The sequence below is a fragment of the Pseudoalteromonas sp. Hal040 genome (genome assembly GCF_037162425.1).
Lineage (GTDB): Bacteria > Pseudomonadota > Gammaproteobacteria > Enterobacterales > Alteromonadaceae > Pseudoalteromonas > Pseudoalteromonas gelatinilytica.
Genome location: NZ_JARLUU010000002.1, coordinates 692,057 through 807,399, shown reverse-complemented (window position 1 = coordinate 807,399; position 115,343 = coordinate 692,057). Strand labels below are relative to the sequence as shown.

The following is a 115,343-nucleotide window of genomic DNA, read 5'->3' as shown; positions in this document are numbered from 1 at the left end:
GATGCGAAAGCACAATTTGAAAAAGCGCTAAGCTTAGATCCAAAAGCGCTTGATGGCTCAGCATACACAAGCCTTGCAACCTTATACGGTAAAGTACCGGGTTGGCCAATTGGTTTTGGTGATGACGATGAAGCGAAAAAATTGTTTAAGCAAGCGCTTGAGCTAAACCCGCGTGGTATCGATAGCAACTATTTATATGCGTCATTTCTGTATGACGAGCGCAAGTATAAATCAGCTAGAGAGTTTTTATTGGTTGCACAGCAAGCGCCAGCGCGCCCTGATAGACCAAAAGCAGATCTTTACCGCCAACAAGAAATTACTAAACTATTGGCTAAGGTAGAGAAAAAATAAAGAGATAAACTATGCATTTATTGCTCGTTGAAGACGACCATTTAGTGGCAGAAGGCCTGTGTCGTTCTTTACGTCAACAAGGATACAGTGTTGAACATAGTTCGACGGTTAAGTCAGCGATGCAATGGCTGCAAAATGATGAAATTGAGCTGGTAGTTCTTGATTTAGGACTACCAGACGGTGATGGCATCGACATTTTAAAACACATCAAAAAGCATCGTAAAAACCTGCCCGTGGTGATTTTAACGGCTCGGGGCAGTATTGATGATAAAGTCATGGGGCTAGATTTAGGTGCTGATGATTACCTTGCAAAGCCTTTTGATCCCGCAGAATTATTTGCCCGTCTTCGGGTTGCCAGCAGGCGTGTGACCCAAGCTCAGACCAGCACTTTAAAAGTCGGTGATGTTGAAATGGACACCGCCGCTTTTACCGTGAGTTTTCAAGGTGAGCCAGTAAACTTGCCACGTAAAGAGTTTATGCTCCTTAAAGCCTTGCTAGAAAACCAAGGCCGCGTGCAATCAAAGCAGCAGTTAGAGAATAAACTCTATGAATGGGGCGAAGAGGTGGGGTCAAATACCATCGAAGTGCACATTCATCACTTGCGTAAAAAATTCCCAAAAGAGTTTATTAAAACCCTGCGCGGCATTGGTTATGTGGTGGGTAAACGCTAGTGTCAATTCGTAAGAGGCTGACTCTACTTATTTTGTCTATGGTGATCTTAACCTGCTTTTTGGCATTTACTAAAGGTTACCGTGAAAGTATGAATCAGGCTGAAGCACTGCTTGATAACGAGCTGGTAACGTTGGCGCATGTTTTAATCGAACAGCCACTCAGTAAAGAAGCTCCGGCCTATACGAGTGATCTACCGCAGTTATTATTTCAAGTTTGGGTTGATGACAGCTTGGCCTCAAGCTCAAAATCATTGCAGCATAACTCTAGCAATCAAAGTCAGTGGCAAAGCGGGTTTAGTGTTGAGAATTTGGCTGGGCAACGCGTCAAAGTGTATCGCTTAAGCGAAGGTAATAAGCGCGTGCTTATTGCAGAGCCTTTGAGTAAACGTGTGGCGCTAACCGAAACCGTGATTCTATCGGCCATGACGCCGCTGTTATGGAGTGTGCCTATCCTTGCTCTCCTTATTAGTGTGTTTGTAAAACAAGGGCTTGCGCCACTAACTCGGTTATCAAATCAACTTAAACACCGTCAAGCAAATGACTTTACTGCAATCCCTTGGCAAACCCCAGAGCAAGAAATAAAACCCGTAATTAGCCGCTTAAACGATCTATTCAAACGGGTTGAAAGTGCCTATTTACGAGAGCGCTTTTTTGCCTCTGATGCGGCCCACGAACTGCGTACCCCGCTCAGTAGTTTAAAAATCAATGTGCATAATTTAGTGGCTCAAGGTGTTGAGAGTGTTGAGCTTAATGCCATGGAAAAAGGCGTTGATAAACTAAGCAATATCGTTGAGCAAATGCTGATTTTGGGGCGTACTTATCCAGAGCAATGGCAAGCGCAATTTAGCCCCGTGTCGGTGTTAGAAATTAGCCAACAAGTTGTTGCACAACTTTATGATCGTATTGACGAAAAAGATCATACCATTAGCATTGATGGCGATGATTTTATCATTGCCGGTGACGAATTCACCTTAGTTACTTTGTTTGGCAATTTACTGAGTAACGCCATAAAATATACCCCAGCTGTGGGAGAAATTTGTATTACGCTGAAAACCGAAAATAATCGTTTTATTTGGCAAATAGATGATTCGGGTCCAGGTATTGATGAAGCTCAAAAACAGCGCATTTTTAACCGTTTTTACCGTGTGGGTGGTGATAAACATCCATCAGGTGAACAAGGAGCCGGGCTTGGTATGGCCATTGTTGAACACATAGTCTCGATTTATAACGCTGATATTGCTTTAGCAGATAGTCACCTTGGTGGCTTGCGAGTGAGTGTCTCTTTTATGCAAGGAGATGTCAGTGAATAAATGGATTTTAGCGCTTTCTATGCTGCTACTATGTATGTCGTCTTGGCTTGCCTATGCCAAAGAGTACAAGCTGATTTTAAAAGATCATTTGTTTTACCCCGCTGAAATAACAGTACCTGCCAATAAAAAGCTGCGATTAGTCATCGAAAACCAAGATGACACCCCAGAAGAGTTCGATAGCTTTGACTTAAACCGTGAAAAAGTGCTCTACCCAGGTCGTACGAGTGTCATTTATATCGGACCGCTCAGCCCTGGACGTTATGACTTTTTTGGAGAATTTTCGCCTAATACGGCGCGAGGTACTGTCGTGGCTACGGAGGTGAATAATGCTGATAACTAGTTTATTAATGAGCATTAATCAGCTTTTACCTGTGGTTATTTTAGCTGTGCTTTTGAGTTTGATTGTGCCTTTAAGTCAGCGCCAGCTGAGTATTTATGCCGTGATTGGTACCCTAATGAGCTTAGTATTTGTTCAAGGTGCTGCTTGGGTGAGTCAGTTATTTGATCACCGAGGCTTAGAATTTATACAAATGCTGCTGTGTATAATGATTTTTGTCGCTGCATTAATGAGTTGTCAGCAACGAAAAATGGCGGCTGCACTGGCCTTGATTGCAACCATGACACTGTATTTAAGCCATTACATGATTTATTTGGTCAGCTTTTGGCACAGTAAAGATACCGCTGAGCCATTGATACTCGGTACATGTTTAGGTGTGGGCATTTGTATTAGCTTTGGTGTGTTATTGTTCTTTTTACTGGAAAGTATTGTCAGACGTGCAGGTGTGCAGCCTTTAGTCGTGCTGCTTGCCTTTAATGCAACAGCAAAGTTATTGATATTTCTTGATTTAGCAAGTCAGGTCGACTTACTTGACGTGACCTCAAATTATTTAGATTGGCGTGGGTTTTTAGTTGAAAACTCAGAGCTTGGGCGCGTATTAAAAGCCTTAGTGGGCTACGAAGCCACGCCGAGTAAAACAGCGCTCTGGGTGTATGTTATTGCTGCTGTAGTATTTATTGCCTTAGCGCGCGTTTTAAAAATTAAAAAGACAGAGGAGCCAGTATGCGGTTCTTAATAATTAGCTTAAGTTGCTTGTTGTTAGCAAGTGTCAGCCAAGTCGCGCAGGCAGATGGCATGGTGGTTGATAAAGTATATCACCCTTATGTGATGCCGTTTGAGCGTGAGGTTGAGTGGCGCTTGGTGTCTAGGCAAACCGATAACGGTAATGTACTGGCGCGCTGAGGAGGCTTTGGTGGCGCAATTAACGACACCATGAGCCTTGAGGGCTACTTAGTTGGCGAACGAGATGATAACGGTGATTTTGGCTTATCTTCGTATGAGCTTGAGTTACGTTGGCAGCTGGTTGAGCAAGGCCGTTTATGGGCCGATTGGGGAGCGTTATTTGAGCTTGAAAAGCAGCACAATATCGATGCATACGAAGCAACAACTGGGTTTTTATGGGAAAAAGAGTTTGGCCGTACAAGCCTGACTATGAACGCATTTTTAGTGTATGAATGGGGCGCTGATATTAAAAACGAGTGGGAGAGCGAGTTTCGCTTACAGTATCGTTATCGCTATCGTTCAGCCTTTCAACCATCGATAGAAATCTATGCGGGAGAGGACTTTTTTGGGGTGGGTCCAGGCTTTATTGGGCTTCACAGATTTAGCCCTAAACGTCAGTTAAAATGGGAAGCCGGCTTTATTAGCGAGCTTAGTCAATCAGGCAAAGATCATAGCTTTCGCTTGGCTTTAGAATTTGAATTTTAATGTCGATAGTGTTTGACTTATCTAACTAACTCTATATAGTGGGCACCAGCTAGAAAGAAAGCGTGTAATTAATAAATCTTTATTTCGTTGTTGTATAAGTAATACTTGTAGTACCGTCCTGAAGTTTTTAAGTACCATCTCATTTTTTGCTACACCCGCCCATTAGGGCATGTTTAATTTTTTATATCAGGAATAATACTATGTCTAACATCGTATCAGGTACAGTTAAGTGGTTTAACGAATCTAAAGGTTTTGGTTTCATCGAGCAAGAAAATGGTCCAGACGTTTTCGCTCACTTCAGCGCTATCAAAAGCGAAGGTTTCAAAACTTTAGCTGAAGGCCAACGTGTAGAGTTCACTCTTTCACAAGGTCAAAAAGGTCCTCAAGCGGATAACATCACTCCGTTATAATTTTTACTTTTAGTAAAAATTAAGAAGAAGCAAGCTACGGCTTGCTTTTTTTATGCCTAAAAATTGACTGAGCTAGTGAATATTTCTATATTTAATGCAGCTGTGTCATTAGAGTGTATTAATTATCTTAAAATATTTGTTGTTAGCATGCCTAAGCTTTGCACCTGTAGTATTGGCAAAAGACAGTGTCATCATCTACACCGAGCAATTCCCGCCATATAATTTTTCGAACAAAGGGCATCTAGAGGGCATAAACCTCGAATTTGTTAAAGCAATGTGTGTTGATGCAGACATTAAATGTCAATTCGAACTCTTGCCTTGGTCTCGGGCATATCACTTAGCCCAGCAAAAGCCGCAATCAGGTCTTGTTTCTACGGCTCGTATACCCGATCGTGAAGCGCTGTTTAATTGGGTTGGTCCACTGGCTTCATCAAGTAACTTTTTTTATCGCTTACAATCAAATGACCGTATTAATCCTATCGACTTATCGCAAGTGAAAGATCATAGCCTGTGTGTTGTTAGAGACAGCATTTACGAAAAATTTGTAGAGAGCATTGGCTTTGAAGGGGATAAAAACCTCCTCAAAGTGAGTCACTATTACGAGTGTATTAATTTATTTTTCAAAAATAAAATAGAGCTCATTATTGGATCTGAGCTTTCGTTTAAGTACCAATTAATGCAGTACGGCCACCAAGGGCGAGAAGTGGTTAAGTTAGTTGAGTTGCCTCTAAATGGCACGGTAGGAAACTTTCTAGCCTTAAATAAGGCCTTACCCGAAGAGCTAGTCAGCCGATTACAGGCAAGTTATGACAAGCTTAGTAAGCAAGGGTTATTAGAGACTTATATTGAGCAATATAAAGCAAATTAAGGGCGTTGTGCTAGCATCATCACCGCATTGTATTTAGGTGTCATTATTACTTCATTAAACGCTGCTTTTAAGGCATCGATATAACGTTGGTCGGTATTAATATTTGCTGCGAGATAGGCTTTCATTGTTAAAAAGTCGATAGCATAAGTAAAGCTAAAGCGAGCTTCATCCAGTGCTAATTGCTCAGCCATAGCCGCAATATAGTTCTTATCATCAATGATTAAATCGACCTTGCCCGACATCAACAGCTGATACGACTTATTGATATCTGACGTATACACTACAGTGTAACCTCGCTCTGTTAAGCGTCGCGCCGATAGGTCATGACGCTGAACCGCTATCTTATACTGTTTGGCTTGTTCGTTTGAGGTGATGTTTATATCGTCGCGAGAGCTTAGTTTAACAAAACCCATCTGATAGGTTGCCACTTCACCAATCCAATGAAAGTGATTTTCACGCTCAGGGGTTTTCGCCATACTGTAAATAAATATATTCGGTTTCTTCAGTGCCATATTGTAGGCACGGGCCCATGGGTAGAGTTCTATATTGGCATTTAAGTTTGCTTTTGCAAAAATTGCTTTCACGAGCTCGGTGCTCTCACCGGCAACTTGGTTATTAAGTAAGGTTTGGTTGGGGGGTGACAATTCAGTCACAACAGTTAGGGTCGGCGTGCACAGTACTGGCCAACTAAAGAAAAGAATTAGTAAATAAAGTCGTAAATAGTTCATTTATGTACTTAAAAGGACTTAGTAATTAAATCTTAGCACATAAAACGATAAAAGGGCCTTGCGGCCCTTGGTGAAGTATCGTTCAAGTCAGATAGACCTTTAACCCCTTAAAGTCCTATCCTATTGTTTTGCAACTACGGCTCATCTCATTAAGTTTCTAAGCTAGCGAGAGGAAAAAACCTGCAATTGCTGCACTCATGAGGTTAGCCATAGATCCTGCTAACACTGCTCTGAGCCCTAAGCGTGCGATATCCTTTCGCCGACTAGGCGCCATACCGCCTAATCCACCTAGTAAAATTGCTATCGATGATAAGTTAGCAAACCCACATAACGCGAATGTGACAATCGCTTGTGTGTGCGCACTTAACGTATCGCGATAATTTATAAAGTCGAGGTAAGCAACGAATTCGTTAACTACCACCTTCTGACCTATAAAGCTGCCTGCGATTACTGCTTCGTTCCACGGTACACCCAATAACCATGCAACTGGAGCGAATACGTAACCTAAAATTTCTTGTAGCGTTAATGTTGGATGATCAAACCAACCTCCAATACCGCCTAATAACCCATTTAGAAGTGCAATAAGTGCTACGAAAGCAAGTAACATCGCACCTACATTTAGTGCTAAGTGCATACCGTTTGCGGCACCTGACGCTGCTGCATCAATTACGTTAACCGGTTTTTCTTCTTGTACGTCTAAATCAGCTAAATCTTCTTTTGGTGTTTCGGTCTCTGGCACAATCATTTTTGCCATTAAGAAACCACCAGGTGCCGCCATAAAGCTGGCTGCAATTAAATATTTAAGCTCTACACCAATTGTTACGTAACCTGCCATAACAGAACCGGCTACGGTAGCAAGGCCACCTACCATTACCGCAAATAGCTCTGACTTAGTCATGCTGGCGATAAATGGTTTAACAATCAATGGTGCTTCTGTTTGGCCAACGAAAATATTGGCGGTTGCAGAAAGCGATTCAGGGCGAGAGGTTTTCAATAGCTTTTGTAAGCCACCGCCTAGAATCTTGATTATCCAATCCATCACCCCGATGTGATACAACACAGCAACCAGTGCTGAGAAGAACACGATAACGGGCAATACTTGAATCGCAAAAATAAACCCTAAAGTATCTTGCGATGCCAGTGAGCCAAATAAGAAGCTAATTCCGTCATTGGCATAACCAATAACTGATGAGACTCCTCGTGACATACTTGCCAGTACGTTTTTGCCCACTTCGAAGAACAAGACAAAGCCACCAATTAACACTTGAAGTAAAAAGGCGATGCCCACAGTTCTTAAATTAATTGCTTTACGGTTCGTTGAAGCCGCAAAAGCAATGCCTAGTAGCACAACAATGCCTACTAAGCTCATAAATGTTGTCATACTGACTGTTTCCCGTTGTTATTGTTGCAGTAAATATTTTATTTTACTTTTAATTATATCAATGGCAACGCGATTCATACCGCCGCGTGTGACTACGAGATCAGCTTTGTGCTTTGATGGCTCAATAAACTGATAAAACATAGGTCGCACTGTCGCTTGATATTGATCAACAACGGACTGTAATGTTCTGCCACGCTGCTCCATATCTCGTTGCATACGGCGCATAAGGCAGATATCTAACGGTGTATCAATGAACACCTTAATATCAAATTCTTTTCGAAGTGCCGGATCACTCAATAGCAAAATACCTTCAACGATAAGTACTTTTGCAGGTGCCACTCGACGCGATTCATCGGCGCGGGTATGCATTGCATAGTCATAAGTTGGTACGTCTACTGATTTTCCAGCGCGTAACTGAAGTAAGTGCTCATGCAAAAGCTCATGCTCGAAAGCATCAGGATGGTCGTAATTGGTTTGCGTTCGATGGTCAAACGGCAAATGCGACTGGTCTTTGTAATAAGCATCTTCTTCGATCACTGCGATCGCGCCCGGTTCAAGCTCATTGACTAATTCGTTATAAATTGTCTTGCTAAAAAGAGACTTGCCCGACGCAGATGCGCCAGCAATAGCTATAATTGTTCGTGTCACTAAAGTTCTCGCCCACACAGAAGGAAACATTGTTAGGTAGATCACAATAGCAAAAAAGACACGATTAATCTCTTTTGCTTCGCTTAGAGATGCAAATTTATAATGTTTCTGTTTTATGAAACAGGACTTATGTCCTGTACCAAAAATTCGAAGAGCATATAAAGTATTCACATATTGATAACGAGGTACCCATGGCAAGAGCACTCATCTTAATGGCAGATAGCCTAGGAATTGGCGCAGCACCTGACGCAGAACAGTTTGGTGATGTAGGCGCAAATACCTTTGCTCATTTACTTAAAGCCTATGCAGAAGAAACAGGTGAGCAGTTATCGCTACCTAATCTTACCCGTTTAGGTTTAGCTGATGCATGCGAAGCCGCAGGTAAAGAACCTTGTTTAGTCAGTGACCGACAAGCACCTATTGGCGCATGGGGTTACGCTAAAGAGTTATCAAGTGGTAAAGACACGCCTTCAGGGCACTGGGAAATGGCCGGTGTACCTGTGTTATTTGATTGGGGCTACTTCCCAAATACACAGCCGTGTTTTCCACAAGAATTTGTTGACGAGCTAATTGCTCGCGCAGGTATTCCTGGCATTTTAGGTAACTGTTATGCCTCAGGAACAACCATTTTAGAACAACTAGGTGAAGAACATATGCAAACCGGTATGCCGATTTGCTACACCTCTGTTGATAGCGTGTTTCAAATAGCCGCGCACGAAGAATCATTTGGACTGGAGAAACTTTATCAGGTTTGCGAAATCGCACGGGCGCTACTTGATGAAATGAACATAGGAAGAGTGATTGCGCGGCCATTTTTGGGTTCGAGCCGTGACGATTTTGCCCGTACAGGTAATCGTCGAGACTATTCGGTGCTGCCACCGTCACCAACCTTGCTTGATAAATTATCGCAAGACGGCGGTGAAGTGATCAGTATTGGTAAAATTGCCGATATCTATGCGCACCAAGGCATCACCCAAAAACACAAAGCGCCAGGGCTAATGAACTTGCTTGAGAAAACCTCAGAAGTAATCGCAAGCGCACCTGACCATAGTTTGATTTTTACGAACTTAGTTGATTTTGATGAAAAGTACGGTCATCGCCGTAATGCAGTTGGCTATGCTAAAGCATTAAAAGAGTTTGATGATTATCTACCGACCATCTTAAATCAGCTAAATAGTGATGATGTGTTAATTATCACGGCCGATCACGGATGTGATCCAACAGCAGCAGGCACTGACCATACACGTGAATACGTGCCAGTACTTGCTTACCAACCGGGAATGACAAACACCCCGCTTGGCGAACGAGCTAGTTTTGCAGACATAGGTCAAACCCTTGCCCAGTGGTTTAATCTTCCTGCACTTGAATACGGTGATAGCTTCAAAGATAAGCTATTAGCGAACAAAAAAGGAAACCAATAATGAGTACTCCTCATATCAGCGCCAATGTAGGCGAATTTGCAGAAACGGTATTAATGCCGGGTGATCCGCTTCGCGCTCAATACATTGCTGAAAACTTTTTAGATGACGCAAAACAAGTAACAGGCGTTCGTAATATGTATGGTTTTACCGGTACCTACAAAGGTAAACCAGTGAGTATTATGGGCTCTGGAATGGGTATTCCATCAATGTCAATTTATGCCCGTGAATTGATCGTTAGTTACGGCGTTAAAAATCTAATCCGTATTGGTACCTGTGGCGGTATTGGTAGCGATATCAAAATCCGTGACGTTATCTTTGCACAAGGTGCAAGCACAGATTCAAACGTAAACCGTGCGCGCGTTCGTGGTTACGACTTTGCCGCAATTGCTGATTTTGGTTTATTACTAAACGGCGTAAATGCAGCAAAAGAATTAGGCATTGAAGCGAAGGTAGGTAATGTATTTACAACAGATACATTCTACCAAGCAGATAACACATTCTATCAAGAATTAGACAAGCTAGGCGTACTTGCTGTTGATATGGAAACAGCTGGCATGTACGGCGTAGCCGCTGAATATGGCGCTAAAGCGATGGCACTATTTACAGTTAGTGACCACGTAATCACTGGTGAAGCGACACCAAGTGAAGAGCGTCAAAGCACCTTTAACGAAATGGTTAAAATTGCTTTAGAATCAATTTAAATAAGTTCCTTGGTAACGTATTCACTGAAATTTGGAAACACGCCCAAAGTGAAGTGAGACTAACCTCAAAGCCGCATTTATGCGGCTTTTTTTATGGCTACTTATTTACCTCGCGTAAAATCCTGCCCGCATCTCGCATCCGCCTCTTAAAACTTGAAAATTCAAGCAATTGTTGCCACCTTTAATAGAGGAACAACAATTGAGGATGTGTATGTCTAATTGGGTTGAAGCTAAGGTAAAAGACGTTAAATGGTGGACCGACTCATTATTTAGCTTAATCGTTAATGCTGATGTCGAACCATTCACGGCGGGGCAGTTTACAAAGCTTGCAATGCAAGTGGGTGATAAACGTGTCGCACGTGCATATTCTTATGTGAATGCGCCGAATAATCCCGATCTCGAGTTTTATCTTATCAATGTGAAAGACGGGCAACTTTCTCAACAACTTGCGCAATTAAAGCCGGGTGACTCAGTGACTATAGAGCGCCGCGCGACTGGCTTTTTTACTCTTGATGAAGTACCAAGCAGTGAGCAGCTTTATATGCTGAGTACAGGTACTGCGCTTGGGCCTTTTATATCAATATTAGAGCAGGGCGAAGTGTGGCAAAAGTTTGAGCATGTTCATTTAGTGCATGGAGTTCGTCTTAATGAGGACTTAAGCTATCAAGAGCGTATTAAAGCGCTACAGCAGCAGTACCCAAATCTTTACTATTCGCCTGTAGTCAGCCGAGAGTCAGCCACAATCGGTTTTAATGGCCGGATCACAGACGTAATTAAAGACCATCGTTTATTTGATGTAATTGGGCGCCCGACTGTACCTGATACCGCACAATTTATGATTTGCGGTAACCCACAAATGGTAAAAGATACCACGGCTATTTTGTTAGAGCTTGGTTTTAGCCGCAACAGACGCCGCGAACCTGGGCAGATCACAGTAGAGCAATATTGGTAAAAAACTATGCCAAACAGCTAGAATTTGCTACCTTAGCGCCTCAAATCAGGAATGATGCATTTAGGAAAAGTATGAAACCGTTATTTTTTGCAATCAGTTTATTATTCTCTTGGCAATCAATTGCAAGTGACGAAAACACCGAACAAACCGAGCCTCAAACGAGCAATGAACAAAAAGCCGAAAAGAAGGACGTACCAAGCTTAGAGTTTATTGAAGAAAAGCCAGCAACAGAGCAAAAATCAGCGGCGGAAGCTGAAAAAACCACAGCAGAAGAAAAAGCGAAAGCTGAAGAAGCAGCTAAAACAACGACTGATACCACAATAAGCAGTGATGAGCAAAAAGCCACTGCCGAAGCGTTAAAAGCGGTTGCAGAAGTCGATGACAGTAAAGTACTCGGTACACAAACCCCAGCACCTGCTGAGCAACCAAAAACAGTTGCCGAAAAACAGCAAGCCGTTGCAGAAGCAGAAAAAGCCGTTAGCCAAGCCAAAGAAGCACTAACAGCAAAGCAGCAAGAAAAAGCGCGCCAGTCACGTGAATCAATGGCAGTGATTGAACAAGTTATCGGCGCGTACAACGCTCGCAACATTGATGCTTTTATTAAGATGTATGATGAAAACGTTGAGTTTTATACATTCCCGAATGAGCTTATGTTCACTGGCAAAGAAAAGCTTATTGCACGATACGGTATCATGTTCAAAAAGCTAAAGTGCATTAAGTCATCGCCAATTAAACGCATCGTACTTGGCAATATCGTGATTGATCATGAACTCTCTGAAACTTGTACACAAGACCCAAAAGTCGTCGACAAGCGCTCAGAGTTCGTCACCAGCTACAAAATAGAGAATGGCAAAATAACCAAAGTGTTATTCTTCCGATAGAAAAAAGAGCAGCCCAGCTGCTCTTTTTTTATGGGTGAAAGTTAGCGAGAGTAAAGTTAGCGAGAGTAAAGTTAGCGAGAGTAAAGTTAGCGAGAGTAAAGTTAGCGAGTTTCAAGGTACGAGATACGAGGTGGAAGCGATTTTACATCGCGTCCTAGAACCCAAAGCCTAGCGCCTAATGTTTCCCCCGTAGGACTGGCTTTAGCCGAGAATTGTCTTAAGTTAGCGAGTGACAAGGGGAAAGGTGCGAGTAACGAGATGCGAGATATGATGTAACAGCGATTTTACATCGCGTCCTAGCTCAACGTTGGCGTGAAACTTGTTTCGCGCGTCTGACCGCTGAAGGCTGAAAGCTGAACGCTCCTAAACGTTGGTTGTTGCTTCGCTCGTCCCAACGAACTAGTCGGCCTGAAAATAGTTTTGCACTATTACTCTTCTACACTTCATTTATTTCAGGAATTACACCTTTTAAACGAGTGATATCTTCATCACTAACGTCTGCAAAATGTTTAAAGTGAGTCGGCCAATCTTTGCAATATTTTTCAATCTCTTTGATGATGTTTTTTGCTGCAGAATTTGCTAATCCAAATCGCTTAGCCTGAGATAAAAAATTGCTTTTACTTGCATTACGACCATCATCGCCAAAGCCAAGACCATGTTGTTTTGAGTTGTTGATTGGAGTGATGTCATAGGCTGGACTTAATCGCCAATTTTTTTGTGAAAATGAATATAGGAATGCATGATTGCGAGTGTGATCATCTGTATTACCAATATACGCATTGAACACCATTCGCTTAAACAACTCTTCAGCATCACCTGCATTTTGCATTGTTTGATGCCTTATAAATTCAGCTAATTGACCATATGAGTAGTCACTTGAAAGATCACTCATAGCAACTTTGGGTTTTTGAAGTAAGCTATTCGCACTTAAAAAGTGGTGTGTTGGTAACCCATTACTAACATCAAACCGCTCAACAAGTAGCACATCACCGGTATGTGTTTTATGAATAAAGGTAGGAGCCGTTCGAATACCAAGCTGTTCCGCCATTTTCATTGCAGCATGTTCAGCTCTGACTAGATTGAATAAATCATCTTGGCGATTGAATTTTGCTAAGTAGAGTTTGTTGTCAATTTGTATAGAGGTCTTTGGTCTAGCTCCCCCCATGCTTTGGCCAAACTCAAATGCTTTCTTAGCTTCATCTGAAATTGTTTTATTCGCCAGCAAGTCATCTTTAGCTTGGTCTAGCAAGGCTAAATCAGACAAGGTGTTTTTGTTAGTTTTATGTTTTGAGGCACTTCGCGAGAGACTAAAAACAAGAGCTCCTACGCCATACCCAGACCCAGCTAATAAAAATTCTAACTCGTTTTTGGGTTTTGTAGTATGAAGCGAAAGAATTAACTTACGGCCCCACGAGTCAGCTCCTGCATCACTCAATACGCCAAACACACCTCTGTTCGCGCTGTAACTGAAAATCCCCGATTTTAATGGCAGATGTACTGGATCTAGAGCAAAGGCATCGCTTCGGGCTAAATAGCTCTTACCATAGTTGAACTCACCGCGACCTGATTGATTATCTAATTTAAAGTAACCACAAATAACGGGTTTTTCTTCTAAACCATCTATAAAGACATAGCACTCAGAAGTCATCATTAATTACCTGTGGTGAATTTCGTTTGCGTTGGCGCGCATTGTAGCCACCTACGTCTGCAGCTAATTCATTTATTTCGTCAAGCAGTGCTCCTTGTAAGTTAAGTACAACCAGCGCTTCAAAAAGAATGTCACTTTTCACAACATCACCTTGCTCCAACTTTTGTACAGTTGAACGTGATACCCCAATCATTTTCGCAAATGTACTTTGCGTATAATGAAGTGTTCGGTGCTGGCGTATCAAATCGCCCAGCTTTTGTGCCATTTTCGCTGCCTGTTCAGAACGCATATTGATCACTTTTAAAGTCATTAGGTGTTTAATGATTAGTTTAGCGGTATTTGATGTTTTTGCAATAGAGGGGGATTAAGTTAGCAAGAGTAAAGTTAGCAAGAGTAAAGTTAGCAAGAGTAAAGTTAGCGAGTTACAAGGGGAAAGGTGCGATTAACGAGATGCGAGGTAGCAGCGATTTTACATCGCGTCCTAGAGCCTAAATCCTAGCTCCAATGACGCGGGATAAACCCGCTGCTACATGGGGTTCGACTAAACCGTTTCATTTAACAACGAATTAAAGCTGTCGTTGTCGTGTAGGCTGGCAAACGCGCTCTCGTGTAATAGCTCGTTACGCAAGTTAGGAGAATACTCAAGGGCCATGCGAATATCAGCCATAGCATCGGCGTGTTTGTGCAGTAACGCATACGCACAAGCACGTTGCCAGTATGCATAGCCGTAATCGCTATCGATTTCTAATGCTTGATTACAAAGTGCAATAGCTTCTGTGGTTTGATTCTTCTCAAGTAATGCATCGGCTTTGTAGGCAATGGCTTCTACATCTTCTGGCTTACGTTTTAAGATCTCATCAAAAATTTCAATCTTATTGGCAACATCGCTTTCTAAATTGGCACGCATCCATAAAGAGTGAACCTCATTCGTAATCGAGATCTTTTTCTGATTCGTTAAGATCTCTTCAGATCGCTCACGTAGTTTTTCTTCTAGTACTTTTAAGCGCTCTTCGTATTCTTTGGTGATTGCACTCACGCGTGTATTAACAATGTCTTCTACTTTGTTTTTAACATCACGCAGTGAATTCCAGCCAACTAAAACTAAAATTGAAGCGGTAATGGTAATAATAAAAAACACATTATTAATGGTGTCGGTTGTATAAGTTAATGCGCGGTCGGCAGTATCAAGTTGTGTGTGAGCAACTTGTTTGGTCACATCTTCACGCAGTTTCTGTTGGTCTTGGCGCACTGCTTTTAATTCATCAAGAATATAACGCTCTAACAATGGCTTATACATAGGTTCTTGAAGTTTATCGAGTGCTTGCTGTTGCTCTGCTTCATTCAGTGCAGGGCGGTTTTCAGGTTCATTTTGAGCTGCTGCAAATGTGCTAAAGCTCATTAAAAAAGTGATTAAAATTAAGGTATAACGCATGATCTTTTCATTTTTAGTGAGTTCTAGAGTAACTGTAACATGCGTGAGCACTGTGGACTAGGCAAAAAAACCAGCTCGGGGGAGAGCTGGCTAAACTGCTTAAACAACATAAAGTCGTAAGGGGTATCAACAGGAGTTAGGTACAATATACCCCTGTTTATCTGAACAACTACTTAATACTAAATGAGTTTTTAAAAACTTATATTCGTTCTGTCAGAATCACAATGTTCGTCTAGACTTAAGGAGTCGTAAAACTAAAAGGTGAGAGTATGCGCCAACAACTAGTCCAACTGCTGTATGGAGTATCAATTTCTTCCGATCTTGATAGTGGCAATGTTGAATTAGCTGAACGCTTAATTCTAAATGCTGTTCTTGATGGCCTTGAAATTGGCCGAGCTGGGATCTGGCTTTTAAATGCCGAAAACACGGCGATTGAGTGTCGTTTGTTACTTGATAGAGAAAACGGCAAAGAAATTCAAATGTTAGTGCTCCCTCGTGATGCATACCCAGCCTATTTTAAAGCGCTCGACACCCAGCGTACGATTACCGCAGTAGACGCACATACCGACCCTGCTACCTTTGAATTTAGCGAAAGTTATTTAACCCCTCTTAATATCGGTGCAATGCTTGATGCACCAATTCGCTATAAAGGAAAAATGATCGGGATTTTTTGCTGTGAACATATAGGTGGCACACGGCATTGGACAGAAGATGAATGTTCATTTATTGGTGCATTGGCAGATCTTTATGGTAGAGCCCTGTCTGCACAAGAGAATGAACGTATCAATGCTGAACTTGAACGCGCCAATCAGCATCTAGAGCAACGTGTAGCTGAACGTACGCGTACACTTGAAAAAACCTTATCAGAACTCACCGCGATGCAAGAAAAACTCATAGAAGCCGAGAAAATGGCTTCACTGGGTAATCTTGTTGCGGGCATTGCACATGAAGTCAACACGCCTATTGGCATTGCAGTAACCGCGAATAGTTCGGCAAAAGATAAGCTAAACACGCTTAATAAACACATAGATTCAAATACCTTAACAAAAACGGCCTTACTCGAAGGTATGAATCACTTAAACGAGTGCATCAAAATATCATTTACAAACCTTGAGCGGGCTGCAAAACTGATTAGCGACTTTAAGCAAACCGCAGTTGATCAGTCATCTCTTAATTTACTAGATACCAATATTAAAGATTATCTTGAAAATATATTGCACAGTCTTATGCCGCTAACGCGAAGCCATAGTGTCGTAGTAAACATTGACTGCGTCGAGGACTTTTCGCTGATCACCGTACCAGGGGCGCTCAGCCAAATAATTCTAAACTTAGTTAATAACAGCTGCGTGCATGGCTTTATTGGCCGAGAGCAAAACCGCATAGATATTGCTGTGAGCATAGATAATAACAATGACAGCTACACTATCACCTACAAAGATAATGGCCATGGCATGACTGAAGATGTGATGTACAAGGTGTTTGAGCCATTTTTTACTACCAAACGAGGGAGTGGCGGCAGTGGGTTGGGTATGTCGATCGTTTATAACCTTGCAACGCAAGCGCTGCAAGGTGAAGTGAGCATCGATAGTAAACCTGATGACGGTGTTACTGTCACCTTCAAACTACCTATGAAACTCGCATAACTAATTAATTTTTAAACAAGTTGCAGGCTAAATAATCTGGTGACTGGGTAATAAAATTAAAAATTAATCAGTTTGCTTGGCAAGACAAGAAATATCTGAGCATTTGTTGTCTTTGCAAAACTGTTTTATGCGTTTTTTAGAATATAAATAATTAATGCTTAAAGGTGTGATTAACAACGCCAGCCAAAACAATACTGAGCTTCTAAAGGTTAGCCCCACAAGCGAAGCCACTACCAACCCCGTTAACATCAAAATAGGTAAATTGGCGATAAAAAAGTTAATGCTTAGTTGTCTAGCAACATCAGGATTAATAGTTTTCATAAGGGCTACTCGCTGTTAAAAAATACCCTTATAAAATGGACGGTTTTACAAAATGAATCAAATCAGATTTTTCTATCGGTGCAATCGATTTAAAACCATGATCCAGATCTAGCTTTATTTATATACAACTCCTATAGTTTTAAACAACAGGAACTTATTTGCTATTAGTTATTCATAACTATTAGAAAATCTCTCTTTATGACGAAAGGGATAAAAGCGACTTTTTAGCATTTCGTCATATTTTTAGCTTATGAGGAGCATATAATGAGTAATGGAAAAACGGGCCAGTGCCCGGTAATGCATGGTAGTAACACTGTCACCGCTCAATCAAATACCGACTGGTGGCCAAACGCACTCAATTTCGACATTCTTCATCAACACGACAGCAAAACGAATCCTTACGGCAATGACTTTAATTACGCAGAAGCATTCAAATCTCTTGACCTTGAAGCCGTTAAAACCGATTTAAAAAACCTAATGACCGAAAGCCAAGAATGGTGGCCTGCTGACTGGGGCCATTACGGTGGTTTAATGATCCGTATGGCGTGGCACTCAGCAGGTTCATACCGTTTAGAAGATGGCCGCGGTGGCGGTGGTACGGGTAACCAACGTTTTGCGCCACTAAACTCATGGCCAGATAACGCTAATTTAGATAAAGCACGCCGTTTACTTTGGCCAATTAAAAAGAAATACGGTAATAAACTTTCTTGGGCTGATTTAATGATCTTAGCCGGTAATATGGCTTACGAATCAATGGGTTTAAAAACCTTTGGCTTTGCCGGTGGCCGCGAAGATATTTGGCATCCAGAGAAAGACGTATACTGGGGCGCTGAAAAAGAGTGGTTAGCACCAAGTGATGAGCGCTATACAAATGTAGCCAAACCAGACACCATGGAAAACCCATTAGCAGCGGTACAAATGGGCTTAATTTATGTGAACCCAGAAGGGGTGAATGGTAATCCTGATCCGCTTAAAACGGCTGAACAAGTTCGCGAAACCTTTGCCCGTATGGCAATGGATGACGAAGAAACTGCAGCACTTACTGTGGGCGGCCACACTGTGGGTAAAACCCATGGTAATGGTAGCGAAGAAAACGTTGGCCCTGAGCCAGAAGCGGCTGATGTGTTTGAACAAGGCCTTGGCTGGAATAACCACAACTCACGTGGTATTGGTCGCGATACCATGACGTCTGGCATCGAAGGCGCATGGACAACCCACCCAACTAAGTGGGATAACGGCTATTGCTACTTGCTGCTTAATTACGAATGGGAGCTTAAGAAGAGCCCAGCAGGTGCGTGGCAGTGGGAACCAATCGATATTAAAGAAGAAGACAAGCCAGTTGATGTAGAAGATCCATCAATTCGTTTAAATCCTATTATGACCGACGCCGATATGGCGATGAAGATGGACCCAACCTATCGTAAGATTATCGAACGTTTTAACGATGATTTTGAATACTTTAGTGATGTGTTTGCACGTGCATGGTTCAAACTAACACACCGTGACCTAGGTCCTAAATCACGTTATTTAGGTGCCGATGTACCAAGCGAAGATCTGATCTGGCAAGATCCGATCCCAGCGGTGGATTACACCTTATCAGACAGCGAAATTAGCGAGCTTAAAACCAAGCTACTTAACTGTGGTGTAAGTCAAGCAGACTTAATCGCAACAGCATGGGATAGCGCCCGTACTTACCGTGGTTCAGACCATCGCGGTGGTGCAAATGGTGCACGTATTCGCCTAGCACCGCAAAAAGATTGGGAAGGTAACGAGCCTGAGCGTTTAGCTAAAGTATTAAGCGCACTTGAATCAGTACAAGCGGGTTTAAGCAAACCAGTAAGCCTCGCTGATTTAATTGTACTAGGTGGCTCTGCTGCTGTTGAACAAGCCGCAAAAGCAGCGGGTGTTGACGTCACCGTGCCATTTGCACCGGGTCGTGGTGATGCCACAGACGAGATGACAGATGCAGACTCGTTCGACGTACTTGAGCCAATTCACGATGGTTTCCGTAACTGGTTGAAGAAAGACTACGTGGTTTCAGCAGAAGAGCTAATGTTAGAGCGTACGCAATTAATGGGCTTAACAGCACCAGAAATGACCGCTCTTGTTGGTGGTATGCGTGTACTTGGCACTAACCACGGCGGCTCTAAGCATGGCGTGTTTACAGATAATGTAGGCACACTTAGCACAGACTTTTTCGTAAACCTAACTGACATGGCTTACACATGGAAGCCAACAAGCAATGGCCTTTACGATATTGTTGAGCGCAGCACAGGTGCAACTAAATGGACAGCAACACGCGTTGATTTAGTGTTTGGTTCAAACTCAATCTTACGCTCATACGCAGAGTTTTACGCACAAGACGACAACAACGAACGTTTTGTAAAAGACTTTGTCGACGCATGGGTGAAAGTAATGAACGCCGACCGTTTCGATATTTAACTTAAAATTCCGTTAAGTACAAAGGCCACACAGTTGAACTGTGTGGCCTTTTTTATTTAAGTTACGAGGGGAAAGTTAGCGAGTTTCAAGGGGAAAGTTACGAGATGCGAGATACGAAATAGCAGCGATTTTACATCGCGTCCTAGCGCCTAGAACCTAAATCCTAGCGCCAAGGACGCGGGATAAACCCGCTGCTACATGTAGGCGTGAAACTTGTTTCGCGCGGCTGCGCGCTGCAAGCTATTTTCGACATCCGATTCGGCACTAAAGTACCTCCTACAATGCCTCGTACAGGGCTTTCATAGCAGAGAAAAACTCTCGAACTAACCAACCCCACAGCTCGACTGACATCTAACATCTGACGACTACAAGCCAGCGATTTTACATCGCGTCCTAGCGCCAAGGACTCGCTGATGACGCGGGATAAACCCGCTGCTACATGTAGGCGTGAAACTTGTTTCGCGCGTCTGACCGCTGCAAGCTTCTTTACTTCTCAATCCCTAACCAATAACTGTTTTGGTATATGTTTTCTTTAACTTCTTTATCGCTGTAGTTATAGATACGCTGCCAAAACAGGCGGTCGAAAATAAATTTATCTGCTTCTTTATGAATAATTTTAAAATTAATTAAAGAGGCATATAAAATTCCATCATCGCCTAAAACTTCATCCTTACAGCTAGCGTAATCCACTGCACCTGGGCACTGAGACATCATTGCAAAACTAATACTATTATCAGCTTCAAATTGCCAATAGGTATTTGGCGTAAAGTTAGCTCTGTTTTCAAGGCCATATTGATCAGCATAATAGAAGCTACCTTTACCATCATCATTTATAAACCAGTATGTTTTCAGGTTGCCGCTGGTGTAGTCTTGACGTAAGTAGCTAAATAGATGCTTATAATCATCAAGAGTGATGGTTGAATCATCAATCACTTCCAAAAATTCATACCCTAAGCGAACCTGACGCTCTTCTTTATTTCGCTCGCGCACCATGAGTGTTTTACCATCAGGTTGAGTGAAAAATTGTAAGCTGGTATCTAGGCCATTGCCGGTTACCTTAACGGTTTCGCCATTATTGTCTAAGTTGTAATGCCACTTAAACGAGTCAGTATTTATTGGCGTATTGAATGTTACCGTTGCAGTGTCTGCTGCTGTGATAGTGAAATATGATGGTAAATAGCGAAACGTTAATCCTTCACCTGTATCTGAATTTTTATTATTTAAGCGACCAGTATACGTTTTACCCACTTTAAGCTCAGGAACTGCAATCGGTGTCAGTTTTTGTAATGCAACAACCGACGTTTGCACTTTCATAGCTTCAGTTAGCTCTTCTGATTCAACAATATTCGCGGCGTCAGCTTCATCATGATAGCTAAGAACATGTTGCAGTTTTAGCACCGAAAAATCATCGAACTGCGCAACTACTTCGGCATTAACGAGGTTAAGGTCAAACTCTACATTCACCTCGTAGCCTTCTTTATTTAGCTGATTTGCATAGCTGTTCGTAATAAATTTGTCGCCATTAATCGCTAACGTTTTACCTTCTAAGGTCGCCGAAAACTCTGCATAAGGGAATGATGTGGTACTGCCTGAAGCTGTTGGAATATAGCTTGCTATCGATACTTCAAAATAGCTTTCTTCACCTTCGGTGTTTAAATGATTCACCATGTGAAAAGTAGTGTCATCCATATCAACATAATACGCAGAGCTAAGCTCTGTATTTGATTTATATAGGGTAACTACTTCGCCTTTATCGGTTGATACATTAAAAAGCTCAACACGAATAGCGTCATCGCGCTTAGCTAACACTTCCATTTCAAGAAGAGCTTGTTGATTACACTCATGCAAACAATCAATCGCTTGGGTATTCAACGCAATAACATCAGGATTTGACCATCTAAAACGACTTAACTCACCGTTTTGAGCAATCACACCGGTGTCTTCAGAGGCAAACGAAAGCTGCACGCTGCCATCGCTTGACTGCCAATTCCCCATCACTTCGCTGTTGCTAAGCTCAATTGGTTGCCATGCGGCACGGTTTTCAGCGACATTAACGGTTAGGGTATATTGGTTACTTGCTTTACCATCAGAGACTTCCACAGTAAAAGCGTGGTTAGCAACGTCGAATAGGCTTGGCTCAGCACTAAAAGTTACTTGATTACTGCTGGTGGTTACAGTCAGCCATTCTGGCTTATCAATAATCGTTGTTGTCACACTGTCGTTTTGCTCATCTTTTAAATCAACAACTAAATTAGCTGATTCAAGCGCTTTAATAGAAAGGGCCAGTGAACCTGAGAGGGTAGGCGCAGTATTTTGCTCAACTTTGACATCTGGTTTTTTGTCTGTTGATGAACCGCCACCACACGCTGTTAAAGCCAGTGTTAATGCCGATACGCTAAGAAGCTTTTTCATTTACATCCTTTAAAGTTTATTTTTCTTTTTAAAAGAGATGTAAATTACCCAAATTGGGTAAATCAGTCAAAGGTATTATGTAACTGAACGTAAACAAAAAAGGTGAGCTAACTTGCTCACCTTTTATAAGAAGGGGTTACTGCGCTTGTTGCGCAACATGGTCCATATATTCGTCAAACGTGCCCTGAAAATCGATAAGCTGTTGATCTTTAATATCGATGATACGAGTCGCCAATGACGATACAAACTCACGGTCGTGGCTCACAAAAATAAGCGTGCCTTGGTAATCTTTTAATGCATTATTGAGTGCTTCAATGGCTTCCATATCCATGTGGTTGGTTGGCTCGTCCATAATGAGCACATTGATGTCTTGCATCATCAGCTTACCAAACAATAGGCGGTTCTTTTCACCACCCGAGCAGTTACGTGCTTTTTTGTTAGCGTCATCTGCGGTGAACAATAAACGGCCTAACATAGCACGAACCATTAAATCGTTGTGCTTAGCGGTGCGCCACTGCGACATCCAATCAAATAGAGTTAAGTCATTATCAAACTCTTTGCTGCTGTCTTGCGGGCAATAACCAATGCTGGCATTTTCTGACCACTTAACCACACCTTCGTTGCTTTGTAATTCATTCACTAGGCAGCGTAATAGGGTGGTTTTACCAACACCGTTTTCACCAATAACCGCAAGCTTAGCACCCGCTTCTAGTAATAAGTCACCACCGCTGAACAGGGTTTCACCCTCAAAGCCATGACCTAGCTTAGTAAGCTCTAATGCTTGGCGATACATCTTTTTGCCTTCGTCAAAACGAAGTGATGGGCTTATACGGCTCGATGCTTTTACTTCATCAAGCTTAATTTTATCCATGCGCTTAGCACGAGAGCTCGCTAGTTTTGCTTTTGATGCGTTAGCACCAAAGCGGTTTACGAACTCTTGTAGCTCGTCAATTTCGGCGCTCTTCTTTGCGTTTTCAGCAAGCAGCTGTTCGCGTTGCAAGCTTGAAGCTTCGATCCACTTTTCGTAGTTACCAGGGTAAATTCGTAGCTCACCGTAATCGATATCGGCCATGTGTGTACATACCGAGTTTAAGAAGTGACGGTCGTGCGAGATAATAATCATCGTACACTTACGCTGGTTAAGCTCGTTAGCTAGCCAAGTAATGGTGTGAATATCAAGGTTGTTGGTTGGCTCATCAAGCAGCAAAATATCAGGGTTTGCAAACAGCGCTTGTGCTAAAAGCACACGAAGCTTCCAGCCCGGCGCAACGTTTGCCATTAAGCCGTAATGAAACTCTTGCTCAATACCCGCTTGGATCAAAATTTCTTCCGCACGGCTTTCTGCCGTGTAGCCATCCATTTCGGCAAAAATGCTTTCAAGCTCAGCGACTTTCATGCCGTCTTCTTCACTCATTTCTGGCAGTGAGTAGATACGGTCGCGCTCTTGTTTAACTTTCCAAAGTTCTGCATCACCCATGATCACCGCATCAACCACAGTGTATTGCTCAAACGCAAACTGATCTTGGCTTAGCGTACCTAGCTTTAAACCCGGCGCAATCGACACATTGCCAGACGTTGGCACAAGCGCACCACTTAGAATTTTCATAAAGGTCGATTTGCCGCAGCCATTCGCGCCAATTAAACCATAGCGGTTACCGTTACCAAACTTAGCTGAAATGTTCTCAAACAGAGGCTCTGCACCAAACTGCATGGTGATATTAGCGGTTGAAATCAACGAATTATTCCTAGAAAAATACTGACAGGGTTATGGGCGCAGCAACTGCGAAAATAAACAAGCAATAGGGTAAATAATAGGCCGCGGATTATACAGATCACCCCCTAATAACGCTATTAAAAAAGAGAAAGATTCAAGGGGAAAGTTAGCGAGTTAGAAAGAGTAAAGGCGAAAGGTGCGAGTAATGAGATGCGAGGTAGCAGCGATTTTACATCGCATCCTAGCACCTAGCGGCCAGATCCTAGCGCCTATGTTTCATTCGTAGGCGTGAAACTTGTTTCGCGCGTCTAAGAGCTGAAGGCTTAAAGCTCTTATTTATTTTTGGTTCGGCACTAAAGTACCTCCTACAAAGTTGTCATTGCAGAGAAGAACAATCGACCTTAACAACCCCACATTTCGGCTGATATCTAATATCTGACCTCTAACCACTTTTTTCTTCTCGCTCTTCGCCACCCTCCCACAAACGGCACAAAATAAGAAAAAAACCTGAAAATATATAAATATAGTTAATACTTTAGGGAAATCGGGCGATAATACTAAGTAATATGACAGCAAAGGTGGATTCAATGTCTGCAAGTATTTCATTCAATAACTTGAGCATCACAAAAAAATACACGCCATAACATGCATTGCCATAACGGCATTCGTGATCATAGTAGTAACCAATTTTATAGCCATGAATGACAACAAGATCTCGCTCGACGAGCTAGAAAAGTCGTCTTATCAGGTAGTAAAACTTACTTCAGAAAATGTAGCATTACTCGAAAAACTAGATGAGTTATACACTCAAGCGGTAACATTTGGTGAGTCAGACTTAGTGGATAGTGCTGCGCAAACATATAAAACGATTAACGAAAATCTACAAAACATCATCATTATCAACGACAGCTATGTGCATGCCGATACCAAAAAACAATTAGAGCTTTATGCACAAACCTCGTCGAGTATTGCAACCTCAATGATCGACGGCACCGCCGACTTTAGTAAAATTCAGCAGCAAGCACAGCAAAAAACACAGCAATATGAGGCTGTTTTAGCGGGATTTAAACGTGCACAAACCCGCGCAGACGACCGTTTTTTGAACTAGTGCAAGCAACTAAAGCCCGTTCAGACAATGCACTAAACTTAATGCTTATTGTGTCTGTAGTGTCACTGATTCTGCTTATTGCTACCTCAATTTGGATTGCTCGAGGAATTGGCTCATCAGCAAGTGCTGCGGCAAATAACTTACGTCTATTAGCTGACGGTAAAGGCTCGTTAAGTACGCAACTTGAAGTACACGCTAAAGATGAAATTGGCCAAGTGTCAATTAACTTTAATGCGTTTATACAGCTGTTAAAAGCGGCGGTACTTGAGGTAATAGCGGTTTGTGAACCATTAATGGAGAACTCAACGCGACTTGTGCAAGGTATGGAACGTGCAGAGCGTGCAACAACCAAACAAACATCCGATGCTGAAATCGTGAAGCAGTCGATGGAAGAAATGCGTCAAAGTGTTGCTGATATTTCTCATTCAGCGGCAAACGCATCGCAAGCTGCGCAAACAGCCGAGCGCGAAGTTGAGCAAAGCAGAACGCAAATACAGCGCTCTGTTACTGAGTCAAAAACATTAAGTGAAGAAATAAACCAAGCGGCTTCAACAATTAACCAGCTGGCAAATGACACTAAAAATGTGACTCAGATCTTAAACGTCATTACTTCGATTGCAGAGCAAACCAATTTACTGGCACTAAACGCGGCTATTGAGGCTGCGCGTGCAGGTGAACAAGGCCGTGGCTTTGCGGTTGTAGCAGATGAAGTACGTGAGCTTGCATCAAGAACATCACACTCAACCAACGAAATCAGAGAGCTGCTTTCAACGTTGACAACCGCAGCAAGTCATGCGGTAAATGCAATGAACTCAGCCCGAGATATGGCCACAAACAATGCCGAAGCGGCAGAAAATACAGGGCAGTCGATTGATAAAATCTCTGAGCAAATTTTAGAAATTAACGGTATGAATTCGCAAATCGCCGCGGCCACTGAAGAACAAACATCAGTTGCCAGTATGGTGGTTGATAACGTGTCGAATATGCATATGTCGTTTGAAGAAACAATGGACTCATTGTCGGCGGTACGTGATGTCGCGAAGAACCTTCATTACCTGTCTGATTCGTTACTCGACGCCACAGCTAAATTTAAAGTCGAGTAATTTAAGCGCATAAAAAAACCAGGCACTGCCTGGTTTTTTATTAGCCGTAGTAATGACTTAAAAAGTACCTACTACTTTAACTTTATCAGTTACTTTTGCTGCATCGATATAACCAATGGCGTCGCCGTTGGCTGCAACAAAATCAATAACAGCTTGATCGTTTGCTAGTTTCTCAGGCGGAGTACCTTTACCAGTAAATACCAGTTTCGACCAATAAGCGTTAAGCTGGCTACTCGATTTACCAACAACCTTATCGTTAAACTCATCGCTTACGCTGTTGCCGTCTTGGTTTACCGGGTTTACTTTTGTGCCATCATTAAACGACTTGGCCTTACCAAGGTAAATCTTTTTGATTGTCCCTTCATCAATAGCATTGCCATTTGCAGGGTTCACAATAACAGCAACATCAGCAAATGCAGCGTGCGAGCAAAGAGTCATTGCTGTAGCGATTAATAATTTTTTCATTATGAACTCCAATTAAAAAACTAAATCAACAGCAACAGCAACAACGTCGGTTTCTGTATCTGAAATGTCATCTTTAAAGCGGCTGAAATCTACTTTCAATGCAGCTGATGGGTGGAAGTCATAACGCGTACCAATGGTATACACGTTGCTCTTTGCTCTAACGCCTTCAAGCACCTGATTAATACCTGCGTTTAAAGCTGGTACTGCAGGTAGTGCGTTGTAGCGATTGCTATCGTGTTTGTCGTCGTTATTTTCGTAAGTTAAGTGCACAATCCACTCATCCATACGGTAACCAACAGACGTGTAGTATTGAGTTTGTTTAGCAAGAGCACTGTTTTCTACTTCAAACTCAGTGTATTCAGCATCAAATAGAATGTTGTTGTAATCAATTGAAAAGCCCACAGCGAAGAAAGAACCATCATCTTCGTTTACAGCAATATCATCTGCTTGATCAACAAAGCCCGCGACGCGAAGAGTTTGCTCAAGGCCATTAAGTGCAACACCTGCATCGGTGTCGTTTTCAATTGCAATTGTTGTATCAGCTACAAAGTACGCAGCACGAGCGCTGAACCAGTCATAGCTCATCGTCCAGTTGATACCAGCAATATCATTAAGTTCTGTATCGCCATTAACCGATACCACAGCAATGTTGCCATCGAAGCTACCGTAAATAACTTGAACGGTTGAATCCCAATCACCTAATTGCGTGTTATGTAAAAGGCTTAGGCCTTCATACGTTGAAAACGGGAGGTTATAAACAGATTGCGGCGGACGAACCCAACGGTAAGTGTAACCAACGTCTAAGAAGTCTGAATAACGGTAAAACGGGACACGCATTTTACCTGCACTTACTTGTAGCTCATCGCTGAACTCATAAGTTAAATAAGCCCATTCAAACTCAGCATCAAAATCATCACTACCACGCGCCACAATTTGTGCCGTAGCGCTTAGCTTTTCTTGTAAATCTGCAGAAAGCTGTAATGCGAACATACTTTCGTTTTTAAACGAAATATCATCATCGTAACCGTAAAGGGTTGCGTCGTCGTCAAGGGCTTTACCGCCAACAATAGAAGCAAAGCCATTTATGCGAACCTCTGCCATTGTGTTTGCAGACACAAAAGCAGCACATAGAGCCAATGCAATAGGAAGTTTTTTCATTGTGTATCCCTAGTATTTAGTATGAAAATGTTGATTTCGCTTAATATTATAGTCGTGCGTAGCGAAATGGGCGACACAAGTTACAGATAAATTGTAACTACATCAACGAATAAGTTGTTATTTTTCACAAAAAAGGTACTAAAAGTGGGGGAAGTTGCGAGTTATGAGTTTCGAGGGGAAAGAGTAAAGGGGAAAGAGTAAAGGGGAAAGAGTAAAGGGGAAAGTTACGAGATACGAGGTAGCAGCGATTTTACATCGCGTCCTAGAGCCTAGCACCTAGCGCCTGATGTTCTCATTCGTAGGCGTGAAACTTGTTTCGCGCGTCTGACCGCTCTTGTTTTGGTTCGATTCGGCACTAAAGTACCTCCTACAACAACTCCTACAGGGTTGTCATTGCAGAGAAGAACACTCTATCTATACAACCCCGCAGCTCGCCTGACATCTAATATCTGACGTCTAACGACTTAATCGACTTACCCCAACTTACTAAAATCAACTTCTGGCAGGCTCTCAAACCCTGGGCGAGCGAAGAAATACCCTTGCATTAAACTTACGCCAGCTTGGCGCAACCATTGATACTCTTCAACTGTTTCAATGCCTTCGGCAAGGGCGGTGATGTTGAGCTCTTCAAACATAGCAATGCAATGGTTCACTATGATTTGGCGTGCTTTATTTAAATGAATATCGCGTATTAGCTCCATATCGAGCTTAATAATATTGCTCTGAAAATCAGCTAATAAATTTAAACCCGAATACCCAGAGCCAAAGTCGTCGGTTGCGGTAATAAAACCGAGTGATTGGTAATATTCGATCACACGTTTGATGTGCGTACTGTCTTCAACCTGTTCAACCTCGGTAAACTCAAACATAATTTGTTCTACCGGAAAGTCATATTGCTTAGCAGCTTCAAGGGTTGTTCTAATACAACGCTCAGGCTTGTAAATCGCGTTAGGCAAAAAGTTAATACTCAAAATAGAATCAAGCTTAAGCTTAGCTGCAAGCGAAATAGCTTTAATACGACAAAGCTGATCGAAGGTATAGCGGTTCTCATCGTTCACTTGTGAGATAACAGAATAAGCCGACTCGTTATTAGGTCCTCTAACCAAAGCCTCATAGCCAAAAATGTGTTTATCGGTGCAATCAATGATTGGCTGAAAAGCCATTGTAAAATCAAAGCCTAGTTCTAATTTGTCTTTACAGTTATTGCAACCTGTTGGCTGGCAATGAGTTTGCTTGTCGTGCATGCTTACCTCAGACTAAAGTCTTCTTAATACATAATAGTGCTAGCAAATTGCCAATTGTGCAATGTTGTTGAGTTAAAAGTATATAATCTCGCTTCTCGTCCCTCGCACCTCGTAACTACTACCTTCTTCCTTCCTCCAACTAACTTCTAACACCTACTCTAAAGCTGTTGATTTTTAGCATCTAAAATCACATTTCATCCTTTGCGTTACCTAGCTTTAATGATATTTTAGCGCCAAGCAATCTTGCCAATATAAAGGAAGTAAAATGGCATCCAAAACCGTCGAATACTATAACCAAAATGCGCAAGCATTTGTCGATGCCACACTCGATGTAGACCTCAATGAACTTTATGACGAATTCTTACCGCTGATCCCAAAAAAAGGCACTTTACTCGATGCCGGTTGTGGCTCTGGCCGCGACGCTTTCATCTTTAAAGAGCGTGGATATAGCGTAGATGCATTCGATATCAGCCCAGCTATGGCAAAGCTGGCGTCAGAATACTTAAACCAAGACGTAGCAGTAAACAGTTTTCTAGAGCTAAACGACGTTGCCAAATACGACGGCATTTGGTGCTGCGCAAGCCTTATTCACGTAGCAAAAAACGATTTAACCGACGCATTCAATAACCTTGCCCGCGCATTAAAGCCACAAGGCATTGTGTATGTATCGTTTAAATACGGCGAAGGCGAGCGCGAACACAACGGTCGCGAATTTACTGACCTAAACGAACAAGCCCTTGAGAGCATTATTAAAGGCACCGACCTATTTATCCTCAAGTCTTGGCAAAGCGCTGACCAACGCCCAGAGCGCGCCACAGAAACATGGCTAAACGCTATTTTGCATAGAAGAACGATATAGTAGTTTAAATGCGGTATAGCAGGCTATACCGCAACTCTCCCAATATTGTATGGGTTTTAGAGTATAGCTCTACCTAAAATCCTATATTTGCAATAGCTTTTCATGCTAGATTGTTCCTAAACTAAATCGCCAATATTCAAGCTACAACAATGCGTTATAGGCATTGGTGGCAAATATGCCGGCGTAAACAGGGAACAGTTCATGAACTTTAAAGCACTTTTAAAAAGTACACATAAGGCTTGATTGATGATAGCCATTCAGCAGCAACTCGATTTTATTGCTTACATTCAGCGTATGCTGGTGGAAGGTGATTTTAGTGCTACCTATAAGTTTGCACTATTGCATGCGTTGGCTGATATTTGTGTCGAGCAACCAATGATGTATGAAGCAAGCGAGTTAAACATTGATCTTGCTAAGCTTGCTGAAAAGTTAATAGAGCTTTATTGGCACCATGCAGTGCCATTTTCTTCTGCTCATAGTGGTGAAAGTGCTTTACTAAAACAAAACTCGGGTGCGCAATCAAAAGTAATTGCAGTGCTATATGAGTGCCAGCAGAACAATATTCGTAGCTTGCGCCAGCTCAAATTAAGCCCTTATTGGCACACCACTTATAAAGCAGCTTTAGACACTTTAAAAACAGGCCCGTTGTGGCGCTTACAAATTCTAGCCAAACAAGAAGAATGCTTTTTATATCCGCACACAAAAGGTAAAAGCTATATCACTCTAAATACAGGCATAGCCGCCTGCTTTAGACGCTTTTACGATTTAGTAGCCTATTTAGCTAAAAATGCATGGTTACAAAAGATTCAAAGCATTAAGCACAATCAAGCACTCATTGGCCCTCAAAGCCAGCTGCATGACTTTTTATTTGGTTTCGACCGTGCAGCACTTAACAAAGCAAAACCAGTTTTAGTCGAAATACAAAAAGGTCAGTGCTTTTATTGTCAAAAGCCACTCACAAGTGCGATAGAAGTTGATCACTTTATTCCTTTTGCCCGCTACGCTAACGATTTAGGGCATAATTTTGTTGCCGCCCATCGAAGTTGTAATAACAGTAAACGTGACTTTTTAGCTGCACAACTACACCGTGAACGTTGGCAAGATCAAAATCTAGATCGCCACAGCCAGATACTCAATGATGAACTAACTCGTTATTTTCATTGTGATGTAGATAAGTCCCTTGCTGTAAGCAACTGGGCATACCAAGTTGCTAGCAGCAATGGAGCAAAACTTTGGCTTGCAAAAGATAGATTTGAGTTGGCGGGAAGTAAAAATGTCCACGCGTTAGATCTAGTCGCACAGACAAAATACAAATATGATTCTTGAAAAGCTTAGGTTTTAACCAACCGCTAACTTCCCTGCCTCATGCCACATTTCACTTGGCATGGGGCTTGTTAGCTCCCAAGTAATATTCATTGGTTGGCTGCCATTGTGACTTTGGTATTTAACCTCGCCGTAGTTAACGAATCCCATTGTTCGGTCGTTTTCGTCTTTGTTTTTCACAATATCAGAACATAGGCGGTAATCTCATTAAATATAGTCTTTCAGTAATGTTTTTATGGCTAGACTAGTATTAAGACATATGCATTTAAACGTTGTTTCTAGTTAAGTTCCCGGCGTGAAATATTGATTTTAATCAGATTTTTAATGAAAAACGTTGGCTATTTATGGTGTTAATGATAAATATATACTTAGCCAAAGGAGTTGAGTAATGGAGTTATGTTGTTAAGTAGTGAAGATAGAATTAAAGCCACACCGGTCCCCGATTTTTTAATTAAATCTATTTCTGAACAAGGTTATAGTCTTGAAGCTGCAATTGCAGATTTAATCGATAACTCTGTAACAGCCAATTCAAGTGTTATCCAAGTATTAGTTGATACTGAAATAGAACCATTTCAGTTGTTCTTAGCTGATAATGGTGATGGTATGTCAGCAGATGAACTAGTTAATAATATGCAATTTCCAAGTTCTAATCCGGAAGGAGTTAGATCCTTGGAAGACTTAGGGCGATTTGGACTTGGTATGAAAGCCGCGTCTTTTTCTCAGACTCGAAAATTCACCGTCATATCAAGAAAAAAGGGTGATGACAAATATTTTGGTTTAACTTGGGATGTAGATCACTTAGTCCAAACCAAAAAATGGGAACTATTAGTTAATACTGAGCTGGAAATTGATGGACTTATCAAAGATTTCAATAAGCTAAACAAAGATTTTAACGGTTGCATATCAAACTTCTCCCCAAATACTATAGTTATTTGGTCTGGTCTTTATAAATTTGAAAAATACTTAAAAGAATATAATAGAAAAAAATCATTATATAGAGAGGTTGTTCAAAATACCACTGAGCATTTAGGTATTGTTTTTCATCGTTTTTTAGATAACACACATAATCCATTAACAATTAGAGTTAATAATTCTCATATCCGGCCCTTTAATCCGTTCCCTGAGAGTCAGCAAAGTCTACGAAAATTAGAATTCAGACGAAGGGGGTTTGGGAATGACAATATAAAACTTGAGGGCTTCATATTACCTTCATCAAGTATCAAGGAATCACAACAGCCAAATAGCGGTTGGACTACGCCAAATAAAAGTTTATTAGATATGGAAGGTGTGTATATATACCGTTCTAATCGTTTGATAATTTATGGTGGCTGGAATGGTTTAATCAGAAAAGCTCCTCGTTTACAGTTAGCTAGACTAAGAGTAGATATAGGTAATAAAGCGGATCATTTACTTCACCTAAATGTAGCTAAGTCTCAAGTAATAATCCCACATGATTTAGTCGAGGCATTTAAAGGCTATATTAAAGAACTAACCAGCGAGGCTGAGAAGGAATTCTTCAATAGAGGGATTAGAAAGTTTGATAATAAACCTAATTCTAAAGATGTTAAATTCTTAAAGAAGATTCACTCCAACAAGGGACCGTTACTTGAGCTAAACCATGAATTCCCATTACTAAAAGAAGTCGTTAATTCATGTGAAAACAAGCAAAAAAAACAATTGCTTTTATTGATCAGAATGATTAATACAACGATTAATAAAATTAGAGATACCCATGAAAACGTGCCATATTATCAATGTCAAGAAACAAAAGGAAAAGAGTTTTTAGATATTGTTTTAAGTATGAAAAGTGAAGGTTTTAGTGGTGAATTAATTAAGAAAAACCTTATTAGTGAACTAGGGGTGGATCTTAAAACTCTGCCAAAAGAACTTTTAGAAATACTGGAGTAAATTATATGGATAATTATCGCTTTAAGTACCAAGAAGCTATTAAAGATAAATTTAAACAATATATTAAAACTTCTAGCTTTGATTCACTAGATGCAATGCGAGCTGAATTGGCGGATAAAATATACTCTAGTCTTTTAATTGTGGCTGAACATTTAAATTGGCCACATATAGACAGAGGTACATTTGAAAATTACTTTGAAGTTATAAGAAAAGAAGTTCAATCAAATCATGTAACAACAATTGAACAGCCGAGAATTTTATCCAAAAGTAAGGAAACTTGGTTAACTGAATCAAGAAAAGAAAATATAACTTGGAGTTATACCGAGAGGTACTTGGAATATCTTAGAGACCAAGGGCGAGCTGATCCAGTTGTTGAAGAAATTAATAGTTCTAGCTTAAAAATTTTAAGGAAATTGGCAGATCCTAAAGCTCAATCCCCAACGTTTGTTAAAGGATTGGTAGATGGTGATGTTCAGTCTGGTAAAACAGGAAACTTCAATGCGGTGATCAACCGTGCCCTAGATGCAGGTTATAAGTTAATTATTGTCTTATCTGGCATCATGGACGATCTTCGCTCACAAACACAAGCAAGGATAGATAAAGATGTTATTGGGGACGGGAAAGGTGTTGGATTAAAACAACCATTTGGTCATCAAGGTGACGAAAGTGTGTTTCAAGTTATTTCAATTACTTCTGAAGAGGCTGATTTTAACAGGTCGTTAGCTGGAGGAATGCCTTCGTTAAATCAAGCGAACATTATGGTTTGTAAGAAAAATGTAAGCATTCTCAAAAATATATTACTTTGGTTAAAAGATAACTTACCTAAAGGTGAAGCTAAGCACAGCCTACCATTATTGATTATTGATGATGAAGCAGATAATGCTTCATTAAATAATGAAGGTCATAAAGGTGAAAAATACGCCTCTAAAATCAATGGACACATAAGGGCTATACTAGGTATTTTTCATAAAAAGTCTTATTTAGGCTATACAGCGACCCCATTTGCAAATGTAATACAAGATAGAAATGAAGCTTCTGATGATTTATGGAGTATTCCAGACAAATCTAAAGAGGACTCCCAAGAGTCACTATTTGAGCAGGTTGATAATTTATTCCCAGATGACTTTATTTTTTTGCTCGATTCACCAACAAACTATATTGGTGCTCACAGGATATTTGAGACTCTTCAGCCAAGTAAAAAACTACCAGTCGTATTTGATATCGATGATTATGTTTCGGATTTCCCTAGCAAAGTTATGGAGACTGATGACAATGTAATTGGAGTCGAGAGGTTTGATAGTAAAAAAGACTGGGATGATAAGGTCGGTAAATATAGCAACTATCTTAACTTCACATCATACAGTGAATATCGACGCGGGACCCGGGCTGCTAAATCTGTAGATAATTTTCCAACAGCCTTACCTGAAAGCATTAAAGAAGCGGTAATGTGCTTTATTTTAGGTATAGCTGTTCGAGAGACTAGACGTAAAGACATGTTCCATTCCAAAGTCTACCAACCCCATAATACGATGCTTGTTCATATATCTAGATTTACTGCTTGGCAAAATAAGGCTGCAGCTTTGCTCAAGGATTTCTATAAAGACATTGAGACGCGATTAAAAATGGATAATCCGAACTCTGCAAGCTCAATTTACCGTAAATTTGAAAAGGTCTGGTTAGATAAGTGTGCGGTTATTGTTGGCTCAATTCATAGTTATCTACCGGATCAGTATATAGATGAATATATGCAACCAGTCTCATTTGATGCAATATGTCCTTTACTTGTGGATGCTGTATCGAACATTGAAGTGACGGCTTTAAACAGTGCTACCGGTAAAGAATTGAAGTATCAAGATGAAAAGCCTCGTAAGATAATTGCGATTGGTGGTAATAGACTATCGAGGGGTTTCACTTTAGAAGGGTTGACAGTAAGTTATTTTGTTCGAACTACAAATTATTCTGATTCACTTTTACAAATGGGCAGGTGGTTCGGCTACCGCCCTGGCTATTTAGATTGTTGCAAACTGTTCACCTCACGAGATCTAATATCTAAGTATGACTCAACATCATTATGTATTGATGAATTGAAAGCTGAATTTAAGAAAATGGATGAAAAAGAAGCGACTCCTAGAGATTTTGAACTAAAAGTTAGGAAGCATCCAGGTGTCTTACAAATTACACGACCTACAATTTTAAAAAATACAACAAATGTGAAATGGTCCTTCCAAGATTCATTAGTGATGACAACAGAATTTGATGTTACTAAAGAGAAAATCAGCAATGTCTGGGGAGACTTTAAAAGAATAATTTCACCTTTATTCGTGAACGCTGAGACTAGGGGATCATTGCTCTCAACGACTGTATCTTCAGAAGACTTACTCAGAATACTCGATGGAAATAATAATTTTGATGAGACTAGGCTCAACCTAATCAAGCAATACCTAAAAAAATGTGCAGACAAAAACTTACTAACATCTTGGACTATTGCTATTAAATTAACTGGCACCGCTTCTAAAGAAAAGGGGCTTGGTGTCATGCTGGCAGAAGATACAGGCCTTTCCGAAGACATCCAATTAGCCGTGAGAAGCGGTCCAACTCCAGTTAAAGGCAACCACTTTTATGATGAGTTTGTAAAAGATCAAAAGTTCAAAGCAACTGGCTCATCTGCCAATATTATGAGTGGTGGTAGTGATATGAAAGTTGCTCTTGATGAGGGCATAGCTTATTTAGCAGAAAAAGAGTTTATTAAAGAAAAAGCCCAAGAAATATTGATCAATAACCCAAACCTGACCAAAGACGAAGCAATTAAGCAGGCAGAAACAAAGACTAAACCTGAGCGAATATATCGAGAAAAATTAACTCAAAATCAGGCGGTTTTGATTTTTTATTTATTTGATCCATTCTATGCGTTTAACCAAGTATCAGGAAATGTGGATTTAGAAGTTCGACGCTTATTGAAAGAGAGAGAACAAGAACTGACAGAACCGTTAGTTGGCATGGCTTTAGGCTTTCCTCCTATCAAACGAACGATCGACCCGTGTGGTGAATATGTCAAAGGTGACTACAACCTAGAGATTCCTGAAGAAGAAGATGATGCTTCAGGTGAACTCTTACCTTCGGATGCAGAATTGTGATTGAATTAACTGATAAGTGGCACTTGCTAGAGTCGCAAGATTCCCGCACTGGGTATAAAACTCTACGTTTTGAGGCTACAGGTCCTTTAGAGCTATTTTTATCTGTCGATGATGGGGGAAATCATTCAATCTTAATTTATCTCCCTCCTTCTTACACGCCTAAATTTGATGCTATAAACAACGATAATATAGAGCTTCTATTTATCAAGAATGGACACTTTCTTCTGATAAGACTTTTAGATAATGATTTTTCTTCATTATTCGATGACTTAGTTATTTCTTTGGTTGATTCAATAAAAGATATTTTAGACCCTATAAATGCATCTAAAGAGTTTATTAGTACATATGTAAAATGGAGCTCTTTTTTTCTAAGACGATTGAAAAAGGTTTGAGTAAAGAGCGAGTCATTGGCTTGTGGGGAGAGCTAAGCTATTTACTAGATTTAATAAGAAACGCTAGTTCTGGTCCAAGAGTAGATTCTATTTTGAAAGCTTGGGTCGGTCCGTATGATGCGCCTCATGATTTCGAATTGCCAAATTCTTCTTTAGAAATAAAAACAAAGCTAATAAGTTCATCAATGGTTAAAATTTCTAGCGAATTCCAGTTAGATAATATTGATGATAAAAACTTATTTTTGACTGTATTCTCGATTAGCGAAACAGAACTTGGATTGTCATTGAAAGATCTTTTTGTAAAAATCAAATTTAGAGTTCAGAAGCTTAGTGGGGACGTTACCTTATTATTAGCTGCTTTAGAAAAAGAAAATTTAGACGAGGAAAGGCTAGCAAAGTATTCAAATTTATTGTTTGCTAGAAAGAGAAAAGAAGTTTTTGATTGTGATATTGATTGCTTTCCAAAAATTGTGAGTTCCACCCTCCCACCTGCAGTTTATTCAGTAAAATATAACCTAGATTTGAGAGAGTTAGAGAAATATAAAGTTTCACAGGAGAGTTACTAAGTGGATATAAGCGCTGTTTTAAATACTCGAGAAGATTTATTAGATTCTAGTAAAGATGAAAATGATTTCATTCAACAAAGCTTATTAATAGATGAAGTAATGCCACTCTTACTGGAAACAAAGGTTGTAGACTCTGAAGACATCAATCACACATATTACTTGTCAAGTGACAACAAAACTAAGATTAATGGTTATTCCGTAAATAGTTCTGGCGAACGGCTTCAAATATTCATTGTAGATGAGACCTATTTAGCGGAAAACTGTAACAGCTTTTATGTATCGCAACGAAGCGTGTATGAAGATCAATTTAAAAAGGGCATTCGACTTGTATCATCTGCATTTCAGAGAAAACTTGAAAATATTCAGGAGTCTGAACCTATCAAACCATTGATTGCTAAGTTAGGCAGTGAGGATGGGCTGATACAATTTGATGTTATAGAAATATTTCTTGTTACTTTATCTGCTACTGTTTCATTTAGGGGGAAGAGCCTCAACTACGTAGCATTTATTTTAAAGATGAAAAGAAAAGTTTTACTTATAAAGTTTTAGGACAGAAAGCTGAATCTAAAGAACTTCTTTTTATTAGAAGGGTTGTAGATTTAAATTATTTAGCAAATATTTACGCTTCACAAGGTAGGGCTGAACCTCTTAAAGTTGTTTTTAAAGACGTAATTGGAAAGAATATTGAAGTAATGAAAGCTGCAGATGAGTCGGAGTTTGAGTCATACTTATGTGTTTTAGATGCTCCCATATTGGCAGATCTTTATAAAAGATATTCAACTCAGTTGTTAGAAAAAAATGTTCGTTCATTTTTACAATTCAAAGGTGTTAACAGAGGAATTAAACAAACAATTAAGGATGAACCTGAAAAGTTCATTGCATTTAATAATGGATTAACTATTACAGCTACAGAAGCGAAAACATCTTTTTATAGAAAGTCACTTTATTTGGAAAGCCTAGAAGACTTCCAAATTGTAAATGGTGGGCAGACTACAGCTTCTATTTATTTTTCCAATAAGGAAGGGTTAGATATTAGTAATGTAAAAGTAATGGCTAAGATAAATATTGCTAAAACAAGTAAATCTAAAGATTTAGATGATTTAATTTCTAAAATTAGCGAATACTCAAATAGTCAATCGAGGGTTTCTAAAGTTGATTCTAAGATCGAGAAGCCCTAAATTGGTTCAGTTAAAATCTTTGAGTGAAAGTGTTTTGACGCCCTCAGGCAAGAAATGGTTTTTTGAAAGAGCAAAAGGTGATTTCAACACTCAAGTTAGAAAGAGCACAAATAGTCAAAAATTAAAGAGCGAATTTCCACCCAAGAAACGCTTCACTAAAGAATTATTAGCTAAATATTATTGTGCGTGGGGAGATGCACCATACCTTGTTAAAAAAGGTGGTGAGAAAGTGTTTCGAACATTTATTGAAGATATTGAACCTGAAAAAGAAGCTGGAAAAGAGATTAACCGTGAATTCTATGAACATCTAATCGCTAAAATAATATTATTTAGAACTATGGAAGAGGTTTACGGACAAGGTAAAAATGCCATCGGACAACTTCGTTCTGCGACTGTTCCATATGCGATATCAGCTATTTATTTATGGGCTAAGGAGTTCGAAGGAAAGTTTTCTCTTGAGGTGATATGGAAGCAAGAGGCTCTTAATGTTGAGTTTAAAAAGTATTTGAAACAACTACTCGTTTTAATGAATGATCTAATCAAAATATATTCTTTGAGCGATGATTATGGTGAGTTCTCGAAAAAAGAAGAGCTATGGGAGGTTATAAAATCTTCCTCTGAGCTTAACGAGTTTATGAATTCAGATTTATCAATAAAAATGCTTTCGAATTCATAGTTTTTAGACTTATTATTTTTCATAGAAACAAAACTATAAGGTAAATCGTGGAAGAATTTAAATACAAATATGATGAACTTTTCAACCCAGTGCTTGAGGCTTTTCATAAATTAGGAGGGTCGGGAACCAATCAAGAAGTTGAAGAAACTGTAATAGAGCTTTTATCGTTAACTGACAAAGAGGTCGATGACATACATCGAGGTAATACTACAAAACTCTCTTATCGTTTGGCGTGGGCTAGAAATTACCTTAAAAGGCTAGGATTGATTGAAAACTCTGGGCGTGCATTATGGGCGTTGACAAGTGAAGGGCTGAGAACGAAGAACATTGATAAAAACCAGTCTAAAACAATCTTAAGGGAATTATCAGGTACATCAAAATCTAAGAATCACAATAAAAAACTTGAAGGTAATAATTTAATTGCGAAATCTGACGAGTTAAATGAGCTAACTTGGGAGGATGAACTTGTTGATATACTAAAAGGTATGCAACCTGACGCATTTGAAAGGCTTAGCCAACGATTTTTAAGGGAGCTAGGTTTTTCAAATGTGGAAGTTACTGGTAAGACTGCTGATGGAGGTATAGATGGAAAAGGTATTATTAAAATAGGTGGAGTTTTATCTTTTCATGTTGTATTTCAATGTAAAAGGTATACTGGTTCAGTATCATCTCCATCCATAAGAGACTTTCGTGGTGCAATGATGGGAAGGGCTGATAAGGGATTATTTATTACGACAGGCACATTTACTCGAGACGCAAAAAAAGAAGCCCAAAGAGATGGTGCTACACCAATAGATCTAATTGATGGAAATGATCTAGCTGAGCAATTAAAAAACTTACGACTGGGTGTTGACGTAAAGTTAAAAGAGCATGTAACAATAAAGCCAGAATGGTTTAATTCTATTTGATGCTAGTGTAGAGAAATCACATCTTTGAGGCTTGATTCAATTAAATTAATAGATCTAGAACTATCTCCCCAATTTTTTTAGCCAAATATGGTGGTACTGCGTTTCCTACCTGAACATATTGATCTGTTTTTGTTCCTTCAAAAAAATAATTATCAGGAAAAGTTTGAAGGCGGGCTGCTTCCCTTACAGTGAGGCTTCGGCATTGTTGCGGGTCATAGTGAATAAATGAATGCCCGTCCTTTGACATGTGGCTTGTCACTGTATTCGAGGGTTTATTTGCGGCTTGGGTTCTAAACCTATCAGCATGATCGCCAGATTCCCAGTTTTTATGCTTAGGTGCAAGTTCAAGTGGGAAGTCTCGCGATTTAGGTGAAATGCCATTATTCAGCTTGGTAAATGCCGCACTAAATCCATAACGGAGTAGATCTGCGTTCATGTGCTTTTTAGATTCGTGATTTAGTACTATAGTAGGTGAATCGCTCAAGTACCATTCTCTAATTTTGTTTGGCATTTTAGGTTTAACACTTGTTCTGTTTGAGCATGAACGAGAAAGCCCCCTTATTGGAGAAAGTGAAAGGTTTGAGATTTCTTCTTCACTAAACTTTTCCTTTAATAGCTCAGTAAGCACTTTAGCGTTTTCTGCTATCTGTTCTTCCCAGTCAACTTGGTTATCTGTTTGTTTAGAAAACCCGCTTCGCAATGGTGGCAGATCTGATAGAGCTTCCTCTACGGTTACTCGGTGTTTTACTTCATCAATTGTTTTTGGTATGCAATCTAAGTCTTCTCTCACACCTAATAAAATAACTCTATGTCTAGCTTGTGGAATACCATAATTTTCAGCTTTAATTAAAAAGTCAGATGATATCTTATATTGAGGGTTTTTCGGGTTTTCTGCTGGTGTCACCAATGAATATATTTTGTACCCTGAGACTCCTTTTATTTTTGTAACTCTTCCTGGCTTTCTCAGATCCTTAAGTATATGGGGGAACATTAATTTGTCATTAATTTTGGCTGAGAGGATACCTTTTACATTTTCCATTACGAAAATATCTGGTTGAGCAATAGATAGAACTTTTAAATACTCTAAATATAAAAAGTTACGGTGATCTTTTTCTGCTTTATAATTCTCAATGCCTGCATTACGGGATCTACCTGCAAGCGAATAGGCTTGGCATGGTGGACCGCCAATAACTAGTTTAGGTCCATTATGTCCTTTAATAAGTTCTCTGATGCGGTTATGAATAAGCTCATTATCATTCCCAAGAGCTTTCGGACCTTCTAGTGTTTCTTTAAAGGCAAGTACTGATTGCTCAGGAAACTTTGCGAAGAGCTCATCACGAGATATTTCACCTTGTAAGTATTTATTGTAATAATCTAATCCACCATTTAGCGATTTTATTTTTCTGAAGAATGCTCTAGTTGTTAAGGTCTTATGAGCTGATGGCTCTTTTTCTACAGATATACAAATATCAAATGGTTTATTACCTTTCTTATCTGTTGTTGCTGAAATACCTTCGCCTAGACCACCAGGGCCAGCAAATAAATCAATAACAAGAATTTCACCGTTTTCCATAACTCACTTAACTACTTCAGTATTACAAGATTATGGATAATACCAGGCCTTATTTATCGTATAAAGATATATATATGTATATTTGAACAACCGCCCAAAATATCAGCTAATAATGATCAAGTGAAGACTGATGTGAACTTGGTTTCCCCGTGTTCACACCCGAAATTGAATTAATTATGAGTAATTTACAGCATGGATGCTGTAAAAAGCGTAGCTTAGCCACGGATGGCCTATCTACGCTGTTTACGTTCATTTAATTAATTAAAATTGAGGGGACAGTGTGAACCTCGGGGCGCCGAGAGATTCCAAAGAGAAGTCGGCGTTTACTTCTCTTTGGTTGCCGTCGCCAACGCGACATTAATTAAATTAACGCGATATGAAATCGCTGCTACAAGTGTATTATAAACCTTATTATTGAGTTATTAGACGGGCTAAAGCCAGATCTACAATGCCTCGCAACTACAGCCTTAACACTTCTCCTTGCAAGCTCGGTGAGTCTGCAATACTGGTTTGGAGTTGTTCTATCAACAACTGGGCATTCGCTGATGGTGTGCGTGAATGTGGCCAGAGGGCGTAAATTGGCCTTGCGGGGATACTGTCGGGGGAGTCGATATAACTAAAGTTGCTGGTGTCGTCTATACAGCAAATTTCGCTCATAGGTAGTAAGCCAATGCCATAGCCTGCTTCAACCATTTTTCTGGCGATTGTAATATCAAAGCAAAAGCTTATATGTTCATACTCGGTTTTTAGTTTGTTAAGTAAACTGCTGGGTAGTTGTGACTCTGAATAGGGCAGTATCAGCCTTGATGTTGGGGCATCTTTCTTTTTAACCAGCTTAATTGCGATCATGCCTAGGCGCTTTTGGAAATAACTTGAATCTTGTTGTTCGCCAATGCGAATGGCTAAGTCAAAACGTTTTTGGCTTAGTTGGCTGTTGGCATTACTTGGGTAAATGTGGAGGTTTAGCGCAGGGTTTGCCATCGCAAACTGATTAACTGCCCCCATCAGTGGGCCCGCAATGATGTTTTGTGGGCACAAAAGGTAAAACTCTTTTGCGGCGGGCGAGTCATTTAATTGCTCAAGCTGGCTGTTAAGAGCAAGTACTTGTTCGCCTAGCTCGTTATATAGTGACTCGCCTTTGGCGGTTAACACAATGCCTCGGGCTGTGCGTTGCAGTAATGGCTCAGCGAGTTTCTCTTCTAATGCCTGAATGCGCCTTGATAGGGTCGATAGATTCAGTCCTAAATCTTTTGCTGTTTGGCTCATGCTTTTACGGCGCGCTATTTCAATGAATAAATGCAGATCATCCAGCATACGACTCCCTCAATCTTAGTTTGCATTTTCGTGACTGTTGCCACTTGGCCTGTGCAAATATAGTAACGCCAAGGAGGACATATGAAAATTCATTTTACTTTTACTGCGGCATTTTCGTTTTTAATGTCGTTTTTACTTTCGGCATGGGTCACTTATGTCAACTTAGGGCTGAGCGATACCTTTTTTCTAAGTTGGATGAAGGCGTTTGCTAATGCGTGGCCTGCTGCGTTTATGGTGGCTTTTACGGTTGCCCCACCAATTCGGGTATTGGTTTTAAAGTTATTTAGTAAGGAGTCAGTATGATTAATATCGTGGCAAAAATTACCCCAAAGGCGGCATTATTTGACGACTGTAAAGGGCGTTTACAGGGCATTTTAGCAGCCACTCGTTCAGAGCCAGGTTGTAATCGTTTTGAGCTATTTGCGAGTAAAGAGCAGCGTTGTTTGTTTTTAGTTGAGCAGTTTGAATCGCAAGCCGCCCTTGATGATCATTATGCTCAGCCTTATACCCAAGCTGTGTTCGCGTTTTATGAAAATGCCTTGGCAGAGCCAGTTGAGGTAGAGAAGGTGGAGGTGTGTTGAGAGAAAAGTTAGCGTGATGCGAGGTGCGAGGGGAAAGGAGTTAGGCTCTAGGCAATAGGTGTCAGTCGATTTGTGGGGTTGCTAGGTCGTGTGTTCTTCTATGCAATTAAACCCAGCTTTTGAGTCGTTAGAGGTCAGATATTAGATGTTAGTTGATCTGTGGGGTTGTTCAGGTCGAGCGTTCTTCTGTGCAATGACAACCTTGTAGGAGGTAATTTAGTGCCGAATAAAACATAAAAGAGCGATCAGCCGAAAGCTAAAAAAACTAGGCTACTGGGGAAGTACAGCTATTCGTAGCCTAGTTTCACAAGGTTGAAATGGTTACAGCATATGCAGGATTTGTTTGGCTTTTTCGCGTGTTAAACACGCGGCCATTGGGCGTTTTGCAAACAGCTTGGCTGAGACTGTTTGTTCTTTGCCCATGTATTGGTTGTGCAGTGTTTGCACATTGACTTTGCAGGTCACCGAATGGCTGTTTTCTACATAACGAATTTCTACTCGTTCTACTTTTTTGATTAAGTTTTTATAAGGGTAGCCTTCATCGGTATCAAGCTGAGTAATTACTGGTTGGTTGGCATAACTAAAGCTTGAGGCAGATAAAATTAATAAAATAAGTAAGTATTTCATGGTGGTTGTCCTTGTCTTGTCGCGGTTGGCAATATGAGTATTACTCGTGTCACCACTACTGACAAACGATTAAAAATTGCCTATGCTTAAGTTTTTTTAACTATAAAAGCGTATGCAGTTACCACCATTAAAAAGCCTTTGGTATTTTAAGCACGCGGCAGAGTTAGGTAGTTTTAAGCTTGCGGCAGAGCAATTGTTTGTTAGCCAAGCTGCGGTTAGCCAACAAATTCGCCTGCTAGAACAACAGCTTGATTGCAGCTTGTTTACTCGTCATACCCGTTATGTTGAGCTGACTCGCCAAGGCGAACAGCTATTACCCCATGTACTTAAGGGGTTTAGTCATTTACAGGCAGGTGTGCAGGCTGTTAGCCAAGATAACCACCCAAATACGTTAAATTTAACCGTGCTGCCTTCGTTTGCCAGTGGTTGGTTACTGGGCCGGATTAGCGATTTTCAAAATAAATACCCCAATATCAAAGTGCGTATTGAACCCAGCGATCAACTTGCCGACTTTTCAGCGGGGCAGGTTGATTTAGGCATTCGATTTGGTCAAGGAAATTACCCAGGTTTACACAGTGAGCTTATCAGCGACGACAGTCTATTTTTGGCTTATAAACCCGGTGCCATTGATGTTAATAAACCTCTTAAACCGCAGATTCTGGCGCAAAAATTAATTAAAGATGTGTGCCCAGATGCAGAGCGTGGTTGGTTAACTTTGGCTCAGCAATTAGCTGTAAGCCCAGATGCGCTCCCCGCACTTGAAATTGATAACGCTGCATTAGTTATTCAAGCCACGTTAGCAGGGCAAGGTATTGCAATGGTAAGGCGGCGGTTAATCGAAACTCAACTGCAACTTGGTCAGCTAGAGATTTATCCAAACTATGAGTATCACTGCCAATATAAGTACTACCTTGCTGCGCCGCCCGAACATTTTAAATGGCAAAAAGTGCAGCTGTTTAAAGATTGGTTGCTTGCTCAGTTTGCTTTAGATGATCAGCAGTTTTATCAACTTCATCAGTAACATTTGCGTTAAATCATTTTAAAGTTTTTAAGCACCAGCTATGCTTATTTAAGTCGCTTACTAAAGGAGCTAGTAATGCTTAACTTTAAAGTTATTTTTTGTGGCGTTTGTGTGGCTACAAGCCTAACGGCCAATGCTGATATTTCCCGTGTAAAAGCAAGTATTGAGCGTGTTGAGAGCGCGAATAAAAAGCACGAGTCTTTACTGCTTCCCTACTTATTTAGCACCGATACCATGGGGCTTAACCTTGGTGTGGGTGGCATGATAAAAGGTTACCACCAACCACAAATGACCGTTGGCGCTACTGCATTTAAAGGTGATGTGAGCGAAGGAGCGTGGGCAGGCCTGTTTAACTATAAGGTGTTAGATTCAGAGCGCTGGTATTTTAGTGCCAGTGGTATGGCTGCATATTTTCCTGATCAGCGAGCTTATACCGGAGGCCATAAAGTGCCCATTGCCGACAACGCCGTGTTCCCCGGTAGTAATGACTCTTCAAACGAGGTTTATTTAGAAGCCGATGGTAGCTCGAATTGGTTTGATGCCCGCATCGAATACGCTTTACCGTTTGGCGCAACATCGCAAACAGGCATGGTGCGTTACCAACTTAAAAATGGCTTGTTGGTTTCTGAGCCATCGGGCGGGGCACAGTGGAACCCGTTGGAATCGGGTGTAATGGTTGCAACTGCACGCTATTTTAGGCGCTCGCAAAGCTTTGAATTTAATGAGGGTACACAAGATGGCAGCATTTCAGCAATGGAATTTGGCCTGCTCTATGACAACACCGATTTTGCAACTAACCCAAGTTACGGTAGCAGGCAGTATCTCGCCTATAGCCAATCAATGTCAGGGAGTGACGATATTTATGATTGGGATTTGTGGCAGTTTAATGGCAGTAAGTTTATTTCTTTAGGGGCAAGTGAGTTTGCTCATCAGCGTATTTTAGCATTTAATTTTTGGGCTGCTTATTCACCTAGCTGGCAAGTAAATCACACTCTTGATGGCACTAAGTTTATCTCTGATGCAGCACCTTACAACGAAGGCGCTACATTAGGAGGATTTAAGCGTTTACGGGGTTATGATTTTTATCGATTTCATGACAAAGCAGCCATTTATGGGGCATTCGAATATCGCTATACCCTTAAATACAATCCAATTGCAGATGTAAATTGGTTAAAGTTTTTGAAGCTGGATTGGTTTCAGTTAGTTGGCTTTGTTGAAGCTGGTCGTGTGTCACCTCATTTGACCTTGGATGCATTATGGCAAGACTACCATTATGACTATGGTGTTTCTTTAAGAGCTATGATGTCGGGGTTAGTCGTTCGAACAGAGCTTGCTAATTCAAAAGAAGGGGCAAATTTTTGGGTGATGATAGATCAGCCTTTTTAGTGAAATTGGCGCAGATTTGTTGCAGTTTTATTAGAAACTGATAATCTGTACCCTAACTTTTACAGTGACGTAAATTAATGATTAAACGGATTTTAATGACAACAGCCTTATTGTTGCCCGCTTTTGCTTGGGCGCAGCAAAGTGCTCCTTCAGAAGCATGTCAAAGCATGCAAGCCGAACGTATAGAGCTACAAATAGCCCTGCGTAAAACCAATCTTCTCGACAAAATTGAAGCCTATAAACAGCGCATTCAAAGCTTATCGGCGCGAATATCCGAAACCTGTTTTAGTGAAGAGCAAATTGCTGAGCTTAAATCGTCGTTGTATAACCCTGACATTGCAGAGCTCGAAAACAGCTTGGCAAAGCCATTAACTGAGCAAGCCTACATCAGCAAACAAGCTGCATGGGACCGCTTTTATGTGATGCCGCCACGTTGTACAGCTCGTTCATTACAGCTGCAAAACCTTGAATCGTGCCTTGAAAATAAGCAAGTTCAGTTTCAGCAATTTGATATGTTATGGCAGCAAAAAAGTGCGCAACTTGCCCGTACCGAAGCAAAACCAACAGACTCGTTTCATGAGTTTGTTTTACCTAGCAAAGCCGAACGAGCCAAGTTAACCGCTGAACAAGAATTAAAGCGCTACAGCTACAGCACTGATTCGTTTTTACCAACCAATATTATTGTATTGTGTGTTTTAGCCGTGTCGGTGTTTTTTGGTTTGATATTTATTTTCCATTGGTTAATGCGCCCACGGCCAGTGGTTAAGTGAGTGTTTAGTTAGCGAGGGGAAAGGGGAAAGAGTAAAGTTAGCGAGAGCAAAGGGGAAAGAGTAAAGTTAGAAAGGGGAAAGGATCTAGGCTCTGAGTTCAGCTCAGCACTTGAACTGCTCATGTTTAGGGTAGGTTGTCGAGCGGAGCGATACCCAACATAATCCATGTAAACCTTTTCATTTAGACGCGCGAAACAAGTTTCACGCCTACGGTGAATACATTAGGTTCTAGGTGCTAGGTTTTGGCCGCTAGGCGTTAGGACGCGATGTAAAATCGCACGTTGAGGAGCGGTCAGCTTTCAGCCTTCAGCTCTCAGACGCGCGAAACAAGTTTCACGCCTACGGTGAAGACATTAGGTTCTAGGTGCTAGGTGTTAGGACGCGATGTGAAATCGCTGCTACAGACTCGCACCTCGCATCTCGTTTCTCGTACCTTTCCCCTCGTAACTTTACCCTCGAAACTCGTACCTCGTAACTTAATCACTCATCCGTTTTAAACTGTTTGGCGCGCTCTTCTGCGTCAATTAGGGCTTGTGATTTTGGCTGTTTGGTTTTGCTTTCTATCACAGGCTTTTCGTCAGAGTTTGGATCCCAGCTTGGATCAAGTGATAAGTTCGCAAATGGGTTATGCGGCTTATCATCTTGTTGCTCAGACTCTTTATCAGCGTCGTTGTCAGAGTCGCTATCCATCTCTTCAAGCTTATCGTCGTCACTTAGTTCGTCAGACAAATCAACCGTTTCTTCCGCTGGCTGTGCAGGCTCTTCTAAACTAAATGACGCGGGTTCATCCTGTAGCTCTTGTTCAAGCGCTTGTAAGGCTTTTGCTAAATCATCATCGCTGATGTCGTCGTGCTCGTCTGTTGTGCTTGGAGCAGTGACTGTTTGTTTATCTTCAGCGAAATGATCAGCAAACGATAAATCATCACCCATCAATGACGATAAGTCATATTCAGGCACTTCATCTTTAGACGGTTCATCCTCAGAAATCGGCTCTTTTGTTGTGTATTCATCAAAGCCGAATGATGACGAACTTGTGAAGCTAAGCTCTTCAATTTCTGGCTTCTCAAGTTTATCTATGTCAGGTTTATCAAGCTCATCGATTTCAGGCTTTTCAAGTTCTTCGATTTCAGCTAAAACAGGCTCATCGTCAGCAATTGGCTCTTTCGTCGCGTATTCATCAAAACTAAATGATGATGAACTCGTAAAGCTTGGTTCTTCAAATTCAGGCTGCTCCAGTTCAACTATTTCAGGTTTATCTAGCTCATCGATCTCTGGCTTTTCGAGCTCTTCGATTTCCGCTAACACTGGCTCATCGTCAGCAATTGGCTCTTTCGTTGCGTATTCATCAAAGCCGAATGATGATGAACTCGTAAAGCTTGGCTCTTCAATTTCTGGTTTCTCAAGTTCATCGATTTCTGGATTTTCAAGTTCTTCGATTTCAGCTAACACTGGCTCATCGTCAGCGATTGGCTCATTCGTTGCGTATTCATCAAAGCCGAATGATGACGAACTCGTAAAGCTTGGCTCTTCGACCTCTGGTTGCTCAAGCTCATCAATTTCAGCAGCCTCAAATGGCTCAGGCTCTGTAATAGGTGGCTCATCGTCAGCAACGGGCTCTTTCGTTGTGTATTCATCAAAACCAAACGATGAAGAAGCGGTATAACTCGGTTCTTCTAATTCAGATTCGTCTTGCTTAACCTCTTCGGCTTGTAGCTCCGCGTCTTCGTTGATGCTATAGGATGAAGCAAGGCTTGCTAGTTTGAGCTCTTGTTCTAGGCCGCGTTGCTCATCTAAGAAGTCGTCATCAGCGTCGTTTGCATTTTTCTCGTCGTAGCCAAGTTCTAGATCGTTAAATTGATGGGCGTTAGCAAATTCTTCATCTGCTTGTTCCGATGAACTCTCAGATTCTTGCTCTTCTTTGTCACGCTGAGCACTAAAATGCATAAGCTCAGAAAGCTCGTCATTATTATCTGTTTCGGTTGCTATAAATGTCTCGTCGGCGAGAGGGTGGCTGTCTTCATGTGGGTGCTCTTGTTCTTCGGCGAGCACTGCTGCTGTTGCTGCTTTGAGTTCGTCAGCTTCTTTTTCTGCGGCAGCTTGCGCTTCTGCTGCAGCTTTAAGCGCTTTTGCTTGTAATAAGCTTTGTTCAAGTTCTGAATCTGCGTCAGCTTTTTTGCTTTGGCGAATACGCACAATCACTAAACCTGCAACAAGTAATACCAACAACACAATTAAGCTTGGCATGAGTAATGAACTTGAAGAGCCATCATTATTTGCCGGAATAGGTTCTGGTATAGGATCAGGAATAGGTGCTGGTGTTGGCAAAGATTTCGGTGCTGGTTCTGCTTTTGGTGCTGGGTCTGCTGGTTTTTCAGCCGCAGCTATTTCAGCGTCAGCACTTTGGGTTTCAACCTCAACAGCTTGCTCTTGAAGCGCTGTGCTTGAAGCCGGTTCAGCCTGAGGTTTTGGTGCATCTGAAATCGTAATTCTGTCAACTTTCGCAGGCATCTCAGTTTGCTCTGGTTGCTGAACTTCCGGCTCCATTTGCGGCATTGGTTGTTCAATAAGTTCAGACGTTTGCTCAGCAACAGGTGCAATAACCTCTTCTGGCTCTGCTGGAATTGCGCCTGAGTGCACCGCAGGATTAGCCGCAGTGGCTGAATTTACTGGGGCTGTTTCTTGTGTTTGTTGTTCTAGTTTTTCAAAAGCAGCGGCATTATTTACCGGCGTTGGATTTTTGCAGTTTTTCTCATAGTTTCTGGCTGCTGAGCGATAATTTTTATTGCTGGTGTTAAAGCGATACTCGTGCATTTGCTGTTTTAACAAAATACACATGGCTTCATTGTACTGCGCTTTACTCGTAAAGCTTAAGCTTAGGAGTAATAAGAGAAAAGTTGTTTTTATAATTGGCATATGTTCCAGACCAGTAAGGTTTAATCGATGACCCAACAGTTAATTAATTCTAAGCTGAGACGGGTAATTTATCCACATTTGGTTAACAAATTAAGCGTATTCATCGCGGTTAGTCTATTACCATCAGCGCGCGGTACTCGTCGTAAGCAAATTGGTCGGTCATTCCGCTTATGTAATCTTGAATTAATCTGCAGCGATAATAGAACTCGTAGGCGGCAAAATGATCCGGTTCGGCTTTTAGGGCATCAATGGCTTTTTGATAGCTATTCAAATGTTTATTCGAAAGTTTTTTAACAAGACGAGTTTCAATTAAGTAGTTTTGATCGCCTTTTAAAACGCGTTTAAATGCATCAGCATCAAGGGCAAGCAAAGGCTTGTAGCAATCAAGTAAACCACTAATAATTCGATAACCTTGCAGCTCTAAACGCTCTACTTCTTTATGGCAAAATACATGCTTTAACGCCACTTGTTTTAAGGTGAGCGTAACGGCGTGCAGGTGACTTCGATCTTCTAATAAAGCCTGATTAAAATCACCGTGGTAAATGGCTTCTATATTGCTGATAAAACGCTCTGCTGCGTAGCTTACTAACGGGTGTAGCAAGGTCACGCGTAGGTAGATAAAAAATTCGCTGTTAAAATTGTAAGGCTGCTCTTGAGCCTTACTTAACGCATAATCAATGGCTTTTTCGGCAAAGTCGCTGTGTTTTGTATCGTCAATGGTTAGGTTTGTGAGTGTGCGGGTGTATTGCTCTTTTAACTTTTCGCAAAGTGATTCAACACTAATAATGCCTTTTTCTACCGCATCTTCTATATCTGCCAAACAATACGAAATATCATCAGCGGCTTCCATTATGTAGCTTGCTGGGTGGCGGCAGTATTGTTCAATTTCGAGTGCAGTTTGCAGTGCTTCTACAAAGGGTTTTTCGCTGAAGTAGTAGCCCACTTTTTTCATTAAGTAGTTTTTATCTTGCGGGCTGTCTTTTTTCGCCATGCTGGCTGGGCGCGTATATTTTAAAATTCCGGCACTTTGGCTGTAGGTTAAGTTTAGTGATAATAATGAATGAATTATGCGAATACCTTGGGCATTACCTTCAAAGCTTTTTATATCTTGGGCAAGGTGTTTAAAGATCACACTAATACCAATGCCTTTACAGCGCTCAGGGGTTAGTGCGTCTAAGTGTTTTTCAAACCATTGGTTGATGGCTGCCTCGCCAAAATGACCAAATGGAGGGTTGCCGATATCGTGCATTAGGCACGCCATTTCTACTAGGCTCTCTAGCGGTCGTTCAAGCCCCGCCAAGCCATATTCTTTTTGCTTTGCATCACTGAGCTTATTAAAAATGGTTTGCACAATAAATCGGCCCACTTGTTGTACTTCAAGAGAGTGGGTTAGCCTTGAACGCACTGCGGCATTGCGTTCAAGCGGAAAAACTTGGGTTTTTTGTTGCAAACGGCGAATTGCAGCACTGTTAATAATGCGGCCCCGATCACTTTCAAGCGCAGTGTGTAAATTATTGGTAGAACGCATTTCGCGTGCTGGCGTAATTTTTTTACCAAAATCGATCATTTTTTATTCCCACAAAGCGGTAAAAATCGGGCTTTTGCATGTTGTTAGCAAAACATTGCTAGTTATTAAATTTAATCTAACAGCTTGTATCTTAAATTAAAATATCCATTTTTATTAAAGTTATTACTTTAAATCGAGACCTTTATTCATATATTATTCAGTTTTACGCACTTCTTCATTATCTTGAATTAGAAAGGAAAGCCTTTTGGCTGTATAGCAATGATGCAAACTTTGTCTCAAAAACCATGGCTACTAGCCAGTATTCTTCTGTGTTGTATTGGTTTAACTGCTTGTAAAAGTACCCCTGAGCCAAGCGCTGAAAACGCCTTAACGGTGGCCGAAAAAAATGCCATTAAGGCCAAACAGGATGCACTGCGTGCAAGAGGTTTTTATGAAAGCCAACTCGGCAATATTAATTACCTTTCAACCAGGCAATGCAGTAACTTTAATTTGCAAAGCCACCGTGGCTCAATTCGCTATGCCGAAAACTCACTTAACGCGGTGATAGATGCCATCGACAACAACTTTGATGTTGTTGAAATTGATGTGCGAATTACCCGTGACGATGTGTGGGTTGTGCATCATGATGCCCGTACTGGTCGCGAAACCGGCACCGTTGATAACCAGCGCCGTAAAATTGAGTCGATGAGCTATAAAAAAGAGTGGGGTTATTTACGTCATCGTAATCAAGATACCGGGTTACTTACCGATGATATGCCACCTTCATTCAGAGAGCTTGCTGCCACGTTTGCGCGCTATCGCAAACCTCATCAAAAATTGAATATAGAAATAAAATCAAATGCCTCAGTAAATGATTTAAAAATGCTTGATTACTTAGCATATGAACTTGTTGGTGGCGGTAACTACTTTTTTAGCAGCTTAGAAATGCGCAACCTGACTCGTATGCGTGACATTAACCCGGATATTTACTTGGCATTTATTCAATCACCGGCAAAAGCCTCGATGAATAAGTTAGCAAGCGATCTTAAGCGTGGTGCGGGTAGTGACCCCATATACGAGCGTAATAAAGAAGAACTTGAGAGCTTACAAGCTCTTGGTAATCGCCATCATCGTGAAAAACGTTACGACAGCCCAGTTAAGCTCGATAAATTAGCCAAGCAGCTCAAACGTAATTTTGGTTATGTGCTTGATATTCGTCATTACAAGCAAAGTGCAGCACGCTTAAAACCAGTCGCTAAAGCGCGCGGTATTATGATTGCCACTTATTCTATTAACGGCCACGACTACCACGAGCGCAGCTTATTAGCGCAGTCACGTTCACTTCGCCCTGATTCTGTGATCATGGATGACACCGTATATGGCTTTTGTTCTGTATTCGAATTACCAAAAATGCAGCCGTTTTTTAGCGATGAATCAGACGCTAAGTTAATTGCCAGCATGCCCGCAGACCTTGATTTAGAACGCCTAGATGAGCTGTATGCTTATAAAGGGAACCAGCTTTATCCAGCGGTGGGCGGCACACTTAAGTCAACCCAAGCACAGACTTATATTCCCAAAGTAACATCGGCTCCTTCAGCACCTAATTTAGAAATAGGGACTCGCCAAGCCGATGAAGATTTTAGCCTAGAAACAGATCCTGCTGTTGAACTAGAACTGCGTAAAAAACAATAAGAATAAAACTATGACTGATTTAATAAAGCCGTTTTGGTGGCGCTGTTTGCTACTTGTTTTAGCTACTTTATATTTATTACCCGAGGCAATTTTTAATGCTCAGTTAGTCTCTTTAGTCGGTTTAGGAACCCCTTCGGCTGAAGACCTTGAACACCTCGAAATTTATGGTCGAGCTGTATCTGGAGTAGGTGTTGCGCTGCTGTTAGCTGACTTTTTACCAAAAGCCATGGTTGCCAAAGTAGGCCGTGGCATTATCTCGTTAATCGCTTTATTGTGCTTAGTTTGGCCGGTGGTGTTTTTTGGCCAAAAGTATGCCATTGAAAAAACTTTAATTGAGCCTTCAACTGCAGAGCAGCGCCAGTTTGCTACCTACAGTGCAGCACTTAGAGATGCACTAGCGATTAACTCAATTAAAGTGAATGATCTTGATTACAACCCTGAGCAATTACATAGCTCAGAAAATCTGACTTTTTTGGCGCTTTTTGGTGGTTTACTGTATAGCGATGCCGCGCTTTCAGATAACTTAGAGCAAGATAAGCGTAAGATTATTGCCGCGTTTGTACAGAAAAAAGCGTATCAAGATTTTGATAAACATTATAAAAACTACAGCCAGTTATATGATGAGCTGGTGGTTAAATACAAAGCCTACGCTGATGGCAGTAAAAAGTACAATAGCACTTTGGCAAGTATCGGTGAGCGCGAACAAGGTTATTGGCAGCAAGTTGAACAAGAGATCAATAGCGGCTGGAACAAGTACCAACAAGCGCAAAAAGCCCATATCGCAAAAGCGTCAGCACGCGCACAAAAGTATGGTCCGAAGATTTATGATTACCACCACAGCATTGCCAAATGCCGTGAGCGTTATGACAAAAGCAGTGAAAAAGACCGTCGAAATCGTTGTTATGAACGCGAAGCAGCAGACTACCGAAGCACTATTTTAAAAGCGGGTATAGGCTACATTGAGCCTGATTATTGGCTTATTGAAGAAGATGTTTCGGTTGCTGAAAATGCTGCTGGCACGATTTTGATGGGGGTGCTCACTGGTGGTGTTTATACCGCACTGCAGGCTGCTAGTTTAGCAACCGGTGGCGATGGCGGCTTTAAAGATAAGCGCTACAAATACACCGATGACCCTGATCACTATCAGCTGCGTTTTTTACAACATCCAAACTTTCATAAGATGTTTGTGAGTGAAACGGGCTACCCATTTACAATCGAAAACTTAATGGCGTTTCGTGCTCACGAAACAACGCAAAAGAAGCTTAGAGCACATTTTGCGAGCAAAGGGTTAGAGCTTGATAGCAACTGGAATGTGGATCAACGCCAAGCATTTGCCAATGCTGTAGCTACAAAAGTAACCAGCGAAGCAAATGCGCAATGGCAAAGCGAAATGCGCAAACGTGGCATGAGTTTAGAGCCAAATTTAAGCTGGGTTGCGTTTCAGTTACACCCGCAAATTCAAGCAAAAATTGCCGATAGAATGGGCGACTTATACGTAAAAAACATACGCGCCGATTGGAATAAAAAGAACTTTAAAGACAAGGTGCTTGATCCAAACATTGCAAAACGCACCGACAAATACCTTGCCATGCTCAATAGCTCAGAAGGTAAATTTGCTGATGGTGGCGAGTATGCCGAATACGGTAAACAAGCATTGCGTTCGGTGATTATTCCGCCTATTTCGATGTCGTTGTCACTGTTTTTGATTTGCTTAACCTTTAGCAAACTGCCGTTAAAACTGTGGCAATTGATTAAACCTAAGCAAGAAAAGCAGCCAACGACTGGTGTATCTGTTTTGCAAAAGCTGATTATGCCCGCGCTGATTTTGGTAGTGCCAGTAATGTTTGTGCATAACAACTTCACCGAAGACGACCAAAGCCCTGTTAACTACTTTTTAGACAAGGTCGATGAGTCGAGCAACCCGGTGTTTAGTTATGCGATTCGTTGGACCTTGCATGCGCAGCCTCTGTTGCATCCTTTGGGGTTAGCGTTTGAAGAAAAGCTACATATTTACGAGAACTTTAGCCCGATGAGTCATGCTTTAGCTAAGGTTGATATTTTGCGCCACGGCGATGCCAACTTAACTGAAGAGCAACAACAGCGTAGACAATATCTGGTAGAGCAAAAAACCAAACTTACCATTACTACAAACCCGGCGAACGCCACGATCCGCATTATGAATATCGGCCCTAAATATAGCCCCGGCATGACATTAAAAACCGGTGCTTATGATATTCAAGTGTCGGCGCCTGGGTATAAAACGTATCGACGTTGGCACCAAGTAGATGCTGGCGAACAAACATTAACCATTGATTTAAGCAATTAATTAAGCAAGGAATGAAAATGCAACATTGCCAAAATACGGTGTATGCCACCGATCTTCACTGTTGTGATTGTGGAGAAGCTCTTGAGCAAAAAAGACAAATGCACACGGTTGAAGAACTCAACCCTGACTTGCTGGTTGATGTAAAAAACTATGCGCCACAAGCGAGTACAATCACAGGCGTTGTGAAATCAATGTATTACTATAAGCGCCGCTATAAAACCAATAACGACAACATGCTATATGGTTATTGGTGGCTAGAAGTTGAAGACAAAGACGGCATTATTCATGAGTTTAGTGTTGATGCTGAAAAAGATGTGATTGCTAACCTACAAAAGGGCAATGTGATCACCGCATTTCAAGAAACACCGTTAACACTGACTTATCGCATTGCTGATGGGAATGCTAGACGAGTAGTTAAGAATAACCGTTTTATGCCAGTTGTGATTGTGCATTTTGCCGACCAACAATATCGCAGCTGGGACAAAACCATTAGCCGAAACTACACTGGCGGAACCATACTGTGGCTTGTGCTAAGTGTTATTACATTCTTAATCATGTTGTTTGCTGCAAAGCTTGAGTTTTTACCTGCGCTACTTGCGTCGTTGCCTGTGGCAATTGGGGTGTTTATGGCAGAGCACAACTACCATAAAAAAGCCAAAGCCAAAAAAGAAGCAAAGTATGATGCGATTTTAGCGGCAACCGATGTGATGCTATCGACCACCCTAAATCAATTGGGTTATAACATGCTTGCAAGAACGCCAAGTAAGTCAGATGTTATTTGTATTTCGTGCCAGCAGCGTATTAGCCAAGATGCTGCACATTGTTATTGCTGTGGCGCTAAGCAACACGTTGAAGCGATTGCTGAAAAAGAACAGTCACTTGCAAAAGATGATGAGCAAGCCATTAGCATTCAAAAAGCGTTAGAGCCAAACATAACAAAACCAACCAGTATTGCCCAGCTTGAGCATGCCATTATGGATGAGTATAGCCTTGCTTATGAAAACGATTATGTGCATAAAAATGTTTGGGCACGTAACGAAAAAGGCACTATTCATCACCGTGCAGTGCTTGGCAAAGTATTAGAAAAAGAGCAAAGCGCACATGCCAATGAAAGCAGCCAAACCGTGACCACTACAGAAACCACAACCACCTATCGAGGTGGCATGTATGTTGGTAGCGATGTAAAAGAGCGCGTTGAGGTTTATCGTAATCGTAGCACCACTTTAAAAGGTGAAATCATGCTCGAAACTGCGTCGGGTGAGCCATTTATTTTTAAAGCGGGTGAAGATTTACTGGGCTCTGTCGATATTGGTGATTGGGTGTATTACGCCTTCAGCAGTGTCGATACAAAGCGCTACTCTGAGTATTACCGTGAGTATGCGGTTAATGTGAGTAAAGACATTAAGTACAACAACTCTTCTGTCAGAAACTTTGGCATGGTGCATGGTTTTAACCGTATGGTATTGCTTGGTCTTACGTCAGTAGGGCTAGCATGGTACTTTGATGCCCGTGATTTTTACCCATTAGTAAATACACTTGTGCCAGATGCTGGCATTGATTTACTCAATAATTACCCGCAAGTGGTTGAGCACTTAGATGGCCTACCCGTTGCTGTGTTTATTGTGTTAAGTGTGGTTACGGGCGTTTGGGGCTTTATTTATAGCCAAATAAACGGCTCACGTTTGAAGCGTAGTGTGAAAAAGCTAGAAAGCATGATCACAAAATTTTCAAAACAGTTTGGTAAAGTTTCTGAGCAAATTAACAAATTGAACTAAAAAGGGTTTCGCATGCGTATTTGGCAATTAGTTTTAGCTGGTTTATTAGCGTTCAGCTCCCTAGTAAAAGCGGGGCAAGAGCAATCGGTCGTGCTTATTTCGATAGATGGATTTCGCTGGGATTACATTGAAAAACACCATGCAAAACACTTAAAAGCAATCAGTGAACAGGGCGTAAGAGCAAGCAAAATGCGCCCTGTTTATCCGACCAAAACCTTCCCGAATCATTTGTCGATTATTACCGGGTTATTGCCAGTTAATCATGGCATTGTCGAGAACCGCTTTTGCGATACTGAGCGCAACGACTGCTACAAAATGGGTAAAGGGAAAGACGATAGCACTTGGGTGAATGGCATTCCGCTTTGGAACCTTGCACAAATGCAAGGCTTAAAAGCCGCCACTTATTTTTGGCCTGAATCAGATGCGCGCTTTAATGGCATGCTGCCTGATTACTTTTATCATTATTCAAAACATAGCGACTACCAACAGCGTGTTGATCAAATTATTCAGTGGTTGAGCTTGCCAAAAGCACAGCGCCCGCGTTTAGTGGTCAGCTACTTTTCGCTGGTTGATAGCATGGGGCACGAGTTTGGCCCTGATGCCAAAGAAACGTATGACGCAGTGCAAAAGCTCGATAGTTTAATGGCTAATTTATCGAGCCGTTTAAAAGCGCTTGATGAAAACATTAATTTAGTGATTGTGTCTGATCACGGTATGGCGTCTGTTGATCCAAGCCTTAGTATTAAAATTGATAGCTTGCCGCAAGACGAAAACTTCATAGTGCAAAACACCGGCCCTCGGGTTTTATATTATGCAAAACCAGATAGCAAAGCAGACATCAGTGGATTCAGTAAAAAGCTCGCTAAAACCGCTGATGGTCGTTATATCGTGTTAAGCGAGCAGCAAAAGCGTGATTATCACTACGATAAAGGCCCACGCGTTGGCGATATTATTTTACAAACCGACGCACCTCGAGTTTTTACCGACAGTAAAATGGCTGGCTATTTAGGCACTCATGGTTACGCTTATAGCGAAGATATGGCTGCAACCTTTATCGCCACCGGTCCCGCTTTTAAACAAGGCCTTCGCTTAGAAGAAGTAAGTAATCTAGATGTGTACCCGCTGATCGCCAAAATTCTAGGCCTTGAGATTTTAAGCCCAATCGATAGCGACGGCGCAAGTTTATGGCCGGTGGTTGAGGAGTAGGTGTGAGTTAGCGGGGGGCGAGGGGAAAGTTTCTAGGGGAAAGTTTCTAGGGGAAAGGCGCTAGGGGAAAGGCGCTAGGACGCGATGTAAAATCGCTGGCTTTTAGTCGTTAGAGGTCAGATATTAGATGTCAGTCGATCAGTGGGGTTGATTAGGTCGTGTGCTCTTCTCAGCGATTTAAGCCTTGTAGGAGGTACTTTAGTGCCGAATCAAACATAAATGAGAGCGGTCAGCTATCAGACGCGCGAAACAAGTTTCACGCCTACGGGGAAACAATAGACGCTAGGTTTTGGGTTCTAGGACGCGATGTAAAATCGCTGCTACCTCGTATCTCGCACCTCAAATCTCGTAACTTTACCCTTGTATCTTATAACTCGCTAACTTTCCCCTTTCCCCTTGAAACTAGCAACTCGTACCTCCTCATCTACAACTTCGTTACCCACCCGTATTCACCATGGCTTTGAAACTTGTAGCTTTGCTTACCGGCGTCAAATTGGCCTTGTAGGGTGTTTTCTGTGAGGGTCATCACGGCTTGATGGCCTGCTTTAGCATGATCATTGACCTTGCCAAATACACTTCTATCGCCATTACTGGCTTCGATAATGTTACTAATTTCGACGGTGTAACTGAGGTATTCATCAATTACTAAAATAAAGTGATCGCCGGGTTGTAGGGTTTTTAGGGTGTCTAAATCAAATTCGCTGAATGCGGTGTTTGCTAATTGGTCAGGCAATCGACCTTGTTTATATAGATAATCGTGGGCGCGGTTAGATAACTGATTAAGCGGCGCAGTTAAGTTCACAATGGGTTGTGGGGCTATTTGGTCGGCTTCTGCTTTGTAAGAGGCAACAAACTGCTGTGTGCTGGGTTTTGTTTTAAAACCATCACTTTGAATGTGCCATTCATTCAGTGCAAATGCTGTAAGTGGCAGAATAAAGATTAATGCAAGCGTCCTGTTCACATGTTTCTCTTACGGGGTTTTATGTTAACTCGTTGTTAGTTTTTACCTCAAGTTAACAATTCGGTCAATAGTTAATCACTAAGTAGTGGTTTTTGTCATCGTCACGATAAAATTAATTTGTTTTACTCAGCTCTGAATGCTGAGCATAATCCGCGTTTTTTTGTCACCGAAACTCCAAGACTAGAGGTACCGACCATGCGCGGGTGGATCATTTATAAAGATAGCCAAGGCTTGTTAAAGCAAGAAACCTATGAAGTTGAGCGCTTACTTGCTGCAGCCAAAGAAGAAGGCATAGATTTACAAGTTTATTCGCCTGATCAATTTGATCTGACTATTACCCGTGAAGACGGTAAAAGTATTTTAATTGATGGCCAATCTGTTGAGCTACCAGACTTTGTTATTCCTCGCATGGGTGCAAGTACAACCTATTTTGCGCTGGCGATTATTCGCCACCTTGAGCGTTTAGGCGTTTACTGTGTCAATAGCTCGCAATCAATCGAAACAGTAAAAGACAAACTGTTTGCACAGCAAATTCTTGCTGAATGTAATTTACCAACGCCGAATACCATGTTGGTTAAGTTTCCGGTGAATATTGATTTGGTTGAAAAGCAGATTGGCTTTCCTGTGGTTATTAAAACGTTATCGGGCTCGCAGGGCAGTGGCGTGTTCTTATCAAAATCAAAAGAAGAGTTTGATGACTTAATGCAGCTGATTGAGGCGGCAAACCCACAAGCAAACATCATTTTACAGCAGTTTGTTAAGTCGAGTCATGGTCGTGATTTGCGAGTACTTACTATCGGTGGCCGTGCTGTTGCGTGTATGGAGCGTAACTCACAGGGTAAAAACTTTAAAGCCAACGTCAGTGCTGGTGGCACAGGTAAGTCATTTCCTATCACGCCAGAAATCGAATGGCTTGCAACCCAAACTGCGAACGTACTTAACCTTGATGTGGCTGGCATTGATTTATTGTTTGATGAGCAGCACTTTAAAATTTGTGAAGCAAACTCAAGCCCTGGCTTTGAAGGCTTAGAAGGTGCGTTGGGTATTGATGTCGCCAAAGAAATTTTGCACTTCATTCGCATTCGATTAGGCATTTTTGATAAGCCAGAAGTGGCCGAGGAGCCTTGTTTAGAGGCCGTTTAAACTTTCAAAAGGCGTGTCTATAACACGCCTTTTTTGTGTCATCTGTATAGTAAATAAATCTTAAAATACTACAAAAGTGTACAGTGCCATCTGGCAAATCATAGGATATGGTAGATTTTTAATTGCCAAGGAGTGTGTGTACATGAGTCAGCTCATCAGTCGAGCAACTGCGGGGTTAGTGGCCGTTATTATTGGCTTTACCAGTTCAATCGCGCTTATTTATCAGGTTGTTATGGTGTTAGGTGGCACACCTGATTTAGTTGCCAGCTGGGTGTTAATGCTTGGTCTTGCGATGGGGGTTAGCTCAATTGCGTTGTCTTATTATTACAAAGTGCCCATTCTTATTGCGTGGTCAACAACCGGAGCGGCACTGCTTATTTCAAGTGCCCAAGGGTATAGCTTAAACCAAGCTGTTGGCGCGTTTATGTTCTCGGCGGCGCTGGTGTTTTTGTCTGGTATTACTGGCGTGTTCGAAAAAATGATGAACAAGATCCCAAGCCAATTGGCTTGTGCCATGCTTGCAGGTGTGCTGGTAAATTTTGGTATTGATGTGTTCAACTTTATGAATGAGCTACCTTTAGTCATTGGTTTAATGGTGGCTGTTTATTTATGTGGAAAGCGCTATTTTCCTCGCTTTGCTATGCTCGCAGTGGTTGTTGCGGGCTTTTTAATGGCAGGTGTGACTGGGCAAATTGATACCTCTAGCTGGCGGTGGAAAATGAGCGAGTTTGCTTACATTGCGCCTGAGTTTGACTTAAACGCCATGATAAGTGTTGGTTTGCCGCTGTTTATTGTGACTATGACGTCGCAGAACTTACCGGGTATTGCTGTTTTAAAAGCGCACCAATACAAAGCCCCTGTATCGGCAGCGCTAAATGTAACCGGACTATTAAATGTATTTATTGCACCATTTGGTGGCTATGCCATTAACCTGGCGGCTATAACGGCTGCCATTTGTATGAGCCCTGAGGCAGATAAAGATCCAAGCAAACGTTATTGGGCAAGCATTGCTGGTGGTGTTTTTTACATTATTATGGCGCTCCTTGCGGCAACCTTGGTTGGCTTGGTTGCAAGTTTGCCACAAGCATTGATTTTGGCGTTGGCAGGTATTGCGCTATTTGCCACCATTGCGAGCAGCTTACAGCAAGCTTTAACAGAGGCGTATTATACCGAAGCTGCTATCGTGACCTTTTTGGTCACAGCCTCTAACCTAACCTTATTCTCGGTCGGTTCTGCGTTTTGGGGGATTGTTGCTGGCACGGTGACTTTGGTTATGACACGTAAAGATTAGTGACACGCTTCAATATTAAAAAAGGCCCTAGCTACTGTATATAATAACTAGGGCCTTTCGTTATTTAAGTAGTGGTTTTATCACTTCAAACATCGCATTGATATGGTCATCGCGGGTATTCAATGCAGGAATGTAGCGGTACTTTTCACCGCCAGCATGTTCAAAGTTTTCGCGGTTTTCGCCTTCGAGTTCTTCTAACGTTTCTAAACAGTCGGCACTAAATGCAGGGCTTAAAATTGCAACGTCTTTAATGCCTTCAGCAGGGTAGCTTTCAAGGGTTGCGTCTGTGTATGGCTTCAACCATTCAGCTTTACCAAAACGGCTTTGGAAAGTTGTTACGGCAAAGTCTTTCTCAAAGCCAAGTTTCTCTGCCACTAAACGAGTGGTTTGCATACAAAAACAATAGTATGGGTCGCCGTTTTCTAAAAATAGTTTAGGTGTACCATGGTACGAAAACACCAACTTTTGTGGCATGCCATGGGCATTTAGATCTTCGCTAATGCTAGCAGCTAGGGCATCAATGTAAGTCGGGTTATCGTGATAGCCATTAATAAAGTGCAGCTCAGGCACCCAGCGCCACTTACGAAGAACATTCGATACAGCATCAAACGTTGAACCAATCGTGGTGCTTGAATATTGCGGGTACATTGGCAGCACAATCACGCGAGTGATGCCTTTTTCGCGCAGTGCTTCAAGGCCTGCTTCAATTGAAGGGTTTCCGTAGCGCATGGCCATAACCACTTCAGTGTCATGGTGTCCTTTGTCTTTTAAAAGGGCTGCCAATTTTTTGCTTTGCTCTCGGGTAATATGCGTAAGTGGAGAGCCGTTTTCAGTCCAGATGCTTTTATAAAGTGCCGCTGAGCGTTTTGGGCGTAACGTAAGTACAAAGCAATAAAGGATGATCATCCAAATAATACGTGGGATCTCGACAATTCGAGGGTCTGATAAAAACTCGCGTAAATAAGTTCTAAGTGCCGCGGTAGTAGGGGCGTCTGGGCTCCCTAAGTTAGTCAGTAAAATGCCCGTTTTTTTGTTGAATCGGCCGTCATGCGGCTTATCGGTAATGGCGGAAAATCGCGACACTGAGTGCTCCTGTATGAAGTAATCGTAATATAAATCACATTGTAACGAAGTAAGCTGATTATGTGATCACTTTATTCGCTAATTTTTGATCATGATCCTGAAAGGATTCGGTTTTCTTGCTTCAAGTTGCTGCAGTTTTGCAATTGATTTTGCGCCAAATACATGTCCTTTAGGTAATAACAAGATACCGTCGTAGCTTCTTAGTGCATGTCCAAGTACCATGCCGTTTTTAAGATCTTGAGCCGAGATAATTTTCATGGTGCCGACTTTTTGATCGCTAGCACAGCTTATTTTAATGCTATCTAATACTTCTAAAATTTTTGGGTGATAGTGAGTGCCGCTGTATAGCCGTAGCTGATCAAGCGCGCTTTCGTAACGGCTGTTATCTTGCACTGTGATGTGCGCAATTGCCTGCCAGAAATCGCGGGCCACCGCTAAAATCATCGCCGTAATTGGTATTTCTTTGCCCTTTAAGCCCTTCGGCGTGCCTGAGCCATTGTAGTGTTCAAATTGGTAATAAATAGCCTCAGAGACATCATGTAAATGGGTCGCTGGCATGAGCATCAGCTGAGCGGTACTTGGGTGGGTGTAAAAAATCTTTTTTTGATTTTCTGTGAGTTCCCTGGTTGGTTTTTTATACAGCTCAGGCTCCATGGCGAGCAAGCCAATTTGTGCAAGGTAACCTGCCATTTCAGCCATATCGATATGTTGTTTATCTAAGCCAAGTTGTTCTGCAATTTGCTTGCTGGTAGCGGCGATGTTTTGCGCTTGCATACCATCCAGATAAGGGTTGGCATTAATAAAGTTATATAAAATTTCGAACGTGGCACGGTGTTCGTGTTTTTCACGTTCGTTGACTTCTTCGAGTTGTTTGAGCACTTTTCGAATTTGTAGAGTGCGCTTTTCTACCATTTGCTCAAGGTTGTTGTTTAGCTCTTTTAACTGGCTGTTTTGCGCTTTTATTTTTTGCTCTAACTGCTTGTTTTGGCGCTTTAATGAGGTTTTTTCTATGCCATCACTAATGTTGCGCAGCAGCAACTCGTTCTGCCAAGGCTTTTGAATATAAGCATGAATTTTACCTTTATTGACCGCAGCAATGGTGTTGTCGATATCTGAGTAACCGGTTAGCAAAATTCGGTGTGGTTCTGGGTCAATATTAAGTGCTTGCGCAAAGAACTCGGCGCCATCCATGTTTGGCATTCGCATGTCGCAAATGATCACATCGAAACTATAAGTGGCCAAAACTTTTAGCCCTTCGAGTGGATCTGAGCAGGCTTTTGCCGTGATGTTGCTTGCTGCTAATAAGCGTAACAATGTGCGCAGCACGATTTCGTCATCATCGATGCATAAAACCTGAATATGTTGTTTGCTAACTTGTTCTGCCATACCGTTTTAGAGTGAATCATCGTTAATCAATAACATAGCCTTAAATCAAGCCTTGTGCTAGGTTTTAAAAGAGACAAACAATGTTTGAGACGAAAATGGATGACTTTAAGCAAGCCTATTTGTTAGAAAAAGCGGCCAGAGAAGAAGCAGAACAATTGCTCGCTGATAAAAGCCGTATTCTAGTGGCATTAAACAGTGAGCTTGAACAAAAAATTGCTGACTTAGAGCATCATCAAGCTATGTTCATTCAAGCAGAAAAAATGGCCACGTTAGGCACACTTTGCGCTGGGGTTGCCCATGAAATAAATAACCCGCTTGCTTATAGCATCAGTAATGTGGATTGCTTAAAAACCTACTGTAATTATTTTAGCGAGTTACTTGCTGTATGTGATGAATTTGCCTGTAGTGATACCGATAAGGCTACGTTTTGCAGGCAGTTAACAGAGCTTAATAAAGTGCACTCGTTTCGCTTTGTGGCTGATGATTTACCTGAATTAATAAGCGACACGTCGCAAGGGCTACAAAGGATCAGCAAAATTGTGGCTAATTTACTGGATTTTTCGCGGCCGAAAAGTCACGACAAGCAATTTGCCGATATGACCGAGGCGGTAAAAAGTGCCGTTAAACTACTTGCCAATCAACTTCGTAATTGCCATTTACATACCCAATACAGCCCGATATCACAAAGTTGGTGTAACTTACCCGCCATAAGCCAAGTAATCGTTAATATCTTAATTAATGCCAAACAAGCTTGTGATAATTTAAGCGCGAAAGCTGAGATATCCGTTGCTGTGTATGAGCTTGAACAGCATATTTATATCGATGTTGAAGACAATGGCGCAGGTATGTCAGAAGAAACCATTGCAAAAATATACGATCCCTTTTACACCACTAAACCCGTTGGAGAAGGTACCGGTATGGGCATGACCATGGTGTATGCCATAGTGCATGAACATCAAGGTCGGATTGATATTCAAAGTACAGAAGGAATGGGCACACGAATTAGCTGCGTGTTCCCGGTACAAAGTCAGGTCAGAAAAACTGTAACTAGCTGACAGCATTTCAGTTGTTGCAAAAATTTGTGAATTCGCTAGTGTAGGAATACACCCTTACCAAAACAACATGTAAAGGCTCAATATGCTTAACCAACAAAGTTCGGATGTATTTAAAAATTACCTCGCTAGTCAAAGCGAAACTAATCAAGTTAGTTTAGATCAAGTGATTGGCTATATGTCTGGTTTGTTAGCCTGCTCAGAGTTTTTTGGGGAATCAGAATTAGCAAACTATATTGCCGATAATGATGAAGCGGTATTCAACACCTTAATGACAGATTCAGAGCCGCGCGATGCAATGATTGAGCTGCTCGACAACGTAACCGAAGCACAAGTTGAACAAAAGAAAATCTTAGCCGAATTATACCCAAATGAAGTAAACAGCAATGAGCCAAGCCAAGCATTGCAAGACTTTTGTAGCGGCTACATTGCGGCGTATATCGTGAACCAAGATATTTGGCACAGCGATTTACAATTTTTACTGCAAGCTGATGATCAGCAAGAAAACGAAAGCGAAGATGGTCAGTTGTTTATTGATAATTTTGAAGCAACACTCGATTTACTAACCACGTTTGCGATGTGGGATCAGGCGCTGGCAAATCACCCTGAACCAGAAAAACTAGGCGAAGGGTTTGTCACCTTCTTTAATGCGCTAGACGAGAGCTTATCTGAAATTGCCACCATGGCGTTAATGCTTGAAGACGAAAAACTGGCGATGCTTGAGCAAGATCAGTAAACATTTCCCTCCTCAGTAGAGATAAGCTGATAGTTGCATTATTTTGCTTATTTCTACTGAAAAACGAATAATTCCAACCTTAAAAATTCCATTAATACTATAAATGGAAATATTTATACCTAAGTCGTACCTGATTTTTCTTTCATTTTGTGGATTTGTTGATAGGATGTTTTGCAAGAGTTAATTCGCAGGCTTGAGTTAACTTTCAAAAATCGTGATTTCTAAAATCAACAACACGTGCTTAGTGCTTTTCTTAATTTCTCCAAAAGGGGCGTCTTTTTGTTTTAAGGAAAGCCGGAATATCAACAGGATACACATGACAACACATTCTTTAAGTATGCTGGCCGTTGCGGTTAGTGTGGCTGTTTCTGCGACTTCAGTGCAGGCAGCAGAGCAAGCATCTGCTGTAAAAGCAGATAAAAACATCGAACAAATCTCTGTATTAGGCTCACGAGTTGCCAATCGTACGGCTACCGAATCAACATCGCCGGTTGATTTGATTGATGCTGACGACTTAAACAAAGGTGGTTTCACTGAACTGGGCCAAAGTCTGCAAGCGACGGCTCCTTCATTTAACTTTTCTCGTACGCAAGTGTCAGATGGCTCTGACTTATTTAGACCTGCGACTCTTCGTGGTTTACAGCCAGACCAAACATTAGTGCTTATCAATGGTAAACGCCGTCATAACCAATCTATTTTTGGCTTAAATGGTACTGTTGGTGCTGGTGCTGCAGGTACCGATATGAACGCGATTCCGCTTACCGCTTTAAAAGGCGTTGAAGTACTTCGTGATGGCGCTGCTGCGCAATATGGTTCTGATGCGATAGCCGGTGTTATCAACTTATCGTTAAACGATTCAACGGGTGTTACAACGGGCTATGTGCAAGCAGGTAGCACAGGTGAAGGCGATGGTGACACTATTTCAATGGGTTTAAACCGTGGCTTTGATTTGGGTGATGAAGGCGGCTTCATTAACTTTTCTTTAGAATACCGTGATGCTGATGGTACCAATCGCGCACAACGTGATACTGGAGGCTCAGTTGATGTACCAGCCGGTACGCTCTCTGACGAAGTTCGTTGGGGACAGGGTAATGCTGATAGCGAATTTACCTCTGTGTTCTATAACATGGCGTTACCATTTGGTGAGACCGAACTTTACTCATTTGGCGGATACTCAAACCGTACTGCGCTTGGTAATGGTTTTTACCGTAACTTTGACCAAGCAGCGAAGAACGTGGTGCAAGTATATGGCGATGGCTTTTTACCGCGTATCGATAACGAAGCCGAAGATATTTCGTTTTCACTTGGTTTTCGCGGAGAGTTAAATCCAGATTGGAGCTATGATGTATCGGCCGTATATGGTGAAAACAGCTATGATTTCACGTCAAAAAACACCCTAAACGCCTCGTATGCTGCTGAATATGTAGCGAATAACCCAGATGCAAGTGATGCTGATATTGCTGCTAATGCGGGCCCTTCAGGCGGATACTCAGGTGGCTTTAGATTTGATCAAACAACCGTTAATGCAGACCTTAATGGTATTGTTGATATTGGTCGCGACGAGCCTTTATATGTATCTGTGGGTGCTGAATACCGTAAAGAAAATTATGAAATCGTGCCGGGCGAAGAAGCCTCTTATGCATGTGGTTTAGCTAATTCAGATACCTCATACCCTGCGGTAAACGACAGCAGCGTATTCGCTGAGTGTGGTTTCCAAGCTTATAACGGTTTACGCCCTGAAGCGTCAAACAAAGAGAGCCGCCACAGCTACGCATTTTATGTTAATGCCGAAACACTGATCACCGACGCATGGCAAGTAAGCACCGCGCTTCGATATGAAGATTTCTCTGATGCCGGTGATGACATCATTGGTAAGTTAGCAACCCGTTATGAAATTACCGATGACTTTGCTGTTCGTGGTGCTATTTCTTCTGGCTTTAGAGCGCCATCTCTACAACAAAGTGCGTATACCGCTTACACCACAAATTTAGGTGCTGGTGGCGTATTACTGCAATCATTCACAGCAACAGCCGGCTCTGATTTCCCATCAGCACTTGGCGTTGATAGCCTTGGCCTTGAAAGCTCAGAAAATTTAAGTGCAGGTTTTGTTTACAACGTAACCAGCGATTTATCGCTAACTGTTGATTTTTATCATGTTGCAATTAAAGACAGAATTACCCTTGGCAGCTTAATGTCGGCGGACGATGTGGCATTTAGTGCCGAGGCCGTGGCTGCGCTTAATGCAACAGGAGCACAGCAAGCTAACTACTTCTCAAACTCAGTTGATTCAACCACGAAAGGGGTTGATATTATTGCTTCGTACCGCACTGATTTGTACGACGGTAATTTCTCAGCAACCTTTGCGGGTAACATTAACGAAACTGAAATTGATGATGTAAATGCACCTGAGGGGATTCCTGAGTCAATCGCCCTTGATGATTTACAGCGTAGTTTCTTAACAGACGGTCAACCAGGTGAGCGTGCTACGCTAACGTTTGAATACGATCGTGGCGATTTCAATAGCATGCTTCGCTTTAACTACTATGGTGAAACAGACGTTAAGTACTTTGGTAATGACCACATTGGCTTGCCTGATGAGTTATCACCTACCGGTGAGTTTAAAGACACAAGCACGGTAGAGTCTGCGGTATTAGTGGATGTTAACGTGGGCTATCAGCTAACCGATGAACTCATGCTATCGGCGGGTATTGATAATATCTTTGATGTTACGCCAGACGAGCTAGGCGAAGATGAAGCGCTTGATTTTATTACGAATAAAGCATTCAAATACCCTGTTCGTGCGCTACCTTATGGTTTTGATGGTATGACCTACTACGCAAAACTAAGTTTTAGTTTTTAATTCCTAAGTTGATATGAAACTTAAATAGCGCCTAACGGCGCTATTTTTTTGCTTAATTGTAGTATCCGACATTTGTCGCTTTATCAATGACAGTTGTCTTTAATGAGAGAGTTGCAAGCGGAAAGCTTGCGAGAGTAAAGGGGAAAGTTTGCGAGTTTCGAGACACGAGTTTGTAGCAGTGATTTTATATCGCGTTTTATTTCGCTTTTTTGAGTTTTCATATGCATTTAAACACCCCAAAATCTGTTCAGTAGAATGCTTCCAAATAACAAAATCCAACCTGCAACTATAATTGTGTAGTAGACAGTCGAATTAATTATTGGCTCTAAAGTGAAGTGTGGTGAAAATATTTTTTTTACCGGTTTAAAGAATAGCTTTGGGTTTAAGCTACCCGCTAAAATTATAAGTGAAATTGCTAGACAACTAATGAACTCTAACCAGTCTAGGCCTTGTAATATAATCGAATAAACACCGACAGTTAAATTAATAATTGCTGCCAATCCGAACAAAATAGATAGCAGCTTTTCCTTTTTGTTAAGCGTTTCCATACTGTAATACTCCTTATTACATTATTTAATACCTTTATATTTCGGTAAGTTACGAGAGTTAAGGGGAAAGTTAGCGAGTTTCGAGGTGCGAGAAACGAGTTTGTAGCAGCGATTTTATATCGCGTTTATTCTCACACCTAGCTCCTAGTCCCTAGCACCTAACCCCTCGAACCTAGTCCCTTTTAACTCGCTCGCATATCTCGCGCATTTGTTGTTTTATTTCGGGTTCTTTTTCATCGAATAATTTGGTGATACGTTCGATATAGGCATGGTTTTCTTCGAATGGCACGCCGATTTCGTAGACATCGGCAGCTTCTCGTAGCATTTCTTTATCAAACTCACTGAAAATATCGACCATCTCTTGGGCTTTTTCTCGCTCAATACCAAGTGCTTCAAAGGCTGAGCGGCCCATACGCATGGTGCTGTCGTAAGTTTCGCGAATAATATCTCGACATCCGTAGGCCCATAAATCGTATACATGATGGCGGTCTACAGCGCGGGCAACCACATGTAAATGCGGGTAATTTTGCATCGCATAACGAACTAATTTGGTGATTTGTTCGGCATCATCAAGCGCAACAACCAGCAGTTTTGCATCTTCAATGCCTGCAGCACCGAGTAGATCTGGTCGAGTGGCATCACCAAAAAAGTTACGAATACCAACACGCTCAAGGGCCTCAAGTTGTTTGTAGTTGTAATCAATTACGGTGGTTTTATAGCCGCCAGCTTGTAAAATACGGTCAACAAGCCCACCCATTCTGCCTGAGCCTGCGATGATCACATGGCTATCATCAGGAAACTCTTCTTCATCTCGTTTGGCTTGCTCACAAATAAAGCGTGGTGCTATCACACGTTGATAGAGAATAAATAGCCCCGGCGAAAGCAGCATTGATAAGGTCACAACCAGTAATAGTTGGTCGGCAACGGCAGCGGCTAAAACATTATTAGACACGCTGTAAGCAAGTAGTACAAAACCAAACTCACCAGCTTGTGCAAGCCCCAGCGCTAGCAACCAGAGTGAGGCGCCTCTAAGGCCAAAAATACGACCTAAAATTAATAACACAACCGTTTTAGTTACAATCAGTGCGCCGGTTAATAGCACGATGGTAGCAAGGTTATCTGCAAGTAATTGAAAGTTGATACTCGCGCCAACGGTGATAAAGAATAATCCTAGTAATAGTCCTTTGAAGGGATCGATATTACTTTCGAGCTCATGTTTATAAGGTGAATTTGCAAGCACAACACCCGCTAAAAAGGTGCCAAGCGCGGGTGATAAGCCAACTAATGACATCATTAGAGCGATGCCAATCACGAAGAATAAAGCAGTTGCGGTGAAGAGCTCACGAAGCCGTGCTTGTGCGACAAATCTAAAAATGGGGGCGGTTAAGTAGTTACCGCCAAAAACGACGAGCGCAATCATACCTAAAGTAACCAGCGCTGCTTGCCAGCTCTCAAGGTTTGCTACCAAACTCAAACCACCATGACCGTCTTCGCTTGCATGGGCTGTATCTGCAATGGCGGGTGCTAATTCAGGTAAAGCAAGCAAAGGAATAAACGCAAGCATAGGAATAACGGCTATATCTTGGGTGAGTAGTACGCTAAATGAGGCTTGGCCACCATCTGATTTTAATAGCCCGCGCTCTGAAAGCGTTTGCAGCACAATCGCGGTCGAAGAAAGCGATAAAATTAAGCCTATTGTAAGTGCTGTTTGCCAAGCATGACCGAATGCTAATCCAATGCCAGTAAAAGCGGCAGCTGATAAAACCACCTGTCCGCCACCAAGGCCAATAAGCTGTTTTCGCATTGACCAAAGCGCTTTGGGTTCAAGCTCTAAGCCAACAATAAACAGCATCATTACCACACCAAACTCAGCAAAATGCTGGATGGCAATTACATCAACATTTAAAAATGTCAGTGTTGGCCCAATAACAATACCTGCGAGTAAGTAGCCAAGCACTGAACCAAGTCCAAACTTGCTGGCAATAGGCACGGCGATAATGCCTGCAATGAGGAATATATAGGCGATTAAGAGAAAGTCAGTCATCGTAATCCTGTTTGTTTTTAATTAACTATGATTGTTTTCGCTAGTTTTGCCAGCAGTTAGGTAGTGAATGCAATCAAAATACGAATTTAGTCAGTAAAATGACAACAAGGCATGGTATTTAGTTAAAGTACTTAAGACAAAATAAGTGGGGAAATCATCGTTTTTTTCTTAAAAATCGCTTGCGTAGCGCTAGGCTAGGTATATACTCGCAACACGTTTAATAGGAGCAAAAAATGAGCAAAAAGAAACAACGCACACAAGGCCAAGTTGATACTGGTCGCGGTGTCATTAACGATAATGCGTACGCCGCAATGGTGACATCTAAGCTGTTCACAGCAAAAGTAGAGAAACCTAAAAAAGGTAAAGGTGCATATCAACGTAAGGCTAAACATGCAGGACGAGAGTCCTATTTAATCGCTGCTTAATTAAGTTGTGATCAAATAGGATTTTTGTGAAAAGCAAACACTGAGTGTTTGCTTTTTTTATGACTAAAATTCGTGTTAAGAATAATTTTCACTCAATTTTTATAGAAATTTTTACCTGAAAACTAATTTATTCGTTATATACCCATAATCGATACGACAATTATTATCGCCTACTCTCACACAAGTGCAGCTTGTTTTTTATACAAATCAGGAGTGCCGCGCTTTTCGTGGTTAAATTATTGTTAATTTTATGTTCATTTTCACTCGGTAGAATCATCCTCGTTTTTGCTTTTTGATAAAAATAATTAATTCTTTTTTAGTGGTTTTAACTGAACCTCGCATCAAAAAGTGTGTTTATTTTACCCTTTAAAGGTAAATGCAAGCTTGACGTAATAGCGCTTTGTGTTACTTTAAAGTTGGATTTGTAAAATAAATGTTATTAAAACTTTGGGCGGAGGGAGCGAATGAGCTCGCATAAATTAATAAAAAATGCCTTTAAACTGAGTGCGCTGTCACTAGGTTTATACGGCTTTACAGCACAGGCTGCGATTGATTGCAGCAACTTAGAAGTGTGGCAACAAGGGCAAACACATGTTGGTGGTGATCAGGTTCAGGCACAAGGTAGCGCTTATGAAGCTAAGTGGTGGACGCAAACCAACCCTGTGGAGACTTCTGGTGTCGATCAAGAGTGGCGTTTATTGGGTGTTTGTGACAGCGTTGTCAATGAAAATCAAGCGCCTCAAATTAGCAGCTTAACACCCGCAGAGGGTTCTTTATTTACTGCAAGTGACAGCGTTGTCATTAATGCGGTCGCTGCTGATCCTGATGGTAGCGTGGCAAGTGTAGAGTTTTTTGTTGATGGTACATCGCTGAGTGTAGTGACAAGCGCACCTTACTCAGCGAGCTGGCAAGCAACCCAAGGCAGCCATGTGATCAGTGCGGTCGCAACGGATGATTTAGGGCTAACCTCTACAGCGGTTGCACATTCAGTGAGTGTGTCTGATGACGTTGAGCCGGTTAACCAAGCGCCAGTGGCAAGCATTGAATTTAGCTCACTGCCATCACAAGTAACGGTGGGTGACAGTGTGTTGTTTGCGCTTTCTGGCACTGATAGCGATGGCCAAGTGACTGCGTTATCGCTAACTGAAAACAGCACTGAAGTTCATCAAGCAAGTGCTGCTTCTTCAAGTTATACGTGGCAGGCTCCAGCACTTGGGCAATTTTCATTTACCTTAACGGTGACCGATAACGAAGGCGCGACGGATACACAAAGCAAAGTTGTTAATGTTGTTGAAGCAACAGAACCTGGTAGCGATTGTAAACCACAAGGCTTATACCAAACACCGGGTGTGAATACCCCATACTGTAGCGTGTATGATACAAATGGCCGCGAGAAAATGGGCGCTGATCATCCACGCCGAGTTATAGGTTATTTTACGAGTTGGCGAAATGGTGCCAATGGTCAGCCAAGCTACTTAGTGAATGATATTCCTTGGGATAAGATCACCCATATTAACTATGCCTTTGCGCATGTTGATGGCAATAACAAGGTCTCGATTGGTGATCCAAATGCCGCTGGCAACCCAGCGACAAACATGACTTGGCCGGGCGTAACAGGCGCTGAAATGGATCCAAGCTTTAGTTACACAGGTCACTTTAACTTACTCAATAAATTCAAAAAACAACACCCAGATGTAAAAACTTTAATCTCTGTAGGTGGCTGGGCTGAAACCGGTGGTTATTTTGGTGAAGACGGTACTCGCGTAAACAGCGGTGGTTTCTACACGATGACAACCAATGCCGATGGCTCAGTGAACCAAGCGGGGATTGATGCTTTTGCGAAAAGTGCCGTTGAATTTATTGAAACCTACGGTTTTGATGGTGTCGATATTGATTACGAATACCCATCATCAATGAATGACTCGGGCCACCCTGATGATTTTCCTATCTCTAATGCACGCCGAGCAGGTCTTAATGCCTCGTATCGTGTATTGATGCAAAAACTACGTGAAGAACTTGATATTGCAGGTGAAAAGGCTGGAAAGCATTACTTGCTAACGATTGCTTCGCCATCTTCGGGTTACTTATTACGTGGTATGGAAACATTCCAAAGCGTGAAGTATCTCGATTACGTTAACATTATGTCTTATGACTTACATGGTGCATGGAATTCACATGTAGGGCACAACGCAGCCTTGTTTGATACCGGTCTTGATTCTGAATTAGCGCAATGGGGCGTTTATACCACCGCTGAGTTTGAAGGAATTGGCTACTTAAATACGGATTGGGCTGTGCGTTACTTCCGCGGCGCGGTCTCTGCAGGTCGAATCAATATTGGTATTCCATATTACACCCGTGGCTTTAAAGATGTGTCGGGTGGTACTAATGGTTTATGGGGCCAAGCGGCGCTGCCAGATCAATCAAAATGTGCTAAAGGGACCGGCGTTGGTGAGAAAAACCAATGCGGTAATGGTGCACTGGGCATAGATAACCTATGGCACGATAAGAACGATGTTGGTGAAGAAATGCCAGCAGGTTCGAACCCACTATGGCATGCGAAAAATCTCGAAAATGGTATTAACCCTTCTTACCTCGAAATCTATGGCCTAACGCCAGAAACCGATGCAGACGATGTATTAACCGGCACTTATACACGTTTTTACGATGATGTTGCGGTTGCTCCATGGCTTTGGAATGCAGAGAAAAAGGTTTTCTTATCAATTGAAGATGAGCAATCAATGGCAACCAAAGTTGATTATGTTATCAACAATGGCCTTGGTGGCATCATGTTCTGGGAGCTTGCCGGTGACTATGATTATGACTCAGCGAAAGGTGAGTACTTCATGGGCTCAAGCTTAACCACACTTGCTTACGATAAATTTAACCAAAGTGGTGTTGCTTACAACACTCATCAAGGCAATGTTGATTTCACCCTGCCAAGCGAAGCGGTTGACGTAAGCTTTACAGTGAAAGACTTCCCAATTGGTGATGATAACTACCCAATTTCACCTACATTCGCATTCACTAATAACTCAGATATCGACTTAAGCGGCGCGAAAATCAGCTTTGATGTGCCCGTTTCTACCTCTGCAATTTTCAAATCGAATTGGAATGCACAAGAGAAACTCGGCATGGCTGTAGAAGCGAATGGCTCTAATGCGGCTGGCGATAATATCGGTGGCTTTGAAAATGAGTTCCATCGTTTTTCAATCACCTTAGTGAATGAGTGGGGCGGTATCGAAAAGTCATTTAACACAGGTGAAACCGTTGAGGCACAAGTTATGTACTACATGCCAATTACGGGGCCAACTAACTTCACGATTGAGAAAAATGGCAAAACCTACGCCTTCAAATACGAATACCCAATGCTACCAGATGGCACTGCCGGCAGTGATGATACTGGCGGTGACACCGATGGTGATACGGGTGGCGAGGGAAGCTGTAATGGTGTTGATGTAGCAAGCATCCCTGTGTATCCAAATTGGCCGCAAACTGATTGGGCTGGTAATCCAAGTCATGCTGTTGGCGGCGACCTAATGAATCACAACAACGTGATTTACGAAGCAAAGTGGTGGACGAGCACAGAGCCAGGCACATCTGCTGACTGGACGGTGAGTTGCACGCTTTAACCAACTAAGCGGAGCAAGGACTTTGCTCCGCATTTCTACAGCGAGAACAACAATGAAAGTAATGAAATCAAAGGCATTGTCTTTATCGGCAGTGGCAACCAGCATGCTGCTTGCCTGTGCATCAAGCCATGTGAATGCCCACGGATTCTTAGAAAGCCCAAAGGCACGCCAAGCATTTTGTAATGCTGATGGCGGGTACTGGTGGCCTGCTGATGGCACGGGGATCCCTAACCTTGCTTGTCGCGCGCTGTTTGTTGAAGCAGGGCATGTGCAGTTTGTGCAAGATATTGAATACTCGGCTAATACGGTTAACTACACTGACATTGAAGCAGTAAAACAAAGTGTACCTGATGGCCGATTATGTGCCGCAGGTGACCCAGAAAAACGCGGTATGGATTTACCTTCAGCGCATTGGCAACGCAGTGAGGTTATTCCCAATGCAAATGGCGATATTTTAGTGCGCTTTTTAGCGAGTACGCCGCATAACCCGAGTTTTTGGCAGTTTTACTTAACAAAACCGGGCTTTGATAGTGCGACTCAAGTGCTTACTTGGGATGATCTAGAGCTTGTTGAAGAGTACGGCAATCTTGATTTTAGCATTGATGCTAACAACGACCGTTACTATGAAATGAGCGTGTCGATTCCACAAGGGCGCAGTGGCGATGCCATATTATATACGCGTTGGCAACGAGATGATGCCGGTGGCGAAGGCTTCTACAACTGTAGCGATATTAATATTGTCAGCGATGCGACCCCAACAGAGCCAAGCGATTGGACAGCAATCAGCTACTTTGTTCGTCAAGGGCAAGATGCTGAGGTTGGCGGTAGTGTGTCAGCTCGGTTATTTGATGAAAATGGCCAAGAGTTACTTACTCAACAAATGCAGATCACAGCTGATAATCAAGCTAATTGGCAGGCTGAATTTGCAGCGCTGTTAAACCTTAATTACGCGCACTTAGTTAATATTGGCGTGCAAAATAGCACTGGAGATATTGCCTTTGATGCGTCTGATTTATTGATTAATCAAGTCTTTACAACGAATGCAAACTACAGCTTTGCACTAAGCATACAAGCGGCTCCTGACAATACCGCGCCGATAATTCATCAACCAGATGACCTTCAAGTTGAAGAAGGGAGCAGCACCGCGATACACCTGCACGCCTTTGATGATCAGCAAAGCACCTTAACTTATAGCTGGGATGTACCGGCACCACTGAGCTTTACGGGTGGCGATGCCAACATCACGCTAAACGCCCCCGCTGTAGATGCTGATACAAGTTACACCGTAAGTGTATCGGTGTCAGATGACGAGCTCACAAGCCAAGTAAGTTTTACCGTGACTGTGCTTAATAGCACTGTTGTCGACCCTGATCCTGTTGATCCGAGCGTGCCTGCTTGGAATAGCGCAAGCCAATACAACACGGGCGATAAAGTGAATTTCAACGGTGGAATCTACAGCGCGAAATGGTGGAACCAAGGCGCACAACCAGACAGTAGTGATGCATGGCAGCTTGAATCTGGCAGTGCATCAATCGAGTGGAACAGCGGCAAAGCCTATCAAGGCGGCGACGAAGTAACCTATCAAGGACAGCGCTATCGAGCGCAGTGGTGGACCCAAGGAGATGTACCGGGTGCCAGCCAAGTATGGACAGAAATCTAAAGTTTTGTAGTTCAAACTTTATCAATAACAGCGTAACGCTATATAAAAACAGATAAGAGAGAATCATGAATATAAAACAATTAAGCGCAGCCATTGGTGTTGCACTCTTTGCAAGTGCAACGAATGCAGCACCATCAACACCGACCATTATTTGGGAACCACAAGAGTACTCATTTGTTGAGGTCGATCTTGAAGGCACAGGTTCATATAAGAGCTTGGTGAACCGCGTTGATGAAGTCACTATCAGCATTGAATGGAACGCATGGAGTGGTGATGGTGGCGACAGCTATAAAGTGTACTTCGATGATATGTTGGTTAATGAAGGCTCGCTGGCAGCAGGCACTAAAAGTGGTGTTATTAGCTTCCCGTATGATAAAGCAGGTCGTCACACATTATATGTAGAACTATGTGAAGGCGGTACCACTTGTGCTCGCAGTGAAGGTAAGCCAATTGTTATTGCCGATACAGATGGCGGTCACTTAGCGCCATTGCCGATGGATTATGATCCAAACAACCAAGATATTGGCACCAAAGACGGTCTTGTAACCGGTGCCTACTTTGTTGAGTGGGGTATTTATGGCCGTGACTATGATGTAACCAATATCCCAGCGCAAAACCTCAGTCATATTTTGTATGGGTTTATTCCAATTTGTGGACCTAATGACTCATTAACAGGCGGTCCTAAAAACGCGCTAAATACGGCGTGTGCAGGCTCGCAAGATTTTGAAGTGGTGATCCACGACCCATGGGCCGCGATTCAAAAAGCGCTACCAGGTGTTGATAGTAATGACCCAATTCGTGGTACGTATTCGCAGTTAATGGCGTTAAAGCAGCGCTATCCTGATCTGAAAATTTTACCATCAGTAGGTGGTTGGACTTTATCAGACCCATTTGCTTACTTTACCGATAAAGCAAACCGCGACACGTTTGTGGCATCAATGGAAGAGTTTTTAAGAACGTGGAAGTTCTACGACGGTGTGGATATTGACTGGGAGTTCCCAGGTGGTGATGGTGCTAATCCAAATCTAGGCGATCCAGTTGCTGATGGCCCAGCATACGTAGCGCTGATGCAAGAGCTGCGTGCGATGCTTGATAAACTCGAAGCAGAGACAGGTCGTGAGTATGAGTTAACATCAGCGATTGGTGCAGGTTATGACAAAATTGAAGATGTTGATTATCAAGCTGCTAGTCAGTATATGGATTATATCTTTGCCATGACTTATGACTTTTATGGTGCATGGAGTGGTGTGACGGGCCACCAAACAGCGCTTTATTGTTCATCGCATTTCCGCGTTGGTCAATGCGATGGCACAGGTGTTGATGAGGAAGGTGTTCCATATAAAGGCCCTGCTTACACAACCGACAATGCAGTTCAGTTATTGCTAGCGCAAAACGTACCATCGAAGAAAATCGTGGTAGGTACCGCTATGTATGGTCGTGGTTGGGAAGGCGTTTATCCAACAGGCACAAGTATTGATGGAAATCCAATGACAGCAACAGGGACCGGCCCACTTAAAGGCAGCACTGCGCAGGGCGTTTGGGAAGATGGTGTTATTGATTATAAAGGCATTAAAGCCAATATGATCGGTGCTTCAGGTACTGGAATTAATGGCTTTGAAGTGGGGTATGATCAGCAAGCAAAAGGTGCGTATGTATGGAATCGTTCAACAGGCAAGCTCATTACATATGACAGCCCTGCATCAGTTATTGCTAAAGGTAATTATGTCAATCAGCATAATTTAGGTGGCTTATTTGCATGGGAAATTGATGCTGATAATGGTGATATTCTTAATGCAATGCATGAGGGGTTGGGTGGTACAGTCACTGAGCCTAGCAATAGAGCGCCTGTACTATCTGTATCAACCACCGTATCTGTGAATGCGGGCGAAAGTGTATCTGTTAGTGCATCGGCAACTGATGCTGATAACGATCCACTAAGCTTTAGCTGGACAGCTGACAGCGCGTTAACAGTAACCGGCGAAAATTCAAATACCCTTGTTATTACTGCACCATCAGTGACTGCTGATACGCAATACACGGTTGCTGTGAGTGTGAGCGATGGTGAGGCAAGTGTAAGCCGTAACGTTACAGTGAATGTTGTAGCACCAACAACAGGTGAGAACCAAGCACCAGTGGTTGCGGCAATTGCAGATAAAACAGTGGCTGAAGAGGCGAGTGTGGCTGTAGCGGTTTCGGCATCTGATGCAGATGGCGATGCACTTTCATACAGCTGGACAGTACCAGCAGGCTTAACGTTAGTGGGTTCAGGTGCTGATGTGAGTTTACAAGCGGGCAGCGTTGATGCAGATATTAGTTATGTTGTATCGGTTTCGGTAAGCGATGGTCAAACAGCAACTGCAGTGAGCTTTAATGTCACCGTGACAGATTCTGGCACAACAACTCCGCCAGATGGTGAAACCACATGGGATGCAGCGGCTATCTATGTTGGTGGTGATACGGTGATTTATAACGGCGTAGAGTACACAGCTAAGTGGTGGACACAAGGTGAACGCCCTGATTTAGGCGGCCCATGGGAAGCAAGTTCACAACCAACCGACGGTAATGGTGATGTTGTGTGGCAAGCTGCGGGTATCTATAACGGTGGCGACCAAGTTACTTACCAAGGTAATAAATACGAAGCGAAATGGTGGACTCAAGGAGACGAGCCAGGTGTCGCGGATGTATGGAAAGCACTTTAAGTGTAATAACCACATTTAATGCCCATCATTAAAATGTGATTTCCCTTCAAAGCAGCCGTATGGCTGCTTTTTTTGTGGGGGAAAGTGAGAAAGAGTAAAGTTAGCGAGGGAAAGGGGAAAGAAGCTTTCAGCCTTCAGCGGTCAGACACGCGGAACAAGTTTCACGCCTACGGGGGAAAATATAGGCGCTGGGATTTAGGTTCTAGGACGCGATGTAAAATCGCTGCTACAGACTCACACCTCGTACCTCGAATCTCGTATCTCTTAACTTTACTCTTTCCCCTAGAGGCTCGCTAACTTTCCGTTTCTCATTTCACACATTGGTCTTTCAGGTATTATCAACCATACTTGAATAATATGATTTGTAAGTATTTAAACTAAGGTGGATTAATGGGGTTAAAAGCGCTGTTTTTACTTGTTGTTGCTGCTGTATTAAGTAACTCGGCTTTTAGCTGCGATAAAACCTTAAAAGTGGGGATTAGTCAGCAGTGGGCACCTTATACTTTTACGCAAAATGGTAAGCTCACCGGCATTGATATTGATGTGGTTAATTTAGTGCTAAAAGAGGCAGGGTTTTGCGCTAAATACGTTATTATGCCTTCATCTAAACGCGGCTTTGCAGAGCTTAAGCACGGTAAAATTGATTTACTACCCGCGGCAAGCTATAGCACAGAGCGTGACTCTTTTAGTTTCTTTTCAGAGCCTTACCGTAATGAAGTTATGCGCTTGTTTTGGTACCCGCATGGCCGCTTAGAGTCTTTAGACTTACAAGGGCTGCTTGAACACCAGCAAGTTATTTTAACTAACAGCGGTAGTTACTTTGGCTCTGATTTTACCCATTTGAAAGAAGACGCTAAATACAAAGATCAGCTTGTTACTGTGTCATCTTTGCGTCAGCGCCTCGCTATGCTAGTTGCTAGGCGGGTCGATTTTTTTGTTGATGATGAACTAGCTGGTTTATATTTAATTCAAAAAAATAATCAGCAGGGTATCGAGCTGCATCCGTATATTGTCAATAATGACAGCGTTTATTTTATGCTCAGTGAAACAACTCTTTTAGAAGAGGACAGAGCTGCTATTAACTCAGCAATTTTAAACAACCAGCAAGCGATAACTGAGATCATCGCTCGCTATGTGAAGCACTAAACTATTCTAAACACTAAATTATCCTAAACGAGTCACGCGCAGTTTAATACGCCCCGCATTCGCCCCATAAAAGCGGTTTAGGTCGTTGGCAAACGGGCAAAACTCACCTGATTTAGCAATACGAATATCAGCACCCTCAGCAATTTCAAACAAATGCTCGTCGTTGTTATCGATAGCGCCAATCAACGCAAACCATTGTGCGTGAGGTAAACGTCTAAACGGTTCAAGCACGGCCATCGGTATTTCTTTCACCCCAAGTTGGATATTATCACGGTGCCACCCAGCAGGGCCGCAACTAATGCCATCGTCATACCAAGTTTGCTCAGGATAAGGCGTAAATCGGTAAGTACCACCTTGTTCTAACATCAAGCCTGTGTGGTTGTATTTTTCGGCGCCATATACAAACACATCTTTACTTTCGTCTATGCTCAGCACCGTCATATTTTGTTTATCAAGCGCAATATGCGGGCTTAAGCCTTTAAAGCTTAGGCTAGTTTCGTCATTATAAAGTACGTCGTAGTGGAGGCTCTTTAACGACTCAGGGCGATAGCTTGTTAAACGATTAATACGCTCTGCGACTGTGTAGTGAATAGTTGGCGCGAGTGTGCTTTGTTCGTTATCAACCAATACACAGCATTCGCGGTCTACCAGTTTAAACAAAGGGTTAAACCAAAAATAGTTTTGCTGATGACTAAGAGCCAGCGGATCTGGGGTAACAGTTACATCATCTTGAGCAATGAGGTTACGGTGTTCTTCTGGGAGCAGAGTGTTGTAATTGATATCCGCACTGGTAAGTAAGTTTAATGCAAAGGTTTGTTCAATCAGCCACTCAATCGCATAGCGTAGGCAAATGTCGGCTAAACCATCACGATAATAGCCGCCTCCCACATCTGAATGAGCGCCCGCAAACCAGATCTCTTGTACATGTGGTGCACTATTAATAAGTGTGGGTTCAAATGCACGGCGTTTTTCATCAAGTGCGACGCAATGAAGGGCTGCTTTTATATTGCTTGCTAGCGTGTAGTTTTCAAAAATAACGTGCTCAGCACCGCGGGTTGCTTTAGTTACTTTCGAAAAGCCTATTGATGCAACAGTATCAAATACACATAAGTAAACATCATCACTGATAAGTGGCTCTAAACATTTGGCAAAGCGTCTTGCAAGAGCTGCTCCTCGGCTAAAACCAGTCAGTAGTATTTTATCACCCACATTGTAGTAGCTTTTAAAGTCGCTCATAGCACGATTTAAAATGCTGGCAACATCATCACCTCTTGGTGCAAGGGCTTGATTGAATAAACGTCGAAAGCGGCTACCTTGGGTGCCTATGCCTTGATAATAAAAGCTAAGTTGAGTAGGAAATGGTGTTTCGGGTTCGCTATTGAGTGCGCCGCCAAACAATAAATGAAGTTTAAGAATATTAGAAATACTGGCGTCTTCTTTGAAGTGTGCAGCGCTGAATTGTTCAGCATCACGAGGTTCGCTGCCTGTGCCATCAAAGTTGAAAATCAGCGTTTTAGCGGTCATAGCGTCATTCCTTTAGTGGTTTGTATAAACATACTCCCAGTTTATGAAAATTAGAAGACAAATATGCGGCGCTTTAATGAAAAATGGGCTTTGATTTTCAAAGCCCATTTATTTGCTCTTAATAAAATTAGCCGACCCTGGCTACGGTATGCTTTTGTAAAATTTCTAACAAAATCTCGTAGTCTTTTTCGATTTCGAGTAGCTTAAGTTGAATATCTTTTAGCGTATTGCCCTTACTTGCGGCCAGCACCTCTAGTTCAGTAAAGTGCAGGTGCAATTTGGCTGCGCCCACATCGCCACAGGTCCCTTTTAGGGCATGGCTAGTGGTTGCAATCCCATGGTAGTCTTTGTCTTTGATTGCTTGTGTTAGTAGCGTTATTTTTTTATGTGAGCTTTCTAAAAACATCTTACTCACTTTATTTAATAGCACTTCATTATTCATCAAACGACCAAGGGCTGCTTCACGGTTCCAATGCTGTTTTTCTTCATCGATTAATTCATCTTGTTGTAAAGCGGGCGATTGATTTACTTCGGGCACAGCAATCGTTTTTGGTACGGTATGATGTTTAGGGTACGTTGATGCAACCCATTTCGCCGTAGTGGTGATGAGCTTATCGGCACTGATTGGTTTTGTGATGTAGTCGTTCATACCTGCGTTTAAGCACTTTTTACGCTCGCCAAGCATGGCATTGGCTGTCATGGCAATAATTGGGATCTCGCTATGGTGCTCTCCACCAGCCCCTTTACGTATTTGTGCCGCTGCATCATAGCCATTTAAAATTGGCATTTGGCAATCCATCAAAACACAATTGAATGGGTCATCATCTGCTGCATTTGCTAATATTTCAATGGCTTGCTTACCATTTGATGCCATTTCAAAGCGCAGTGCCAAGTTCATTAATGTGCCTTTGGCAACTGCGGCATTAATATCGTTATCATCAACAATGAGCACTTTTGCGCCTGCAATATCAACATCAATGTGAATGTGCGAATCAGTCTCGCGACGCATTGGCATTGTATCTTGAGTTGGTTGCTCTTGGATGAGTCGTTCATCAGCCAGTTTGAGTAAAAACTCAGAGATAAGCACAGGTTTAGATAACCGCGTAAAGGCACAGTATTTAGCCTGTGGTGGTGGCTCAGTTGGGTTTATAAGCACCACTAACTTAAAGGGCAGATTATGCTCGTAAGTGTTTTCACTATAGCTATCAAGTTTTGCGAGTAACGGGTTGCCGGGCTCTAAAATCAGCGTATCAAAGGGCATGTTATCGTTAATTTCAAAGCTTTCTAGGTCAACATTCGTGAGCTGTCCACCGCAGTGAGAGATGAGTTTTGTTAGGCTTCGTTCAAGCTCAGGTTGTTTGACAGACACCGCAAATACATTGCCTTTTAAGCGGCTACTTGGTTGGCGTTTTTCTACATTTTGGCTGTCTAATTGAATGGTAAATGAGAAAGTACTGCCTTTACCTTCGGTTGATTCAAAGGATATGTGTCCATTCAGTAAACTAGCTAGTTGCTTACATATCGATAAACCAAGCCCTGTTCCCCCATATTGTGCGGCCACACTGTTATCGGCTTGGGTAAAAGCACTAAACAATTTATTTTGATTTTCAGGCGCAATACCAATGCCGGTATCTTGAATTGTGCAGCATAGCTCAACGCTATCATCGCTAAGTCGCTTACTCGCGGCGGTAAATTTTATAAAGCCCGTTTTAGTAAATTTGATCGCGTTATTTATTAAATTGGTAAGCACTTGTGAGTAGCGATGAGGATCAGTAACAATCGAGCTGTACTCAACATCGGCAATATCTAAAATAAATTCAAGGTTTTTCTCTTGGGCTTTAACAGCCATACTGCCACTTAAGCTCTCAAAAAACTTGATGGGGTTAAAGGCTTTTTGGTCTAAGTCGAGTTTGCCAGCCTCAATTTTTGATAAATCAAGAATGTCATTAATGAGTACATTTAAGCTATTAACGCTTACCTCGGTCATTTCTAAATAATGTTGCTGTTGGTTACTTAATGACTCTCGTTTAATTAAATTGAGTGTGCCGATAATGCCGTTTAAGGGAGTACGCATTTCATGGCTGATATTGGATATAAAAGCGCTCTTAACTTGGCTGGCTTTTTCTAGCTGGGCAGTTCTTTGTGCAACTTTAATTTCGAGTTCGTTATTTATTTGCTTAATTTTGTCGCTCGCTTGCTTTTCAACGGTCGTGTCGCGAATGAGGATGGCTGTGCCGTTGTGCTGATGATGATCATCAAAGATAGCTGAAAAAGCGAGTGCTAAATGGGTCGTTAGTTGATTGGTTAACTGATAGTCGACTTCAATTTCATGTTGTTTTCTATTGGTTTTAAGGGAGCTGCAGATTTCTTTGATATTAATATTTGAAAATAGATTCAACTTGTTTATATCTGCCCCTAATACTTGCTCCCTCTGAAAACCAAACAATTCAGTGGCCGCTTTATTCCAACTAGACACTAGACCAATATCACTGACCGCAATAATGGCATCTTTTGAACCGCTAATAATGGCTGAAGATACCGCTCTTGCCTCGGCAAGCTCGCGGTTACGCTTTAAATTTCGATGCAAAAATCCAAGCACAAACACTAAAAAAGCAGAAACACCCAGCAAAAAAACATAGGTGCTGATCCTTTGCTCGCGTTCCATCGCATTAATTTCTGAGCGAGGAAGCATAATGTGGGCATCTATAAACCCGGTTTCTAAATCCCCAGTAAATGGGATGCGTTTACTTAACGCTTCGTATTGTTGCTCGCTTGCAAGGTTAGAGCTAATGCTGAGTATATTTTCTAGATAGGCGGGTTCAGATTTATACACTGAGTCCCAACGTTTGTTTGGCGCTAAGTCGCGACTAAAGCGTAAGTCTTCATTTGGGTGTACTAAAAAGTAGCCTTCGCTGTCTGTTAGGATCAATGAGTTTGGTGCTTGTACCATCGCATTAAGAGATGCAAATAGGTGAGAGGTGTTAATGTTTGCAATAATCAGCCCATAGCGCTGCATATTTTCATCAAAAATGGGTAAGGCAATACGTAGCATAGGTTTATAAGGATAGTCGAGCTTTCCATATTCACGGTTGAGTGTTATTGCTGATAAATACATATCACCCTGTGGTAATTGCGAACTTTGCTGATAATAGTCACGGCCACTTTTATCTTGTAACTGATTATCGGCTTTTACAACTATGCCACCGGCAGCTCTGTCTACTCTGATCAGTTCTTGTCCTGCTTGTTGCGTACTGATGATACGTAATTGCTCGAACTCAGCGTTGGATTGTAAAAACGCGACAAATATCGTTTCTAAACGTTTTTTCCATTGCTTTGAGGTGGTGCTATCTAGTGGATCATTACCATTGTTCGCGACGGCTCTTGCAAGCCCTGCTATGGGTGGGGTGGAATATAAAAACTGTAAATCGTTTTTGTATTTGTTAATACTCTCATGTATCTGCACATCTACGGTAGCGCTTGATTCTCTCAGTCGTTCAGCAACACTGTTATTAATATTTTTATGAAGTTGTAGCTCGAAAAAGAAGATTGCTGAGCACATAATGGCGCCGATAAAAGCAATCGCTAATGGCACTAAAAAGCGTCCTTCAGAGGTTGTTGCTTTTTTCTGGTGTAATACTTCGTAATCCATGGTTTAGCCCTCCATACCGAAAACGTGAGTCGGCAGTAAGGTTTGGTTTAGCTTAAAAACTAAAACTGGGTTCAGCAAGTATGCAAACACAGCGGTTTCTCCCTTGATGCTTGGCTTGATAGAGCGCTTTGTCGGCACAGCGAATTAGCTCGTCAGTGTCGATGGCTTCATGCCCAGAAAATGTTGCGCTACCAATACTAATAGAGAGTACTCCAGAGGTTGCATGTGGGTGTTCAATATTTAGTTCACGAATGTTTGCCAAAAGCTTATGGGCAATAAATTGTGCCCCTTGAATATCGGTGTCTGGCAATACACATAAAAATTCTTCACCGCCATAACGAATAGTAGTATCGGTTGGGCGGTTAACACTTTTTTTGATTTCATCAGCAACACGTTTTAGGCATTCGTCACCTTGTTGATGACCAAAAGAGTCGTTGTATTGTTTAAAGTAATCAATATCGAGCATTAATACTGAAAGGGCTTTATCGTTTCTGACGGCTAAACGAATGTTTTGATCAAGGGTGTTTTGTAAAAATCGTCGATTGTTTAAACCTGTTAGGCTGTCGTGCTCACAAAGACTTTTGAGTAAATCGGCTTGTTTTTTTAAGGTCAAATGCGCTTTTACGCGATTAAGCAAAGTAACGCCATAAACCGGTTTTGATACAAAATCGACGGCGCCTGCTTGCCAGCACCTATTTTGGTCATCTTGATCCATAATGGCGGTGATAAAAATCACCGGAATATCGTTGTACTGGGAGTGTTTTTTTAATAGCTTGCAAACATCTAGACCGCTCATGGAGCCAAGCATCACGTCAAGCAGTATTAAATCAGGTTTTAGGGTTTCGCACAGGTGCAGCACGTTTTCACCGCAATCTGTGGTGTGCGTTTTATAGAAGGGCGTGAGCAAACTTTCTATTACGGTTGTATTAATTGGTTCATCATCAACAATCAAAATAACAGAATCATTTAGCTTTAAATCTGTGCGACTAGCTACCGGTTGCAAACTATTCCCTCCACGCGATGAATAAAGCATAGACTGGATTCTGGGATTTTCTACAACTTAAGAATTAAAATATCATTTTTTATATTGGCGTGTCTGCTGAGATAGGACTAGAGTTTTTTAAGTACTATTTACCAGAGGCGATGGATATGCTTTTTTCTCATCATGATCATTCACACAGCAAAGTGCTTGTTGTTGATGATGAGCCGACTAGTTTGATGATTATGGCAGAGTCGCTTAGCGACCTTGGTGAGATTGTTTGTTGCGATAATGGTGCACAAGCAATTGAAAAAGCCGCTTTCTTTCAGCCCGATGTGATTTTGCTCGACATTGAAATGCCTGGCATGAATGGCTTTGAGGTGTGTAAAAAACTTAAAAACAACCCTAAAACTGCGCAAAGTCATGTGATTTTTGTCACCTCTCATAATGAGCAAATATTTGAATATCAGAGTTTTGCAAGCGGCGGGATTGATTTGATCCATAAACCCGTTGATTTGAACATTTGTCGCCTAAGAGTTCAAAACCAGTTAAAGCTTAAACACCAAGAGGCGCAAATACTGGCTGCAAAAAATGATATTTCGACACTCGTTGCGCAAGTACCAGTGTATATATCTTATTGGTCAAATACCGAGGAAAACCTCTTTAGTAATGATGAAACCGCCCATTGGTTTTCAAAAAGCAGCGAGCAAATGTTAGGTTGTTTCGCTAAAGATGTATTACCAGATGAATTGTATGAGGCTTTTCATCGATGCTTAACTGAAGGAATTGAGCAAGAAGTTTTAAATATTCAGTTGCCCTGCCCTCGCAATAGAATTGAATATGTTCGAGCGCAAATAAATTTAAGAATAAAAGAGCAAGATGTTGCTGGTGTTATTCTTACTCTTTCGGACATCACCTCAATTACCCATACAAAAAAACTGTTATCGAATGAATCTGAACGTTTACGGGTTATGCTTAATTCTATTGGTGATGCCGTAATAGCTACGGATAATAATGCAATTATTAACTTTATGAACCCTATTGCTGAGCGATTAACAGGTTGGCACGCTGAAGAAGCAAAAGGGCGCCATATTGAAGAGGTAATGCAACTCACTGATGCCACATCAAACAAAAAAATTATCAATCCAATTTCTGTTGCTTTAAAAGAGCAACGTATTGTGGCGATGGCGTTAAATAGTCAATTAACCGGGCTTGATGGACGAGTTTATAGAGTCGAAGATTCAGCTGCGCCAATACGGGATATTGAAGGAAACATCATCGGCGGTATTATCGTGTTTCATGATGTCAGTGAATCAATCGCGATGGCCGTGAAAATGAGTCATTTAGCAAATCATGATTTACTAACGGATTTGCCTAATCGGGTGTTATTGCATGATAGGGTCACCCATGCATGTAAAGTTGCTCGCAGTATGAAGAAAAAAGTGGCTTTAATGCTGATTGATATCGACCACTTTAAATATTTAAACGACACCCTAGGCCATCATCAAGGCGATTTAATTATTAAGCATGTGGCTAAACGGCTTGAATCACTCATCGACTTAAATACCACATTAGCCCGAATTGGCGGTGATGAATTTGTGATTTTATTACCTGACGTGCAGAGTACTTCTGTGGTAGATGCCATTGCCAGCGATATTATTAACACCATGAATGAGCCGTTTCGTATTGATAGCCAAGAGTATATTTTATCGGTCAGTGTGGGGGTGAGTGTTAACCCTGCGGACTCTACTCAAGCAGAAGAGATGATGACTCATGCAGATGCCGCTATGTATCGTGCGAAAGAGCAGGGACGTAACCGTTTTTGCTATTACTCCGATGACTTAGAGTATCAATTTAAGCAGCGTCAAAGCGTTGAAAAGCTCTTAAGACATGCTATTGAGCAAGATAAGATTGAGGTGTTTTATCAGCCGAAACTAGCGCTCGCAACCCGGAAAATCATTGGTGTAGAAGCCTTAGTGCGACTAAGAGATAACGACAATAAACTTATTTCACCACTGGATTTTATACCCCTTGCTGAAGAAACAGGCTTGATTCATGCGCTAGGTAAGTCAGTGCTTAAGCAAAGCTGTATCGTCGCGAAAGAGTGGGCTGATAAAGGCCATAATATAAAAGTTGCCGTAAATATTGCTGCAAAACAGTTTACCGATGGTAATTTTTGTAATCTCGTTGCTGATACCATTGAACAAGCGGGGCTTGCCAGTCAACTGTTAGAGCTGGAAGTAACTGAAAGTGCGTTGATGCATGATTTTGAAGAAATAAAAATGATGCTTAATAAGCTCTCTGACTTGGGGTTAACCATTGCCATAGATGACTTTGGTACGGGTTATTCAAGTTTGTCGTATTTAAAACTCTTCCCCGTCGATGTACTCAAAATAGATCAATCTTTTGTGAGAGATATGCTCACTGATACGCAAAGTATGGACATTGTTAGAACCATCACCAGTTTAGCGCATACCTTGAATTTACAAATTGTGGCTGAAGGTATTGAAGAAAAGCAGCACTTAAATAGTTTAATCGATTTAGGCTGCGAGCTTGGGCAAGGGTACTATTTTCATAAGCCCATGCCCAAAGAAGAGTTTGATAAGCTATTAGGTTAAGCCATGGTGTGGCTGTAAAGGATGCCACAGCCGATAAAGATGAGTGCAACACCGCCGATTGCTTCGGCCTTTTTGCCAACCCAGCCACTCATTACGTTACCAAGTAGTGCGCCGATGGTAACCATAATTGTGGTTGCTAGGCCTATCATGGCAGCTGCTAAGTAAATGTTCACTTTCATGAAAGCAAGGCTAATACCGACTGTCATGGCATCGATACTGGTGCCAACAGCGGTTAGTAATGTGGCAATGAAAGAGCGCTTAGTATTCGGTGTAACTTCTTCTTCATTGTCGTCATCTTCTTTACGACTCTCAAGCAACATATGAATACCCAAACCCACTAACAACACAAAGGCAATCCAGTGATCAAAGGCTTCAACGTAATCTGCACCGGCACTGCCAATTAGCCAGCCAACAATCGGTGCGATAGCTTCGATACAGCCAAACAATAAACCCAGCTTGATTGCACTTAGAACGCGAGGATTTTTAAGCGTACTGCCTTTGGTAATTGAAGCTGCAAAAGCATCAGTCGACATTGCAAGCGATAAAACGCTTAAAGTAATAATATTCAATTCTTGCGCCCCACAAAAAGTGGGCATTATACGCGGATGAGCTGTAAACAGATAGGTTAATTTACAGCTCCTCAAGGAAAGGAATAATGTCTAATGCAGTTTCATTTTAGGCCTAACAACGCGTAGTACTTTTTCACTGATCCACAGTGCAAAGGTTTTTGCGCTGCCATGGATGGCACGTTGATGCATACGATAGAGCGAAATATACATAAATCGCGCTATTTTACCCTCTATAAAAAAGCTATTACTGGTTAGGTTGCCCATTAAACTACCTACCGTGCTGTAGCGTGACAAGTTAACTAAAGAGCCATGATCACTGTAGGTAAAGGCACTGAGTGGCTGGCCTTTGAGTGTGGCTATTAGGTTTTTTTCAACGCATTGTGCCATTTGATGGGCCGATTGCGCTCTAGGTGGCACTTGTGTGCCATCTTCTTGAGTAAATGCACAGCAATCACCAATCACAAAAATATCGTCGTTAACGCTACTTTGCAGATATTGGTTCACCTTAATTTGGTTATTGCGGGTAAGTTCAAAGATACTAATGTCTTTAATGAAATCAGGGGCTTTTACTCCCGCAGCCCAAACCATAATATCGGCTTTGATATGTTCATCGTTTTTGGTGATAAAGCTGTTTTCTGTGGCTTCTTTTACTTGCGTGCCTTCGCGCACTGTTACCCCTAATTTAACCAGTTCACGCTTAGCTGAGTTTGCAATTCGCTCTGGTAATGCTGGCAAAATCCGAGGCCCCGCTTCAATTAAATCAATGTGTAAGCGTTTAGCGGTCATTTTATTCAGGCCATACATTTTCAGCATGTCTGATACATGATAAAGCTCTGCCGACAGCTCAACCCCGGTTGCACCACCCCCCACTATGGCAATGGTTAAGGAATGTTGTTGGTCGTCATCTTGATGTAAGCGGGTGAAGTTATCGAGTAGAGCATGCTGAAAGCGCTCAGCTTGTTGGTTTGAATCAAGGTAAAAACAGTGCTTGTTAACACCAGGGGTATTAAAGTCGTTACTAACACTGCCAATGGCAAGTACAAGGTAGTCATAACTGACTTGGCGCTCAGGTAAAATGCGGTGGCCAAGTTCGTCTTTTAACTCGCTTAGAGTAATGGTTTTGTTGGTTTGATCTAAGTGGCAAAAGCTGCCGAGTTGAAAATTATAATGATGTTTTGCTGCATGAGCTGAGTATACAACGCCGTCTAAATCGGCATCAATCGACCCTGTCGCTACTTCATGAAGTAACGGCTTCCAAATATGGCTGCGGTTTTTATCGATTAAAAGTATCTCTGCTTGGCGTTTTTTCCCGAGTTTGTGTCCTAATTGTGTTGCTAGCTCTAAGCCACCAGCGCCACCACCGACTATCACGATTTTAGGAGGTTGGTTAATCATCACGTTGCCCTCAAAAGTATAATACCTAAACACTCTTGCGAAAAAGCGCTTAGGTATTGCAAGTCCATCCTTCAATACCCCATGGCAACGTGCTCATTGTGCGCCTTTTTGATGATTTTGTCAGTACCAGTTAAGAACTATATAGTGCGCTAAGTTATATCAACGGCCTTGGGAGATTGAGTTAAACACGTTAACATGGCTAATTCGCAGTAAGAGACCTATCATTACCTGAAAAGGGAAATGACAGTGAGGGATCAGGATGACTACACCACTATACACTTCGTTGAATCAATACTTTGGCTTTAATGAGTTCCGCCAAGGTCAGCAACAAACCATTGAGCAGTTATTAAATCAGCAATCGTCGTTGGCAATTTTTCCAACTGGCTCAGGTAAATCTTTGTGTTATCAATTAACCGCATTGCACTTACCTAACCTGACTTTAGTGGTATCGCCTTTATTGGCGCTGATGAAAGATCAAATCAGCTTTTTAAATAGCAAAGGTATTTACGCGGCAAGCCTTGATTCAAGCCAAACCAGTGAGCAAAGTCATACGGTAATGAGTGATGTGCGAGCAGGAAAGGTGAAAATTTTAATGGTCTCAGTTGAGCGTTTTAAGAATGAGCGCTTTCGTGAATTTATTAAACAAGTGCCTATTTCGATGCTGGTGGTTGATGAAGCGCACTGTATATCTGAATGGGGTCACAATTTTAGGCCTGACTACTTAAAACTGCCGCGCTATCGTGAAGAGCTTAATATTCCATTGGTATTGCTACTTACCGCCACCGCTACTAAAAAAGTAAAGCGCGATATGTGCGAGCGCTTTGCCATTGCCCCAGAATGTGTAGTACAGACGGGCTTTTACCGAAGCAATCTTGATTTATCAGTGCTTAGTGTTGCAAGCCAAGAAAAATCTCAGCAATTAGCAAGTATTATAGCCAGTCAACAAGGGGCTGGGATTGTTTATGTCACCTTACAACATACCGCTGAGCAAGTGGCCGAAGGCTTGGCAAGAGCCGGCTTTAATGCGGTGGCTTATCATGCAGGCCTTGAGGATGATAAACGCTGGCAAATTCAAGATGATTTTATGGGAGGTAAAATCAATATCGTCGTGGCAACCATTGCTTTTGGGATGGGCGTTGATAAGTCTGATATTCGCTTTGTGATCCACTATGATTTGCCAAAATCGATTGAAAATTATAGCCAAGAAATAGGCCGCGCAGGGCGAGATGGTGCGCCGTCAAATTGTTTTACTCTGGCAAACTTAGATGGCTTAAATACCGTTGAGAACTTTGTTTATGCGGATACTCCCGAGCAAAGTGGGATTGACTATGTCATCAATAACATTCGTAACGAGCAAACGAATAACCAGTGGGAAATGCAAGAGTACAGCTTATCGAGCGAAAGTAATATTCGTGCTTTAGCATTAAAAACCTTACTGGTGCAGTTGGAAATGCAAGGGGCTATTACGCCTTTATATGCCTATTACGCCGATTTTAAATATAAGTTTTTAACGGATCAAAACGAGCTACTTAGCCAGTTTGATGCTGATCGACAAGCGTTTTTACAACAGGTATTCAAACACACCGAGTTTAAGAAAATTTTGGGCACACTTAATTTTGATGCGTTAACCCGTGCTACCCAAGTTGATAGAAAACGTGTGGTTGCAGCGCTCGATTATTTGGCCGAAAAAGGTCATATAGCCCTTGAAACCAAACGCATCACGCAAGTGTATGAAGTGAATAATTCGGTAATAAATCACGCTGATTTAGCACAGCAACTTCACCAATATTTTATCGAAAAAGAGCAGGCTGAAATTAAACGTATCGCCACTTTAGTACGCTTTTTTGAGCTAGATAGCTGCTTAAGTTATAACTTAGCTCGCTATTTTGATGACCAGAATGCACCCCAGCAATGTGACCATTGTTCAGTGTGTAGAGGCCAGCAGGTAAAACTTAGTTACTCACTAGTGCATCAAATGCCTGAGAAAAATGTGATTGCCAGCAAAGTTGCTGAGCTTAAACAGCACTTAGCTACTAAAGGGGTGAGTGATGTCAGCATCGATACTCAGTGCCGCTTTTTAGCGGGCATGAGCGTGCCTTTATTTACTCGTAATAAAGTCAGGCAGCTATCAGGTTTTGGCCTTTGCGAACAGCAACGATACAGTGATATTAAAGCCTTACTACAGCAGTTGTAGTAAGGCTTTAGGTGTACAGTTTTAACACTGAAAAGTGCCAAAACTGTACACTTAACCAATTTGAATACTGGTAGTAGGGTAGGTCAAAGGCTGGCTGTGCTGGCGAGCAAAACAATAAGCAAACGTTAAGGGCCCAACCCGACCTATCAACATCAATAGTATGATAATGAGCTGACTAGGCACACTTAAATCCCCAGTTATCCCCCTTGAAAGGCCTACGGTACTGAGTGCCGAAATGGCCTCAAAGGTGATATCTAGTAACGACCCTTGTTCAAGCTTGGTGATGATCATAATGCTGGTAAAAGCGATAAATAAGTACAGTATCATGACGCTTAATGCCTTGATCACCAACTTGTCGCTCAGCTGACGGTTAAACACGGTGACCGTGGTTTGCTGTTTTAAATAGCTGCGCATCGCTAAAATTAGGATCACAAAGGTGCCTAGTTTTATACCGCTCGCCGTACTAACTGAACCACCGCCAATCACCATCAGCAGCATAGTCAAAAGCGTTGAATCTTGACTCAAACCATTAATCGGTAGGGTATTAAACCCTGCGGTACGAGGAGTCACCGCTTGAAACCAAGCCGTTAATATTTGCTCAGACGTTGATAGCGGCGCTAATGTCGCGGGATTGGCGTGTTCAAAGAAAAAAATCAATATAAATGCGATGCAGTTGAGCACTAAGGTGGCAATTAACACTAAGCGGGTATTGGTTGATAGTAATGACCAGCGCTTTTGTTTGTAGATATCAATCAGTACAGTAAATCCTAAGCCGCCGATGATAAATAAGCCTGTGATCACTACGTTTACGGTTATATCGCCTTTGAATGCCGATAAGCTATCGCCGCTTAATGCAAAGCCCGCATTATTGAACGCCGAAATCGTATAAAACAGACTGTGATAGGCGCTTTTTAGTGCGCCATAGTCATCGAACCAACTAGTAAAGAGTAAGCAAAATGCCACCAACTCAATCACTAATGAGTACACTAAAACATACTTAGCAACCTTGATCACCGAGGTTAAATCGTTGGTGTCAAAAGCGCGGCTGGCGAGTAAGCGTTGCTGCAAGCCTAGGGTTTTTCCTAAACTTAATATTGAAATCACCGCGACAGTCATAAAGCCAATGCCACCTATTTGAATCAGCAGCATGACCACGCTTTGCCCAAATACAGTCAGATCAGTACCTGTATCGATGACCACCAGCCCTGTTACTGTAACCGCAGAGGTTGCCGTAAATAATGCATCGAGCCAGCTGATCGGTTGGATGCTTGCCATTGGTAGCATAAGCAAGCCTGTGCCAAGCATAATTAACACAATAAAGCCGATAGTGAGCACTAAAGGTGGGTTTATTTTTTGCCGCTTACGGCACTTTACACCGCTAAATTGTTTTGGGTAAACGTTGGCTTGCCAGTTAATCATAATGCACGAAACCGTTTTGCTAATTTAGTTAAGTAAGTCTTAGAGCCCAGTAGCACCAGGCTATCGCCGTGGCGTAGTTCGGTGTCGTTAGTAAGCTCTGTATTGAAGTAATCATCACGTCGTAGTGTGAGTGGTTTAATATCGCTATTACGCTCTTTGAGTAGCCAGCCAATTTTGCGACCTGAAAGCTGCAGATCAATGCCTAGTTCAACAATAAACGTGGATTGGTTAAGCGGGAAATATTGATTAACCATTGGGTAATTAAGCGCTTGCGCAACCCTTACGCCCATTTCTTCTTCAGGGTGAATGATGCGGTCAACGCCGAGTTTACTTAGTATTTGATGGTGGCTTTTGGTACAGGCCTTTACCCAAATTTGCTTTACGCCTAAGTTTTTTAAGTGCAATACACATAAAATACTGGCTTCAATATTCTCGCCAATGGCCACCAATACGGCTTGGCAACTAGGTAAATCGAGCCGTGCTAATTGTGTTTCATCACTGGCATCAACCACCACAGTAAAACTGAGTTGGTCGGCATAGTGATTAACGGTGCTTTCGCTAATATCGGCGGCACACACTGTATGACCTTGTTTTGAAAGTTCTAAACAGGCGGTTACGCCAAAACGTCCTAATCCGATTACTGCAAACTGAGCCATTGTCTTTCTCGCTATTGTGGGTACGCGCTAAATGCTAATGGCAAAAAAACAGAAGTCTTTAGAGAGCTTGAAAGCTTTATAAAGATTTTATGCCGAGATAAAAAAACTTTATAAAAACTTTATAGTGACAAAATTGAAAACCCTTTAATCTAATAGGGACAAACAATAAGTGAAAAGATGATGCAGTCAGTATTCAAAATACAGTATTTAAAAGCCGCATTTTTAAGTGTGTTGATGCCTCTTGTGGTGGTGCTCGCGATATTTCCGTTTCGAGAACTGTTTACAACCACTGATATTGTGATGCTACAGCTGCTGTGGGTGACATGGGTTGCGGTGCGAAGTAATCGTCGTGTTGCTGCACTGACCACCTTAGTGAGTGTTGCCTGCACGGACTGGTTTTATGTGGTGCCGTATTTTACTTTTCATATTGAAAATATTGAATATGTGGTCACCTTTTTGGTGATGTTGATTGTGGGTTTAGTGATAAGTCACCTTGCCGGGGAGCTCAATACCAAGGTACGCGATGTGCAAGCTCATGCTAGTAATAGTCGATTATTGTATGAGTTAGCAAAAAAGCTTAATGATCTCGATAGCCTTGAGGAGCAAAAGCAGCTGTTTTTAACAACCATGGCCGCGCATTTAAAGGTTGCCTGTGACTGGCAGATAACAGCGTCAAAGCAGTTTATTTATTTAAATGAACAACAAGCGGAATTTGGCGGTATTGCATTTGCCAAAACGCTAAATGCAGAGCAACAGGCTTTGGCGAATACAGCGTGCTCTTTGTTGTATCAGGTTCAAGAGAAAACCTTACTACGCGAGCAATCAGCGGCGATAAAAGTACAGGCGGAGCTAGAGAGGTCAAAAAACACCTTATTGCGCAGTTTATCCCATGACTTACGTACGCCATTAGCGACCATTATGGGTGCATCAAGCATGTTGGCTGATGATGATATCCAACTAAGCTCTGAGGTTATCAAAGAGCAAGCTGCTAACATTTATGAGCAAAGTAAAATACTTAACCAGCACTTTGATAAAGTCATGGAGCTCAGTAAAGTGAATAAGTTAGCTGAGAATATTAAATGGCAAAAACTGCCAATTTTAACTTTAATTAGCGAGGCAAAATCTCGTCGTCAGCAGCAATTGCAAAACTTTAAACTTCACATCGAGGCTCAGCAACAAAGCATCTGCTTTGGCGATGAAACCCTACTGGAAATTGCCTTTGCCAATATGCTCGAGAACGCAGCCCGTTACGGAGATGGTTCGGCGACCATGCAATTTATTGAAACACAAAATGAATATCAAATTGTGTTAAGTAATCCTTTTGCGAATAAGCATGAGACAAGTCAAGATGAAGGCGTTGGCTTAGGGAGTGTGATTTGCGATGTAGTTGCTAAATGTCATCAAGGGCGCTTTGAATTAACCCTCAATGAGCAGACAAAGCAGGCAATAGCTAAATTGATTTGGAGTAACATTCGTGGCTAATATTTTGGTTTTAGAGGACTCCCCACCTCTGCAAAGTTTTTTAAAAACACTATTAAAAGCCAGTGATCATGAAGTCAGTGTGTGCGCCAAAGGGTTGGATGCGTTTGCACTTTTAAGCCAGCAGCAGTTTGATTTAGTGCTGCTTGATTTAGGCTTGCTCGATATGGATGGGCAAGATTGGCTGGTGGAGTTTAGGCAGTGGAGTCTGCTCCCAGTACTTGTACTTTCTGCACGGGATGGCGAAACAGAAAAAGTCACCGCGCTTGATAACGGCGCCAACGATTATCTAACTAAACCATTCAGCGCAAATGAATTATTAGCGCGTATTCGGGTGCTACTTCGCACACAAACTACACCAAGCCTAACGTTGCAATGTGGCGATATTCACATCGACCCGCATAAACATGTGGTCCGTAAAGGCGCTGAAGAAGTTAAACTAACTAAAAAAGAGTACGCTATTTTGCTGTTGTTATTTCAGCAAAAAGATAAGGTGTTAACGCATAACGCCATATTATCTGAGGTGTGGGGAGAGCAGTATATTAATCGCCCTGAATATGTGCGTGTACATATTGGTCAGTTAAGACAAAAGCTTGAACAAAATGCGGCGAGTCCTAAACATATCTTAACCGAGCCTGCTGTAGGTTACCGCTTAGTTGAATAAACTATCGCTTAATATCGCTTTAAGTTGTGTTTGTCACAGACCTTAGGTACTGTTTTAGGAAATAAAATAATAAAGCGGAAGTCTTTTCATTGGCTATGCATCAAAACACCGGGCAAGGCATTAGTTCACTGTCGAATACCCAGCTTGAAGACGTGATTGCAGAAATTGAGCAAGCTATAGAGTGGCATCAGTCATGGTATAAAAATTTGTTAAGATGCTTAATTGCAGATACTCCCGCAAATGAACAAGACTTAAGCGATAATGCTCATAACCTCTGTCGCTTTGGGCAATGGTTTAATAAGCTTCCCGAGCAGACCCTAAACCTTCATCCTTATTTTTCAGAAATCGCTTGTGCACATAAAAAAATGCATCAAGGTGCCACGGTCCTGTTATCGTTAAAAGAAACTAAGTCTGCTATTTCTGTCAATCTATTGGATCAGTTTCATGCCGATTTAGATAGGTTACGAGTGTTATTTGACACCCTTATTGATGAGTTCTCTGAACTGCTGCACACCCGAGACCCTTTAACGGGTGCATCAAACCGAACAAACTTAGTAGAAAACCTGCAAAAAGAGCATGAGCTGTGCAAACGTAAATCGCTCAGTTGCGCGCTGATAATGATCGACCTTGATCACTTTAAGCAAGTGAATGATGAGTTTGGCCATGCAGTGGGCGATAAGGTGTTAATCGCACTTGTTAAATGCATTAAATCTCATCTAAGAGAGTACGATCAATTGTATCGCTATGGCGGCGAAGAGTTTTTAGTCTGCTTACCCCAAACAGAGCTAGAAGGTGCCAAATCACTTTCTGAGCGATTAAGAGCTGGCGTTGAAGTTTTAAAAATTGAAATTGGCAAAGGTAAACACATTAATGTGACAGGCTCTTTTGGTGTTGCGTTAATAGATGTCGATGATGATATCGAAACGGCAATCGAGAGGGCTGACCAAACTATGTATCAAGCTAAAAAGTCAGGCCGCAATCGAGTGTCTGTGGCTTAAACTACGCTTTAACACCGGTGAATGCTTTTATTAGGCCTGCTTGATAAAAAGGGTAAACACCTGTAAAGCCTGACTTGGTAACGATGTTTTCAATTACGTGAGTCTCTTTTAAAGCAACGTCATTTTCATAAGCTAGTTTTACTCTTTCAATTTGTTCAGGGCTGACTGCGGCTGATGACATAACACTTAACCAGTGACTAAGCTGCTCTGGGTAAGTTCTGGCATTTTGATTGGCACTTAAGTCTGCGCTGACAAGTAACCCGCCTGGTTTTAAACGTTTGTGAATATCTGCAAAAAATGCCACTCGTTTAGGTTCATCTACAATGAACTGCGACACTAACACGGCTGTCGCTGCATCAAAGGGCATCAAGTTTTTGAGTGAATCTACGTAGCCATTATGAAACTGGCAGCGATGTGCAACCCCTGCTTGCGTTAAATTGTGTTTGCATACTTTGATCATTTCAGTCGAGGGTTCTACAGCGGTGAAGCGAAATGCGGGGAATGCCTGTGCTAAATGCAATATTTCATTTCCGGTACCCGCTCCAACGCAGAGAATATGCGCATTGCTTGGCAGTTTGCTGAATAAAGGCGACATCATAAAATACAAGGCTTGGCTAATAGGCGCCATGTTTTGCCATTGTGAATCGTAATTAGCTGCTTGTTGATCAAATAAGGCGGTGACTTCGTGTTGTTGCATAGTAAAAACCTAATAGGTAACTTTAAGTGTTACAGAAGTGGTTAGCTTACTTTATTTTAGATAACTTTAAAAGTTACTTAATGGGGCATTCTTTTGTTAGGTTGATTTAAGCACATTAATTTGCTTAATTTTTAGGGTGAATGTGAGACTGAGCTATATCGCCAACTGTGTTTCGACTATGAAACGATAGTAACTTTGCAAATTCAAAATCAGTAAGCTCAATGTCGTTATTCGATGTCCAGGTAACTTTGTAGCTGGTGTTACTTGGGTGCCCGTCTAGTGATAGCAAGATAGTTTTCTCGCTTGGTTGCGCTACGCGACTAATAGATATCAGTGTTTCAAAGTTTGTTGTGGCACCACAGTTTATGACTGAAACCACGGCTTGTTTGTCTTTATCTGGTGATAAGAACACTTCATATTGCTCATCACCACACCAATTTGGTGTGATAGCTGAAATACCCCAAATAAGTAACGCTAGGGTGCTAAACCCCAAAAAATAGCAGCACCGCTATGCCAAAGTATTTTTAATGCTTTACTCATACTCGTCCTTTAGTTTTTATTGTGAGGTTTTATTAATGAAAAGAAATGCGCATTAAAGAATTGCTGTTGCTTGAACATCGCGTTTTTTAAAATGGCATCTTGCTTGAAACCTAGCTTTTGTAATAACTTCATTGAGGCGGGGTTATCCTCACACACATACGCAAACACTCTGACGATATCAGTTTTAGTAAATACCGTTTCGAGTAGCATAGCCGCTGCCTTTGCAGTGATCCCTTGTTGCCAATACTCTTTTGCCAACCAGTAACCTAACTCGGCTGAGCGATTAAATTCAAACTCGCCTTGGATCACGCTCACGCAGCCAACCAATTGATCATCCAACGTGATTGCTTTTACAAGCTCGCTCTTACTGCCTTCAGTGATCCACCAGTTTGCGTCGCTTGCGGTATATGGACTCGGGATTTTACTTGAAAGAAACTGAGTGACGCTTGTGTCGTTTAAAATTGAGATTAATTGTTCAGTATCTTGTTGTTGAAAGTCGCGAAGTGAAATCACAATTGCATCTGTACCTAAAATGGTTTTTTTATTGATAGCAAAGAATGATAATGGATACTAGCAAATGTTACTTTTAATCACCTTTAATAACGATTTATGCCGCTTCGCTTTGTTGGCAGTCGTTTAGGAACGGTGTATGCTAAATCTAGTTTAAGCTTATCAAAAGGATTGATATGAAGCGTGTTTTTCTATTGATTGCAGCGGTTTTTGCAACCTCTCTGCAAGCCAATACTGATGTATTATCAGTGGATCCGGTTATGCTCTCTGGCAGTGCTTTTTCATTTGAGAATGATGCCAAGCGCTACCCTAAGCAAAGTCAATTTAGTATTGTCCATAGTGTATTAATGAGCAGTGAAAGCGGTCGCCGTTTAGCGGTTGTGACGATTGAAAACAAAGCATCGGGATCGCGAATTCTTCAGGCTGACCATATTATGGCGCTATTTGCCGATGGGCGTCGTGTGCATCCTCAGAGCTTTGACGAAGGTATTAAGCTAGATGATGGCGAAAAGCGTTCTTTGACCTTATCTTTTGGTGAAAACGAATACCCCATTTTAGCGGTATACACGAGTTTAAATGAGTAAAAGGAAGACCGATGAAACAACTTAAGCCACTGGCAATAACACTACTTTTAAGCTCACCGTTAAGCTTTGCAGTTGATAGCCAAGACTTTGTTAAAGATAACGTTTTCACGCAAGGCGTTGAAGGACCAACCATGTATAACGGTGCCTTATACGCGGTGAACTATGCCCAGCAAGGAACCATTGGCCGCGTTGATAACATGGGCAAAACATCGCTATTTGTGCGTTTACCGGATGACAGCGTTGGCAATGGCCTACAGTTTGACTCACAAGGCAATTTATTTATTGCCGATTATGTTAACCACAATATTTTAAAAGTACCTGCTGGCAGTAATAAAGCAGAAGTGTTCGCCCATAATAGTAAAATGAATCAGCCCAATGACATTGCTATCACCAAAAGGGGGCGCTGTTTGCAAGTGACCCTAACTGGACGAACGAAACGGGTCAATTATGGCGGATTAATGCGGATGGCAGCACCCATTTACTCGAAAAAAACATGGGCACTACCAATGGGGTGGCGGTTAATCACGACAACACTAAGCTCTATGTGAACGAGAGTGTGCAGCGAGTTGTTTGGCAATATGACTTAGATGAGAACCTAAACATTAGTAATAAAAAGCTTTTGATTAAGTTTGCTGATCATGGCTTAGACGGCATGCGCGTTAATAATCAAGGGCATGTGTTTATTACTCGTTACGGCGCAGGAAAAGTGCTTGAAGTCTCGCCTACCGGCAAGCTATTAAATAGCTATCAATTAAAAGGCCAGCATCCAACTAATTTAGCCTTCAACGAGACGCAAAGCAAAGTGTATGTCACTATGCAAAAGCGCGGTGCAATAGAAGTCATTGAGCTTTAGCCTTGTTTTGCTCGCGCAATCGCGGCGGTGATAGCCGCTTTTGCTTGCGGACTATTTTGCCAACAACTTGAATGCAACATCGACGCTACTCGCTCAGCAATGGTGTTGGCATCAAACCCGGCTAACTCCTCAAACGATTCAATACCAATTTCTTCAAACCGTTTTATCACCGTTGGTCCAACACCTTTGAGTGCTAAAAGCGCGCCGCGCTCTTGCTCGTTAAATGGCATGTTACCTGTCCTAAACTCTGTAATTGATCACTAAAATTGAAGGTGCTGACCTTGATTACAATATTACAAGGCCAGCAAAATAACTATCTAGTTAGTGACCTTTAATGTTGGGAAGTCATAACTACCTTCTTGAACCTCTTTGCTAGGCCCGTATAAGCGCATAATGATATAAGCATCTTTTTCAGGGATCGGTAACCAGTTTGTGTCACTTTCTTGACCTTTTGCACTCAGCTTTATCGTGTACATGCCGTCAGCATCAGGTGTAAGTGTGCGATCTCCACGGCTATGACGATTAATCTCATTGTGAGCCATTAAACGGTTATCAGAACCATAAACTGTAAACGACCAAAATTGACTTACATCAGGTGCTTTAAAACGCATAATGTATTCTTTGCCGTTAGCGCCATTGATGTTTTTACCGTCACTACCTGTTTCAGCTTTTAAGTATACTGACTCATCAGGTGGTAAACCCCATTGACCTAAGTAGGTGCCTTCCGCGAATAAATCACGCTCTCCATCGCTAAGTTGCTCACGAGTACCAAGTAGTTTTCCTGCATTGGTCATTTCAGGGGCGAGTTTAACAAGGTGAGCCATGCCTAGCTCTTTACCTTTTTTAGCGGCGGCTAGTTGGGCTTTACTAAAGTCATCTTTACAAGCTTCAAGACCGATAACATTATATTTATCAAGCCATTTCTTGTCAGCGGTTGCCATGTCTCCATCACATAACACATAGTTAACTCGTTGCACCCAATTGGTGTTTTCAGGGTTTGGATAGCTGCGCTCTTTCGCTTTTGGCCCTGCTACACCTAAATAAGCTGAAAGCGTGCGAATATTCCACTTATCCATGTAATTTAATGCGGTTTTCTCATCTTCTTTGCCAACGGCCATGATACGGCCCATTAGTTTTAAAAGATTTGAATCAACACGAATAACTTCATCAACACTTGCTGGAACATCACCTTGCCAAGATCGAGAAGCAAACATAAAACTGCCACCTTCATTACCACGTAATCGTGAGCCGATCATTGACGTGGTGTAATGGCCCATGTCCATTGTGTGTAAAATCCAGTAACGTCCTTTATCCATATCTGGAATACTCACAATCACAGGTTCTGCGGCTACATCTAACCACCCCATTAGATGTAAGGTATCGTTATTGATAGTTACGTGTGCGGTATAAGTATCATCTGCTATATGGCGAATATTTTGAAAGCGATTAAGTGGGGTGTCTGTTTCAACTGCGGTTTCATAAAAAACTTATATGCTTCATCAATTGAGTATGCATAGATGAATGCATCCTCGGCGAGTTTGTCTGGTATTGCATTTGCTAGGGCGGTTTGAGACGCAGCCAACACAGTTAAACTGAGTAACGCTTTTTTCATTATTAACTCCTTTTATATGCTTCGGTGAGGAAAAGTGAATAAGAAACACGATTTCACAAAGAATAAAGTAGCGTAAATGTAAGGTCTTGGGAACGATTTTCATACAAATTTTGTATAAATTATCGTCTTTGTGATTTAGCTCAAATTATTCCGGCGATAAAAAAGCGCACCGGGCAGGGTGCGCTTGAGGGGATCAATCCTGTGTAGCTAAAACAGTAGGATTAATTAAAAGCTTGGGGCATATCTCAGTGAAACACCGACTGAGCGGCCAATCACACTATAATCACTTACTGTGTTAAAGTGGTTTGCGCCTACTTCAGGTGTTGGTGGTTCACGGTCTAATAAGTTATCGACACCAAAGTTAACAGCAAGTTCCTCATTAACTTGCCATGCAGCGGCAAAATCTAAGTAATTTTGTGCTGAGATTGTTTCTGAACGGTCGACAGCATACTCTACTTCACCGATTCTGCGCCAGCCAAGTTGGAAGTTCATGTTATCTAACTGCCAATCAATGCTTGCGCGGTGTTTGTAATCAGCTTGCAGGATACTCGCAAAGTCACCCGAACAGGCGCTGCCATAAGTTCCCTTACAGTCAATTTCAGCCACCGTACTGTTGTTTTGACGGGTTTGTTTAGTAACAAAGTTACCTTGGTACGAGAATCTAAAACGACCACCCATTTGCTCAGGTGCATCAATTACATAATTTGCTGCAACGTCGATACCTTCTTGCTCAATCGCGGCTAAGTTAAAGTCATTAACGATGGCTGTGCTAATAAAGCCAGTGTTTGGATCGCGAAGTACCGCACCACACAATGGGTTATTCGGATTCGGGTCATCAACATAACAGCTTTGCAGTGCAGCACCAGGTTGAATCTGGCTTACCGCATCTGTTACACGAATACTGTAGTAATCGAGTGATAAATCAAAGCCTTCTAAATAGCTAGGTGTATAAACAATGCCTAATGTATCTGATTCGGCTTGCTCAGGTTTAATATTCGGGTTACCACCATAGGTGTACTCTGCCGTGCTTGAATCAAACTCGGTGCCAACAGGCGGCGCACCAAACGCAGCACATTGAGTCGCATCACCGGTGCCCAGTAAACATGGATCGCCGTTATAACGCCCTGCTAGTCGTGGCACAAACTGGTCGCTATTTTGGTCAAATAACGATAACGATAGCGCTGTGATTGGGCTGGCAAACTCACCTAAGTTAGGTGCTCTAAACGCGGTTAAGCGGTTGGCGCGAATACGAATGTCGCTGTTTATTGCCCAATTGATACCTAGTTTGTAAGTGTCTTCTGCTTCGGTATTTGAGTAATCAGAAATACGGTAGGCACCTTCAAAGCTAAGCTCTTCAGCAAAAGGTTTATCAACTAAGATAGGCACTAAAATTTCAGCGTAGAACTCTTCAGAGCTAAAGCTTGCATCCATATCAAATGCGCTGATAGAGGCAAAGCTGGTACCGTTTCTAAATGCATCGCCCGGTGTTTGCTTACCGGTTTCTTTACGGTATTCATAACCGATTGCAAAATCGATAGCACCGGCAGGTAATTCAAATAAGAACCCAGAATCACCCGATAGTGTTGCTGAGATCACACTTTGAGTACGGTCGCGAGTGGTATAAAGCAGCGGATCGCTAAAGTCGCTGAAATCAAGGTTGGGATCAAAAATATCCACTGAATTTGCAAGGGCAGCAAAGCGGCTATTACCGCTGTTATCATTGCGGTATGCGTTGTTGTAAATGGTGGCTACTTCATCCGTTTTGCCGTACTGGCCATATACGTCATAACGTAAGTAGTCAGTAATATCACCTTTTAAACCCAGCTGAAATTGCATTGAATCACGCACCGCTTCGGTGTGCTGCACACCTAAACCTAGGTTACGCTCAACATTAACAAGGGCATTGCCTTCGCTATCAAACGTAAGTTGGTTACGTAGTTCATCTGGAATATACGCGTTGTCTTGCGTGAGGGTCACTTGTTCGTTAACAAAAATGGGGGTTTGGCCACTGGCACCCGCACCATTTACGGTCACTTTAGAATACATCGCGCGGCCATAGGCAATGGCACTGTCGCTTACATCAACGTCAAATAATAAGCCCGCAGAAAAACGGTCCATCGGTTGAGTTAAATAACGGTCAGCTGTGAAATCAGTTGTTTGACGCTCACTTGTTACGGCACCTGAATCAGCAATACCGATGCTGTTGCCTGATGCAACGTCAGTATAATAACCACCGCTGTTGATCATTGCCGTTGAGTTTTCAAGCGCATAGTCACGCTCGCCAGCTAATAGCTCTTTTCGTTCGGTGTAACCAATATAGCCTGCTACATGGCCGCGACCATCGGCGATGTCACCACCAAAAATAGCCTCAAAGTTAAGCTTTTCGTTACCGCCGTCGGCACTTTCGTAACTGGTTGAGAATTCAGCGCCAGTAAAATCATCGTCTAAGACAAAGTTAACAACACCGGCTACCGCATCGGCACCGTAAACCGCCGCAGCACCACCTGTTAATACATCAACGCGTTTAATTAATCCGGCTGGAATGGTATTTACGTCAACTGAGTTACGAAAGCTAAATGGTACCGCGCGAGTGCCGTCAATAAGTACCAATGTACGGTTTTGGCCAAGGCCGCGTAAATCAATTGTTGATGAGCCAAACGAGTCACCGACTGTGGCACCGGTGCTGTTAGCACCCGCCGCAGCTTGTGGCAGTTTTGCGGTAATATCTTCAACGTTCACTGCACGATCTAGGTGAATTTGTGCTTCATCAACGCTCACCACTGGGCTACTTGAAACCAGCTCGGTACGTTGAATACGTGAACCTGTTACGGTGATCACTTCAGGTTTTTTTGCTTCAGTGCTTTCTTCTGCGTGGGCATAACTAATTACTGAGCTTACAGCGAGAGCTAAAGGTGAGAGCAGCAATAGTGAGCGATGCCCTGTTGATGTATTTGCTTTCATGATGATTCCCTTGCGTTTTATCATTTAAATCAACGCAGCTTGGTGTCTGACCTAGACCATTTAGTTAATTTAATGAGTCATACTTTTTGTTATGATGCTTGTGTGTTCTCCTTTTGGGGAGCTCACCGGTACAGTTTTAAAGCAATTTAAAAGTCTTTGCAATAATTATTCTTTAAATCTATTATTTTAAAATATAAACTATTCCAACTCGTTAACCTGCTTATTTACATCTAATAAGCTGATTTTAAGTGATTTATTTATGCATCAACATATTGAAAAACTGTATTTAAGCGCAAAAAAAGAAAGAAAATTAATAATTGGTCTAATGAGTGGTACCTCGTTAGATGGTCTTGATATCGCGCTATGCGAAGTATCAGGGCAGGGCATGGATACTCATGTAGAAGTATTAAAGTTTACTACCGTTGATTACGACGATGATTATAAAACGCGTGTGAAACGAGTGTTCGCCAAACGCGAATGTGATCTTGAAGAAGTCACTTTACTCAACCCTTGGATTGGCCAATTACATGGTGAAATGGTTGCCAAAACGTTAGCCAGCTGGGGAGTAGCAAAAGAACTTGTTGATGTGATTGCCAGCCACGGACAAACTATTTATCACTGCCCTAAAAACCAACACAAGCGTGAAGAATATGGCAATGCAACACTACAAATTGGTGACAGCGATCATTTAGCGGTGACTGCTGGCATTACGACCATCGCTGATTTTAGACAAAAGCACATTGCAGCGGGCGGCGAAGGTGCACCGCTTGCGGTATATGGTGACTACTTGTATTTCACAAGCACCAGTGAAAACCGCATATTGCTAAATATGGGCGGCATTGCAAACTTAACCTACTTACCTAAATCTGCAGATGCGCGAGCGGTTTTTAGCTCTGACATTGGCCCTGGTAATACCATTATGGATGCCTATGTACAGCGTTATTTTGCACCACTTCATTATGATAAAGATGCCGCTATTGCAGCAAAAGGCACGGTAAATGAAGCTTTACTCGCGACGCTGTGTGATGATGCATTTTTTGCTTTAGGGTTTCCAAAAACCACCGGGCCAGAAGTGTTTAATCTAGAGTATTTAGCAGCAGCACAAGCACGCTCGAATACACAGAACTTATCGCACTTTGATGTAATGGCAACCTTAGTGCAGTTTTCTGGTTTAATGATTGCTAAAGCAATTAACCTATGCAGCGAAGGCTTGACCGATGTGGCTGTTTACGCCAGTGGTGGTGGAGTTCATAACCCATTATTAATGGACATTATTTTGGCTAATTGCCCAGCGCTTTCTGAAATAAATAACACCGATTCGTTGGGGATAAATCCAGATGCAAAAGAAGCCGTGTTATTTGCTATTTTAGCGAACGAATGTTTGTCGGGTGGGCAACAACGCTTTGGTAATACCGAGCAAGGGATCCCCGATATTACCATGGGTAAAATTAGCTTTTCAGATTAGAAAAAAGCTAAAAAGCTTGCGCCAATATTACTGATGTAATGGCGTAAGCCATGGTTTTTAGCTTGCTCAGAAGGTATCAGCTCTGGTGATGTGCTCGCTGCAATGCTGACATCAAACTGGGCGCTGTCTTTAAGTGTTGCATGCATGCCGTGCAGCATTAATTGCAAAACAAATTCACCACTGTGAGTAACGTTTTCTAAGGTAAGCATAATAACGTGCTGCTCTAGATCGTGTTGCGTTAAAGTGTGTGCAGTAAAATACGCAGACTCACGTGCATCAGGGCGCGTTGCACTGATTGAGATCACATCGCCTTCATGGGCATCATCTGGCAGCACACAACAAAATACAACACGCTTTTGCTCATTAGCCGCAAAATGCAATTGTTCATATTCCATCGTATGCGCAAGTGCAGCACATAAAGGATCTTCACTAGAGGGGAGTGCAAACGAAAGTTGCACCAAGGCACTGTCCATTACTTCTTCATTACGTTAGCTGATTAAATTAGCGTCAATTATTGATCAATTAGATGACAGAATTATGACTATTGTCATATTGCGGATTATTTATTTCAGAAACAGAGAAAAGTTGAATGTTTGATTCGTTTGGTCGGATTTTAGTCTCAATATATTTGATAATGAAATTGCGTTTATTAGTCGTTATTGCAAAAGAGTCTCTTTCAAAGCATGTAATTATCGACGATTTAGGCTTTATAAGCCTGATTGTTTTTCATCAGGCTATAAATCAAGAATTAGCAAATATGATATTCACCACGTGGTTTGTTGCTGAACATAAAGGCTTGTAACTCAGATTTAAGTACCTCGACAATATCCGTGGTAAAGGGCGTTCTGATTTCACCAGAGTCTAAATACCTCAGTAAATCAATTTCATGTTTGAGTGCAGACTGAATCGAATAACTAATTGGGTAGGTTACTTTAAACTGTTTATGCGATATCACATTGTCGTGGTTTTCAATCTCAACATAGAAAGTTAATTGCTCATCTTCTTCGCAAATGTCGCTACAGGTGCCTTGCTCACGAATACAATCCAAGACAATATTTCTGATGAAAATATCAAATTCGTTCATATTAATCCCTCAATTTTTGCCCATCCATTGGGTACAACTGAAATCTAGCAAAAAATAATTAATCTAGCCAATTCAATTTTGCAGCTTTTGGATTAACTCTTTCTGAATGGGTTGGTTTAAAAGTGCTAGGGGAGGGGAAGTAGTTAGTTAATAGTCGTTAGAGGATGGAATGCGCGAAACAAGGGATTAGAGGCGAGATAAAACGCGATGTAAAATCGCTGCTACACAATCAGGTCCATACCAAATTTAAAAACTGACGGGCTAAAGCCCGACCTACAATGTAGAGCCCACACACCTCGTAACTTTCCCCTTGAAACTTGCTAACTCAATTACTAATTTCCCCCCTCACAATCTTTGCGCCTTTACTTAGCGCACTAAGCTTGGCGCTTGCTATGTGGCGAGGTAGAGGGGCCATACCGCAGTTTGTGCATGGGTAAAGCTTGTCGGCATCAACATATTTTAGGGCTTCGCGTAATGTGTGTGCGACCTCATCAGGTGTTTCAATCTCATTACTTGCTACATCAATGGCACCCACCATCACTTTTTTGCCGCGTATAAGTGCTAATAGCTCAATAGGTACGCGAGAGTTGTGGCACTCAAGAGAAATAATATCGATATTCGACTTTTGAAGTTTCGGGAATACTTCTTCGTATTGACGCCATTCATTGCCCAGTGTTTGTTTCCAATCAGTGTTGGCTTTTATTCCATAGCCGTAGCAAATGTGCACAGCGGTTTCGCACTTTAAGCCTTCGATTGCTCTTTCTAGGCACTTAATGCCCCAGTCATTAACATCATCGAAGAACACATTAAACGCAGGCTCATCAAATTGAATAATATCAACACCTGCAGCTTCGAGCTCTTTCGCCTCTTGATTGAGGATTTTGGCAAATTCCCACGCTAGTTTTTCACGGCTTTGATAATGGTCGTCATACAAGGTGTCGATCATGGTCATAGGCCCTGGTAATGCCCACTTTATAGGTTGCTTGGTTTGCGAGCGTAAGAACTTGGCGTCTTCAACAAACACGGGTTTGCTTCGTGATACCGGGCCAATTACACTTGGTACACTGGCTTCGTAACGATTACGAATGGTCACTGTTTTACGGTTTTCAAAATCAACGCCATTTAAGTGTTCGATAAAGGTCGTTACAAAGTGTTGTCGAGTTTGCTCGCCGTCGCTCACGATATCAACGCCAGCTTGTTGTTGCTCTTGTAAGGCAACACGCGGCGCGTCTTGTTTGCCGTCGATAAGTTCTGCGCCTTGCAATTTCCAAGGCGACCATAAGGTTTCAGGCTCAGCAAGCCAAGCAGGTTTTGGTAAACTGCCTGCTGTTGATGTGGGTAATAACTTTTTCATTTTTACTCTCTTTAAATCGCGTAGTTGGCAGACCATTTTTCAAGTACTGATTGATAAGGCTTAATAAAGTGCTGCTCAGTAAATTTACCTTGTGCAATTGCTAGTTGACTGCGCTCTTCACGGTCGTAGACAATTTGCGTGATAGAGTGATCGGCGTTTCTTAAATTTGGTTGATAGTAACTACCCGCCACGGCATTGGCATTATAAATTTCTGGACGATAGATTTTCTGGAATGTTTCCATGGTGCTAATGGTGCTGATCAATTCTAAGTTGGTGTAATCGTTCAGCAAGTCACCAAAGAAATAAAATGCCAGCGGAGCAACTGTGTTTGGTGGCATAAAATAGCGCACCTGCAAGCCCATTTTTTTAAAGTATTGCTCGGTTAATGACGACTCATTTGGTAGGTACTCAGCACCTAAAATTGGGTGTTGGTTTTCTGTACGATGGTACGTTTTGTTATCAGACACGCTTAAACAAATAACCGGTGGTTTTTTAAAGTGCTGCTTGTAAGTCTCTGAGTCAATAAAGTATTTAAAGAGTTTACCGTGTAAATCACCAAAGTTTTCGGGAATGCTAAATTCGTTTTTCGCTTTGTTATGATCAAGCAGCAGTACGCTAAAATCATAATCACGCACGTAAGATGAAAAGTTATTACCAACAATACCTTCGATACGTTCATTAGTTTGGTGATCAATGATATTAGTTTTTAGCACTTCAATTGACGGGAATGCTTCTGTGCTTTGTGCAATTTCTAAATCAACAGAGATGATCTCAAGCTCTACAGAGTAGCGGTCGCCTTGCGGGTTATCCCAGTTTGCTAGCGCATTAAAGCGGCTATCAATCATTTTTAACGCATTTCGTAAATTCTGCTGGCGACTTTCACCGCGAGCTAGGTTTGCAAAGTTTGTGGTAAGTCGTGTGCTATTTGACGGATGATAATTCTCGTCGAGGCAAATGCTTTTAATTGTAAATCTGAAATCGTTGTTCATGGCAATGTATCCAAAAGTCCTGAGATAAATGATTGCTGCTCACCTTCCTTAAATCGCTAGGTCATTAACCTTAGGTTGCTCTGCAGCGTAAAATACTAATAAATTTATACGTGCTCAGCACCATGAAGAAAAACGTTTTTATTTCAGGTAAAACATGAGGCAGATTCATAAATATTTGCTGTTTTAGTAAAATATTTAGGAAGGGATAGTGAAAAAATGCTTCAATGTTTCTTTAGACGTCTGGATTTCTAAATTGGCTTGCTAGAGTTGCAGTAATTTCATATAAAACGTGAGTAATATTCACTACTTAACAGGCCTTTTGAGAATAACCCCGTAATTTATTGTTGTTATACTCGTCTCCCTAAATCAACAACACAGACAAATACAATGAATGAATTAATCGTGCTTATTATTGCTTGCGCCATACTAGGTAGCGGAGTGGGCTTTTTAGCTGGACTATTAGGAATTGGTGGAGGCCTAGTTATTGTGCCCATATTAAGCATGATATTGCTGCACTTTCAGGTGTTACCTGCTGAGCAAGTTGTGCTGGTGGCGATTGCTACATCGCTTGCCTCAATTCTTTTTACTTCAACGTCATCCGCTATCGCTCACCACAAAAATGGTAATGTGCCTTGGCAATTGGCTCCGTGGGTGATGACTGGGGTTGCACTAGGCGCTCTTATCAGTGGCTTTTTGGCTTCGCTATTACCTGCAAATGTGGTGCGAATTGTGTTTGCTGTGAGTGTAGTGCTTATTGCATTAAAAATGATTTTCAGTAGTAAAAATGACAGCCAAACAACACGCTCGCTACCTAATAAAAGCCTTTTAACACTTTATACAACCATCACGGGTGGTCTTTCTGCCATGATTGGCATTGGCGGTGGTGCGGTACTTGTGCCGTTACTGACGTTTTTCTCGGTTGATATGAAAAAAGCCATTGGCTGTGCTTCGGCCTGCGGTATTGTTATCGCGTTATTTGGCTCAGTGGGTTACATCAGTTCAGGCAGTCAGTACTTTACATTAAAAGAGGGCTTTGCTGGTTTTGTTTATTTGCCTGCCTTGTTTGGTATTGTTTGTACTTCGTGGTTTACCGCACCATTAGGTGCAAAAGCAACGCATCATTTACCAGTCTCAACTATCAAAAAGATCTTTGCGGGGCTATTGGTAATTATGGCTGTGAATATGCTCGCTAAATAGTGTTAACTTATTAATTCGACATCAAGAGAGTCGTTTGTTAATGTCAGTCATGCAGCTTTTAGGCTGCTTAACTGCCTTTTTCGAGAGTTGTAGGCGCTAATTAGGGACTACTTTTTAAGGAACATGTTATGGATCGTCGGTGCTTTCAAGCAAGTAAAAAAACGCTAAGCTCTTTATTTGTTGCTCTATCACTGATGGCTTTGCCAGTGACTGCTGAGCCTACAAAGTCTCTTGAAACTCATCATGCTTTAATGGGCCAAATTCTAAATGCAAATCAAAAAACAGCGCTTACAGGTTTTGCACTTCATGTGATTGTTGATGATGGGCATACTTTTTCAACGGCAAAGCAAAGTAAAGAAAATGCGCCGCAAGTTATTAACCCAAATAGTTTATTTAGAATTGCCAGTGTGACCAAAACCTTCACTGCGGCAACCGTGCTTCGTTTGCATGAAGAAGGTCAATTAAACCTTGATGCAACGCTCGATAAATTAATTTCTGACGACTTTTTTACGCTTCTTGAAAGCGATGGTTATGCCCTAGATAAAATTACGCTAAAGCAAGTGCTAAGTCATACGGCAGGGTTATACGATCACGCCCAAAGCGATCAGTTTTTAGCTGGCATAATGGCAAATCCGCAGCAAGATATGACGATGCGCGATCAAATTAAAGGCTGTGTAGAGTGGGGTGACCCAGTTGGTAAACCTGGCGAGCGTTTCTCATATTCAGATACCGGGTATGTATTACTCGGCCATATTATTGAAAGAGTGACAGATTTACCCTTGCCTGAAGCGGTTCGAAAGTACTTAAGTTTCGATAAAAATCATATTGAAAATGTGATCTGGGAACGGGGTGATACGGTTGCTGTGGATGAGTCTCGACGCGTGCATCAATACTTGCACGGCACCGACACCTTTAATTGGAGCCCAACAGTTGATTTATATGGTGGTGGTGGGCTTGTTGCCAGCCCAATCGGTATGGCTAAATTTTATCAGGCTTTATTTTCAGGAAAGGTTTTTAAACATCCTGAAACGCTCAAACTCATGCTATCGGATAAAGGCTTACCAGCAGATAGCCCTTATCGTTTAGGTATATTTGCAAAAGAGTATAACGGCACCTTGGTTTATCAACATGGTGGCTTTTGGGGCACTTTGGTGATGTATGAACCAACAACGCAGGTGGTGGTAGCAGGGGCTGTTACTCAGCAAAAAGACTACGCCCAGCTTGAAAAAGTAATGAGTGACTACCTCACCCTACAGGCAAATTAGTTTCACAAAGCTAATTAATGCCTTACTTGTGTGCGCTTATGGGCGGGAGAAACACCTGTCCAGCTACTGTAAGCGCGAACAAACGAATTTGTTTCGCTAAAACCGAGTAAAAAGGCGATTTCGATTATTGGTAACTCAGTTTGCATTAAGTAGTGCTGTGCAAGATCTTCTCGTACTTGTTGTAAGACTTTTTGATAACTTTGCTTTTCAGCTGTTAGTTTTCGTTGTAGAGAGCGTTTGCTTAGTGCCAGCTCTGAGGCAATATGCTCAATGTTACTTTGCCCTTGAGGTAGGGATTTAAACAAAATACTTGATACCTTGTCAGTAAGGCTTTGTTCGCTGATAACATCTTGCAGCTTACGTTTTAAATCTCCCTCAAAGCACGACAACATTACTTGATTACTAGTTAAAAATGGCGCTTTTGCATCTTCTGCTAAAAATGTCACGCTAGGGGTATTCCCCACTTTCAACGGGCAACCAAAGTAGGCCTCGTATTCCATGAGCTTTTCAGGTAGCTCTGGCACAATAACCATAACAGGGTTAATTTGTTTTCGAGTAGCAAGGCGAGTTAATTGTGTAAAAAATACCAGTTCAGCTAAGCTGTAGCACTTGGGCAGCGTATCAATAAAACCATAACAGCTTACTTGGGCTTTAGTATGAGTGTTGGTAATTTCAAGTGCTAGCTCCATAGGGCCAATTAGTGGTTTGTACTGTTGTAACCTTGCTAAAGCGGCATTTAAGTTTGGGCTACTAATAGCAGCAAAAATTGGTACGTCAAATGATTCTATTGTCATGACTTCGGCAAGTTTTAAAGGTAACTCAATGCCGTTTGCTGCTGTTTCTACACCCTGCCATAATTGAAAGTATTGAGCGGGCGTTAAGTATACTTTATCTTGAGAAAATAAACCTGAAGGCAACTGGGCATAAGCCAGTGCCTCTTCTAGGTTGATTTCTAAATCATTGAGTAATACTTGCCAGTTGGGAGGGATCAAAAACTTGCTGGCTCGTTTCAT

Annotated in this window: 92 protein-coding genes and 3 pseudogenes (1 of these 95 cut by a window edge); 53 read left to right on the top strand and 42 right to left on the bottom strand. The window is 41.9% G+C overall.

Annotation, left to right across the window (positions count from 1 at the left end):
- The 8 genes and pseudogenes from P4S60_RS21200 to P4S60_RS21165 all read left to right on the top strand — a co-directional run.
- Nucleotides 1-351, top strand: partial view of a tetratricopeptide repeat protein gene (locus P4S60_RS21200; protein WP_442961777.1) — the 3' portion only. 288 nt of this gene lie to the left of the window's left edge; only the last 351 of its 639 coding nucleotides appear in the window; its start codon lies off the left edge, out of view; it ends in the stop codon at nucleotides 349-351.
- Nucleotides 352-362: 11 nt separating this feature from the next.
- The gene (locus P4S60_RS21195) at nucleotides 363-1,022 is read left to right on the top strand and encodes a response regulator transcription factor (RefSeq protein WP_063703908.1); all 660 of its coding nucleotides are present in this window, start codon (nucleotides 363-365) and stop codon (nucleotides 1,020-1,022) included.
- Nucleotides 1,022-2,332, top strand: coding sequence for an ATP-binding protein (locus P4S60_RS21190; protein WP_337117488.1), 1,311 nt, complete (start codon nucleotides 1,022-1,024; stop codon nucleotides 2,330-2,332). Before P4S60_RS21195 ends, P4S60_RS21190 begins: the two co-directional genes overlap by 1 nt.
- A gap of 19 nt (nucleotides 2,333-2,351) precedes the next feature.
- Nucleotides 2,352-2,672 carry a cupredoxin domain-containing protein gene (locus tag P4S60_RS21185; RefSeq protein ID WP_337117541.1) on the top strand — a complete coding sequence of 107 codons (321 nt, stop codon included), beginning with the start codon at nucleotides 2,352-2,354 and terminating at the stop codon, nucleotides 2,670-2,672.
- Entirely contained in the window at nucleotides 2,659-3,405 is a 747-nt protein-coding gene (locus tag P4S60_RS21180) for an iron transporter (protein ID WP_188728722.1), read from the top strand. Before P4S60_RS21185 ends, P4S60_RS21180 begins: the two co-directional genes overlap by 14 nt.
- Nucleotides 3,393-4,097 (top strand): annotated as a pseudogene (locus P4S60_RS21175) (hypothetical protein). The gene P4S60_RS21180 and the pseudogene P4S60_RS21175 overlap by 13 nt, the downstream one beginning before the upstream one ends.
- A 200-nt stretch (nucleotides 4,098-4,297) precedes the next feature.
- Nucleotides 4,298-4,507 (top strand): cold-shock protein, encoded by a 210-nt coding sequence (locus tag P4S60_RS21170; protein ID WP_004587186.1) that lies wholly within the window; start codon nucleotides 4,298-4,300, stop codon nucleotides 4,505-4,507.
- Nucleotides 4,508-4,646: 139 nt separating this feature from the next.
- The gene (locus P4S60_RS21165) at nucleotides 4,647-5,375 is read left to right on the top strand and encodes a substrate-binding periplasmic protein (RefSeq protein ID WP_337117487.1); all 729 of its coding nucleotides are present in this window, start codon (nucleotides 4,647-4,649) and stop codon (nucleotides 5,373-5,375) included.
- Here the strand turns inward: P4S60_RS21165 and P4S60_RS21160 are convergent.
- From P4S60_RS21160 to udk, 3 genes are all read right to left on the bottom strand, one after another.
- Complete coding sequence (locus P4S60_RS21160) at nucleotides 5,372-6,103, bottom strand: substrate-binding periplasmic protein (RefSeq protein WP_337117486.1); 732 nt, start codon at nucleotides 6,101-6,103, stop codon at nucleotides 5,372-5,374. The two genes, P4S60_RS21165 and P4S60_RS21160, sit on opposite strands and share 4 nt — an antisense overlap.
- Before the next feature lie 157 nt (nucleotides 6,104-6,260).
- Nucleotides 6,261-7,484, bottom strand: a complete 1,224-nt coding sequence (locus P4S60_RS21155) for a NupC/NupG family nucleoside CNT transporter (protein WP_130052976.1) — start codon at nucleotides 7,482-7,484, stop codon at nucleotides 6,261-6,263.
- 18 nt (nucleotides 7,485-7,502) lie between these two features.
- Nucleotides 7,503-8,132 carry a uridine kinase gene (gene udk / locus P4S60_RS21150; RefSeq protein ID WP_337117485.1) on the bottom strand — a complete coding sequence of 210 codons (630 nt, stop codon included), beginning with the start codon at nucleotides 8,130-8,132 and terminating at the stop codon, nucleotides 7,503-7,505.
- A 191-nt stretch (nucleotides 8,133-8,323) separates the two neighbouring features.
- On the opposite strand from udk, the gene P4S60_RS21145 reads away from it, so the two are divergent.
- From P4S60_RS21145 to P4S60_RS21130, 4 genes are all read left to right on the top strand, one after another.
- Nucleotides 8,324-9,553 carry a phosphopentomutase gene (locus tag P4S60_RS21145; RefSeq protein ID WP_337117484.1) on the top strand — a complete coding sequence of 410 codons (1,230 nt, stop codon included), beginning with the start codon at nucleotides 8,324-8,326 and terminating at the stop codon, nucleotides 9,551-9,553.
- Nucleotides 9,553-10,254, top strand: coding sequence for a purine-nucleoside phosphorylase (gene deoD / locus P4S60_RS21140; RefSeq protein WP_036972525.1), 702 nt, complete (start codon nucleotides 9,553-9,555; stop codon nucleotides 10,252-10,254). Before P4S60_RS21145 ends, deoD begins: the two co-directional genes overlap by 1 nt.
- 211 nt (nucleotides 10,255-10,465) lie before the next feature.
- Nucleotides 10,466-11,206, top strand: coding sequence for a ferredoxin--NADP reductase (locus P4S60_RS21135; RefSeq protein WP_239964320.1), 741 nt, complete (start codon nucleotides 10,466-10,468; stop codon nucleotides 11,204-11,206).
- 71 nt (nucleotides 11,207-11,277) lie between these two features.
- On the top strand, nucleotides 11,278-12,087 hold the full coding sequence (locus P4S60_RS21130; RefSeq protein ID WP_337117483.1) for a nuclear transport factor 2 family protein: 810 nt from the start codon (nucleotides 11,278-11,280) through the stop codon (nucleotides 12,085-12,087).
- A 436-nt stretch (nucleotides 12,088-12,523) separates the two neighbouring features.
- On the opposite strand, the gene P4S60_RS21125 is transcribed toward P4S60_RS21130, so the two are convergent.
- The 3 genes from P4S60_RS21125 to P4S60_RS21115 form a co-directional block, all read right to left on the bottom strand.
- Nucleotides 12,524-13,735 carry a type II toxin-antitoxin system HipA family toxin gene (locus P4S60_RS21125; protein ID WP_337117540.1) on the bottom strand — a complete coding sequence of 404 codons (1,212 nt, stop codon included), beginning with the start codon at nucleotides 13,733-13,735 and terminating at the stop codon, nucleotides 12,524-12,526.
- Complete coding sequence (locus P4S60_RS21120) at nucleotides 13,725-14,024, bottom strand: helix-turn-helix transcriptional regulator (protein WP_337117482.1); 300 nt, start codon at nucleotides 14,022-14,024, stop codon at nucleotides 13,725-13,727. The genes P4S60_RS21125 and P4S60_RS21120 overlap by 11 nt, the downstream gene beginning before the upstream one ends.
- A gap of 252 nt (nucleotides 14,025-14,276) precedes the next feature.
- Complete coding sequence (locus tag P4S60_RS21115) at nucleotides 14,277-15,167, bottom strand: tetratricopeptide repeat protein (RefSeq protein WP_063703939.1); 891 nt, start codon at nucleotides 15,165-15,167, stop codon at nucleotides 14,277-14,279.
- Between the two features lie 269 nt (nucleotides 15,168-15,436).
- Between P4S60_RS21115 and P4S60_RS21110 the strand changes: the two genes are divergently transcribed.
- On the top strand, nucleotides 15,437-16,810 hold the full coding sequence (locus P4S60_RS21110; protein WP_337117481.1) for a GAF domain-containing sensor histidine kinase: 1,374 nt from the start codon (nucleotides 15,437-15,439) through the stop codon (nucleotides 16,808-16,810).
- A 63-nt stretch (nucleotides 16,811-16,873) separates the two neighbouring features.
- Here P4S60_RS21110 and P4S60_RS21105 read toward each other — a convergent pair whose 3' ends face one another.
- Nucleotides 16,874-17,131: a hypothetical protein gene (locus P4S60_RS21105; RefSeq protein WP_063703943.1), complete on the bottom strand. Its 258-nt coding sequence runs from the start codon at nucleotides 17,129-17,131 to the stop codon at nucleotides 16,874-16,876.
- A gap of 264 nt (nucleotides 17,132-17,395) precedes the next feature.
- Between P4S60_RS21105 and katG the strand changes: the two genes are divergently transcribed.
- Entirely contained in the window at nucleotides 17,396-19,573 is a 2,178-nt protein-coding gene (katG, locus tag P4S60_RS21100; RefSeq protein WP_337117480.1) for a catalase/peroxidase HPI, read from the top strand.
- A 486-nt stretch (nucleotides 19,574-20,059) separates the two neighbouring features.
- Here katG and P4S60_RS21095 read toward each other — a convergent pair whose 3' ends face one another.
- Together P4S60_RS21095 and P4S60_RS21090 are read right to left on the bottom strand one after the other, a co-directional pair.
- A complete protein-coding gene (locus tag P4S60_RS21095; RefSeq protein WP_337117479.1) occupies nucleotides 20,060-21,985 on the bottom strand; it encodes a hypothetical protein in 1,926 nt (641 codons plus the stop codon).
- A gap of 136 nt (nucleotides 21,986-22,121) precedes the next feature.
- Nucleotides 22,122-23,720, bottom strand: a complete 1,599-nt coding sequence (locus tag P4S60_RS21090) for an ABC-F family ATPase (protein WP_082874043.1) — start codon at nucleotides 23,718-23,720, stop codon at nucleotides 22,122-22,124.
- 566 nt (nucleotides 23,721-24,286) lie between these two features.
- Here P4S60_RS21090 and P4S60_RS21085 point away from each other — a divergent pair.
- Nucleotides 24,287-25,910: pseudogene (locus tag P4S60_RS21085) on the top strand (methyl-accepting chemotaxis protein).
- Between the two features lie 57 nt (nucleotides 25,911-25,967).
- Here P4S60_RS21085 and P4S60_RS21080 read toward each other — a convergent pair.
- The 3 genes from P4S60_RS21080 to P4S60_RS21070 form a co-directional block, all read right to left on the bottom strand.
- Nucleotides 25,968-26,375 (bottom strand): phosphate ABC transporter substrate-binding protein, encoded by a 408-nt coding sequence (locus P4S60_RS21080; RefSeq protein WP_337117478.1) that lies wholly within the window; start codon nucleotides 26,373-26,375, stop codon nucleotides 25,968-25,970.
- 12 nt (nucleotides 26,376-26,387) lie between these two features.
- The gene (locus P4S60_RS21075; protein WP_337117477.1) at nucleotides 26,388-27,533 is read right to left on the bottom strand and encodes a porin; all 1,146 of its coding nucleotides are present in this window, start codon (nucleotides 27,531-27,533) and stop codon (nucleotides 26,388-26,390) included.
- A 473-nt stretch (nucleotides 27,534-28,006) separates the two neighbouring features.
- Nucleotides 28,007-28,777, bottom strand: a complete 771-nt coding sequence (locus tag P4S60_RS21070) for an EAL domain-containing protein (RefSeq protein WP_337117476.1) — start codon at nucleotides 28,775-28,777, stop codon at nucleotides 28,007-28,009.
- Nucleotides 28,778-29,042: 265 nt separating this feature from the next.
- On the opposite strand from P4S60_RS21070, the gene P4S60_RS21065 reads away from it, so the two are divergent.
- Nucleotides 29,043-29,636: a class I SAM-dependent methyltransferase gene (locus tag P4S60_RS21065; RefSeq protein WP_337117475.1), complete on the top strand. Its 594-nt coding sequence runs from the start codon at nucleotides 29,043-29,045 to the stop codon at nucleotides 29,634-29,636.
- A gap of 243 nt (nucleotides 29,637-29,879) precedes the next feature.
- Entirely contained in the window at nucleotides 29,880-30,962 is a 1,083-nt protein-coding gene (locus P4S60_RS21060; RefSeq protein WP_337117474.1) for an HNH endonuclease, read from the top strand.
- A 12-nt stretch (nucleotides 30,963-30,974) separates the two neighbouring features.
- Here the strand turns inward: P4S60_RS21060 and P4S60_RS21055 are convergent, their stop codons facing one another.
- Nucleotides 30,975-31,139, bottom strand: a complete 165-nt coding sequence (locus tag P4S60_RS21055) for a hypothetical protein (protein WP_337117545.1) — start codon at nucleotides 31,137-31,139, stop codon at nucleotides 30,975-30,977.
- Between the two features lie 216 nt (nucleotides 31,140-31,355).
- Here P4S60_RS21055 and P4S60_RS21050 point away from each other — a divergent pair, with 216 nt between their 5' ends.
- From P4S60_RS21050 to P4S60_RS21015, 7 genes and pseudogenes are all read left to right on the top strand, one after another.
- Entirely contained in the window at nucleotides 31,356-32,867 is a 1,512-nt protein-coding gene (locus P4S60_RS21050; protein WP_337117473.1) for an ATP-binding protein, read from the top strand.
- A gap of 5 nt (nucleotides 32,868-32,872) precedes the next feature.
- Nucleotides 32,873-36,001: a Z1 domain-containing protein gene (locus P4S60_RS21045; RefSeq protein WP_337117472.1), complete on the top strand. Its 3,129-nt coding sequence runs from the start codon at nucleotides 32,873-32,875 to the stop codon at nucleotides 35,999-36,001.
- A pseudogene (locus P4S60_RS21575) lies at nucleotides 35,998-36,959 on the top strand (PD-(D/E)XK motif protein). Before P4S60_RS21045 ends, P4S60_RS21575 begins: the two are co-directional and overlap by 4 nt.
- The gene (locus P4S60_RS21030) at nucleotides 36,960-37,508 is read left to right on the top strand and encodes a hypothetical protein (protein WP_337117469.1); all 549 of its coding nucleotides are present in this window, start codon (nucleotides 36,960-36,962) and stop codon (nucleotides 37,506-37,508) included. It begins immediately after the preceding pseudogene.
- 143 nt (nucleotides 37,509-37,651) lie between these two features.
- A complete protein-coding gene (locus P4S60_RS21025; RefSeq protein ID WP_337117468.1) occupies nucleotides 37,652-38,137 on the top strand; it encodes an AIPR family protein in 486 nt (161 codons plus the stop codon).
- A 1-nt stretch (nucleotide 38,138) separates the two neighbouring features.
- Nucleotides 38,139-38,813 (top strand): AIPR family protein, encoded by a 675-nt coding sequence (locus tag P4S60_RS21020; protein WP_337117467.1) that lies wholly within the window; start codon nucleotides 38,139-38,141, stop codon nucleotides 38,811-38,813.
- A gap of 47 nt (nucleotides 38,814-38,860) precedes the next feature.
- Complete coding sequence (locus tag P4S60_RS21015; RefSeq protein ID WP_337117466.1) at nucleotides 38,861-39,721, top strand: restriction endonuclease; 861 nt, start codon at nucleotides 38,861-38,863, stop codon at nucleotides 39,719-39,721.
- Nucleotides 39,722-39,761: 40 nt separating this feature from the next.
- Here the strand turns inward: P4S60_RS21015 and P4S60_RS21010 are convergent, their stop codons facing one another.
- The gene (locus P4S60_RS21010) at nucleotides 39,762-41,294 is read right to left on the bottom strand and encodes a DNA cytosine methyltransferase (RefSeq protein WP_337117465.1); all 1,533 of its coding nucleotides are present in this window, start codon (nucleotides 41,292-41,294) and stop codon (nucleotides 39,762-39,764) included.
- A 459-nt stretch (nucleotides 41,295-41,753) separates the two neighbouring features.
- A complete protein-coding gene (locus tag P4S60_RS21005; RefSeq protein ID WP_337117464.1) occupies nucleotides 41,754-42,608 on the bottom strand; it encodes a LysR family transcriptional regulator in 855 nt (284 codons plus the stop codon).
- An 81-nt stretch (nucleotides 42,609-42,689) separates the two neighbouring features.
- Between P4S60_RS21005 and P4S60_RS21000 the strand changes: the two genes are divergently transcribed.
- The gene (locus P4S60_RS21000; protein WP_337117463.1) at nucleotides 42,690-42,911 is read left to right on the top strand and encodes a DUF2798 domain-containing protein; all 222 of its coding nucleotides are present in this window, start codon (nucleotides 42,690-42,692) and stop codon (nucleotides 42,909-42,911) included.
- Nucleotides 42,908-43,189, top strand: a complete 282-nt coding sequence (locus tag P4S60_RS20995) for a putative quinol monooxygenase (protein ID WP_337117462.1) — start codon at nucleotides 42,908-42,910, stop codon at nucleotides 43,187-43,189. Before P4S60_RS21000 ends, P4S60_RS20995 begins: the two co-directional genes overlap by 4 nt.
- A gap of 321 nt (nucleotides 43,190-43,510) precedes the next feature.
- Here the strand turns inward: P4S60_RS20995 and P4S60_RS20990 are convergent, their stop codons facing one another.
- Nucleotides 43,511-43,816, bottom strand: a complete 306-nt coding sequence (locus tag P4S60_RS20990) for a hypothetical protein (protein WP_274168216.1) — start codon at nucleotides 43,814-43,816, stop codon at nucleotides 43,511-43,513.
- A 112-nt stretch (nucleotides 43,817-43,928) separates the two neighbouring features.
- On the opposite strand from P4S60_RS20990, the gene P4S60_RS20985 reads away from it, so the two are divergent.
- From P4S60_RS20985 to P4S60_RS20975, 3 genes are all read left to right on the top strand, one after another.
- Entirely contained in the window at nucleotides 43,929-44,837 is a 909-nt protein-coding gene (locus tag P4S60_RS20985) for a LysR substrate-binding domain-containing protein (RefSeq protein ID WP_337117461.1), read from the top strand.
- Between the two features lie 75 nt (nucleotides 44,838-44,912).
- On the top strand, nucleotides 44,913-46,223 hold the full coding sequence (locus P4S60_RS20980) for a BamA/TamA family outer membrane protein (protein WP_337117460.1): 1,311 nt from the start codon (nucleotides 44,913-44,915) through the stop codon (nucleotides 46,221-46,223).
- 77 nt (nucleotides 46,224-46,300) lie between these two features.
- Complete coding sequence (locus P4S60_RS20975) at nucleotides 46,301-46,993, top strand: hypothetical protein (RefSeq protein ID WP_158679680.1); 693 nt, start codon at nucleotides 46,301-46,303, stop codon at nucleotides 46,991-46,993.
- Between the two features lie 480 nt (nucleotides 46,994-47,473).
- Here the strand turns inward: P4S60_RS20975 and P4S60_RS20970 are convergent, their stop codons facing one another.
- Together P4S60_RS20970 and dgt are read right to left on the bottom strand one after the other, a co-directional pair.
- On the bottom strand, nucleotides 47,474-49,828 hold the full coding sequence (locus tag P4S60_RS20970; RefSeq protein WP_337117459.1) for a hypothetical protein: 2,355 nt from the start codon (nucleotides 49,826-49,828) through the stop codon (nucleotides 47,474-47,476).
- Nucleotides 49,829-50,015: 187 nt separating this feature from the next.
- Nucleotides 50,016-51,473 carry a dGTPase gene (dgt, locus tag P4S60_RS20965; protein ID WP_337117458.1) on the bottom strand — a complete coding sequence of 486 codons (1,458 nt, stop codon included), beginning with the start codon at nucleotides 51,471-51,473 and terminating at the stop codon, nucleotides 50,016-50,018.
- A gap of 219 nt (nucleotides 51,474-51,692) precedes the next feature.
- Between dgt and P4S60_RS20960 the strand changes: the two genes are divergently transcribed.
- Genes P4S60_RS20960 through P4S60_RS20945 form a run of 4 tightly spaced genes read left to right on the top strand, consistent with a single transcriptional unit; the run spans nucleotide 51,693 to nucleotide 58,412 of the window.
- Nucleotides 51,693-53,105, top strand: coding sequence for a glycerophosphodiester phosphodiesterase (locus P4S60_RS20960; RefSeq protein ID WP_337117457.1), 1,413 nt, complete (start codon nucleotides 51,693-51,695; stop codon nucleotides 53,103-53,105).
- Nucleotides 53,106-53,115: 10 nt separating this feature from the next.
- Nucleotides 53,116-55,431 carry a PEGA domain-containing protein gene (locus tag P4S60_RS20955; RefSeq protein ID WP_337117456.1) on the top strand — a complete coding sequence of 772 codons (2,316 nt, stop codon included), beginning with the start codon at nucleotides 53,116-53,118 and terminating at the stop codon, nucleotides 55,429-55,431.
- 17 nt (nucleotides 55,432-55,448) lie between these two features.
- Nucleotides 55,449-57,206 carry a hypothetical protein gene (locus P4S60_RS20950; RefSeq protein WP_337117455.1) on the top strand — a complete coding sequence of 586 codons (1,758 nt, stop codon included), beginning with the start codon at nucleotides 55,449-55,451 and terminating at the stop codon, nucleotides 57,204-57,206.
- Nucleotides 57,207-57,218: 12 nt separating this feature from the next.
- Nucleotides 57,219-58,412, top strand: coding sequence for an alkaline phosphatase family protein (locus P4S60_RS20945; RefSeq protein ID WP_337117454.1), 1,194 nt, complete (start codon nucleotides 57,219-57,221; stop codon nucleotides 58,410-58,412).
- A gap of 424 nt (nucleotides 58,413-58,836) precedes the next feature.
- Here the strand turns inward: P4S60_RS20945 and P4S60_RS20940 are convergent, their stop codons facing one another.
- The gene (locus P4S60_RS20940) at nucleotides 58,837-59,373 is read right to left on the bottom strand and encodes a hypothetical protein (protein WP_063703995.1); all 537 of its coding nucleotides are present in this window, start codon (nucleotides 59,371-59,373) and stop codon (nucleotides 58,837-58,839) included.
- A gap of 195 nt (nucleotides 59,374-59,568) precedes the next feature.
- Here P4S60_RS20940 and P4S60_RS20935 point away from each other — a divergent pair, with 195 nt between their 5' ends.
- Nucleotides 59,569-60,516 (top strand): ATP-grasp domain-containing protein, encoded by a 948-nt coding sequence (locus P4S60_RS20935; protein ID WP_063703998.1) that lies wholly within the window; start codon nucleotides 59,569-59,571, stop codon nucleotides 60,514-60,516.
- A gap of 142 nt (nucleotides 60,517-60,658) precedes the next feature.
- Nucleotides 60,659-61,807, top strand: coding sequence for a benzoate/H(+) symporter BenE family transporter (locus P4S60_RS20930; RefSeq protein WP_337117453.1), 1,149 nt, complete (start codon nucleotides 60,659-60,661; stop codon nucleotides 61,805-61,807).
- 60 nt (nucleotides 61,808-61,867) lie between these two features.
- Here the strand turns inward: P4S60_RS20930 and hemH are convergent, their stop codons facing one another.
- Together hemH and P4S60_RS20920 are read right to left on the bottom strand one after the other, a co-directional pair.
- Nucleotides 61,868-62,890, bottom strand: a complete 1,023-nt coding sequence (gene hemH, locus P4S60_RS20925) for a ferrochelatase (protein ID WP_337117452.1) — start codon at nucleotides 62,888-62,890, stop codon at nucleotides 61,868-61,870.
- Nucleotides 62,891-62,968: 78 nt separating this feature from the next.
- Entirely contained in the window at nucleotides 62,969-64,276 is a 1,308-nt protein-coding gene (locus P4S60_RS20920; protein WP_337117451.1) for an HD domain-containing phosphohydrolase, read from the bottom strand.
- 80 nt (nucleotides 64,277-64,356) lie between these two features.
- On the opposite strand from P4S60_RS20920, the gene P4S60_RS20915 reads away from it, so the two are divergent.
- The 3 genes from P4S60_RS20915 (at nucleotide 64,357) to P4S60_RS20905 (ending at nucleotide 68,924) form a co-directional block, all read left to right on the top strand.
- On the top strand, nucleotides 64,357-65,331 hold the full coding sequence (locus P4S60_RS20915) for a sensor histidine kinase (RefSeq protein ID WP_337117450.1): 975 nt from the start codon (nucleotides 64,357-64,359) through the stop codon (nucleotides 65,329-65,331).
- Between the two features lie 82 nt (nucleotides 65,332-65,413).
- The gene (locus P4S60_RS20910) at nucleotides 65,414-66,064 is read left to right on the top strand and encodes a UPF0149 family protein (RefSeq protein WP_337117449.1); all 651 of its coding nucleotides are present in this window, start codon (nucleotides 65,414-65,416) and stop codon (nucleotides 66,062-66,064) included.
- Between the two features lie 316 nt (nucleotides 66,065-66,380).
- Nucleotides 66,381-68,924 (top strand): TonB-dependent receptor plug domain-containing protein, encoded by a 2,544-nt coding sequence (locus tag P4S60_RS20905; protein ID WP_337117448.1) that lies wholly within the window; start codon nucleotides 66,381-66,383, stop codon nucleotides 68,922-68,924.
- 227 nt (nucleotides 68,925-69,151) lie between these two features.
- On the opposite strand, the gene P4S60_RS20900 is transcribed toward P4S60_RS20905, so the two are convergent.
- On the bottom strand, nucleotides 69,152-69,472 hold the full coding sequence (locus tag P4S60_RS20900; RefSeq protein WP_337117447.1) for a hypothetical protein: 321 nt from the start codon (nucleotides 69,470-69,472) through the stop codon (nucleotides 69,152-69,154).
- Between the two features lie 172 nt (nucleotides 69,473-69,644).
- Nucleotides 69,645-71,516 carry a monovalent cation:proton antiporter-2 (CPA2) family protein gene (locus tag P4S60_RS20895; RefSeq protein ID WP_337117446.1) on the bottom strand — a complete coding sequence of 624 codons (1,872 nt, stop codon included), beginning with the start codon at nucleotides 71,514-71,516 and terminating at the stop codon, nucleotides 69,645-69,647.
- A 233-nt stretch (nucleotides 71,517-71,749) separates the two neighbouring features.
- Between P4S60_RS20895 and arfA the strand changes: the two genes are divergently transcribed.
- From arfA to P4S60_RS20870, 5 genes are all read left to right on the top strand, one after another.
- A complete protein-coding gene (gene arfA / locus P4S60_RS20890) occupies nucleotides 71,750-71,941 on the top strand; it encodes a ribosome alternative rescue factor ArfA (RefSeq protein ID WP_337117445.1) in 192 nt (63 codons plus the stop codon).
- Between the two features lie 464 nt (nucleotides 71,942-72,405).
- Entirely contained in the window at nucleotides 72,406-75,570 is a 3,165-nt protein-coding gene (locus P4S60_RS20885) for a glycosyl hydrolase family 18 protein (RefSeq protein ID WP_337117444.1), read from the top strand.
- Nucleotides 75,571-75,622: 52 nt separating this feature from the next.
- Complete coding sequence (locus P4S60_RS20880; RefSeq protein WP_337117443.1) at nucleotides 75,623-77,230, top strand: lytic polysaccharide monooxygenase; 1,608 nt, start codon at nucleotides 75,623-75,625, stop codon at nucleotides 77,228-77,230.
- Between the two features lie 65 nt (nucleotides 77,231-77,295).
- A complete protein-coding gene (locus P4S60_RS20875; RefSeq protein WP_337117442.1) occupies nucleotides 77,296-79,929 on the top strand; it encodes a glycosyl hydrolase family 18 protein in 2,634 nt (877 codons plus the stop codon).
- A 390-nt stretch (nucleotides 79,930-80,319) separates the two neighbouring features.
- Nucleotides 80,320-81,075 carry a substrate-binding periplasmic protein gene (locus tag P4S60_RS20870; protein WP_337117441.1) on the top strand — a complete coding sequence of 252 codons (756 nt, stop codon included), beginning with the start codon at nucleotides 80,320-80,322 and terminating at the stop codon, nucleotides 81,073-81,075.
- An 18-nt stretch (nucleotides 81,076-81,093) separates the two neighbouring features.
- Here P4S60_RS20870 and P4S60_RS20865 read toward each other — a convergent pair whose 3' ends face one another.
- The 3 genes from P4S60_RS20865 to P4S60_RS20855 all read right to left on the bottom strand — a co-directional run bounded on the left by P4S60_RS20865 (nucleotide 81,094) and on the right by P4S60_RS20855 (nucleotide 87,251).
- Nucleotides 81,094-82,599 carry a DUF2235 domain-containing protein gene (locus P4S60_RS20865; RefSeq protein ID WP_337117440.1) on the bottom strand — a complete coding sequence of 502 codons (1,506 nt, stop codon included), beginning with the start codon at nucleotides 82,597-82,599 and terminating at the stop codon, nucleotides 81,094-81,096.
- A 127-nt stretch (nucleotides 82,600-82,726) separates the two neighbouring features.
- Nucleotides 82,727-86,248, bottom strand: a complete 3,522-nt coding sequence (locus tag P4S60_RS20860) for an ATP-binding protein (RefSeq protein ID WP_337117439.1) — start codon at nucleotides 86,246-86,248, stop codon at nucleotides 82,727-82,729.
- Nucleotides 86,249-86,300: 52 nt separating this feature from the next.
- Nucleotides 86,301-87,251, bottom strand: coding sequence for a GGDEF domain-containing response regulator (locus tag P4S60_RS20855; protein ID WP_337117438.1), 951 nt, complete (start codon nucleotides 87,249-87,251; stop codon nucleotides 86,301-86,303).
- A 146-nt stretch (nucleotides 87,252-87,397) separates the two neighbouring features.
- Between P4S60_RS20855 and P4S60_RS20850 the strand changes: the two genes are divergently transcribed.
- Nucleotides 87,398-89,845: an EAL domain-containing protein gene (locus P4S60_RS20850; protein WP_337117437.1), complete on the top strand. Its 2,448-nt coding sequence runs from the start codon at nucleotides 87,398-87,400 to the stop codon at nucleotides 89,843-89,845.
- Here P4S60_RS20850 and P4S60_RS20845 read toward each other — a convergent pair.
- Together P4S60_RS20845 and P4S60_RS20840 are read right to left on the bottom strand one after the other, a co-directional pair.
- A complete protein-coding gene (locus tag P4S60_RS20845; RefSeq protein ID WP_337117436.1) occupies nucleotides 89,842-90,414 on the bottom strand; it encodes a manganese efflux pump MntP in 573 nt (190 codons plus the stop codon). The genes P4S60_RS20850 and P4S60_RS20845 overlap by 4 nt on opposite strands.
- 90 nt (nucleotides 90,415-90,504) lie before the next feature.
- Nucleotides 90,505-91,809: an NAD(P)/FAD-dependent oxidoreductase gene (locus P4S60_RS20840; RefSeq protein WP_337117435.1), complete on the bottom strand. Its 1,305-nt coding sequence runs from the start codon at nucleotides 91,807-91,809 to the stop codon at nucleotides 90,505-90,507.
- A gap of 259 nt (nucleotides 91,810-92,068) precedes the next feature.
- Here P4S60_RS20840 and P4S60_RS20835 point away from each other — a divergent pair, with 259 nt between their 5' ends.
- Entirely contained in the window at nucleotides 92,069-94,003 is a 1,935-nt protein-coding gene (locus tag P4S60_RS20835) for a RecQ family ATP-dependent DNA helicase (protein WP_337117434.1), read from the top strand.
- Between the two features lie 51 nt (nucleotides 94,004-94,054).
- Here the strand turns inward: P4S60_RS20835 and P4S60_RS20830 are convergent, their stop codons facing one another.
- Together P4S60_RS20830 and P4S60_RS20825 are read right to left on the bottom strand one after the other, a co-directional pair.
- Nucleotides 94,055-95,422, bottom strand: coding sequence for a TrkH family potassium uptake protein (locus tag P4S60_RS20830; protein WP_337117433.1), 1,368 nt, complete (start codon nucleotides 95,420-95,422; stop codon nucleotides 94,055-94,057).
- Nucleotides 95,419-96,078: a potassium channel family protein gene (locus P4S60_RS20825; RefSeq protein ID WP_054553462.1), complete on the bottom strand. Its 660-nt coding sequence runs from the start codon at nucleotides 96,076-96,078 to the stop codon at nucleotides 95,419-95,421. The genes P4S60_RS20830 and P4S60_RS20825 overlap by 4 nt, the downstream gene beginning before the upstream one ends.
- Before the next feature lie 177 nt (nucleotides 96,079-96,255).
- Here P4S60_RS20825 and P4S60_RS20820 point away from each other — a divergent pair, with 177 nt between their 5' ends.
- The 3 genes from P4S60_RS20820 to P4S60_RS20810 all read left to right on the top strand — a co-directional run bounded on the left by P4S60_RS20820 (nucleotide 96,256) and on the right by P4S60_RS20810 (nucleotide 99,219).
- Nucleotides 96,256-97,560: a DUF4118 domain-containing protein gene (locus P4S60_RS20820; RefSeq protein WP_337117432.1), complete on the top strand. Its 1,305-nt coding sequence runs from the start codon at nucleotides 96,256-96,258 to the stop codon at nucleotides 97,558-97,560.
- Nucleotides 97,553-98,221, top strand: a complete 669-nt coding sequence (locus P4S60_RS20815) for a response regulator (RefSeq protein ID WP_054553464.1) — start codon at nucleotides 97,553-97,555, stop codon at nucleotides 98,219-98,221. The genes P4S60_RS20820 and P4S60_RS20815 overlap by 8 nt, the downstream gene beginning before the upstream one ends.
- A 95-nt stretch (nucleotides 98,222-98,316) precedes the next feature.
- Nucleotides 98,317-99,219: a diguanylate cyclase gene (locus P4S60_RS20810; protein ID WP_337117539.1), complete on the top strand. Its 903-nt coding sequence runs from the start codon at nucleotides 98,317-98,319 to the stop codon at nucleotides 99,217-99,219.
- Nucleotide 99,220: 1 nt separating this feature from the next.
- On the opposite strand, the gene P4S60_RS20805 is transcribed toward P4S60_RS20810, so the two are convergent.
- From P4S60_RS20805 to P4S60_RS20795, 3 genes are all read right to left on the bottom strand, one after another.
- Nucleotides 99,221-99,916: a class I SAM-dependent methyltransferase gene (locus P4S60_RS20805; protein WP_337117431.1), complete on the bottom strand. Its 696-nt coding sequence runs from the start codon at nucleotides 99,914-99,916 to the stop codon at nucleotides 99,221-99,223.
- A gap of 124 nt (nucleotides 99,917-100,040) precedes the next feature.
- Nucleotides 100,041-100,409, bottom strand: coding sequence for a hypothetical protein (locus tag P4S60_RS20800; protein WP_337117430.1), 369 nt, complete (start codon nucleotides 100,407-100,409; stop codon nucleotides 100,041-100,043).
- Nucleotides 100,410-100,465: 56 nt separating this feature from the next.
- Nucleotides 100,466-100,969, bottom strand: coding sequence for a GNAT family N-acetyltransferase (locus tag P4S60_RS20795; RefSeq protein ID WP_337117429.1), 504 nt, complete (start codon nucleotides 100,967-100,969; stop codon nucleotides 100,466-100,468).
- Nucleotides 100,970-101,142: 173 nt separating this feature from the next.
- On the opposite strand from P4S60_RS20795, the gene P4S60_RS20790 reads away from it, so the two are divergent.
- Nucleotides 101,143-101,550, top strand: a complete 408-nt coding sequence (locus tag P4S60_RS20790; protein WP_119853231.1) for a hypothetical protein — start codon at nucleotides 101,143-101,145, stop codon at nucleotides 101,548-101,550.
- 403 nt (nucleotides 101,551-101,953) lie between these two features.
- A complete protein-coding gene (locus P4S60_RS20785; protein ID WP_337117538.1) occupies nucleotides 101,954-102,403 on the top strand; it encodes an SMP-30/gluconolactonase/LRE family protein in 450 nt (149 codons plus the stop codon).
- Here P4S60_RS20785 and P4S60_RS20780 read toward each other — a convergent pair.
- The 4 genes from P4S60_RS20780 to P4S60_RS20765 all read right to left on the bottom strand — a co-directional run bounded on the left by P4S60_RS20780 (nucleotide 102,400) and on the right by P4S60_RS20765 (nucleotide 106,976).
- Complete coding sequence (locus P4S60_RS20780) at nucleotides 102,400-102,633, bottom strand: helix-hairpin-helix domain-containing protein (protein ID WP_337117428.1); 234 nt, start codon at nucleotides 102,631-102,633, stop codon at nucleotides 102,400-102,402. The genes P4S60_RS20785 and P4S60_RS20780 overlap by 4 nt on opposite strands.
- 87 nt (nucleotides 102,634-102,720) lie before the next feature.
- Entirely contained in the window at nucleotides 102,721-103,794 is a 1,074-nt protein-coding gene (locus P4S60_RS20775) for a DUF1214 domain-containing protein (RefSeq protein ID WP_337117537.1), read from the bottom strand.
- 29 nt (nucleotides 103,795-103,823) lie between these two features.
- Nucleotides 103,824-104,015: a hypothetical protein gene (locus tag P4S60_RS20770; protein ID WP_337117427.1), complete on the bottom strand. Its 192-nt coding sequence runs from the start codon at nucleotides 104,013-104,015 to the stop codon at nucleotides 103,824-103,826.
- A 225-nt stretch (nucleotides 104,016-104,240) separates the two neighbouring features.
- A complete protein-coding gene (locus P4S60_RS20765; protein ID WP_337117426.1) occupies nucleotides 104,241-106,976 on the bottom strand; it encodes a TonB-dependent receptor domain-containing protein in 2,736 nt (911 codons plus the stop codon).
- Between the two features lie 259 nt (nucleotides 106,977-107,235).
- On the opposite strand from P4S60_RS20765, the gene P4S60_RS20760 reads away from it, so the two are divergent.
- Nucleotides 107,236-108,441, top strand: a complete 1,206-nt coding sequence (locus P4S60_RS20760) for an anhydro-N-acetylmuramic acid kinase (protein WP_337117425.1) — start codon at nucleotides 107,236-107,238, stop codon at nucleotides 108,439-108,441.
- Here the strand turns inward: P4S60_RS20760 and P4S60_RS20755 are convergent.
- From P4S60_RS20755 to P4S60_RS20740, 4 genes are all read right to left on the bottom strand, one after another.
- A complete protein-coding gene (locus P4S60_RS20755) occupies nucleotides 108,438-108,914 on the bottom strand; it encodes a hypothetical protein (protein WP_337117424.1) in 477 nt (158 codons plus the stop codon). The genes P4S60_RS20760 and P4S60_RS20755 overlap by 4 nt on opposite strands.
- Before the next feature lie 275 nt (nucleotides 108,915-109,189).
- Nucleotides 109,190-109,525, bottom strand: a complete 336-nt coding sequence (locus tag P4S60_RS20750) for a hypothetical protein (protein ID WP_337117423.1) — start codon at nucleotides 109,523-109,525, stop codon at nucleotides 109,190-109,192.
- A 325-nt stretch (nucleotides 109,526-109,850) separates the two neighbouring features.
- Nucleotides 109,851-110,879, bottom strand: a complete 1,029-nt coding sequence (locus tag P4S60_RS20745; protein WP_337117422.1) for a methionine synthase — start codon at nucleotides 110,877-110,879, stop codon at nucleotides 109,851-109,853.
- 11 nt (nucleotides 110,880-110,890) lie between these two features.
- Nucleotides 110,891-111,868, bottom strand: coding sequence for a DUF1852 domain-containing protein (locus P4S60_RS20740; RefSeq protein WP_337117421.1), 978 nt, complete (start codon nucleotides 111,866-111,868; stop codon nucleotides 110,891-110,893).
- Nucleotides 111,869-112,255: 387 nt separating this feature from the next.
- Between P4S60_RS20740 and P4S60_RS20735 the strand changes: the two genes are divergently transcribed.
- Nucleotides 112,256-113,065: a sulfite exporter TauE/SafE family protein gene (locus tag P4S60_RS20735; protein ID WP_337117420.1), complete on the top strand. Its 810-nt coding sequence runs from the start codon at nucleotides 112,256-112,258 to the stop codon at nucleotides 113,063-113,065.
- Between the two features lie 128 nt (nucleotides 113,066-113,193).
- Nucleotides 113,194-114,330 (top strand): serine hydrolase domain-containing protein, encoded by a 1,137-nt coding sequence (locus P4S60_RS20730; protein WP_337117419.1) that lies wholly within the window; start codon nucleotides 113,194-113,196, stop codon nucleotides 114,328-114,330.
- Nucleotides 114,331-114,344: 14 nt separating this feature from the next.
- Here the strand turns inward: P4S60_RS20730 and P4S60_RS20725 are convergent, their stop codons facing one another.
- On the bottom strand, nucleotides 114,345-115,343 hold the full coding sequence (locus P4S60_RS20725) for an AraC family transcriptional regulator (protein ID WP_337117418.1): 999 nt from the start codon (nucleotides 115,341-115,343) through the stop codon (nucleotides 114,345-114,347).

Excerpts from the sequence above, each read along its gene's own strand:
- P4S60_RS21195 (WP_063703908.1), top strand. The coding sequence starts at position 363 with ATGCATTTATTGCTCGTTGAAGACGACCATTTAGTGGCAGAAGGCCTG.
- P4S60_RS21185 (WP_337117541.1), top strand. The coding sequence starts at position 2,352 with ATGCTGCTACTATGTATGTCGTCTTGGCTTGCCTATGCCAAAGAGTAC.
- P4S60_RS21180 (WP_188728722.1), top strand. The coding sequence starts at position 2,659 with ATGCTGATAACTAGTTTATTAATGAGCATTAATCAGCTTTTACCTGTG.
- P4S60_RS21170 (WP_004587186.1), top strand. The coding sequence starts at position 4,298 with ATGTCTAACATCGTATCAGGTACAGTTAAGTGGTTTAACGAATCTAAA.
- P4S60_RS21160 (WP_337117486.1), bottom strand. The coding sequence starts at position 6,103 with ATGAACTATTTACGACTTTATTTACTAATTCTTTTCTTTAGTTGGCCA.
- P4S60_RS21155 (WP_130052976.1), bottom strand. The coding sequence starts at position 7,484 with ATGACAACATTTATGAGCTTAGTAGGCATTGTTGTGCTACTAGGCATT.
- P4S60_RS21145 (WP_337117484.1), top strand. The coding sequence starts at position 8,324 with ATGGCAAGAGCACTCATCTTAATGGCAGATAGCCTAGGAATTGGCGCA.
- deoD (WP_036972525.1), top strand. The coding sequence starts at position 9,553 with ATGAGTACTCCTCATATCAGCGCCAATGTAGGCGAATTTGCAGAAACG.
- P4S60_RS21135 (WP_239964320.1), top strand. The coding sequence starts at position 10,466 with ATGTCTAATTGGGTTGAAGCTAAGGTAAAAGACGTTAAATGGTGGACC.
- P4S60_RS21130 (WP_337117483.1), top strand. The coding sequence starts at position 11,278 with ATGAAACCGTTATTTTTTGCAATCAGTTTATTATTCTCTTGGCAATCA.
- P4S60_RS21125 (WP_337117540.1), bottom strand. The coding sequence starts at position 13,735 with ATGACTTCTGAGTGCTATGTCTTTATAGATGGTTTAGAAGAAAAACCC.
- P4S60_RS21120 (WP_337117482.1), bottom strand. The coding sequence starts at position 14,024 with ATGCGTTCTGAACAGGCAGCGAAAATGGCACAAAAGCTGGGCGATTTG.
- P4S60_RS21115 (WP_063703939.1), bottom strand. The coding sequence starts at position 15,167 with ATGCGTTATACCTTAATTTTAATCACTTTTTTAATGAGCTTTAGCACA.
- P4S60_RS21110 (WP_337117481.1), top strand. The coding sequence starts at position 15,437 with ATGCGCCAACAACTAGTCCAACTGCTGTATGGAGTATCAATTTCTTCC.
- P4S60_RS21105 (WP_063703943.1), bottom strand. The coding sequence starts at position 17,131 with ATGAAAACTATTAATCCTGATGTTGCTAGACAACTAAGCATTAACTTT.
- katG (WP_337117480.1), top strand. The coding sequence starts at position 17,396 with ATGAGTAATGGAAAAACGGGCCAGTGCCCGGTAATGCATGGTAGTAAC.
- P4S60_RS21095 (WP_337117479.1), bottom strand. The coding sequence starts at position 21,985 with ATGAAAAAGCTTCTTAGCGTATCGGCATTAACACTGGCTTTAACAGCG.
- P4S60_RS21080 (WP_337117478.1), bottom strand. The coding sequence starts at position 26,375 with ATGAAAAAATTATTAATCGCTACAGCAATGACTCTTTGCTCGCACGCT.
- P4S60_RS21075 (WP_337117477.1), bottom strand. The coding sequence starts at position 27,533 with ATGAAAAAACTTCCTATTGCATTGGCTCTATGTGCTGCTTTTGTGTCT.
- P4S60_RS21070 (WP_337117476.1), bottom strand. The coding sequence starts at position 28,777 with ATGCACGACAAGCAAACTCATTGCCAGCCAACAGGTTGCAATAACTGT.
- P4S60_RS21065 (WP_337117475.1), top strand. The coding sequence starts at position 29,043 with ATGGCATCCAAAACCGTCGAATACTATAACCAAAATGCGCAAGCATTT.
- P4S60_RS21050 (WP_337117473.1), top strand. The coding sequence starts at position 31,356 with ATGTTGTTAAGTAGTGAAGATAGAATTAAAGCCACACCGGTCCCCGAT.
- P4S60_RS21045 (WP_337117472.1), top strand. The coding sequence starts at position 32,873 with ATGGATAATTATCGCTTTAAGTACCAAGAAGCTATTAAAGATAAATTT.
- P4S60_RS21025 (WP_337117468.1), top strand. The coding sequence starts at position 37,652 with ATGAAAGCTGCAGATGAGTCGGAGTTTGAGTCATACTTATGTGTTTTA.
- P4S60_RS21010 (WP_337117465.1), bottom strand. The coding sequence starts at position 41,294 with ATGGAAAACGGTGAAATTCTTGTTATTGATTTATTTGCTGGCCCTGGT.
- P4S60_RS21005 (WP_337117464.1), bottom strand. The coding sequence starts at position 42,608 with ATGCTGGATGATCTGCATTTATTCATTGAAATAGCGCGCCGTAAAAGC.
- P4S60_RS21000 (WP_337117463.1), top strand. The coding sequence starts at position 42,690 with ATGAAAATTCATTTTACTTTTACTGCGGCATTTTCGTTTTTAATGTCG.
- P4S60_RS20995 (WP_337117462.1), top strand. The coding sequence starts at position 42,908 with ATGATTAATATCGTGGCAAAAATTACCCCAAAGGCGGCATTATTTGAC.
- P4S60_RS20990 (WP_274168216.1), bottom strand. The coding sequence starts at position 43,816 with ATGAAATACTTACTTATTTTATTAATTTTATCTGCCTCAAGCTTTAGT.
- P4S60_RS20985 (WP_337117461.1), top strand. The coding sequence starts at position 43,929 with ATGCAGTTACCACCATTAAAAAGCCTTTGGTATTTTAAGCACGCGGCA.
- P4S60_RS20980 (WP_337117460.1), top strand. The coding sequence starts at position 44,913 with ATGCTTAACTTTAAAGTTATTTTTTGTGGCGTTTGTGTGGCTACAAGC.
- P4S60_RS20975 (WP_158679680.1), top strand. The coding sequence starts at position 46,301 with ATGATTAAACGGATTTTAATGACAACAGCCTTATTGTTGCCCGCTTTT.
- P4S60_RS20970 (WP_337117459.1), bottom strand. The coding sequence starts at position 49,828 with ATGTGTATTTTGTTAAAACAGCAAATGCACGAGTATCGCTTTAACACC.
- dgt (WP_337117458.1), bottom strand. The coding sequence starts at position 51,473 with ATGATCGATTTTGGTAAAAAAATTACGCCAGCACGCGAAATGCGTTCT.
- P4S60_RS20960 (WP_337117457.1), top strand. The coding sequence starts at position 51,693 with ATGATGCAAACTTTGTCTCAAAAACCATGGCTACTAGCCAGTATTCTT.
- P4S60_RS20955 (WP_337117456.1), top strand. The coding sequence starts at position 53,116 with ATGACTGATTTAATAAAGCCGTTTTGGTGGCGCTGTTTGCTACTTGTT.
- P4S60_RS20950 (WP_337117455.1), top strand. The coding sequence starts at position 55,449 with ATGCAACATTGCCAAAATACGGTGTATGCCACCGATCTTCACTGTTGT.
- P4S60_RS20945 (WP_337117454.1), top strand. The coding sequence starts at position 57,219 with ATGCGTATTTGGCAATTAGTTTTAGCTGGTTTATTAGCGTTCAGCTCC.
- P4S60_RS20935 (WP_063703998.1), top strand. The coding sequence starts at position 59,569 with ATGCGCGGGTGGATCATTTATAAAGATAGCCAAGGCTTGTTAAAGCAA.
- P4S60_RS20930 (WP_337117453.1), top strand. The coding sequence starts at position 60,659 with ATGAGTCAGCTCATCAGTCGAGCAACTGCGGGGTTAGTGGCCGTTATT.
- P4S60_RS20920 (WP_337117451.1), bottom strand. The coding sequence starts at position 64,276 with ATGGCAGAACAAGTTAGCAAACAACATATTCAGGTTTTATGCATCGAT.
- P4S60_RS20915 (WP_337117450.1), top strand. The coding sequence starts at position 64,357 with ATGTTTGAGACGAAAATGGATGACTTTAAGCAAGCCTATTTGTTAGAA.
- P4S60_RS20910 (WP_337117449.1), top strand. The coding sequence starts at position 65,414 with ATGCTTAACCAACAAAGTTCGGATGTATTTAAAAATTACCTCGCTAGT.
- P4S60_RS20905 (WP_337117448.1), top strand. The coding sequence starts at position 66,381 with ATGACAACACATTCTTTAAGTATGCTGGCCGTTGCGGTTAGTGTGGCT.
- P4S60_RS20900 (WP_337117447.1), bottom strand. The coding sequence starts at position 69,472 with ATGGAAACGCTTAACAAAAAGGAAAAGCTGCTATCTATTTTGTTCGGA.
- P4S60_RS20895 (WP_337117446.1), bottom strand. The coding sequence starts at position 71,516 with ATGACTGACTTTCTCTTAATCGCCTATATATTCCTCATTGCAGGCATT.
- arfA (WP_337117445.1), top strand. The coding sequence starts at position 71,750 with ATGAGCAAAAAGAAACAACGCACACAAGGCCAAGTTGATACTGGTCGC.
- P4S60_RS20885 (WP_337117444.1), top strand. The coding sequence starts at position 72,406 with ATGAGCTCGCATAAATTAATAAAAAATGCCTTTAAACTGAGTGCGCTG.
- P4S60_RS20880 (WP_337117443.1), top strand. The coding sequence starts at position 75,623 with ATGAAAGTAATGAAATCAAAGGCATTGTCTTTATCGGCAGTGGCAACC.
- P4S60_RS20875 (WP_337117442.1), top strand. The coding sequence starts at position 77,296 with ATGAATATAAAACAATTAAGCGCAGCCATTGGTGTTGCACTCTTTGCA.
- P4S60_RS20870 (WP_337117441.1), top strand. The coding sequence starts at position 80,320 with ATGGGGTTAAAAGCGCTGTTTTTACTTGTTGTTGCTGCTGTATTAAGT.
- P4S60_RS20865 (WP_337117440.1), bottom strand. The coding sequence starts at position 82,599 with ATGACCGCTAAAACGCTGATTTTCAACTTTGATGGCACAGGCAGCGAA.
- P4S60_RS20860 (WP_337117439.1), bottom strand. The coding sequence starts at position 86,248 with ATGGATTACGAAGTATTACACCAGAAAAAAGCAACAACCTCTGAAGGA.
- P4S60_RS20850 (WP_337117437.1), top strand. The coding sequence starts at position 87,398 with ATGCTTTTTTCTCATCATGATCATTCACACAGCAAAGTGCTTGTTGTT.
- P4S60_RS20840 (WP_337117435.1), bottom strand. The coding sequence starts at position 91,809 with ATGATTAACCAACCTCCTAAAATCGTGATAGTCGGTGGTGGCGCTGGT.
- P4S60_RS20835 (WP_337117434.1), top strand. The coding sequence starts at position 92,069 with ATGACTACACCACTATACACTTCGTTGAATCAATACTTTGGCTTTAAT.
- P4S60_RS20830 (WP_337117433.1), bottom strand. The coding sequence starts at position 95,422 with ATGATTAACTGGCAAGCCAACGTTTACCCAAAACAATTTAGCGGTGTA.
- P4S60_RS20825 (WP_054553462.1), bottom strand. The coding sequence starts at position 96,078 with ATGGCTCAGTTTGCAGTAATCGGATTAGGACGTTTTGGCGTAACCGCC.
- P4S60_RS20820 (WP_337117432.1), top strand. The coding sequence starts at position 96,256 with ATGATGCAGTCAGTATTCAAAATACAGTATTTAAAAGCCGCATTTTTA.
- P4S60_RS20810 (WP_337117539.1), top strand. The coding sequence starts at position 98,317 with ATGCATCAAAACACCGGGCAAGGCATTAGTTCACTGTCGAATACCCAG.
- P4S60_RS20805 (WP_337117431.1), bottom strand. The coding sequence starts at position 99,916 with ATGCAACAACACGAAGTCACCGCCTTATTTGATCAACAAGCAGCTAAT.
- P4S60_RS20790 (WP_119853231.1), top strand. The coding sequence starts at position 101,143 with ATGAAGCGTGTTTTTCTATTGATTGCAGCGGTTTTTGCAACCTCTCTG.
- P4S60_RS20780 (WP_337117428.1), bottom strand. The coding sequence starts at position 102,633 with ATGCCATTTAACGAGCAAGAGCGCGGCGCGCTTTTAGCACTCAAAGGT.
- P4S60_RS20770 (WP_337117427.1), bottom strand. The coding sequence starts at position 104,015 with ATGAAAAAAGCGTTACTCAGTTTAACTGTGTTGGCTGCGTCTCAAACC.
- P4S60_RS20765 (WP_337117426.1), bottom strand. The coding sequence starts at position 106,976 with ATGAAAGCAAATACATCAACAGGGCATCGCTCACTATTGCTGCTCTCA.
- P4S60_RS20760 (WP_337117425.1), top strand. The coding sequence starts at position 107,236 with ATGCATCAACATATTGAAAAACTGTATTTAAGCGCAAAAAAAGAAAGA.
- P4S60_RS20755 (WP_337117424.1), bottom strand. The coding sequence starts at position 108,914 with ATGGACAGTGCCTTGGTGCAACTTTCGTTTGCACTCCCCTCTAGTGAA.
- P4S60_RS20750 (WP_337117423.1), bottom strand. The coding sequence starts at position 109,525 with ATGAACGAATTTGATATTTTCATCAGAAATATTGTCTTGGATTGTATT.
- P4S60_RS20745 (WP_337117422.1), bottom strand. The coding sequence starts at position 110,879 with ATGAAAAAGTTATTACCCACATCAACAGCAGGCAGTTTACCAAAACCT.
- P4S60_RS20740 (WP_337117421.1), bottom strand. The coding sequence starts at position 111,868 with ATGAACAACGATTTCAGATTTACAATTAAAAGCATTTGCCTCGACGAG.
- P4S60_RS20735 (WP_337117420.1), top strand. The coding sequence starts at position 112,256 with ATGAATGAATTAATCGTGCTTATTATTGCTTGCGCCATACTAGGTAGC.
- P4S60_RS20730 (WP_337117419.1), top strand. The coding sequence starts at position 113,194 with ATGGATCGTCGGTGCTTTCAAGCAAGTAAAAAAACGCTAAGCTCTTTA.
- P4S60_RS20725 (WP_337117418.1), bottom strand. The coding sequence starts at position 115,343 with ATGAAACGAGCCAGCAAGTTTTTGATCCCTCCCAACTGGCAAGTATTA.